This is a genomic window from Cryobacterium sp. M15, assembly GCF_002929675.1.
Taxonomy (GTDB): Bacteria; Actinomycetota; Actinomycetes; order Actinomycetales; family Microbacteriaceae; genus Cryobacterium; species Cryobacterium lyxosi.
Genome location: NZ_PJJW01000031.1, coordinates 1 through 110127 on the forward strand (window position 1 = coordinate 1; position 110127 = coordinate 110127).

A 110127-nucleotide genomic window follows, 5' to 3' on the forward strand; every position below is an offset into this window, starting at 1 on the left:
ATCCAATTCCACGAGGGGGAAGAACTTCGAACGGAAATTTCGGCCAAATTCCGCCTTGACGGCGTGGTCGAAGAGATGGAAGCGGCGGGGTTCTCCGTGGCCGGGCAGTGGACGGATCCGCAAAATCGTTTCGCCCTGACCCTGGCCGCAGCGATCTAAACCGGCCCGGGGACTGGCCCCGGCCAACATGTCAGAACGATCACCGAAGAAAGCCAACAAGTCGCTGGATCTCAGCCTCCGTGTTGTAGTAGTGCACCGAGGCCCGCACCACCATATCCCCCTTAATCGTGTCCCCTGTGGGGACGCGGTCGACCTGAGCGGAGAATAAGGGTGCTACCGAGACATTGATCCGGTGATCTGCCAAGTTGGCCTTGATATTCGTGGCGTCGTTTCCTTTCACCGAAAAGGTTACGATGCCGCACCTGATGATCCCGCGGTCGTGGACAGTGACCGAGGGCACCGCCGCCAGACCAAACCGCAGCTGATCCGCGAGACCGACGATACGCTCTTGTACAGCCTCCAGGCCCAAGGACACGGCGTGATCGGCGGCCCGTCCGAGGCCAGTGGGGACTGCGGAATGCCCGTCTAGCATGACGGGCTCCAGCTCTCCTAAGACCGCGCTGCGCACATAAACAAACGCCGTACCGCGCGGTCCGCGCAAAAACTTTCGCCCTGTTCCCACCAGCACGTCGCAGCCCAATAAGTGCACATCCAACGGCATCTGGCCCACCGACTGGCATGCATCGAGCACAAACATCACCGTGTCAGCACGGCAACGTCTGCCTACCTCCACCGCCGGATCCACCAAGCCGTTGGCCATTGGCACATGTGTAAGCGCGACCATGCCAACATTTCCACGCTCGATTTCTCTTTGTAGGGGCTCCACGTCAACCTGCCCGTCAGCATCGTCATCAAGCACCACAACCTCCAGGTTATTGCGGCACGCAATCTGCCGCCGCGCAACCACATTGCCGGCGTACCGGCCTTGCACCCGTTGAGTGAACATTCTCTCTTCTGAGATGTCCACTCAATGGGGGCAAGGCCAACCCCACCGGTCAAGATCTCGTCTCTGATTGCAGACGCTACAACATGCCCCAAAAGTTCGCGCTCCGGCTTTACTACGAAGTTCATTCAAATGTTTTGTCAGATCTCGAACTGGCCGAAAGGGCGTCGCTTCGGGGATCGAATGCTGAATCGTCTCGGGGTCATGGCTGCTAGCCATTACGACTCACCCCTCAAGTGAATTTAGAGTCCGGGGGCCTTTCCAAGCTCGACGCGCAGCTGGGACAGGCGGGCGTAAGCATGGTCGCGATATGCCAGTAATGCCTCCGTTTCGGCGGCATCGATGTCCAGAATTCCGCGACCAGATTTGAGGCCGAGATCGCCATTCTTGATTATTCTGGTCAGCGATTCCGGAGGAGAAAAGCGATCTCCGTAGGCCGTCTCGAGGGTTCTATAAGCCGCTTCATACACGTCAAGGCCCGCCATGTCACCGATGGCGAACGGGCCGAAGAGGGCCAGCCTAAACCCGAAGGAGTTGCTGACGACAGCGTCAATCTGTGCGGGTGTCGCGGTGCCCTCTTCGACGATGCGCATCGCCTCCTTATAGAGCGCAAATTGAAGCCTGTTGGCGACGAATCCCGGCGTGTCTGCCACCCGCGCGGGTATCTTGCCCGACTTGACGATGAGCGCTTCGGCGACGTCAATGGCCTCCGGGGCGGTGTTAGGCCCGGGTATCAGCTCGACGCCAGGAATGAAGGGTGCCGGGTTCATCCAGTGCACGCCCAGGAATCGCTCCGGGTTAACGACGGCCGCGGCCAGTTCACCGATGGGAATCGCCGAGGTGTTGGTGCCGATAATGGCGTCTATTCTCGCACTCTGCGAGATCCGCTGCAGGATGTCCAGTTTGACTCTGAGAGTCTCGGGCGCTGCCTCGGCGATGTAGTCCGCGCCGACCACGGCGTCTTCGATGGAGTCTGCCGCGGAGAGGTTCTTCCCGATGGTGTCTGCGGCTCCCACGGGCATCAGTCCACGGGCCTCAAAATCCTCGGCCTGCCTGATAAGACGGATCCGCGCCCGTTCTGCGGTCTCCCTATCAATGTCAGCCAGTCTGACCGGGTGCCCCCCGAGGGCCAGCACCTGAGCGATGCCGCCTCCCATATAGCCCGAGCCGACGACGGCCGTCGTTGAAATGTTAGCTGTGACAGTCATGTGTAACCCTTCCGAGGAAGCGGCCCCGGGCTGTGGACCGAGGCTGCCTGGATCGTGTCTAGCGGATGGTGTAGCCACCGTCGATCGCGATGGTGTGACCGGTGATAAGCGATGCGGCGTCGCTGAGCAAGAATGCGACGGCTCCAGCGACGTCCTCGGGCTCTCCGAATCTGCCGATCGGGATCCGGCCGAGAAGCTCGGCCGCCCAGTCTGGCCGGCTCAGGGTGGATTCGGTCATTTCCGTGCGCACGAATGTGGGTGCAACTGCATTGACTCGAATCCCGTTTCCCGCCCATTCAAGAGCCAGAATTTTGGTCAGGTGAATGAGTCCGGCCTTGCTCGTTCCGTATGCAGCACGTTCTTCAATCGCAACGATGCCGGTTTGGGAGGCAATGTTGACGATGGATCCCGCCGTGCCGTTGCTCAGCCAGCTTCTGGCCAGCGCCGTCGACAGGAAGAAGCTGCCTTTGAGATTCGTATCGAAGACGGTATCCCAATCCTGATTTGTTACCTCGATGGCGGGTCTGGGGATATTTACGCCGGCGTTATTGACCAGCATGTCAATGCCACCGCTATGCAACTGCAATGCGGCGACAAACTCAGAAATCGAGTCAGGGTCGGTCATCTCGACGGACAGCGCCGGTGTGCCATACCTGTCCGCTATCTGCTGACTGGTCGCAGCGTCACGACTCGTTCCGTAGACGGTTGCACCTTGCTCGGCAAGGCCATCGGCGATGGCCTTGCCGAGCCCGCGCCCGGTGCCGGTCACGAGCACACGGTGCCCGTCCAGACGAAAGTCGACCATCGGGTGCGTGCTATTTCTCGAAGGTGTGGGTCGACCACGGGAGCGTCGTGCCGCGGTACTTCGCCGCACGAACATCTCCCGAGCGGGCGTGGCCTTCAAAGCGTTCCACGCGTGCTGCCCGTCCACACAGTTCACCGAAAAAAGCGCTGGATTCGGTGTTCGTGACTTCCTGGTACGTCACGGTACGCAAGAACTTTCCCACCCAGAGTCCGCCGGTGTAGCGGGCGGCCCCGCGGGTCGGCAGAACATGGTTGGTTCCGATCACCTTGTCACCGTAGGAGACACAGGTTCCCTCGCCTAGGAACAGTGCACCGTAGAAATTCATCTTCTCGAGAGCCTCTCGAGGATTCTCTGTGAGAATCTGCACGTGCTCGTACGCGTATTCGTCGGCGAGGGCGTAGGCATCATCAAGATTTTTGACGACATGAACGGCGCCCCAATCCTGCCACGCCGCAGCCGCGTAGTCCCGGGTAGGCATGTCGACCAGCAGGGTGTCGATGTGTTCGATGACCTCCCGTGCAAGTTTCTCGCTGGTGGTGATCAGTACGGCCGGAGAATCCGGACCGTGTTCTGCCTGGGAAAGGAGGTCCACGGCAACGATGAATGCATCGGCGTGCTCGTCAGCGACGATGAGCACCTCCGTGGGCCCGGCAAAAAGGTCGATGCCCACTTCGCCAAAGAGCTGGCGCTTGGCTTCGGCGACGAACGCATTGCCCGGGCCGGCGAGCATGTTGACCGGCTTGATGCTCTCCGTGCCCACGGCCATAGCCGCAATGGCCTGGATGCCGCCAAGGAGGTAGATTTCATCGGCGCCGGCGAGGTGCATGGCGACTACGGTCGCATCTGGAATCTCACCCTTTATCAGCGGCGTGCAGGCGGCCACGCGAGCGACTCCGGCGACCTTGGCGGTAATGATGGTCATATGAGCGCTGGCCAGCAGCGGATACTTACCACCGGGAATGTAGGCACCGACCGCCTGGATCGGCACGTTCTTCTGACCCAGGAGCACGCCGGGCATGGTCTCGATTTCAAAGTCCGTCAGCGACTCGAGTTGCTTCTGTGCCATGAAGCGCACCTGCTGCTGAACAAAGGTGATGTCATCAATGACCTGTTGGGGCACGCGGCCCATAATCTCGGAAAGCTGCTCCGCCGTGAGAAGGAATGATTCCGGCGCGTAGTTGTCGAATTTCTTCGAGTACTCCCGCACAGCCTCGTCACCCCGGGTACGAACGTCGTTGATGACGTTCTCCACCGTGGCACGCACGTCGGGAGTACTGCCGCGATTCGCGCTTGTATCTGCCGGTGCCTTCAGCAGTTGTGAAGCGACGAATGACGTGGTTGCCGTTTCGACGGTCATGGGAAAACCTTCCATCTACGTTGATGGGCGACACTTGAGGCGCCCGGTCCAAGGCCCAACCGAGCCCGACTTGTTGACGAGTGTATACGTATACACCGCATTGATCAAGACATTGCATCTATCGCGTGAATACGTATACACTCCTGTCTACGGATGCCGCCGATATGGTCGTACCCGGAGGCCGACACGGTCACAGACAAAGGAGTCTCGGTATGAGCGCCCCCGCCACAACAGCTGCACCCCCCACAACTCCACCCATGGTTGATCCGAAAATGCGTCGCAGGGCGCTGGTCTCCTCAACCCTTGGTACCTGCATTGAGTGGTACGACTTCTACGTGTACGGCGTCGCTGCCGCCATCATCCTGAACGTGCAGTTTTTTCCCAACGCCAGCCCGTTTGTGGGCATCCTGTTGTCTTTCAGCACCTACGCCATCGGCTTCGCCGCACGCCCGATCGGCGGAATCATCTTCGCCCACTTTGGCGACCGGCTGGGCCGCAAAAAGATGCTCATGATCACTCTCGGCCTCATGGGCACCGGCACATTTCTCATCGGCATCCTTCCGACCTACAACACCATCGGCATTGCAGCGCCGATCCTGTTGGTGCTGCTGCGGATCGTCCAGGGCATCGGAGTTGGCGGCGAATGGGGCGGTGCCGCTCTCATGGCTACCGAATTCGCCCCCGCTAAGAAGCGTGGCTTCTTCGGCTCCTGGCCCCAGATTGGCGTTCCTGTCGGCACACTGCTGGCCAACGGTGCATTCTTCATCATGGGAGGCCTCATCACCCCTGAGGCCTTCATCGCCTGGGGCTGGAGAATACCCTTTCTAATCTCCATCGTGCTCGTGGCGATCTCGTTCTACATCCGCAGCAAGGTGGCCGAATCCCCCGTTTTCGAGGAGATCAAGCGCAAGGGCGAGATCGAGAAACTCCCGGTAGTGAAGGTCATCAAAACGCGACCACTCATTATTCTCAAGGTCGTTATGATGCGGTTCGCCGAGAACGCAAACTACTACATCTACACGACATTCCTGCTGGCTTATGGCCCCGCGATCTTGCTAGAGAAGAACAGCATTCTCCTCGCCACGATGATCATGGCCGGCCTCGGCGTCTTCTCCATCCCATTCTGGGGCTGGGTTTCCGACCGGTGGGGTCGCCGGTACACCGTCATGGCTGGCGCAGTCACCATGTTAGTAATGGCTTTCCCGTTCTTCTGGGCCGTCCAGACCGGCGATTTTTTTATGGTGCTGCTCGTGCTGATCCTCACCTGCAACATCGGTCGTGACCTGTGCTACTCCGTCGAACCCGCCTATTTCACAGAGCTTTTCGAACCGAAGCTGCGCTATTCTGGAGCCTCGGTTGGCCCGCAGGTTGCGGCGGTTTTCGCCGGCGGGTTCGCGCCGTTGGTCGCTACGCTGTTGATCGGGCCGGAGTTTGACCGGTACTGGCTCGTGGCGGTCTACATGGTGCTGACCTCACTCATCACCCTGGCCGGCGCTTTTTGGTCCCCCGAGACGGCCCCACGGGTGCGACTGCGCCGTGGCCTCTCCGCCGAATATGATCCAATCGCTAACAAGTAATTCTGTAATCTCCTCGAGGAGGACGACGTGATAACCAGCCGAGACGTCGCACAATTGGCCGGCGTGTCCCAAGCGACAGTCTCGCGTGCCATGTCGTCCTCCTCGAGAATCAGCGCTGAGACAAAGGCCCGGGTTCTGGCGGCGATGGAAACCCTGGAGTATGTGCCACACGCCGGGGCGCAGGCGATGAAAACCCAGCGTACGAACACAATCGGCGTCGTCGTTGCCGACATCACAAATCCTTTCTACCCGGAAGTGCTCGATGAGTTAACCCGTGAACTCGACGCTGCAGGTTACAGAGTCGTCATTTGGAACGCGGGCGGCGGCAGTCACCATGATGCCCTGCGTGCCATCCGAGAACGAGCCGTGGACGGCGTCATCTTCACGACAGCGACCGAGGACTCTGCGGAGCTGCAGGCCGCGTTGAAGAAGGGCAGCCCGATTGTCTTGATCAACCGCCGCATCGACGGTCTGCAATGTGATCAGGTGACGAGTGACAATCTCTCCGGCGGGGCCGTCGTTGCGGACTACCTTATCCAGCACGGAAAGACTCGGGTTGGCTTCATCGGAGGCAGCGAAAGCGCGAGCACCTCGCGCGATCGCGGCCGGGGATTCATGAACCGGATGACGGAGCACGGTTATCCGGTTCCGGACGACCTTCTTCGTCAGGGCGGCTTCTCGCACGAGCAAAGCTTTCGGGTTATGAATGAGTTCATCAATCAGGCCAATCCGCCGCAAGCCGTTTTCTGTGCCAACGACTTCATGGCCTTCGGAGCCCTCGATGCGGTGCGCAGTAATGGGCTGACCGCCCCTGACGACTTCTGGGTCATCGGGTATGACGACGTTGAAATCGCATCATGGCAATCTTTCGACCTCACCACCGTGCGTCAGCCAAGCCGAGAAATGGCTCGTGTCGGAGCACACATGCTGCTCGATCGCATCAACTCACCACAGATGACAGCTCAACAAGTTATCTTTCCTTGCGAACTCATCATCCGCGGCAGCGCTCGGGACTGAGGCATGGCTTAGATCAGTTGCGCTGCACACCCGCGGCAGCTGGTAGATCTCCGCAGCCGACTCCGCGAATACCGAAATGAAATGATCCTAATCGATTGGAAGCACGCCAACTGCTCAGTCCGATCGGGTTTTCTCCACGTGGGCGCTCCACCAAACAATCGGGCTGCTCTCCGCGGTGATCATTGAACTCGCCCCGGATACCCCGTCCTGGGACGAGATCACCCGACTGATCGATTCGCCCCCGAAACCCCGCGGTAAATCCCAGAAGACCGTAAAGCGCTCCAACCTGGCCGAGGCACGCCAGCCACGGCCACTGCGCGCGCCTCTCCCGCTACTGCTGGGGATTCCGCCTCTACCGGATTGGGACACCAGGCGGACTCCCCGTCGTCTGCGGCCTCGCCAACCCCAAGGTCGGCAAACGCGCAGCCGCCGAAAGCACGCTCCGCCACCAACAACTGATCAACCAGAGCAGGTCATTATCTGAGACAAGGCTTTGCCGACGTGAACGTGTCCACTGAGCAACCAACTCCACAACAAAATTGTCTCAAATCCTAGGTGGTTTGCCGACTCGGGCTGTATTCGTGGTGCGGGGGTGGCTATTTAGTGAAGGTAGACCCGGTGTCAACGTCGGGTATTCGTTTCTTGAGTGTTCACCGCACGGGCACTCTTCGGCCACCCGATGAGTCTGTCGCAAACCTATGGTTTGTGACGTTACGGCCTATTCCAATTGAGCGGAGCATCCTATGTCCTTACATCTTGTTCTGGCCACGCTGGCCCTTATGCCTACCCTAATGGCACCTGTCGCACTGCCAGCAGCCGCAGCCGACGATTCCGGCGTGATGCCCCAGAAGACCCACTTTGATCTGCAGGCCCACCGGGGTGGCATAGGCATGACCACTGAAGAATCGCTGGAGGGGTTCGGCAAGGCCATGCGCCTAGGTGTCACCACGCTGGAGCTGGACACCCAGATCACCCGGGACGAGAAGGTAGTCGTCAATCACGACCGGCAGATCAGCCCGTCAAAGTGTCGTGACACAGAACCGGCCACGCAGGGCGACCCGATGTACCCGTACGTGGGTAAGTACATCAAAGACCTGACCCTGGCTCAGATCAAGACGATGGATTGCGGCTTCCAGCAGCTACCCGGCTTCTCTGAGCAGGAGCAAATCGAAGGCTTCCGGATGGTCGAGTTGAAAGATGTGTTGAACCTGGTCAAGAGCTACCACGCCAAGCAGATCACCTTGAACATTGAGACCAAGGTTGAGGCCGGAGCCCCGGAGCAGACTGCGCCAGTGAACCTCTTTGTGCGTCGGGTCTTTGAGGAGATTCGCGCCTCGGGCATCGAGGACCAAGTCACCATCCAGTCCTTCGCCTGGGGGGCACTCAACGAGATGCACAGCCTTGCGCCCGAGTGGCCTCTGGTGGCGCTGACCAACCGAGACTTCCTGCAGGTGGGTGAGCCCGGTGCCTCACCCTGGCTCGGCGGAGTCGACGCCGACACCTACGGCGGCGATCTCGTCACGACGGCTGCCGCAGCAATTCCCGGTGGCCTCACTGCGGTGTCACCCAACTATGGGTTCCCTCAGAATGGCACGGTCGCCGACCCCGGCTTTCAGTTCTACCCGGATCAGCAGATGGTGTCAAAGGCACACGCCCGCGGTCTCAAGATCATTCCGTGGACCAGCGATGATCCGGCCACGGTGAAGGAGCTCATGGACCTGGGTGTCGACGGCATCATCACGGACTACCCGAATCGGGTTCGGGATATCATGGCCGACCGCGGGATGAGACTACCGAAGGCGTACGAGCCGCGCTAACAACTGATCGCGAGAACCGGAGAAAAATCCGTCTTGCGTCGAAGAAAATTGGCTTCGGGTTGCGGCAAAGTTCGCGCCCCGCGGCGTTTCGCGAAACGGTCCGATCGGAACAAAAAGAAATCGATCCTGAGGCTCCTGAGGAGCGTTTTCTACCTATCTCATCAAGCAACCTCCACCTCGGGATCGAAACTGACACCGAACGCGGTGTCGCAGTCGGCGAGGATCCGCTTTCACGCGAGGGCGACGGAAGCAGATGCCCACGCGTCACTGAAAGCGTCATCGTCTTGCTGTGCTTGCACGCGGATGCCCATCTCTCACCCACCTGAATCAACCATGGACCACCAAGAATGTCCGCGTAGAGTGGGATATAGTGCGTTGCGCGGTTCCCTGTAAAACCAAGGGAATCCGCGAGTTCCCGAGACATTCAGTCAGGTCCAGAATCGCCCCGATTCTGCAAGGGGCGGGTTCGAATCCTTTCAGCCCGACAGATGAAATATGTCAGAGGCCAGTTCCGCACTTCGCGGAGCTGGCCTCTTGTGCGTGATTCGGACGAATACGCCAACGGTTAGGCCAATTGAGATTTTCGGACCGCCACGAACAAAGCGCACTAACGGCGAGAGATAGGCAACCGCGGGCGAGTGACCGCGTCGTAATGGCGTGTCGGGCTACGTCGGTGCCCAAGCCGTGCGAATGTCGGCGAGGAGCGCCGGGAGGTAGAAATCCTGGGGGTGGTGCCGCATACGTTGGTCAGTGCCTCGGTCCAGACCTCGCTGACTCGAGTCCGGCGGCCTGCAAGCGCGCCGACCTTAAAAAACAAGATTTGATGCCTTTGCGTAGGAGCACTTTATAATTAATGGGCCTGCAGAGACGCGACCTTGTGGCTCTCTGCGCCAGGTCGGCTCACAGCATCCACGATGATGGTCTTGTGAGCAATGGTGGAGAGACAGCCTTCGAGTTCGTGATGATCCCGGATTCCCCCGACGCGCGGTTGTTCGTGGAACTTTCCAGCTATGGGGTCGACCTCAGTGAGGCCCGTCATGCCCTCGAGCTTGCCAGCGAGGGCGGCGAGGACTCGCCACTTCGAGATGCAGCGGCATACCTGATCGGGTTCGCCGCTCTTGCCTACTGTCGGACCTTCTTCGATTCCAAGGTGCGAAAGCCTCTGACAAAGCACATCGTGATCCCTGCCGAATTCCAGGACCTCCATCGGCTTGTTGGCGCGTTCAGGAACACCACAATTGCGCATTCCCAGTCTGAGCTCTCGACGACTTTCCCGGTTGGCATCCTTGATGCGAGCACCCTGCGAGTGAGAGATGTGACGACAGCAACCTATTCTCAGACGTTCCCGCAACCAATGGTGAGCCGCTTCCTTGAACTCTTGGAGGCTGTGGATGATCTCCTTTTCGAGGCGATCGAGCCGGTCCGGCAGAGGTTGATTAAGAAACTGGGCAGGTCGGATCGTGCCGCGATGGTTGCCAGGGGTGTCCGCCCGAATGTGATCGACGCGTTAGATGCTGACTTTGATCCGCGGACGAAGCGATTGCCCTATCCCACCTCGAACAAGCTGCATTGGTCGTCGACACCGTTGAACGGCGAATGAATTCGCGCCTCGCGCTGGGTCCGATCCGAGTCACGGTCAGGCGCTGAACTTCCTGGAGGAAAGGAATGAGGGCTGCGGAGAAAATGGAGTGCTGCGCTCACCGCCGATCCGCGCCCTACTGCCTTTCGTAAACGGCCCACCAAAAGTCCCGGAAACTCGAGGGTTTCCGGGACTTTTTAGGTTAAACAATTGATCACCCCATCTAAAACCCATCTAAAACTCCTCCGAGAACGCCTTCTGGCGACTCAGCAGTGCGAGGCGACCACGTCACATTTGGTCCCCTGTGATTGCTTAGGTGCGCCAGTCGCACCTACGGAATATGAACACACACGAAGCAACTTCAACCACCGTCTCCCCCGAGGGGTTGGAGCCCCTGATGGATGTCGCCGAGCTGGCGAACTACCTCGGCATCCCGGTCTCCACCGTCTACGACTGGCGCGTGCACGGCAAAGGCCCTGCTGCGGACCGGTTCGGCAAGCATCTGAAATTTGCAATCTCCGACGTGCGTTCCTGGATGGCCCAGCAGCGCGAACCGTCTGGGCAGCCCGACAGGCGGTGAACTGAGATGTCGCGGCCACGCATCACGATCGGCACCTTCGGCGACATCACCATCCGCACCAAGCCGTCGGGCCAGGTCGAGGCCCGCACCCACTATTGAGATTGGGACGACTAGTCGCGCCTGGTGCAATCCACCGGCACCTCCGCCCGGGCCGCCGAACGAGCGCTGAAACGCAAACTTTCTAAGAGGAAACTGATGCAGCCCACGAACAGCTTCCTAACCCCGGACAACCCGTTCACCGAATTGGTGACGTACTGGCTGGATGACATCGACGCGGAGGGCCGAATCTCCAAGACCACCCGCAATCTGTATGAGCGCAACATGCGCACGCTCGTGCCGCCGGTGTTTCAATATCTCACGCTGCGCGAGATCGGCGTGGTGCGATCAATTCATTAAACAGATAGCGAATCTCTCTTACAGCCGGGCCAAGCAATCGCGGGTCGTGGTGCGATTGCCGACCGGAAGGCTGGCGTCGGCCATACCTCTGGCCCGCGGCCGGACGGGCAGCTCGGCTCAATCAAAATCATGATGATTTTGTGCAGTTGTGGGCAGAATGTGGGCACGGGGACCTCGGCCGGTGCCAGGCCGGTGTGCGCAACCCGCGAGCACAGATGCATACCTCGTTAAAATTGCGGTCTCAACGCCCTCCTAACCGAGAGCCTTCCACAGCACGCCCGCAACCGCAGGTCGACACCATCGGTGTCTACACCGGCACGACCGAATACGGCTTCAGCTCGATGGGCGATGGCACAACCCTGCAAATCACCGCGGACGGCAATTGGAGCGTGACCATCGCGCCAGTTTCTGCGGCACCCGGGCTCGCAGCATCCGGTGCCGGTGACGGCGTGTTCCTCTACGACGGCTCCGCCAGAAAAATCACGGCCACACACGACGGCTCAAGCAACTTCTCTCTCATCGAAGAGACCCGCGAGGCCTTCACCATGGGGCTGCTCGTAAACGAGATCGGCGCCGACTCAGGAACCGTGCCGCTGAGCTCCGGCCCGTCCGCCATCGTCGTCAGCGCCGACGGCAACTGGACCCTGCTGGCCGAATAGGGGGTTACGGGGCCACGTCTTTTTGGGCCTGTCCCCCGTGCCGACACGATAACGTGAATCGATACTTTGGGGGAAACAATGAACGACAACATCAAGCCGAATTCCGCGCCGCCATTTCGCCGCGCATCAAAGGGCGCCGCCCTCCTCACCTACTGGGCCATCCTATTTAAGCGGATGCCCACCCTAAGCGCCCAGCGCACCCCGCTACTCGCTCTGGTCGCCACCGGTGCAGTGGCTGCCGTTGCGATCGCAACACTCGGGGTCTTGCTCTCGAGTCAGGTCGATCAAACGGTTGCTGTTCGAGCGGAGTTGTCGTCGAAGAGCGACAACTACGACTCACTCCGCAGTGACTGGAACAAGCAGAATGACACGATCAGCGGATTGCGCTCGGCCGTCGGCGTCGCGGAACGGCGCGAAGAGAATCTTCTATCGGCGGAGGCTGCGCTCACCACGCGATCATCCGCCTTGGACACCCGCGAGGGCGAGATCAAGGTCGCCGAAGACGTCGCTGCCGCCAACACCTTTGCCGGAGAAGGCACCTTCCGAGTAGGAGTTGACGTGCAACCAGGCCAGTACACGTCTGAAGGTGGAACGAACTGTTACTGGGCGCGCCTCAATTCCACGGGCGACGACATCATCGACAACGACTTGGCGTCTGGTCCCGCCGTCCTCACCGTGCAAGCGTCCGATGGCCTCATCAAGACCTCGAATTGCGCGCCTTTCACCAAGACCGGCTAGCCGATGCGGATTGCAGTAGCGCTGGCGGCGAAATGACGCGTGCGGGCATCCTGGCACGGTGGACGGACAGACGCGTACTTACCTGCCAGAGGTCGCCTCCGACTGACACTTGAACGGCGGGTCAGGCTGAAAGGCAGCAGGCCCCGAGCCGCGGTGAAACTATCGGCGGGGCGTGCCCGGTAACCAACCAGAGAGATCCCGCAACCCGGCGGGCTTCCTGCTGGCGGCATGGGTGACTGTGGAGTAGCGGTCGGGTGGCCGGGGTACAACGGCCTAGTTCCATCATCACCGTCCAGGTGAATGAGGCCAGTGGGAGTGTAGGCGGCTAGTTCGAGCCGTCCATTCTCGCCGTGTTATTTATTCCGTTTCGTGAGCGGTCCCCCTGTACAGTAAGTGCGTAATCCTCACAGCTGTGACGCACTCCCGCGCTCATGGTTCGCCGTGGTGGAAGAACGGAATCCCCGCATGAGAAAAATCTCGCTCGGCCTGGTCGGCATCGTCGCCGCAGCCGTCAGTCTCGCCATTGCAGTACCCGCGAACGCCGCCAGCAGCGTCCTCTACGTACCGGACAGCTTCAACTCCGCACTTTCTGACACGAGGGCGACAGGGCACTACGAAGTGGTCGCTACCGGTCTCCGCATTTATACCGACTCGACCACCAGCACAGACAAGGTCGCTGAGTACGTCGACACGAACACCCTGCTCGCCGCAGCCGGCGAACCAAACCTTGAGTACACGAACACAGCCGGGGGTATCCCCGGTGCCCAGCTCATCGTCGACTTCGACTCTGACGGCACTGCCGATGGGATCCTCATCGGAGAGCCTGCCGCCTATGGCGACGACTGGTGGTTGAGTAACTCCGCAGACCTGTTCGTCAAGGACGGAGCACCGTCCCACATGGGCGGATTCGGCAGCGACAACCACGGCACCCTCGACCAGTGGCGGACCGCCTTCCCAAACGCTGTCGTCACCGCGTTCGGCTTCTCCCTCGGTTCAGGAGTCAAAGGCGAGGGCGTCCTCAACGCGATCAACTTCGCTGGCACTGAATACACGTTCGGAACTCAGACTGTGCTCTCGGGCAAGGACAACTGCAAAAACGGCGGGTGGGAAACTAGCACGAGTCCCGTCTTCAAGAATCAGGGTGACTGCGTCAACTTTTTCGCCTCTTCGAAGGGGTAATCGTACTCGGCAAGGACATTGGTGACAATACGGGCTCGTGAAAGGTGAGGGCCTCCGGGCTTCGGGACTGCAGATGATGAACACGCTGGTTTGATTTCTGATCCGGTTTCGTGGCGTGAGCAACAACGGAACGGTCAGTGGCGTTAAGCGGATGGGTTGAGTCCATCTACCGCCATTGGCTGTTCCAATGTCGGTGGAGTTTCTGACAGATGACGAGGTCGCGACCTTTGGCCGGTACGCGGTGACGTTGACGCAGGCAGACCTGGACCGGGTGTTTCCTCGACGACGCCGATCTGGTGTTGGTGGGCCGGCATCGAGGCGAACACCCTCTTGAGCTCGTCGCACTGACCTGATATTTTCGGCCAACTCCGAGCTGCGTGCGCTGTCGGAGGTCTATGCGAGCCAGCACGCTATAAAGAAGTTCATAAGCGACTTCGCATCCGCGTGGCACACGGTCATGAATCTTGACCGCTTCGGTCAATCATGATCCCATCTGCCGGATGATACGGGTGGGAGCGTGATCAACTTCCTCGAATGGTTCGACACGAACTACTCCGACGCTCGTCAGGGAACCACTCCGCCAACTCGGAGTGGCTGACCGCGACCGCCGAGGTGAGACCCCGATGCTGGACTTCCTGCCGCGCCCGAACGACGTCGCGCTGCGAGCACCCCGCGATCTCGAAAACCGACGGCTAGCTGCTGGGCGCAGAATCCTCAACCCGGTTGGGCCGGTTTCACACGCCTTGCCACAATCCGAAGCTGCCTTCATCCGGACAGTCCACCGAGGAGAACGGGCACCCTATCCGAAAGGGTAGTGAGAACCGTCAGAAAACAGTATTACCCCTGCCCGTTTGCTTCGCGAGGATGATCATCAAGCGGAAAGCATCCGTTCGTCCACTAGAACCCGATGACTGAATCGAAGGGGTACAAATCGTGAATCCGACAGCACCTGCGATTCGTACCGTGCACAGTACCGCAGTTGACATTGCTCGTAATCTGTCCCTCGTCAGGGACGAGATCGCGGACACTACGGCCAAAATTGACGAACAGGAGGTCGCCACCCTGGCGGCACACCTTGGCCAGACAGGCCGGGTGTTCGTCGCCGGAGCGGGGCGGAGCGGCCTTGTCTTGCGAATGGCCGCCATGAGGCTGATGCACCTGGGCCTGACCGTCCACAGCACCGATGAACCGACCGAACAACTCTGGCTCAGGCACGCCAACCTCAAATAACCGAGGCCTCCACTTTCCACATTCACCGTGTTCCCCTACAGAAAGAAGCAACATCATGAAACTCCAAGTAGCTATGGACCTCCTCACGGTCGAAGATGCCCTCGAACTCGCCGGCAAGGTCGCCGAATACGTCGACATCATTGAGCTGGGTACCCCCCTGATCAAGGCCGCTGGTCTCTCCGCTGTTACTGCCGTCAAGGCGGCGCACCCGGACAAGATCGTCTTCGCTGACATGAAGACCATGGACGCCGGAGAACTTGAGGCCGATATCGCCTTCAAGGCCGGCGCTGACCTGGTCACCATCCTCGGAGCCGCCGACGACTCGACCATTGCCGGCGCCGTCAAGGCAGCCAAGGCCCACAACAAGGGAATCGTCGTCGACCTCATCGGTGTGGCAGACAAGGTCACCCGCGCCAGGGAAGTCCGCGCGTTGGGTGCGAAGTTCGTCGAAATGCACGCAGGCCTGGACGAGCAGGCCAAACCCGGTTACGACCTGACCGGGCTGCTCCGCTCCGGAGAAGAAGCCCGCGTCCCATTCTCCGTGGCGGGCGGTGTGAACCTCTCCACGATCGAGGCGGTCCAGCGCGCCGGCGCCGATGTCGCCGTCGCCGGTGGTGCCATCTACGGCGCAGCCGACCCCGCCCTGGCAGCGAAGAATCTTCGCGACGCCATCCGCTAGCCCGTCCATTAATGGGGCGTCTCACACAGCTGCGGGACGCCACCCCCGGGGTGCGGTACCAGTATTTCCTGGCCCGCATTCCGGGATTCTTCACCTCTGGCGCCACAGGCCATCCCAGATGGATTCCCCGGAAAGAAGCTCCTGTTATGCGCAGCCACGCCATCGAGCGTTTGGAAGTCCTCATCACCGAGCCTGGTCGACTTCACGAAATTCTCAACGACGCAGAGGCCGGGCTTCGGCAGGCAGCAATGGCCCAACGGTGCGCCGGTATTTTGGTGACCCGCCACAATGCAGGCCGTTACACTCTAGAACTCAGCGACACGGTTCCTTTTGGGGAGACTTGGGAGCAGACACTCTCCTAATTTCGGTGGGCTGCCGTGCATCCTCAGCGGAGTCCGGTGCTGTGCGCCAGGGCGATGGCTTCGGTGCGGGAGGCGACGTCGAGCTTCCTGAATAGGTTTCTCACATGGAATTTAACTGTGTTTTCACTGATGGCCAATGTCGAAGCGATGGTGCGGTTGCGTTCTCCGGCAACGAGGTGCTGCAGAACTTCAAGCTCGCGGGGCGCAAGGTTCCAGGCAGTGATATCCCTGGCGAGGCGGGCGGGGGGGTCCAGAGGGAGCGTCACGAAGATGTCTGCACCCCAGCCCGGCATGACGTCGATCTGCAGGTTTCCGTTGAGTGCCTGCACCCGCCGGTTCAGGCGAAGGATGCTTGGCGCATCCGCGGCGAGCGTACCGCGGCCGTTGTCTCTTACGTTGATGAGCAAGTTCACCCCATCGCAGTCCCACTGCGTTCGGACCCTGCTGACGTCGGGTTGTTCCATCATGACCAGAAGGAGTCCACGAACGATGGCCCGCGCCGCGTGCGCAACTTCACCGGGCAAGTCTCTTCCATTGAGCGGTGGCTCGATGAACTCGACCTCAAGGCCGCCGAAGCGTGTGAGCGGTCGAAGGTCCTGCCGAAGGCGCTCGAAGGCTGTGGCGACGGGTTCTTTGACCAGGTCATTCGTGCGGTCGCTGAGGGTGCGGAGCTCCACCAGAGCTTTGGCGGTAAGATCAATGACGGCCGAGTGCGCTGACGTATCGTCCGAGCGCAGCGCTGCCAGGAGGATCTCCAGGGTTGTGGAGTGCAGATCCGTGAGTTCCGCCGTCACGCGAATACGTTCAGCCGAGGCCGCCCGGGATTCCAGCAGGTACGACGGCGGCGCATCGGCCACTTTCTCACGAATCCGCCGGGCAGCAATGCGCCACAGATACATCACCAAATCGACCTCGTCGGCATGCTGCGGATCGTTCGGCTGAGGGTCCGTCAGGACGAGGAGCGCATTGCTGGAGGCGTGTTTCAGGGCGAGTACGGGGCGGTGTCGCCCGGCGAGCTCAACTTCTCCGAACCAGGGAGCCTCATCGGGAAGGGCAGCGCGAAGCGCGCCAAGTTCGACGATAGAGACCTTTGAGATGATGTCTTCATCGCCCACCTTCTTCTGCGGCCGTCCGGTGCAGTCTTCGGTGAAAATGATCAGCGCACTGCTTCCCAGGTAGGGAAGTATGGCGTCACGCAGCCCTTTTGCTATCTGGGTCAAGGGCGCGTCGGCCAGTTCCGCCACAGCGTGCAAAAGTGGCCACGGCAGTTCCGAAAGAGGTACGGGGACTACCTTGCGGCGCTGATCGGCGGAGGCGTTCATGTGCATACACTACCGGGTTGAAAAGACTCTTAACCTATCCCAAAGTGTAGTTAGAACCGTCAGAAAACAGTATTACTCCTACGCGTTTGTTTAGAGATGGTAGGTACCAAGCAGAATCATCCGTTCGACCGCTACAGGCCGATGATCGAATCAAAGGGGATTAATCGTGAATCCGAGAGCTACCTATTCCAGCACAACAGATTCAGAGATACTGTCCTGGACGTCCGAGGACCGGCGCGCCGTGGACACAATCCGGGTTTTGGCCGCGGACGCCGTTGAGAAGGTCGGCAACGGCCACCCTGGCACCGCCATGAGCCTTGCCCCGGCCGCCTACCTTCTTTTCCAGAAGCTGATGCGACACGATCCGAAGGACCTCGACTGGATAGGTCGCGACCGTTTCATCCTGTCCCCCGGGCACAGCTCACTGACCCTGTACATCCAGTTGTTCCTGTCGGGCTGCGGGCTGGAGCTCGACGACCTGGAAGCCTTGCGCACCTGGGGCTCACTGACGCCCGGACACCCGGAATACAAGCACACCAAGGGTGTGGAAATCACCACGGGCCCACTCGGCCAGGGCCTGGCCTCGTCAGTGGGATTCGCCTACTCGCAGCGCCGGATGCGCGGGCTCATGGATCCCGACACTGCCCCGGGCACCAGCCCGTTCGACCACACCATCTGGGTTATTGCTTCCGACGGCGACATGCAGGAAGGCGTCACGGGCGAGGCGTCCTCCCTGGCCGGGCATCAGGAACTGGGCAACCTCGTGGTTGTCTATGACGAGAACCATATCTCCATCGAGGACGACACCGACATCGCCTTCAGTGAAGACGTTCTCAAACGCTACGAGTCCTATGGCTGGCACACCCAGCGCGTGGACTGGACCGAGACGGGCGAGTACGTTGAAGACGTAGAAGGCCTGTACTCAGCCTTGCTGGCTGCGAAGGCCGAGACCTCCAAGCCGTCTATCATCTCCCTGCGCACTATCATCGGCTACCCCTCGCCCAAGAAGCAGAACACGGGTGCCATCCACGGATCCGCTCTGGGGGCCGCCGAAGTGGCAGCGTTGAAGGCTGAGCTCGGATTCGACGTGGACAAAAACTTCGACGTCGACCCGGCAATCCTGGCCCACACCCGCAAAGTCATGGACCGCGGAGCGGAAGCCCATGCCAAATGGACCACCGATTTCAACGCCTGGAAGTCCGCCAACCCGAAAAACGCTGCCCTGCTCGAGCGCATCGAAAAGAAAGAGCTTCCGGCCGGCTGGGAAGCCAACCTTCCTACCTTTGAACCCGGCAAGGACATCTCCACCCGTGCAGCGTCCGGTAAGGTCCTCAACAGCATCGGCGACGTGCTTCCCGAACTCTGGGGCGGCTCTTGCGACCTTGCCGGCTCCAACAACACGACCATCGAGGGATATGGGTCGTTCGTGCCGGCATCCAAGCAGACCGACACGTGGTCCGGCAACCCCTACGGCCGGGTACTGCACTACGGGATTCGCGAACACGCAGCTGCCTCCATCGTCAACGGCATTCACCTGGGCGGTCCCACGCGGGCCTTCTCGGGTACCTTCTTGATTTTCAGCGACTACCAGCGCCCTGCCATACGCCTGAGCGCGTTGATGGGGGTCCCGTCTATATACGTGTGGTCGCACGACTCGATCGGCCTCGGCGAGGACGGCCCCACCCACCAGCCGGTAGAGCAGCTCGCTACCCTGCGCGCCATCCCGGGACTGGACGTGGTTCGCCCCGGCGATGCGAACGAGGTTTCCGCGTCCTGGAAGAAGATCCTGGAAACCACGGAGAACCCTGCCGGTATTGTGCTCACCCGTCAGAACATTCCCACCTACGCCCGGGGCACGGGCGTGGCCACCTCCACTGAATTCGGCTCAGCCGACGGAGTGGCCAGGGGCGGGTACGTGCTGGCTGAAGCCGTCGCTGTCGGCTCCGTCACCACCGCTCAGGTCATCTTGATCGCGACCGGTTCGGAGGTCCAACTCGCCGTTGAAGCTCGCGAAGCACTGGCCACCGAGGGTATCGCCGCCCGCGTGGTCTCCATGCCGTGCGTCGAGTGGTTCAACAAACAGGACGCCGCCTACCGCGAGTCCGTCCTGCCAGCCGCCGTCACGGCCCGCGTCTCCGTTGAGGCGGGTCTTGCTTTGGGCTGGAAGGAATTCGTCGGCGACGCCGGCCGTTCCGTCAGCCTTGAGCACTTCGGTGCCTCGGCCGACTACCAACGCCTATTCCAGGAGTTCGGCATCACGGTGCCGGCAGTCGTCGCCGCCGCCAAAGCCTCCCGCGCCGCGGCACGCAACTAACCACTGTTTTCGAAGAAAGAAGCTCAAGTCATGACACAGTCAACTCCCACCGCGCAGCTTTCCGATGCCGGCGTGTCCATCTGGTTGGACGATCTCTCCCGCGAACGGCTCTCCAGCGGTAGCCTGCAGAAACTCATTGACGAAAAAAACGTCGTGGGCGTCACCACCAACCCGTCCATTTTCCAGGCCGCGATAACGTCCGGCACGGACTATGACGCCAAGATCGCCGAACTTGCGGCCAGGGGCAGCAGCCTCGATGAGACGATCTTCGAGATCACCACCACCGACGTCGCCGACGCGTGCGATCTCTTCGCCCCGGTTGCCGCCGCTACCAAGGGCGTCGACGGCCGTGTCTCGATCGAGGTCGATCCCCGCCTCGCTTGGGATACCGACGGGACGATCGCCGAGGCCAAGCAGCTCTACAAAAAAGTCGGCAAGGACAACGTCCTCATCAAGATTCCGGCAACACTCGAAGGCCTTCCGGCCATCACGGCGACCCTGGCCGAAGGCATCAGCGTCAACGTCACTCTGATCTTCTCGCTGGAGCGCTACCGCGCAGTTATCGAGGCCTTCCAGTCCGGTCTGAAACTGGCCATGGAAAACGGCCATGACCTCTCCAAGATCCACTCGGTGGCATCGTTCTTCGTCTCCCGAGTGGACACCGAGATTGACAAGCGCCTCGATGCCATCGGCACCGACGGGGCCAAGGCGCTCAAGGGCAAGGCAGGTGTGGCCAATGCCCGTCTTGCCTATCAAGTCTACGAAGAGCTGTTCTCCACTCAGCGATGGGCAGTCTTGGCCGAAACCGGCGCACTGCCTCAGCGTCCCCTGTGGGCCTCCACCGGCGTCAAAGACCCCGCCTACCCCGACACCCTATATGTCACCGGCCTGGCTGCTGCCGGCGTCGTGAACACCATGCCGGAAAAGACACTCGACGCGACCTTCGATCACGGCGTCGTCACCGGTGACACCATCACCGGCACCTACGAGGAAGCAGCCGGCGTGCTCACGGCCCTCGAAGGCCTCGGCATCTCGTACACCGAGGTCGTCGCCCTCCTGGAATCCGAAGGACTGGACAAGTTCGTAGCCAGTTGGAAGGAACTTCTGGCCGACGTGGAGGGCGCCCTCGTCACGGCCCGGGAACGCGCCCCCATCCGCTGATCTCTCAGCTACGACGCTGCCGGCCTAATCCGGGCCCGATCCGCACGCTCTAAACCGCTACCGAAAGGCAGACACCATGTCCATTTCACCCTTGCAATGCTGCATCAATCCCAGCATCCTTTCGGCCGACTTCGTCAATCTCGAAGCCGAATTGGCCCGCATCGGCAACGCCGACGCCGTTCACGTCGACGTCATGGATAACCACTTCGTGCCGAACCTCACCATTGGATTGCCGGTGGTGGAACGGCTGCAGAAGGTCAGCCCAGTGCCGTTGGACGTGCACCTGATGATTTCCGATGTCGACCGCTGGGCGCCGTCCTACGCCGATGCCGGGGTGGCCTCGGTGACCTTCCATGTGGAGGCGTCGGACGCACCCATCAAACTGGCCCGCGAGCTGCGGGCCAGGGGAGCCAAGGCAGGCATGGCGCTTCGCCCGGCTACGAGCGTTGAACCGTATCTGCACATGCTCTCGGAGCTGGACATGTTGCTGATCATGACGGTGGAGCCCGGTTTTGGCGGGCAGTCGTTCCTGGATGTTGTGCTACCCAAGATCCGCCGTGCCCGGGAAGCTATCGAGGGTTCAGGGGTTGACGTGGCCATTCAGGTCGACGGCGGCATCACCGAAGAAACCATCACGCGGGCCGCGGAAGCGGGAGCCAACGTCTTCGTCGCCGGATCGGCCGTCTATGGCAAGTCCTCGCCTGCGGATGCCATTGCGTCACTGCGCGACGCAGGCCAGCGTGCCTTCACAGCAGCACTCCACTCCAGCCACACGTAACCCCGACAAGTCTGAAGGACCACTCATGCGCGTTCACATCGCAACCGACCATGCCGGCATGGAGCTCAGTTCCCACCTGATCACGGCACTGGCAGCCAAAGGCTACGAGATGGTGGACCACGGCCCCACGGCTTATGACGCCGAAGACGACTATCCGGCATTCTGCATCACTGCCGCGTCCGCCGTCGTGGCCGACCAAGCCGCGGGCGTGGACGCCCTCGGGATAGTGTTGGGCGGCTCGGGCAACGGTGAGCAGATCTCTGCGAACAAGGTCTTAGGCGTGCGCGCGGCCCTGGCTTGGAACCTCGAGACGGCAAAATTGGCTCGCGAACACAACGATGCGAACGTGGTGGCCCTAGGGGGTCGCCAGCACACCGTTGAGGAGGCTACCGAACTGATCGAGGCATTCCTGGCCGAGCCCTTCCGCAATGCCGAGCGCCACGTGCGACGCATCGGCCAGATCACCGCGTACGAGGCTCAGCCAAACAAGACCGCGGCCTCGTCGTAGCGCTCCTGCGGAACGACCTGCGCTCATGCATCGGTGATGGGATTCTGCGGTAGGCCCCCGCCTGTCGAAGGCTTGCGTCGCGATGTGCACGGCGGTATCGAAACCGAAGCTGTATTCGGTCGTATCAAGGTCGTTGTCCACAGCCTGGGGAACATCCACGTTTTTTAGTCCTGCGTCCGTGAGCCGCTCGGCCACAGCACGGGACCCTCCCCGCCAATCGCAATGATGGCGTCAATGGTCCAGTCGGCGCGTGTGGCCGCGGATGACATCGGGGCCGCCGCCGTTTTCAAACATTGGTGCGCGATGTGCCATCGCGTGTTGCCACCCTGATAGGCGATCGTCACCGCTGGGGAGAATTTTAATTTTCGTGTCACGGCTCACACGGCGGCAAGCACGGACAAGGCCTCCCGAACGACATCAGTCGCGGGGAAGAACGGGCGGTGCACACCAGCCATCTCTTCCATGACGCGGATCACCTGGCAGCTGTAACCGAACTCGTTGTCGTACCAGACATAGAGAATTAGGGTCTTGTCTGTTGAAACGGTGGCGACTCCGTCCACAATGCCGGTACGAAGGGAACCGACGAAGTCGGTGGAGACTACCTCGGGTGAGTCAATAAAGTCGATCTGCTCGCGCAGGTCAGAATGCAGCGACATCTCACGAAGGTAGTCATTCACCTCGTCCCTGGTCGTTGTGATCTCGAGGCTGAGGTTCAAGATGGCTAGGGAGACGTTCGGCGTGGGGACACGGATGGCGCTGCCCGTGGGCTTGCCCAGCAGTTCGGGCAGAGCCTTGGCCACTGCCTTCGCGGCACCGGTCTCGGTGATCACCATGTTCAGTGCGGCGGAACGGCCGCGCCGGGCACCTTCGTGAAAGTTGTCGACCAAGTTCTGGTCATTGGTAAACGAGTGGACGGTTTCGACGTGGCCGTGGATTACCCCGAACCTGTCATTTATGGCCTTGAGCACCGGCGTGATGGCGTTCGTGGTGCAGGACGCCGCCGACACGATCCGGTCAGCATCAGTGATGGTGTCGTGGTTGATGCCGTAGACGATGTCCTTCAGCGAACCATCCCCGGGAGAGGTCAGCAGTACCCGTGCAACACCCGTGCTCTGCAGGTGTTGGGACAGCCCCGTGGCGTCACGCCAACAGCCGGTGTTGTCCACCACCAAGGCGTTCGTGATGCCGTAGGCTGCGTAGTCAACGGTGGCAGGGTTGTCCGAGTAGATGACCTGCACCTGCACCCCATTGGCCGTGATGGTGTTGGCATCCTCGTCGATTCGAATGGTGCCGTCAAAGGGACCGTGAACCGAGTCACGGCGCAGCAGGCTGGCACGCTTGGAAAGGTCGTTGTCAGACCCACGGCGCACCACAATGGCACGCAGGCGAAGGCCGTGACCGCCACCGACCTTTTCAATCAACAAGCGGGCCAAGAGTCGGCCGATCCGGCCGAAGCCGTAGAGCACGACGTCGGTGCTGGTACCGTCCTCGTAACCGTGCTTGCCCACGATCCCGGCGAGCTCGGCACGAAGGAACTCCTCCAAGGTGGCACCGTTGCCATCTTCTGTGAACTTCTGGTTCAGGCTGGCAATGTCGATCGTGGCCGAACCGAGCTGCAATTTCGCCAAAGTGTTGAGTAACGGAAAAGTCTCCTCCGGGAGCAATTCGTCTTTGCCGATCCGGCGCGCGAAGCGGTGCGCCTTGAGGATGTCCATTGTGGAGTTGTTGATCAAACTCCGGCCATGAATATTGAGCAGCACGTTATTTTCGCGGTACAGGCGGCCTATCACCGGAATCATGGCCTCGGCGAAGGCCTCCCGGCCCATCCATGCATCGAGACAAGAAGCAGAGGTTTGTCGCATCGGACTGCCTTTCCAGAAAAAAACGATAACCCCATCCTCTTATCAATTGCGGGTAGGGGAAACGCTAATTCAGACGGTTCGAACCACCTGTTTAGGTAGGTAAATCTGGGATTTGCGAATAGGGCTGCCGCGCCATATGGTTTCCTATTACACCAGCGAATGTAATAGTGGAGCGAATCGCGTTCGGTGGATGCACCGCGGGAGCACTCACTGCACCGGCCGGCTCACACATCGGGCCAGGAGCAGTCCGTACCAGCGATGCCCGTCCGAGGTTGGCATTTTGGATCTCGTGGTAGACCGTGCAATTTGATGAGTAGCCCTAAGGCAGTGCACTATTTCAAATGACCAGCGACCCCAGCCGACATCCCGCAACTCGACCGCGACCGACATCCATGGCGCGTGGCAACGATTTGTTCAGGGAGAGGACGATGTCTACGGTGTGAGGCCAGAAGTGGCGATCTCGTGGCAGCGATCCAGGGATCAGTACCACATCGACCCGTTTCTGTCCGAGGCCCCAAGCGCGGTCTCACAGGTCACGCACTCCCTCGATCAAGATGTCGTCTTCGCAGAGCTGGGTTTTCGCGCCGCTGCCATTGCAAACGAGCTAGCCGACACCGGAGGCGTTATCACCGTTGCCGACGCCAGCGGCAGAATTCTGGCCGCCTGGGGCGACAAGAACACCCGCTCAATCGCCACTGAGGGCGGCCTCGCGCCATGGTTTTGCTGGTCAGAGGGCGCGGTGGGCACGAACAGCATGGGCACCGCACTCGAAACCAAGCACGCAGTTCTGATCAGGCAATCGGAGCATTGGGCCCAGGCCTTCCACGAATGGTCCTGCGGAGGTATCGCGGTGCGGGACGTGGTGGGCGGGGAGCCACTCGCCGTCCTGAACATCTCGTGTTGGCGCACTGAACTGCCACCATCCTCGCGCAGATGGCTGGAGACCGCTGCCACCCATGCCCAGAACAGTTTGCGCAAGCGCGCCCACGACAGCGGCAGTGAGATGCTCGCCGCTTTCTCCCACGCCGGGGGAAGGCCGAACGAGTCACTCGTCGCCGTCGACACGGCAGGTGGGGTGGTGATCGCCGACGATGCGGCGAGCATCATTCTCGGCGTGCCCGGCAACACCCCCGCGGTCAACCCCGCCGTGCGCTGGACTCCGCAGCTCCCGTCATTCATCCACGCTGCCCGCTATGCCACTAAGCGGGCGAGCGCAGACCCGGGATGGACCGGCTCAACGCAGATCCTCACCACTCGGGCAGACGAATTGTTATCGATCGGAATTCGCCCCGTCTTTCTGCACCGTACTGTGATCGGACACCTGATCTCGTTCGGTGGCTTCGCTGGCGAGCAGTTCCGACAGGCACAAACAGGCGGGGTCTTGCTGGGACAGTCCCGTCGAATAGTGGCCCTTCGCGAGGAGAATCGCATGGTGCTGCTCGGGACGTCAGAGGTCGCCGTGGCCGAATCAGATGGCAGCGACGTGTGGCTTCTCACGAATGAAGGCAGGCTGCGCGCTGCTCTGTCCGGCTTGGACAAACTCGACAACGAGCTGACCGATACTGGCGTTTTCTTGCGAGTGCACCGTCAGTACCTTGTCAATCTCAGCCGAATTCGGGAGGTGGAACGCCGAGACAAGGGCGAACTGGTCTTGGTCATGGACAATCGCGAGAACACCAGGGTGCCGGTGTCCCGGCGAAACGTGAGCGCGGTACGTCGTGCGCTGAACATTTAGGGACGCACGCCACCTCAATCGTCACGCCGAGCCCCTCAGTGTTGGTGCACTTCGCAGGCGCAATACATGTTTCGACACGTATAGCACGCGGGCATCATCTTGCAGCGCGGACAGACGGCCTCGCAGCTGACTGGCACCGTGTGCCGGTCAGCATCCGCCGACGCATAGGACTCCAGGCAGTGATAGCACAGCGGCCGCGCACTGGCGTCCCCCCTGTTACGTACGTCGATGTTCGACATCAGAAGTCGCCTACGCCCGTGAACATCAGGCCCGACATCAGCAGAACGCCGATTCCGGTCAGCAGGTCTGGACGGACGCTGAAGGGGACCAGGTTGACGGCCGTTTTACCGATCGCGTGTCCGGCGAACGACAGGATCGCGGTGGTGACACCGAACAGCAAAGGCGCGATCCATACCGTTCCGCCTACGAGGCCGAGGGCCGCGCCCCCGGCCACATTGTCGAGGCTCAACGGCACGGGCAGCCAGCGTCGAGCGACTTTCATGTCCGGGTCCACACGCTTGGATGACCGGATCGATTTGATCACGAGATAGAGGCCGTATCCGGCCAGGACGGCCGCACCGATCATCTCGGCCGTGTCAGAGATCTTGGTGCTCATGAACACGCCGACAAGCATCCCGACGAGCGGTGCCACACCATCCCAGACGCCGAAGTACAAGGACGTTTTCAGTGACTCGCGCCAGGTTGGTTTGAGTAGTCCGAGCACGATCGATGTGCGAAAGTTGTCCATACCGAGGACGAATCCGAGCGCTATTACGCCTATCATTGCCTGCCTTTCAATATGGTTTCGGAGAACTGAACGAGCGTTGTCGCGGACATCCCCCGCGTACTGGCGGTCGTCCGTTTCTTGGTGCGGATCAGTTTCGAGCGGGGAGTCAGCGAGCTCTCCTGCGGACGCAGCGGGTCGTTAGCTGCCGCCACCGCATCCTCAACGATCCCGTGGTCGGGCGAGAGATGACAGACCGGGTCAGTCCGGGCAGCGTCGCCGGTGAGTGCGAAGGCCTGACAACGACAGCCGCCGAAGTCTATTTCCTTGCGGTCACAGCTGCGGCAGGGGTCTGGCATCCACGCGTCGCCGCGATACTGCTGGAACAGTGGCGCCGACTCCCAGATCCACTCCAGGGAATGCTCGCGCACGTTGGCCGGGGGCAGGTCAAGGGCGCGGCCCAACTCGTGGGCCGCCGGACACGGCAGCGCCTCGCCGTTGGGTACGACCGTGAACTGGCGACTGGCCCAACCGTCCATGCAGGGCTTGGGATACTTACTGTAGTAGTCCGGGATGACGTAGATGATCTCCATTGTGTCGCCGAGGCGTTCTCGTGCCGCCCGCACCACCGCCTCAGCGCGCTCCAGCTGGTCCCGGGTCGGCAGCAACTCATCGCGGTTATGCCCTGCCCAGCCGGCATACTGCGTGTTTGCCAGCTCTACACGGTCCGCGTCCATCGCTACCGCCATATCGAGAATGCCGCCGATCCGGTCGATGTTCTGCCGGTGCAACACAACGTTGAGGGTGAGTGGCCAGCCCAGCTGCTTGACGAGCCGCGCGGCCACCTGCTTGCGCTCGAACGAAGTAGTCCCCGCGATCTGGTCGTTCAGGGCCGCTTCATCGGCCTGGATACTGAGCTGTATGTGGTCGAGGCCTGCGGCGAGGAGTTGCTCGGCACGACGAGTGGACAGACCGAGCCCACTGGTGATCAGGTTGGTGTACAAGCCCAGGTCGGTAGCGCACTGCACCAATTCGACGATGTCGTGGCGCTGCAACGGCTCGCCGCCCGAGAGGTGCAGCTGAAGTACACCCAGTTCCGCCGCTTCGGCAAATACTCGTTGCCAGTCTTCGGTGCTCAGCTCATCGCGATAGGCGTCGAGCTCGAGCGGATTAGAGCAGTAGGCGCATTGCAGCGGACAGGCGTATGTGAGCTCAGCGAGCAGTCCGTAGGGCTTTTCCATGATTTACCTCCATGCCATGCTTGGTGACGAGATTCGCCACGAAGCTTCGGACGTCGCTTTCAGCGACCTGGTCGTATCGGTCGCGCAGTTCGGCACTGATCTCCGCGATAGTTCGCTGGGCGTCGCACAGCTCCACGATCGCGGCTCCGGTGGCGTTGATGACCCAAATCGTCTCCGGTGAGAGCAGCGCATATTCCTTGCGCGCGGCACTGTAGGTCAGCCGCACGTGCGGCGCCAACCGCGGCCGGGCGTCCTCGTCAGTGAGTTCCATAGCCTTGGTCAATCGCATCGAGCATGCTCCACAGCACATCGCACTTGAAGGACAGCGCCGCCACGGCGGCTGCCTGCGTCTCTGGAGTGACGCAGTGCTCCCTCACGATCGCGAGACCGTGCTCTGAGTCGAGGGGCGCTTGGGTGATCCGAGTCCTGAAGTAGGCGAGACCCTCTGGGTCGATCCAGGTGTAGTGGCGTTCGAATGCCGCGAGCCGCTTTGCCATCAGGTCGGGTGCGAACAGCTCGGTGAGCGACGATGCCACTGCCTCCACCCATGGCCGGGTGCGTGTGAAGGTGACATAGGCGTCGACGGCGAATCGCACACTGGGTAGCAGGTGCTGCGAGTTTTCTACCTCTTCACGAGTCAGGCCAACGGCCTCGCTGAGACGCAGCCACGACTCGATTCCGCCGGTTCCCTCCGTGGTGCCGTCGTGGTCAGTGATCCGATGGACCCAGCGGCGTCGTACCTCACGGTCTGGGCAGTTGCTGAGGATCGCCCCATCCTTCCGGGGAATGTTCAACTGGTAGTAGAAGCGATTGGCCACCCACCCGCGGATTTCCTCGGGGCTGGACTGTCCCTCGTTCATACGGCGATGGAACGGATGCTCGCTGTGGTATTGCTTCGCGTGCGCGCGGAGCGTCGCTTCTAGTTCGTCGGGTGTGAGTAGTACCGTTTCTTCGGATGTGAGTAGTAGCGTCATCGTTGCTCCTTAGATCTCAAGTTCAAGCCCGTCCACGGCGACTTCCATGCCATGCCGGGCAAGAAGCAGCCGTTCTGGCGAATCGTCGAGCAATATCGGATTGGTATTGTTGATATGGATGTAGATCTTGTGATCGATGAGCAGCGGTGACAGCAGCTCAAGGCTGCCGCTCGGCCCGTCGATTGGAACATGTCCCATGTCACGCGAGGTCTTGCTAGCCAGGCCGAGGCTGGGCATCTCGTCATCACTCCAGCAGGTGCCATCGATCAGCAAGGTGGAGCAGTCCGTCAACTCCTCCAGAATGTCGGGCGTGAGCTGCTGCACGCACGGGAGGTAGACCAAACTCTGACGGCTGGTGGTGTCCGTGACGCGGTAACCCACGACCCTGCCTTTCTCCGCGGCGCCGGCGAAGCGCATCCGCTTCGTGGTGGGGACGTCGAAAGCACGGTACGACAGCCCCCCGCCCAGTAGCACCTCGGTGCCGGGGACCACCGGTCGCCACGTCACCGGACAATACTCTTTGAGCGTTCGCAGTATCCCGGTTCCGGTGGTGAGGGTCTCGTACACCGACTCTGTTGCGTGCACCTCGAGTCCGCGACCCTCCCGTATCAGGAGCAGGCCGAGCGTGTGGTCGAGTTCAGCGTCGGTGAGCAGAACAGCTTGTAGCCGCGTCACTCTACCGTCGTCGGTGTGCAGGGCGGGAAAGGATTCTATGTGTGACTGGATGTCCGGTGAGGCGTTGAACAGAAACCATTGCTGCCGGTCAGCGCTGACCGCAATGGACGACTGGGAGCGTGGAACGCAGGGTCGCGAGCCGCTTCGTACCGCGCGGCACTGAGGGCATGCACAGTTCCACTGCGGGAACCCTCCCCCGGCTGCCGATCCCAGTACGCGTGCCCACATCCCCGCCGCATCCTTTCGTTGTGAATCCGGTGGGGTGCCGGGCCAACTCGGCCCGGCACCACACCGGATCGCTTACATATCCAGGGTGCCCGCGTAAGCGGTTACCTCAGCTGACACGCGGATTTCTGCGAGCGTGGGCGATTCCCACTTCGGCAGATTGTTGTCTACGATCATGTTCGTTTTCTCCTTTCAGTCTCCGGATGGGTATTGGGACAGCGATCACCCGGGCAGGGCGAAAGCGATCAGCGCGCTGCCGTGGCCCGCGCCGAGCATTCCGGGGATGATGCCTTCGAGCCATCCACCCCAACCCACTGGAACGACGACGTACTGCTTGCCGTCGACGCTGTAGGTCGAGGAGCTGCCGTGATGGCCGCTGCCACACTGGAACTCCCACAACTTCTCACCGGTTCGGGCGTCCAGCGCGACGAACTCACCGGTCGGGGTGCCAGCGAACACCAGATCGCCGGCCGTGGCAAGCACGGATGCGGCCATGGGGTAATCGAGACGCCAGCGCCACTTCTCTTCACCATGAGTGTCGAACGCACTGACCGACCCGGCCATGTCGTCGATGTCCACCGCGACACCAGCGCCCCAGTAGGGCATGCTCTCCTTGAACTCGCGCCGCCGGCGGGTGGCGGTCGCACCAACGTCGGCCACGGGCACGTAGAACATCTCGGTCTTCGGACTGTACGCCGCGTGCGTCCACTCTTTCGCACCAGCCGGGCCGGGGTAGAAGTGCACCGGTTCGCCCTCTTTCTCCGGGTACTTCCGGGGAGTGACCTTACCGTCTCGGGTAATGACACCCCAGTCGATCCGGTCCACAAAGGGAGTCACGTGTTGCAACTCACCGTTGGTGCGGTCCAGCACGAAGAAGTAGCCGTTCTTATCAAAGTGGCCCAGCAACTTCTTGCCGTCCCGCTCGAACAGCGTCATCTCCATTGTGGAGTCGTAGTCCCACAGGTCGTGCGGAGTGAACTGGTAGTGCCACTTGATCTCACCTGTGTCGACGTCCAGCGCGACAAGGCTGTCGGTGTAGAGATTGTCGCCCTCGCGAACCTCGCCGTCGAAGTCGGGTGCCGGGTTACCGGTGCCCGCGTAGTACAGGTTTGTCTCCGGGTCATACGAACCAGTGACCCAGTGGTTTCCGCCACCGCGCTGCCAAGCCTCACCGTCAGCGGGCCAGGTCTCGGAGCCCGGTTCGCCCGGCTTCGGCACGGTGTACGTGCGCCAGCGCTGCTCGCCGGTCTCCAGGTCCCAGGCGTCGATGTGACCACGTACCCCGAACTCGCCGCCAGCACTGCCCGTGATGAGCAGGTCCTTGATGACCGTCGGAGCGATCGAGGCGCTCTCACCCGCACGAACGTCGCCGATGGTCTTCTGCCACACCACGTCACCGTTGGTTGCATCCAGTGCAACCAGCTGGGCGTTCGGAGTCACGAAGTAGACCTTGCCGTTGGCCACCGCGCAACCCCGGTTGACGTTGCCGCAACAGAGCGAAACATCGAAGGGCACGGCATGCTTGTAGCGCCAGAGTTCCCGGCCCGACGCCGCGTCGAGGGCCCAGAACCAGCCGTCCCAGCCAGTCACGAACATGACGCCGTCCACGATCAAGGGGCAGGTCTCGAATGCGTAGGTCGACGCACCCGCGATCTGGCCGGCTTGGCCTGCCTGGAAGATCCAGGCGGGAGCGATCTTGCTCACGTTCTCGGAGTTGATCTGGTCCAGCAGGCTGTACCGCTGTCCGTCATAGGCACCGTAGTAGGTGAGCCAGTTCTGCGATTCCGAACGCGCTTTCAAGAGCCGCTCATAATCGATGTTGTCGGTCACCGCAGGGGCGATTCCCGGCATGGCGCTCAGCGCAGAGTGGTTGATGGCCTCGCCAGCGTCCACATATTCTATTGTCATCAGTTCAATCCCTTATCTATGGTCGGGGTTGTTCGGGTCGATCAAGTCGGGCTTCTGGGGGCACTTCACCCTGGACAACGATTGCGGCGGTCAAGCCGCGGCCCTCGTCATTCCCTCCGGGCGAGCTGTACCAGTAGTAACCCGGGCCATCCAAATTGATCGTCGCCCGTCCTCTCGAGTGATTGACCAACCAGAGAAATTTCTGGTCGCCATTGCTCGGCAGGAGGCAGGCGTGTGTGTTCTTGTCGTCGTTGATGACGGTCAATTCAAGAACACCACCGTGAGGCAGAACCAGGATGGCTGGTTCCCAACAAATCTCGTCCTCTAAAATGCGGATAGTAGCTTCCATTGTGCCGTCAGCACGCTCGGTCGCCTCAGCGATGGAGCCGGTCGCCAACACTCGGCCCATGGACGCCTTATTCTGACCGTCCAGACCAAGCCTGGCCAGTAGAGCAGAGCGTTCTTCAGTTACGGGTTCTTCAACAATCGTCACGGGACATCACCTCTTCATTGAAATCACATTCGCGTTTACCGGACTCCTTGCCCAGCAGGCTGTTACAGAGTCCGCTCGCTCATCCGAGCCAGTTGACAGGTAACGGTATGCCCACCCGAACCGCGTCTACCAGAGACAACCGCCGGACCGACACACCGTGCCGCTCAGCCGCCTCAGCGTGCCGCTCGTCAAAAACCGTCCCAGTTTGCATGCCGCCATTTTGTCAACGGCTTCGTCTCTAAGCGGGTAGTTCGATCTCATATCTCTCGGGCGGGACGTGCCCGAAGGCGCCGTGATGCGCCTTGTGGCGCCAATCGGCTCCGTCCAAGGCGAGAGCATCGACGTCAGCCAGGGTCCTCAGCGGGCCGTCGCGCAGGATGAGTTCTTCGCGATCGACTCGTCTGTGTAGGTGCCCATCACGGTCTCCACGCCGGCATTGTCATAAGCCTCACTGATGCCCCCGATCAAGGCCACGAGTCTTTCCAGGGCCACCGTTGCGGTGTACCGGATCGACGCGTACCGGATCGACGCGTACCGGATCGACGCATTGGACTGAGGGAACGTCCCGGGAGGCATACCACACGTCGTTTCAAATGAGCGCGCCGCCACGAGACTATCTTGAGCTTTTGCGGATTCTTAATCAGGCAGTCGAGTACCTCCTACTCGCCGCTCCAATGCGCGAACATATTGGACAGCGAAAGGCGATCCTTCCAAGCATCGTCCGCTCAGCGTCGCGAGATCCAAATACACGAGAATTTCTGGGAGATAAGAATCGGAGACTCGCTCGGGGTCGACGAAAGCGCTCAGCAGGCGCTGCAGCGAGCGATCACAAAAGGAGGAGAGCGCCACACGCCACACGCCAGCTTCCACCGGTCCAGATCGGGGTATCGACCGTACTGCCCCATCCCGGCGGTGTGCGCGGGGCACAAAGGGCAGGCTACGTCAGAGAGGCCTTGGCGCCTGCTTGAGCGACGGCCTGGTCCTGTTCGCCTGAGCCACCGCTAACGCCGATGGCGCCGATCACTTCGCCGTTGCGGGTGAGTGGGATTCCGCCGGCAAAGATCACGATCCGGCCGTTGTTGCTGGCTTGAATACCGTAATACTGCTGGTTGGGCTGGGAGTTATCCCCCAGGTCCTTGGTTTGGATATTGAAGGCCCGGGCAGTGAAGGCTTTGTTGATGGAGATGTCGATTCCGCCAAGCCAGGCGCCGTCCATCCGTACGTGAGAGATGAGATTGCCGCCGGCGTCAACGACGGCGATGTTCATAGGCTGTCCGACCTCCGAGACCTTGGCCTCGGCTGCGCTGATGATGATGCGGGCGTCCGCAAGGGTCAGTGTCATGCTGGTTCTCCTCGATCGGGTGGGGCCGCGGATTTCGTCCACGGCCGGTGGTTGGACGGTAGAGCAGACGGGCTCCTGCGAGCTTGCGGCTTTCGACAGTACAGACGTTCGCGTTTCGTGGTGAATACCAGCCCGCTGAGATGAATTCATTCCCCTATCCAGGCGGCACTTCCTAGGATGATAGTTGATTTGCAGGGTGAGCTGCAGAACCCGCGAACATTTTTCATATTTTTTTTCTCACGGTAGCGGCTGCCTCGATTTCTGCCCTTGTAAACCCGATAGATGGTGGAAAGTTTTTTAATCGACGGTCAACAACGAACGTGTTTATCGCACTGCCTACGCCACGAAATCACAAGCTCGGCGCTACGCCATCCGGCATATCGAAGGATATACAACAGTCGACGCAGGCATTCCGAACTCGGTTATCGCCGGCCTAATGACGTCCACCACGGTTGTTAACAGCCAACATCGGCAGCGTAGAAAAACCCGCTCATTCCGTTATTTGAAGCACCCGAAGCAGGCCAAGACAGGGACACCGCTACGTGGTGGTCAATCGCGAGGTCATCGACGCTGAAACCCTCCGACGCATCACATCCATCAAAACCGGCACGGCGACCGCATCCTTGATGATGAACAGCGCAGCCCGACGGAGACAGGATAACGGGGGACGGCTCGTATCGAGCGGCACGTTGATGCGGGTGAACGGCATGGTGCGGCAGTCTTGCGGTCGTGTCTGGTCGTCGAGATTTGAGTGGCATACGGTTATTTCTCAACTGGATAGCGGACTCTATGCATGCCTGTTGCGCAAGGGCCCCGATAAACACGTACGTGATTTCAATGAAGAAATGAGGAGGTGATGTCCAGTGACGTCTACTGAAGAACGGGCCGATCTTCTCGGCGGCACTCGTCGCTGCCTGTCTCGTGCCGTCAGCGCGCTCAGTCGCCTCAACGACGAGGAGGATCGTCAACATTTGGCCCATGGATGAATTGTCTTGTCTGTCCAAGCCGAGCCTGGTCGGGGCGAGGAACCCCCAGAACTTCGACCGGATCGTCCCGATCCGCTTCCAGTCGTCCATAGCGGTGCGCGATGACCACCCACCGCGACCGCCGCCAATCGGCTGCGGCGTAGAAGAAAAACACATCAGATTGTCTCAAAAACTTGACGGGCACAGAGGCTCGCCTGAAGGAGTGGCCATGTCTGGAAGCCCTGACGCCTACGTCGATCGTACGTATAACCAGACCGTGAACGCTCGTCAGTCATCCAAACTGCGAAATCATCCCGCAGAAGACAGGAACCCACATGACTGGTGGCCCCAGAGGCTCGACCTAAGGTGCCTAGCTCGACCGAGCCGCACCATCAATCCGCTGGGCGAAGACTTTGATTACGCCATAGAGTTCCTCTCCCTCGATCTGGAGGATCTGGCACGCGATGTGGACGAGGTGCTCACGACTTCGCAAAGCTGGTGGCCCGCCGACTTCGGACATTACGGACCGCTTGTGCTGCGGATGGCGTGGCACAGTGCTGGCACCTACCGCGTCGGTGATGGTCGGGGAGGTGCCGGCGCGGGTATGCAACGCTTCTCCCCGTTGAACGGTTGGCCTGATAACCGCAATCTGGACAAGGCGCGCCGACTCCTGTGGCCGGTGAAGCAGAAGTACGGCTGCAAAATCTCCTGGGCCGATCTGATGATCTTCGCGGGTAACCGTGCGCTGGAATCGATGGGCTTCACGACGTTCGGGTTCGGCGGTGGCCGGGAGGATGCCTGGGAGGCCGACGAGACCTACTGGGGGCCAGAAGACAAGTGGTTCGCCGACGAGCGACACAGCGGGATCCGGGATCTCGACCAGCCCCTGGCGGCCAGCGATATGGGACTGATCTACGTCGATCCGCAGGGCCCAAACACGGTGCCCAATCCGGTAGCCGCCGCACGCGACATCCGTCAGACGTTCCGTCGCATGGGCTTAGACGATCAGGAGACCGTCGCGCTGATTGCGGGAGGGCATACGTTCGGCAAGACCCACGGAGCGGCCGACCCCGGCGCCTGCCTCGGGCCCGAACCCGAAGCCGCACCGCTCGAGCAACAAGGCCTGGGCTGGGCCTGCCGCTTCGGAACGGGCAACGGTGCCGACACAGTCAGCAGTGGGCTCGAAGGAATCTGGACACCCACCCCGACCACCTGGGACAACAGTTTCCTAGAGACACTGTTCGCCTACGAGTGGGAGGTGACGCTCAGCCCTGCCGGACTATGGCAATGGATCCCGAGCAACGGTGCCGGTGCCGGCACAGTCCCGGACGCCCACGACCCGTCCAAGACCCATGTCCCGACGGTACTCACCACGGACCTCGCATTCCGGGAAGATGCAGAATACGAGGCGATCGCGCGGCGATTCCTAGAGAATCCAGACCAGATGGCGGATGCGTTCGCACGGGCCTGGTTCAAACTCACGCACATCGACATGGGCCCAACCCAGCGCTACCTGGGGCCGCTCGTCCCGTCCGAACGACTGATCTGGCAGGACCCACTGCCCGACGTCGACCACGAACTCGTCGATGCCGATGACATCACTGCGTTCAAGCGCCAGCTGCTCGAGTCGGGCCTGGCGGTGGGGCAGCTAGTCTCCACCGCGTGGGCATCCGCTTCCACGTTCCGAAACAGCGACAAGCGCGGTGGTGCGAATGGTGCCCGCCTCCGTCTCGAACCGCAGCGCCGCTGGGATGTCAACGAGCCTGAAGTGCTGGCTACGGTGCTCGGCACACTCGAGCAGATCCGCAAGCAGTTCAATGATTCCCAGCGTGGCGGCAAGAAGATCTCACTTGCCGACCTGATCGTGCTTGGCGGGTGCGCCGCGGTCGAATACGCTGCCGCCAGGGCCGGTCACGACATCGAGATACCTTTTCGGCCGGGTCGTACGGATGCGACGCAGGAGTGGACCGACCCTGAACGGTTCGCCGCGCTCGAACCGACGGCTGACGCATTTCGCAGCTACCTCGGCAAGGGCAACCGGCTGCCATCGGAAGTTCTGCTCATCGAGCGCGCTGCCCAACTGACCCTGAGTGCCCTCGAGATGACAGTATTGCTCGGCGGCTTGCGCGTGATCGGCGCAAACCACGGCCGATCCCCCCTGGGCGTGCTGACCTCGACACCGGGCTCGCTGACCAACGACTTCTTCGTCAACCTGCTCGACATGGACACCGTGTGGGCGCCGAAGCCAGGCGACCCCGCGACGGAGACGACCTACGAAGGCCGCGACCGGCAGACCGACGACATCAAGTGGGTCGCGAGTCGCACTGATCTCATTTTTTCGACCAACTCTGAGCTGCGTGCGCTGTCGGAGGTCTACGCGAGCCAGCACGCTGAAAAGAAGTTCGTACGCGACTTCGCATCCGCGTGGCACAAGGTCATGAATCTTGACCGCTTCGGTCGGTGATAATCCCATCTTCCGGATGATGCCGGTCAGTTGCGCGTAATCAAGTCAGTGCTGCGGCACTGGGGCTTATGGTCGCGGGGCTGTCAGGCTGCTCCGGTGTCGGTGCTCCGCGCATACCCCCGACGGAGCTTGGATCGAAAAACCTCGGCATGAACGCGGAGGTGGGTCCTATCGAAGTCAGGAACCTGCTCCTGGTCACACACGGCGAAGCCGAGCCCGCACGCCTCATCGGGGTCCTCCTGAATGGTTCAGAGAAAGAAATCCAGGTAACGCTGTCAGACCAAGACGACGAGATCTCCGTCACCCTCGATCCGGGCGAGCAATATGCCTTCCAGGAACACCCGACCCTCTTCGAGAGCGCTGACGAGATACCAGGTGCGGTAGCGGATGTCACCGTCACTGTCGGAACGGACACCGAATCAGTGCAGATCCCGATACGAAACGGCAGCCTGAAATGGCTCGAGCCGTACCTGCCAAGCAGCACGAGCAACTGAGAAATAGGGATCAGCGGCGACATTCGCGGGATCACTGTTTCTTCTCCAACTACAACTCCTGCCTCCGTGCCGGGACGATAGGCAACGCGACGGGACGGTGAAAACACCAGCGATCTACGAACGGGTACCGAGGCGCTCGAATCACCCCGCGCCACGTCGCGGGCGTCACTCGGTTGCGCGGTCCATGGTCAGCGCCGTTCACGACGTACCAATCCACCGTTCCAGATTCTTGTCGTCCTCGCCAGCCATGGGCCCTCAAGCCCGAATTCACTTGGAATGACGGGTTTTGTTCGAGAACGAGTTGGACAATTCCGCAAGGACGCCACAGGCTGGCCGAAAGCGCCGTCCCGCACAGGATCGCCATTACGAACGCTCTTTTGACTGCCGTCGGCGGCGGTATTCACCAGCTCGTTGGCGGGCCCGTGGACCTGTCGGCACGGGAGTTTGCTCTGACCCGCTGCATGACTTCACTTTTCTTCGCCTGGCGCTTCGGAATTAAAATTATTTCCTGAGATTCAGATTCGTCGAAGCCAGTCTCCGTTCGGGTGATTACCCCGTGGCGTTGGAGTTCATATTGGGTGCCAACCCGCCATAAATGTATGCTTGCAATTGTTGCGGGTTTGCAACTATTGCATGAGACGAAGGTTTAAGTGATTCCTGACGAAGATTTCGATGCTCGCGCGGCGGACGCCGCGTTGAAAGCTTCTCGTGCGCTGATGGGTGTGGTGGCTCGATCTGTCGCAGGTGTCCTGGAGATCATGACGTTGCCCCAGTTTCGTGTTCTCGTGCTGTTGGACACCTCGGGGGCCCTGCGGATGGGCGTCCTGGGCGAAGCCATCGGCGTCCTTCCCTCCACGTTGAGCCGGGCAATCGATCGCATTGTCGAAGCTGGTTGGGTGAGGCGCACGACCAGACCAGCTAGTCGACGTGAGGTACTCATTGAACTCACGCCAGCAGGACAAAACCTTGTCACTCATGCCCTGGAGCAGCGCCGCGACAACATTGCCGAAATCCTGTCCGTCTTGTCGCCCAACCAAAAGTCCGCAATTGTTTCTGCATTTGAACTCTTTGCCGGGGCCGCCGGGGAAACCTCGTCGAAAGAATTGTTGATCCTTGGCATCTAGCGCGATAGAGGCTCTCCCAAGACTCCAACCCTCACAGGTTGGACCGTGACCCCCGCGTTGCGCGTGCGAGCGATTGAGGCGCACTCATGCCGTTTTGTCTACTAGTGGATCCATGAGGTAGCGATAATTTTAGACATCAATGTCACTGTCCCCACGAAAACAAAAGGCACGTCCCTCGGCGCATTCATGAGGTTTGTCGGGATGAGTGTCGTCGCCGGCGTCCTCGTGACGGCGGGTATGGCGCCGGTGGTCGCGTTGGCCGGCGTGAGCGCAACGCACACCATCACGGTCCTTGACAGCCTGCCGGACTATCTGGGAATCGAGCAGCTCTCGCAAAAGAGCAACATTTATGCCACCCAGGACGATGGCACCCCCGTACTGCTTGCGTCGTTCTACGACCAGAATCGGGTCGAGGTTGAATCGGATGCCATCAGTCAATTTGTGAAGGACGCCGCGGTCTCGGGTGAGGATCCTCGTTTCTTCGAGCACAACGGTATTGATATTCAGGGCACGCTGCGCGCGGTTGTGAGCAACACATTTAGCGATTCGCTGCGGGGAGGATCATCGATCACTCAGCAGTATGTCAAGAACGTTCTCGTGCAGAAATGCGAAGTCATCGCCGAGCAGGAGCAGAGCGACCTGTGCTACACGGCGGCCACGGAGATCACCGCCGAGCGCAAACTTCGCGAAATGCGCTTCGCGATCGCCGTGGAGAAGAAGTACGACAAGGCGGACATTCTTCGCCAGTACCTCAACATCACGGGCTTCGGTGGCACGGTCTACGGTATTGAGGCAGCGGCCAATCATTATTTCAACACGACAGCGGCGGCAGTGACTCTGCCGCAGGCCGCAAGCCTCGTGGCGATCGTGAACAACCCACGAAAGTTCCAGCTCGATATACCGGACAGTGTCACCAATGGCGCCGCCAACGACTATGCCGCCAATAAGATGCGCCGCGATTATATTCTCGGGGAAATGCTTGCCGAGGAGAAGATCTCCGCCGCCCAGTACGAGGCAGCGGTCGCCACGGTGATCGCCCCGGTCATCACTGCGCCCAGTACCGGCTGCGCTACGGCCGGCGCCAACGCCTACTTCTGCGACTATGTCGTGCACGCACTTCAGACCGACCCCACTTTTGGTGAAGACGAAGAAACGCGGCTGCTTAATTTTCGCCGTGGTGGGTACGACGTGTACACCACGCTGGACCTGGATCTGCAGGGTGCGGCCGTGACAACCATGAACGAAAACGTTCCCAAGATCTCCGACGCGGGAGACGTGGGTGCCGTCATTTCCAGTGTTCAGGTCGGCACCGGTAGGGTGCTCGCCATGACCCAGAACAAGGACTACAGCCAGGATCCGGCCGTGCTGAATTCCGGGACCAACTACAGTGCCATCAACTACAATACCGACCGTGCCGCCGGGGGCTCGAGCGGTTTTCGGCCCGGTTCCACCTACAAAGTATTCACGCTGGCCGAATGGCTAAGCGAGGGGCATTCCCTCAACGAGCGCGTTGATTCTGAGCGCACATCGCACTGGGGCGCTTTCCAAGACAGTTGCCGGGGTACGCAGCGTTACCCCGGGTGGAACCCCCGCAACGACTCATTGAATCAAAATAGATCCAATTACAGCGCTCTCGAATCGACCATCAATTCCTACAACACCGGGTACCTGGGCATGGCGAAAGAGCTGGATCTGTGCGGTATCCGCAAGACCGCAGAGGCCTTCGACGTGCACCGCGCCGACGGCAACCCACTTCGCCAGGGAGCCAGTTCCGTGCTCGGCACCAACGAAATCGCGCCCCTGACCATGGCCGTCGCCTTCGCCGGTATCGCCAACGACGGGGTGACCTGCACACCGGTCGTCGTCGATCGAATCGTGGCCGCCGATGGCACCGAACTGCCCGTTCCGGAATCCGAGTGCAGCGCATCGGTTGAGCCCACCGTATCGGGCGCCATGGCCTACGCCATGCAGCGCGTGATGAGCGAGGGCACCGCCCGCTCGTCGTATTACCGAACCAGTCCCCGCGTTCCGATGATCGGCAAAACCGGAACCACGGGTGGCGCAGCGGATACCTGGATGAGTGGCGCGAGCACCGAGGTGGCAACCGTGGCCGGTGTCGTGAGCGTCACGGGCTCCCTCGACCAACGCTCCATGTACTTCGACAGCGGATACGCCGCTACGGCCCGCCATCGGATGTGGCCTGACGTCATGTCCGTCGCCAATGCGAAGTATGGCGGAGACGACTTCGCTGACGGATCCCCCAGTGCTCTCCGCACGCGTCGCACCTCGAACTGAGTCCGGGAGGCTCGGCAGCAGCTCTACCGTCTTGTCTCCCCTGGGAGATAAGGCACTTGGGTTTCGAGACACTACATTTCGCTTTTATCGAGTCGTCGCTTCAGCGCAGAGGGTGGTCGGCTCGTTAACCTCATCGTGCGACACTCTGCCTGTGGCCAGAAAAGTAACTGACGAACAAACTACTAGCCAGACTGAGCGAGAAGTGGGCAAAGCAATACCCTTCGAGGGCGGCACGGCTGACCATCGCTTGCGCGGGAGCGTCTGGGAGGTCTTTTGGGTATTTCTGAGAATGGGACTGACGTCCTTCGGCGGCCCAGCGGCACATCTCGGATATTTTCGTGGGGAATTAGTCCAACGCCGCAGATGGCTGAGCGACAGCGATTACGCAGACCTGGTCGCGCTCGGCCAATTCCTCCCCGGCCCCGCGTCGAGCCAGGTCGGATTCGGCTTGGGACTCTTCCGAGCAGGTCCGTTCGGCGCTATCGCCGCATTCATCGCTTTCACTCTGCCCTCCGCCGTCTTGATGGTCGCTTTCGCGTACGGCGCGAGCGCATTCCAAGGCGTAGTCGGTTCCGGAATTATCCGTGGGCTCACGATCGTCGCCGTTGCGATTGTCGCTCAGGCTGTCTGGGGAATGGCACGAACTCTCACACCCGATCCCGCCCGCGCATCCATCGCAGTGATTGCCGCTCTGGGCGTACTTCTGCTTGCGGGCTCGATGGGGCAGATCATCGCTCTTCTGGTGGGCGCGTGTGCTGGCCTGATTTTTTGCCGTGCCGGCGCCGGCGCCGTGACAGAAATGATCCGATTCCCGGTCTCCCGCGTCGCCGGATGGATCTGCCTCTCACTCTTCGTGATCCTGCTTGTCGTATTGCCACCCTTGGCTGCCGCGACGAAATGGGGGGCTATCGATTTGTTTGACGCGTTCTACCGGGCCGGAGCGTTGGTGTTTGGCGGTGGTCATGTTGTGCTGCCGCTGTTGCAAACCGGGGTCATGGATACCGGGTGGGTTTCGCCGGATCAATTCCTCACTGGATACAGTGCGGCGCAGGCATTGCCCGGTCCTTTGTTCACATTCGCGGCGTATCTCGGAACCCTCTCAACCGTGGGTCCTGGCGGTATCGCAGGCGCTACTCTCGCTCTTACCGGTGTGTTCCTCCCCGGACTGCTTCTCCTGATCGGGGTAATCCCGTTCTGGAATGCGTTCCGATTGCGAGCGTGGGCCCAAGCGCTCATGCGCGGCGCGAACGCTGCTGTTGTCGGCGTCCTCGCCGCAGCGCTGTACGACCCCGTCTTCACCACCGCGATTACTGGTCCTGCCCCGTTCGTCCTGGCTCTTATATGTTTCGTGCTACTCATCACCTGGCGCACACCGGCCTGGGCTGTCGTAGCCGTCGGTGCTGCCGGTGGGATAGCGCTTACTTTTTTGCCCGGAGGCGTACTCTAAGGCGGCGACGATCTCTGCGGCAATAGGGTCGTTTTGCCCGGTGTCGATATCAGGACTGCCGACGCCTCGGACACCCCCGCCGAACGCTTCAATGAGCTGCCGATCACTGAATAGATCACCCAGCGTTGCAACGACCCCTAGAAACCATCGCGGTCTGGCCTGCCTCGTTCATCTGTTCGCACAGGTATGGGCGCCGTGGGGGGGCTCTGTCTTCGAGAACCTGAGCCGACCCCCAACGTCATCCGGGCGATGTTGGCGTATCGAACGGCCAGCTCTTCGGGCGAAAGCTCACCGTCACGGCGGTACCACTGTGCAATACCAGTACACATAGTCACGATGGCTCGACTGGTGTCTTTGGGGTGCTCAGCGTCAAAGATCCCCTCGCGCATACCCTGATTGATGATGTCGTCCACCATCTGCTGCTGCTTATCGCGGGATGTGATGTGCGCCAATCGCGACTCGCCTTCCAGACTTCGGATCTCACTAGCAGCAATGAAGGCGAGCTCACTGCGATGAGCGTGAAAGAGCGCCAGACATTCGATCAGAAGTCGAAACTGTTCCTCCACTGAGGAACCTGCCTCCGCTACGGCGTCTTCGCTCCTGACCAGTAAATCCTGCATCGCGAACTGCACGATCGCCACCAGCAGCGCCTGCTTGGAGGCGTAGTGGTGATAGAGGCCCGGTACGGAGAGCTTGGCCCGAGCGGCCACAGTGCGAATCGTCGTGCCGTGATAGCCGTGCTCCACAAAGCTATCCAAAGCCGCTTGTAGCAGGGGTGGCAGAGTGTTGTCGGAGTATTTGCGCCATACGGCTTCATCCCCGACTCTCTTCGCAGTCTCAACTTTCACGAATACTCCTTCACCTGTTGACGCCTGATTGCCATTGTCTGTCTTGACAGATGATGACGTCTACTCCAGACTAACTCCTACCGAGCGATCGCTCGGTAGGAGTTAGTAAAGTCAATTCCGGCGACGATGCCGGAGAGGGGCGGCTGTCGTGACTCGTTCATCTGTGACCAATCGTTGTGAAATCGGCTCTTTCGTCCAGGGTCGTCCTGGGATCAACGCCGTAGAAGATTCTCAGACCGCACCAGACGTGCTCAGCCGGGAAGTACGTGCAGGGATGCGGTACGAGTCCACCGTAGAGGCGTGGAAGGCCCGCGTCGCCGGCAACCCTGAGCGCGTCGCCCTTCGCTACTTCGATGGCTGGATGACGGCCGCCCAAGTCGACCGCGCCTCCGACGCTCTCGCCGTAGCGCTCGTGGCCCGCGGCACAATTCGCGGTGCCCGGGTCGGCATTTACCTCCAGAACACCCCGCACTATGCGCTCGCCCTGCTGGCCCTCTGGAAATTGGGAGCGACGGCGCTGTTGCTGAATCCCATGTACAAACGTCGCGAGCTGCGACGCCTCGTTGACGACTCGGGTGCCATCGGTGTTATTTGTGCCGATACGGCTGAGTTGGAAACTCGCCAAACGCTAGCCGGAAGCACGGTTTGCTGGCTCATCACTACCTCTGCACGTGACTTCCAGACGCGAAACGATCCGCGCAGTTGTGACATGACAGCACGCCCAGCGGCTTCAACTGACGGGGACGTCGCCGCTCTGATTCGCGAATTCGACGGCTTGCGACCCGCTGACATTGCGCTGACCCGCGACGACGTGGCGCTCTTGACCTATACCTCGGGCACGACCGGCCCGCCAAAGGGCGCCATGAACACCCACGAAAACGTCTTAGCCGTCGCCACGACGTTTGGCCGCTTTGCACGGCTGGCCCCCGGTGACATCGTCATGGCCGTGGCCCCACTATTTCATATCACTGGCGCCGTGATTAACGCTGCGATCTCGCTGTTCACCGACACAACCCTGGTTTTCACGGGCCGCTTCGACCCCGATATCGTCTTGGAGGCCTTTGCCGAGCATCGGGTCAGCTTTACCATCGGCTCGATTACCGTGTTCAACGCGATTTTGGCGCTTCCGCATGCCAGTGCCAGCCATTTTGCCTCCGTCAAGACTCTGTACTCCGGTGGGGCCCCAATCCCGCCGGCTACCGTGGAGCGCTTCCACAAGCGCTTCGGCGTCTACATCTACAACGCCTATGGATTAACCGAAAGCACGTCCGGTGTGATTGCCGTTCCGCCCTGCGCCACAGCGCCCGTCGACGCCTCCAGCGGCACCCTGTCCATCGGCATTCCATTACCGCACGTTGTAGCCAGAGTCATCGATCCGAACGGTCACCCCGTTCCACCGGGTACTCAGGGCGAGCTGGAATTATCTGGCCCCCAGATCATCCCGGGTTACTGGAATAATCCGGATGCCACCGCCCACGCAATGCCCGAGGGCAGGTTCCGCACCGGCGACGTGGCCATCATCGACACACAAGGCTGGATTTATCTGGTGGACCGGCTGAAAGACCAGATCAACGTCTCCGGGTACAAGGTCTGGCCCCGCGAAGTCGAGGACACGCTGTATGAACATCCCGCAGTCCATGAGGCCGCCGTGATCGGCCAGTCGGATGAGTACCGCGGCGAAACAGTCGTCGCTTTCGTCTCCCTGAAATCAGGTGTATTGGTCACTCCAGCCGAACTCATCGCATTCACCAAAGAGCGTCTCGCAGCTTACAAGTACCCCCGCATCGTGCACATCGTCGACGACCTACCTAAGACACAGACCGGAAAAATTCGCCGCCAGGAGCTCCGTGATGAAAACACGGCAGCCCAGGGCATACTGCACCCGAAAGAGAAATTATGAGCGAGCAATCCGTGCAAGCGCACCGCCTTGAGGGCAAGACGGCCATCGTCACGGGTGCCAGTCGCGGGATCGGGCTGGCCATCGCCTTGCGGCTGGTGGCCGAGGGCGCCCAGGTCTGTATCACCGCCCGTAACGCCGAGGCGTTACACGATGCGGCCGCCCAGTTTCCGAAAGGATCCGTAATCCCGCTCGCCGGCAAAGCCCACGATCCGGACCACCGCCTCGAAGTTCTCAATGCTGTCGCCGAAACATTCGGCCAGCTGGACGTCCTCGTCAACAATGCGGGCATCAACCCCGTCTACGGTTCGGTGATGGATCTCGACCTTGCCGCCGCGCGCAAGATCACCGAGGTGAACGTCTTCGGCACCCTGGCCTGGATTCAGGATGCTTATCGCCACGTTGCCCTGGATTTCGCCGGCCGCGGCGGCACCGTGATCAACGTGTCTTCGGTCACCGGGCAGACACCGGCACCCGGCATCGGTTTCTATGGCGTGACCAAGGCCGCCATTGCACATCTGACCCGCACCCTCGCCGTTGAAATGGGACCGAAGATACGGGTGAATGCGGTTGCACCGGCGGTTGTCAAGACGCAATTCGCCCAGGCCCTCTACGAAGGCAAGGAGGCGGAAGTCGCCGCGAGATATCCCCTGGGCCGCCTCGGCAATCCAGAGGATATCGCCGCCACCGTTGCCTTTCTCGCGTCCTCAGATTCGGCCTGGATCACCGGCCAGGTCATCAACCTCGACGGCGGCCTGCTTGCAGCCGGCGGCACCGCTTAACACGCCACTCATCGGCCCCCGGCCGCGGAAGGAAATAGAACAATGAGCACCGAGTCACTGCCCGCCGACATCGAAGATTTGCGCATCCGCACCCGCGAATTCATCCGCAGCACGGTTATTCCCGCCGAGCCACGGCCGGGCGAGCGCCTGGCCCAGTCCACCCGCGACCGACTACAGGCGGCAGCGAAGGCCGCCAATGTCTTCGCTCCGCACGTACCTCAGGAATTCGGCGGCCAGGGCGTCCCCATCCAGCACTGGTCCGCGATCTTTCAAGAGGCCGGATATTCCCCGATCGGCGCGTCCGCGCTCAACTGCATGGCGCCGGACGAGGGCAATATGCACATGCTGAACCTAATCGCCACGGAGGCGCAGAAACAGCGCTACCTTGTGCCCCTGGCCGCCGGCACGTCACGGTCCTGCTTCGGAATGACCGAACCACACCCTGGCGCCGGTTCAGATCCGGCCGCCCTGCTCACCGAGGCCACAAAGGTCGACGGCGGATGGTCCATCAATGGTCACAAACGATTCACCAGCGGCGCCGACGGCGCAGCCTTCTGCATCGTGATGGCCCACACCGAGGCCGTCGAAGACGCCCCGACCGGTGCCACCATGTTTCTGGTCGATTTCGACAACCCAGGCATCCGGCTCGGTGAAAACATCCACACCATGGACCGTGCCATCGCTGGCGGCCATCCCCACATTTATCTTGAAGACTGCTTTGTAGCGGATGACGCGGTACTGGGGGCCGTCGGGCTCGGCTTCACATATGCCCAAGTGCGCCTCGGCCCAGCACGTCTCACCCACTGCATGCGCTGGCTCGGACTGGCCCGGCGCTCGCTGGACATTGCCCTGGACCGAATCGAGCGCCGCGAAATGTTCGGCTCCCCGATGAAGAACCTGGGCCTTGCCCAGGAACTGATCGCCCAGTCCGTGATCGACATCGAAACCTCCGACGCCATCATCGATAAGACCGCCGCGCTGCTCGAAACGGATCCACGGGCAGGATCCGCGATGTCCTCCATCGCAAAGGTGCACTGCTCGGAGGCGATCTTCCGGGTGGTCGACCGCGCCATCCAGCTCTGCGGTGGCGACGGGGTTTCGGACGGGCTTCCCCTGGCTGCCTACCTAAACGAGGTGCGACCGTTTCGGATTTACGACGGCGCCAACGAGACCCACAAATGGGCCATTTCCCGGCGCGCATCGGCGGCGCGAAAGCGAGCCGTCGACGAAGGAGAGCCGTACCTGGCCGACGTGCACGGCTCCGATCTGCACAGCTCCGATCAGCACGGCGCTGCCGCGGGCAGTACCGACCTGCACGCCACTGATCTCGACACCGCGCTGGCAGGAATCCGGTGATGCGCACCATGCCCGACGGTGTCGAAGTCGTCGCCAACTACGCCGACGCAGCGCGGCTGGGTTTGCCGCCGCTTCTCATTCTCGACGCGGTCGAAGAGTTCATGGATGCCAAAGGGCTCGGTATCGGGCCGCTGTCCTGGTGTCGAATCGGTGACGGGCAGTCCAATGTCACCTACCGTCTCCAGCGCGGCACCGAGGTGTTTGTGTTGCGCCGCGGCCCCCGTCCGCCCCTGCCGCGATCCACCCACGACATGGTTCGTGAGGCTCGGATCCAACAGCTGGTCAGAAAACAGGGGGTGCCGGTTCCCGAAATTCTCGCAATTTGTGACGACGAGTCGCTTCTCGGCGTTCCCTTCTACATCATGTCTTTCCTCGGCGGCACCGTTATCACCGATCGAATCCCTGACTACCTCAGCACCACGGCGCAGCGCAAGGCGACCAGCGCCGCCGTTGTCGACACCCTGGTTCAGCTACATCAGGTGGATGTTTCCGCTGGAGAACTGGCCGCGTTCGGACGCCCGGAAGGCTACCTGAAGCGACAGGTCCAGCGATTTTCCGCCCTGTGGGAGGTGAACACCACCCGGAATCTGCCCGAGGTCCTCAGCATCGGCGGCTGGCTGGAACGCAATATTCCCACCAGCCAGGCCGCCACGGTGATCCACGGTGACTTCCGGGCCGGCAACCTGATGTTCGAACCGTCGTCCCCGGCACGCGTGATGGCCATCCTGGACTGGGAAATGGCCACGGTGGGTGACCCGTTGGCGGATCTCGGTTATCTCACGGCAACCTATTCGGAACCGGGAAGTTTTTCTACGCCGCTCGAATTGACCACAGTGACCCGCGAACCCGGATACCTCACCCGCGAACAGCTCATTTCGCGGTACCGCGAGCGGATGCATGTGGACTTGGACGTGCTGCCCTGGTACCAGACGCTGGCACTGTGGAAGGCATCCATCTTCTGCGAGGCCATTTACACCCGCTGGCTCAAGGGTGAACGACCGGGCGACACCGGCTTCGGCCCCTCGTTGGAAGAAGGCATCCCGAGGCTGCTGGACGGTGCCCGGCAATTTGCCGGCGTCGGGTCGACCGTCGCATCCTGAACCCTTTCACGCCATTGCCCGGCACGTCAGAGAAACGAGATTGCAGTGTCACAGCAGAAGATAGTCATCGTTGACGGAGCCAGAACGCCCGTCGGGAAATACAACGGGGCCCTGGCGGCCGTGCCAGCACACCAGCTGGGCGCCATTGCTGCGGCCGCGGCAATGGCACGCAGCGGCGTTACTGCGGACGACATCGACGAGGTCATCATGGGCTGCGTCGGCCAAGCCGGTGCGGATGCCTACAACGCCCGCCGCGTCGCTCTGGCAGCCGGCGTGCCCGAGCGCACCCCCGCCTTCACCGTGAACAGGCTCTGCGGTAGCGGACTGCAGGCCATCTGGTCGGCTGCGCAGCAGCTGCGCTGGGGTGGAGCCGACGTTATCCTGGCCGGCGGCGATGAATCGATGTCCCGGATGCCCTTCCTGGATTACAACGCCCGCGGCAATGCCCGGCTGGGCGACCGCACCCAGGTGGACGGCACGCTGGCCATGCTCATCGACCCGTTCAGCGAAAAACATATGGGTGTCACGGCCGAAAATGTGGCCAAAAAATACGGGGTGTCTCGGCGGGAGCAGGATGAGTTTGCCTGCGAAAGCCAACGCCGAGCAGGCACCGCGGAAGCTCAGGCGGTATTTCTTGCGGAAATCACACCGGTTCTGGTTCCGGGGAAAAAGCCGGTGACGGTGACCGTCGATGAGGCGCCGCGCCCGCACACTACCCTCGAGACGCTGCAGGGGCTCCGCCCGGCGTTTCAGACGGGGGGAAGCGTAACCGCCGGCAACTCATCGGGAATCAACGATGGCGCAGCAGCCGTTATTTTGATGAAGGACAGCACCGCCCGCGACCGAGGACTCGGTGGCCTGGCCACTCTGGAATATGTCGCGACGGCCGGGATCGATCCGGCGCTGATGGGTTATGCCCCGGCCCTGGCGCTGCGAAAACTCTTTGACGAGACCGGACTCAGTCCGGCAGACATTGAGATCGTCGAGCTGAACGAAGCCTTCGCGGCCCAGTCCGTCGCCGTCATCCGCGACCTGAAACTTGATCCAGAAAAGACGAACCCCTACGGCGGGGCCATCTCTATGGGTCACCCGATCGGAGCGACCGGCGCCATTTTGACCCTCCGCGCCGCCCGGCATTTGCAGCGCACCGGCACGGAATATGGCATCGTCACGCTCTGCATCGGCGGCGGCCAGGCACTCGCCGCTCTGATCAGGAGGTACGAGGCATGACGCCCCGAACCGGAATATCAAGAATCAAAACAGTGGGTGTTGTCGGCTCGGGCGCACTGGGCCGCGGAATCGCCGAAAGCTGCCTCCGTGCGCGCCGGACGGTGCCTCTTCATGACACTTCAGCCGAAAGACCGGAGCCAGGTTCTACCCGCACGACATAATTTCCGACTTGCGACCCATCGACATCCCGCTTGGGTGCGATGACGTGAATATCTTGAGGCAAAGGAGCCTTTTCTGATGACCCAGATCGACGAGACCGACAACGACACAGCCCGAGAAGCCAGCGGCGTCACCGAACGGTCGAAACGGCGGGACCTGATCGCCAGCACTCTCGGCAACGTTCTCGAATGGTATGAGTGGAGCGCCTACGCGGTCTTTGCGCCGTTCATCGCCGCTGCTATGTTCAACCCCGAGGATCCCATCTCCGGACTCCTCTCCACCCTGGGAGTATTCGCCGTCGGCTTCCTGATGCGACCGCTCGGCGGCATCGTCTTCGGCCTGGTCGCCGACCGGCGCGGACGCAAATTCGTCCTGGTCACGACAATGCTCATGATGGCTGGCGGAAGCCTGGCCATGGCTGTGATGCCGACATATCAGAATGCCGGCGCCTGGGCGTCACTCCTGCTGCTCATGGTCAGGGTCATCCAAGGGTTTGCGCACGGCGGAGAAACCGCGACCGCTTATACCTACGTAGCCGAGATTGCGCCGCGACGCCATCGCGGGCTCTGGGGCAGTGCCGTCTTCATCGCTATCTTCGGCGGGTCGGTATTGGCCTATGGTGTCGCCGGCGGGGTGACCAGCATCATGCCCGACGACAGTGTCGCGGCTTGGGGATGGCGCATCCCGTTCATCCTCGGCGCTTTCCTCGCCCTTGCAGCTCTTTACATGCGACGCAACATGGGTGAGAGCGAGGTCTTCGACGAACACACGACCGGAGCCGAAAAGCCGGCCCCGCTGCCGAAAGCTCAGGTTGCCCGAACAATCGTGCTGATGATCGCCATGACTTCCGGGGTGACAGCGGCCCATTACACCTGGACCTCGTACGCCTCCACCTACGCAATCACCCAAAAAGGCATGGACTCGGGCACCGCTTTCTGGATGACCCTGACGGCCCAGTTGATCGCCCTGGCAACCCTGCCGCTCTGGGGGTGGATTTCCGACCGAGTCGGTCGGCGCCCGATGATGCTGATCTTCGCCGTACTCATGATCGCGCTTTCCCTCCCCCTGACTGCCATGATCACTTCGGCGGGGTGGACGCTCCTGCTCGCCTCGGCGATCGCTTTAGTGATCGTCGCCATCCCCGGAGCTTTGCTCTCGGCCATTCTCTCCGAGAATTTTCCGACCAGAATTCGTACCCGGGCCATCGGTTTCGCCTATTCCATTTCAGTGGCCGTGTTCGGCGGCACCGCTCCCTACTTAAACGCCCTCCTCAACTCGCTGGATGTTGGCTGGCTCTCCAGCGTGTACATCATTGTTCTCTGCGCGTGCACAGGGATCGCCTGTTTCATCATGAAGGAAACGAAAGGCATCGACTTGAAAGACGCCTGATTCTGTGGTCGGCGGTGGTGCGGCGTTACCGTTACCTAACTAGTCGATGGCTTGAATCGTCCACGAAGCGCCTGCCGAGTCTCCTGGCTGAAGGACGTTCAGGTTCACCCCGGAGTTGAAAGCATCCGGGGGGCAGGTCATTGGTTCGACGGCGAGTCCGATTCTGTCAATCGAGGGTTCGGGTTGGTCAGCCGTGTGCACTTGCACCCAGGGGCATTCGCCAGCCCACGCCAGTGCCACTCCACTACCCGCGCTTGTCGTCACTCGAACTGTCGCGTTGCCTTCGTCGTCCCGGTCCAGACTCGTGAAGGCATGGTCCATGAAGGTGTCATTGATCGTCCGTGGCGCGCGAAAATCAAATACGGCGAGATCACTTTCGTTGACGTCACGAAGGCGAAGGGGAATGAGACGTTCAGGAGTCACGGTCAGTATTTTCCTGGCTGGGAGTTCGAGCGTCCAGTCGTTGACACGGCCGTCGCCGGCGACAAGGTAGGGGTGCGGAGCAATACCAAACGGGGCAGCATTTGAGCCGGCATTCATTGCCGTCACAGTCGTTCGAAGGCCCCCAGCGTCAAGGGCAAAAGCCACCTCCAGTGTCACCCGGTGCGGGTATCCAGGTTGCGCCTCGATAGTTGCTTCGACAACCAGCCGACGGGTCGTCTGCCTCACCACAGCAAAGTCCAGCCAGGACGCGAGTCCGTGGAGTGCGTGTCCCCTTGACGGCTCGGTAATACTCAGCTGTTGCTCGATGCCACCGAATGTGTACCTTCCATCAACGACTCGGTTCGGCCACGGTGCCAGGATGGCGCCGCGAAAGAACGGTCGCACCTGGTCGGCGTCGAACGGCACGATGAGGTTTCGCCCGTGATACTGGAGCGATCGAATGCTCGCGCCGATGCTCGCGATCGAGGCGGTGTAGCCGTTAGCCTCGAGAACGAATTGTGTTCCCGACAGCGGCCTGCGCGAGACAGAATTTCCCATGGGGCACCATTCAGTTGGGGTCGAATTGCTTAGTCGGGGATCACGACCCGAGGAATGTCGGCGTCCCAATCAGCCTCAGCAACGTGCAATGCGCGGTATGTGTAGTCCTTGTCCCACGCATGGAAAACGATGTAATCCTTACCACCCACGTCCATGACCAGGTCTTGGCCACCAGGCCCGCGATAGAGACCCCCCGAGGTGTCGGTCGAGAGGATGGGGCCAATCTCCTTGGTCCACGGGCCGTCGATTGAGGCAGCCGTTGCCGCACCGACGGCGTACTGATCATCTCCGTAGGAGTTCGCGGAGTAGAGCATCACAAGTCCTGAACCTCGAGCCACAATGGTCGGAGCCTCGATAAGGTTGCCTTCCCAGTCTTCGGTTTGCTTCAGGATCCTGATGGGATCGCTCGTGAGGCTACGTCCATTCGGAGAGAGCGTAGCCGCTTGAATCCACGTGTCGAGTTCGCAACAGTTCCCGTCATTTTTCCAGACGAGATACAGGACGTCGTCGATGACGACGGTGCTTGCATCGATTGCACCGCCTTGGTCTTCTGGACACACGATCATGGCGTCGCCCTGAACGGTGAATGGTCCGGCTGGATCGGTGGCTGTGGCAACACCGATGCACTGCAGGGTTGGCGCAAAATTCGTCGCCGTGAAGTACATAACGAAGGAGTCATCGGTGAGTCGTGTTACTTCGGGTGCCCAGGTCTTCCCCGGAATGATCCAGCTCGGGAGCTCCGGCAACGCGTCGGGAAGGACCTTCCAGTCGAGAAGATCGGTAGACGAGGCCACCTGCACGTTGCGGTTGCTGTCGTTGGTGGCATAGGCGAAGTACGTGCCGTCCACCTCCACCACATCGGGGTCAGCAAAATTCACATTGAGTACTGGGGCGCCTGCTGTGACGAGCGCCGGGGGCGCCGATTGCTCTGCAGCCGCCGTGCAGCCGGTCACCGCGAAGGCGGTCAAAGTGGCTGCAGACACCCAGGCCAACGCTGCGCGGCGAGTCGACTTCATGGGGTGCTAGCCCTTAACGCCGGAGCGAGAAACGCCCTCAATGATGAAGCGCTGGAGAAAGATGAACAGCGCGAGCACCGGCACGCTCGCGACGACCGCGCCGGCCATGAGTAGGTCATAGCGCACAGCATTTGCGGATTGAAGCGTGGACAGGCCAGCGGGCAGGGTTTGTACCTCCGGGCTGAACAAGACGTAAACGGGCCAGAGGAAGTCATTCCAGTTGCCGAGAAAGGCGAGCAGCGCGAGTGTTGCAAGAGCTGGTTTGGCGAGCGGTAGAACCACTTGCATGAAGATCACAAATCGGTTCGCCCCATCGAGCCGGGCGGCCTCCTCCAACTCGATCGGCAGGCCCACGAAGAACTGTCGCATGAAGAACACTCCAAAAGCGGATGCCGCCGTTGGAATGATGATCGCGACAAGGGAGTTGAGCCACCCCAGTTCACTCACGATGAGGTAATTGGGAATCACCAGAATTACCGGCGGCACCAGAAGAGTCGCGACGATGATAACGAAAACGAAATTCTTGCCGCGAAACTGCATTCGTGCCAGCGGATACGCCGCGAGTGACGCAGTGATGACGGCCAGCGTGGCGTTGAGGGCGGCTGCGACCATGCTGTTTGCGAACCATTGCAGCACCGGTGTCGCGGTGCCGGGAGCGAGGATAGACGCAAAAGCCTGCAGAGAAATCGGATTGGGAATCCACGACGGTGGAATAGCAGTCGCGTCGGCCCGGGTCTTGAGGCTGGTCACGATCATGAAGATGATCGGGCTGATGAACGCGATCGCGATCGCGCCGAGAACGACGACTCGAGTGATGCTGCCACTCCCCCGGCGTGCTCGGGCTCCCGCACGCACCGTCGTCGTCGTTGTCGTCGTCTTCGTGAAATTACTCACGAGCGCACCTCCTTCTCGAGCTTCTTGGGCTGTTTCTCGCGAAAGATATAGAAGACAAAGGCGCTGATGGCCATGAGGAAGATGGTTAGTACGTAACTCATCGCTGCTGCGCTGCCCATCTGAAAGTTGCGTAGACCTGTGTCGGCGATCTGATAAATAGCCGTGCGCGTTTCACGTCCGGGGCCACCCTGGGTCATGAGATATGACTGACCGAACATATTGGCGGATGCGAGGAGGGTGATGATCGTGATGAACGACAGGATGGGCCGGAGCCCGGGGATCGTCACGTGCAGAAACTGCAACCATGGTCCGGCCCCATCAACACGTGCAGCTTCATAGAGCTCGATCGGGATGTCCTGAAGGCCGGCAAGGTAGATGACGGCGTTGAATCCGAGCGTCCACCAAACAGTCACTCCCACGAGCGCGACCCAGGCCGCGGGCGTCGTAGTTGTCCACGCGGTGTCGTCCGGGAGTCCGAGGAGTCCCAGATAGTGGTTCACGAGTCCGATGTTGTTGTCGAGCAGGTATCTCCAGAGTACGGAGATGACGGCGACGCCGAGTACGTAGGGGGCAAAGTAGATAGCTCGGAGAAAGTCCCGTCCGGGAAACTTCTTGCTCATGAGTAGGGCAACGGCGAGTGGGACGATCAGGAGCAGCGGCACGCTGAGTACCGTGAAGATTCCGGTGGCCCGCATAGATCCCCAGAACGGGCCAGAAACCGTCGATCCGGGCGAGAACAAGGCAACGTAGTTATCGAGGCCGACAAAGGGTTTGTTCGGCAGCGTGTAGTCCCAGGAATGAAGACTGATCCACACCCCTAGAACTGCCGGGAGGATGACGAAGCTGCCAAACAGCAGCAGGTAGGGGGCGAGAAAGAGCCAGGGTGTTGCAATCCCCTGTTGCCGAGTGCCCGCTCGCATTCCACTTTTGTTCTGCGACTCCGGTTCGGAAGCCGAGGGGCGGCGCGCCCTCCCCGTAGGAAGTGCGCGCTCACCTACCTTGGTCGACATGGGTCAGCCCCCGAACGAGGCTTTGTTGTCGTCCATGAGTTGCGTCGCCGAGTCGGCGGCTTTTTTGAGCGCCTCGCTCGGTGTCGTCGTTCCCTGAACCCCGTCGGCGACGGCGATTTCGAGGGTCTCGGCCTGCACTCCACCGATCCCGGGAATGGGCGGCAGGAAACGCATCGAATCGATCGTCCCCGCGATTGCTTCCTGCGGGAGCCCCTTGAGGGCACCTGCATCTCGCACTGACTGACGAGCGGGGATCATGCCCGAGCCTGCCCACTCGGCCGATTGCTCGCTCATCCAGGCGATGAATACCTTTGAAGCGTCGACCTTGTTCTGGTCGGCGTTGCTCTGGCGCGGAAGGAAGAAGTTATGGGAGTTGGCCCAAACAGCGTCTGTTTCGCCGATTGTGGGAATCGGGGCGACCTCGTACGGAAGACCGGACTCGGCTAGATCGTTGATCTGCCAGATGCCGTCCCATGTAATCGAGGTCTCACCGTTCTTGAAAGCGACGTATTGAGAGTCGATGGCGACGTCACTCGGGCTATAACCGTCGTCCACCACAGAGCGCTGCCATTCAAGTGCCTCTACCCCGGCCGCTGAATCAAACGTTGCTCCGTCGTCGCCGTACGGTTCACCGCCGTTCTGCCAGAGCAAGGAGAGATTCATGAGGTGGCTTGGCCACCTCGTCGGCATCCAGAAGGGAGTTTCATAGCCAGCTGCCTGAAGCTTGTCGAGGGCATCTTGGAAGGAAGCCGCGTCGGTCGGGGCCTCCGTGATCCCCGCGGCGGCGAAATGTTCGGTGTTGTAGTACATGGCTAGGGAGTGCACGTCGAGCGGGATACCGTATCGGGCGTCTTTATAGACGCCGGCATCCCAGACTTCCTCGGTGAAGTCATCCGACGTCAGACCCAATTCCTCGGCGAGATCGTCGATCGGTACTATGACGCTTCGCGCGGCATTGGTCGCTAGCTGGTCCAGGTGCATCACGCCGACGTCCGGGCCCTCTCCAGCGGTCACCGCAGCGGGAAGACGCTGGTAGAAGTCAGTCCATTGCATCGTGTTTGAGACAACCTTGATGTTGTCGTGCTCCGCGTTGAAGTCGGAGACCATCGTTTCCATGAACGGGCCATCACCGCCGGTGAATCCGTTCCAGTAGGACAGCTCGACTTCAGGTCCGGCGTATTCACCGGTGAAGGGCTCACTTGCCGCCTGGTCGGTTCCGCCCGCGGAGCATCCGGCGAGAACCAGCACAAGTGCGGCACCGAGAGCGGTGACCCCCAGTACTCGCCGCCCGGAGAAGTCTTTCTGCTTCATGATCGTTCGTCCTCCTCATTGAAAACATCGCTCCGCGACCCATGCGCAAAGCCGGCCTCATTCTCCCCGCACGTCACGGTGCGTCAAACAAGTGCCTACAGCTAATGTACAGCGCTAGAAAAATATTTGTATATATGTTTAGCAAATCCGACCCACGTGCCGTTTCCAGCGCCAGCTGCAGTCGCCCTAGGATGGACCGGACCGGACTGGACGGGACAAACATGGCAAGAATTCGACTCATCGACGTTGCGGAACTTGCAGGCGTGTCCATGAAGACCGTCTCGAACGTCGTTCACAGCTATCCCCACGTGGCTCCAGCCCTTCGCGAGAAGGTGCAAGCCGCCATCGACCAGCTCGGGTATCGCCCCAACCTGACGGCACGGCGCTTGGCTACCGGGAAAACCGGAATGATCGCCCTGGCCATCCCTGAAATCGACCACCCGTACTTTTCGGAGCTTTCACGCCACATGGCCGAGGAAGCAACCCGGCGGGGATACCGCGTCATCATCGAGCAGACGTTGAGCGATCCTGATTTAGAGCGAGCGGTACTCATCGATCGCGAAGCGGGGCTGGTCGACGGCGTGATCTTTCACCCCGTCCGCATGGAAACGCTTGACATTGCCAAGCTCGATGCTGGCACTTCCCTGGTTTTACTGGGCGAGGCCGCCATGCCCGTTATGACCGACCACGTGATGATCGACAACGTCTCGGCCGCCCTCGATGCTACTCGGCATCTTTTGGCAAGCGGATGCCGTCGCATTGCCTTCCTCGGAGTCATCGCGGCCGACATCACTGGTTCGACTAATCAGCGTCTTCTTGGCTACCAACAGGGCCTGCTGGAGGCAGGGGTTCGATTGGATCCCGAGCTCGTCTTCACTGCGCTGGAATTCACGGCGGAGGCCGGCCTTCGTTCAGTCGCTGAGGCGATCGAGCGCGGGGTGCGTTTCGACGGCGTGGTCTGTCGCGACGACCGGTTCGCGATCGGCGCACTGAAGGCCCTCCATGATTCCGGGCGATCGGTACCCGGTGATGTAGCCGTGGTCGGCTGGGACAACACCTTCCTGGGTGCATACACCTCCCCGACGCTCACCTCGGTGGCGCCAAAGAAGACCGAACTTGTCGCGGCTGCCTTCGATCTCCTCGAGGAACGAATTGCTGGATATCGAGGCGTTGGCCGGCACGTGATCGTGGGGCATTCGCTCGCAGTGCGCGAGAGCGCTCCACACAGTCCCTAGCGTCTCCAATCACGCAAAACTTTACAGCGCTGTAATTTGACGGCATGATTGCGGTATGTCGCGTTCTCTCCGGTTTTCTGCCAGTGCCCAGGGTGGCGTGTACCCCCGCCCCCAACTTGTTCGCCAGACTTGGCACGACCTGGCCGGCGAGTGGGCATTCGAACACGACGACCGGGACATTGGCAGGAACGAGCGCTGGTTCGCAAATGCTTCGCACCTGAGCCAGGTCATCACCGTTCCATTCCCCCCCGAGTCAGAGTTGTCCGGAATCAGCGACCCTGGCTTCCACCCCGTGGTCTGGTACTCGCGCGTCATCAGCGCAGAAGACGTGGCCGCGAGCGGTCGTTCTTTAGAGCGTGACCGGGTGATACTGCATTTTGGGGCTGTTGACTACCGCGCATCTGTATGGATCGACGGCCAGTTCCTTGGGTCACACGAGGGCGGCCAGACGCCGTTCTCCTTTGACGTCACCGAAGCGCTGACGCTCCAAAAGGACTGCGTGCTCGTGGTTCGTGCTGAGGATGACCCTCACGACGTCGCTCAGCCGCGCGGCAAACAGGATTGGCTTGAAGAGCCGCACGTGATTTGGTACCACCGTACGACGGGCATTTGGCAACCGGTCTGGCTCGAGTCTGTGCCAGTCCAGCGCATCGAAGCACTGAATTGGACCCCGAATGCGCAGGCTGGGAACGTTGAGATCGAGGTGGGCCTGAGCCGACGACCGGCGAGCGGTGTAAGCATGCAGGTGGAACTGTCCATCGCGGGCGAAATCCTTGCGAGGCAGTCCTTCTTGACCCTGGAGCTGCGCTCTCTGGCAACCATTCAGATTGCGCGACAGTCAAACGGCCAGGCCTTTGAGACTCTGTTGTGGTCGCCGGAAAACCCGCGACTTATTGACGCGCATGTGTCAATCATTGCTGACGACGGGAGCATTCTCGACGATTCTTACTCGTATTTTGGGTTACGCAGCGCCAGCGTCGCGGGCGGTAGGTTCCTGCTCAATGACCGACCCTATTTCGTACGATCGGTGCTCGAGCAGGGATACTGGCCACAGTCGCACCTCGCTGCCCCTTCAGCCGAAGCCCTGCGCGCCGAGGTGGAGCTCATCAAGGCCCTCGGGTTCAACGCCGCAAGAATTCACGAAAAGGTCGAGGACCCCCGATTTCTTTATTGGGCGGATCGGCTCGGACTTCTCATTTGGGGTGAAATGGGGAGCACCTACGAGTTCTCTTCGGAGGCAGTGTCGCGAGTCACCCGCGAATGGACCGATGTGGTGCGCCGTGACCGATCACATCCGTCAATAGTCACTTGGGTTCCCCTCAATGAGAGTTGGGGCGTTCAACAGATCGCACATGACGACGCCCAGATGAGCTTCGCCCAGTCGCTCTACCATCTGACCCGATCGCTCGATCCGAGCCGCCCCGTCATCTCCAATGATGGCTGGGAGCACGCGATTTCTGACATCCTTACGATCCATGACTACGCCGGTACGGCCGAACAGCTCGATACCAACTACCGGGACATCGACGCCATCCGTACCCTCGTTGCGGGTATGGGCCCGGCCGGCCGCCGCCTCCAGCTCATCCCCCGGGAGATCGAGGGTCAGTCGATTATGGTCACTGAATTCGGCGGGGTCAGCTTCGCGCCGGACGCTGCCGCTGATTCCTGGGGCTACACGACAGCAACGAGCTATGAGGACTTCGAAAGTCGAGTCTCAGGTCTCGTCGGCAGTCTTCGGGACAACCCGATACTCTCCGGCTTCTGTTACACCCAGCTAACGGACACCATGCAGGAGACGAACGGGCTGACCGACGCGAATAGGAAGCCCAAACTGCCGATCGCCGTCATCCGCAGTATCGTGTCCGGGGAAGGCGCGCCCCCCCTCGAGTGACGGGTGTCGCTGCGTCAAATCTGTACCCAGGCACCGGGTACGGATGATTACGAACGTGTCCTGCAGCTTTATATCGGCCGGCGTTATGATGACCCGGTGATCATTGATCTTGCTGGTATCTCCGCCGAAGACGTTGTCGATCGACACCTGTCGCACCTCGTGAGTGATCGAATCAGGGCAAGTCCCGACATCCGCGGCGGCCAAACGGCGGCGGATGCTGCGCTCGCCGCGTTTGACGTGACAGGGTATGCCGCGACACGCAACCGGGTACTTCCGGCATCGGGTCGCGGCGCCTCCCTGTTGTCGCCCTACATTCGCCACGGGTTGCTTCCTTTGCGGGAAGTCTGGAATGCAGCCGCCGGAGGTCCGGCACCGGATGTCTCCAAATTCCGTGACGAATTGTTCTGGCAGGAGTATGCCCGACATTTATATGCTCGTGTTGGCATGCACCTGCATCGCAATTTGCGGTTTGACGTTGCATGGTCGGGGGGATTTGCGCCAGCGGCCTGGCCGCGCGAAATGGCCTGCGTCGACTGGGCGCTCTCGAGTTTGGAGACGGACGGCTGGCTGGTGAACCAGTCTCGTATGTGGCTCGCCTCGCAGTACACGGTGCGATCCGGAGCAGGCTGGGTGGCCGGTCAGGAGTATTTTCATCGCCATCTGTTAGACGGTTCTCGCGCGGCCAACCTGCTCGGGTGGCAATGGACGGTTGGCGCAGGCTCCAGCAAACCCTATGGATTCGCGCGTTGGCAGGTCGAGAAACGCGCGCCTCAATTGTGCGCGGCGTGCCCCCTCAACCGCAACTGCCCGATTCAAAACTTTCCTGCAGACCGAGATCTGCACCCAGTTTTGAATCCGACTCCGCTGCTCGTGCGGGACGACGATCTTGCAACCACCCAAGGTCCCACCACGGTCGTCGAGCGCTCCACGCCGAAATCGGTCTTGCTCACGGTGGAATCGCTGGGCGATGCGGATCCCGCTCTTCTTGCGCATCCCCAGCTGCCGGCCGTCTTTATCTTTGACGAACCAGCCCTTGAAAGACTTCAGCTGTCGAGCAAAAGATTGGTATTTTTCGTCGAGACACTGCAGGACCTGGCTGCGCGGCGCGAGGTAATCGTACATCTCGGAGACCCGAGACGAATCGCTCCAGAACTCAGCGCCGCGATCACCTGGGCTCCGGTTCCGAGCTTCGAGAAATACGCCGGGACCGCGGTGGAGCTTCATCCATGGCCCTGGCTTGCCCAACCTCACGCCGGCTCTGTCCAGAGTTTTTCGGCGTGGCGCAAGAACCTTACGCGGCCGAAATAGCCTGAAAGTGCGTCACCGACCGGTGTGCGCAATAACATTCCGTGCAGAAATCGACCGTGCGCGCCAACCGATGCGCCGACGCCCGAAACGCCAGGGCTGGTTCCTGGCACTCCCTTGGTTCTAACGAGGCGACAGCTTGCGAAGGGCGCTGGCCTTGTGCGCGGCTTCGGCATCCGTCTTTTCAGATTTCACGATAAACGCCGGCTCATCTTTTGAGGCGTGAAACGTTTGGCCCGCAAAGTCGAAATCGCTCGTCTTCTTCTCGACTACCTCCCCCTGAGTTCGTCCTTGAGATGTCGCCCAACTCACCCGGTCGCCTGTACTGAAGTCTGTCATCCTCGAAGCATACGGACGGAGACGGATCTGGGCTAGCACGGCGGGGTTGGTATTAATTGCAATCGGCCTCGTGAGGCCGAAACGTCGGCGCTCTGCTGACAGACCGAGAGTGGTTTCAACACACAGAACAGGTTGCTCGCCGGATCGTCTCGAACCAGCCACGGCACGTCAACCTGACCCAGGTCAGCGGATGTTGCGCTGGGCGCCCCGTCCATGCGGCGTTCGACGGCGCTCGCACAGCGGTCGCACTGACCACCGTGGCGTTTCCGATACCAGAGGGGACGATTTCACGCACTATTGCCACCGGCCGCTTTGCGGGCCTGGATCAGCCGGGGAACGCTGCGTCGTAAACCGCGCGGAGCTCGGTGCTGTCGGCCCCGGTCACGCCGCAGCCGCTGATCGTTCCATCGACTGCGCCGACGAGGTAGCTCTGGCCGACCTCGAAGGGCACGCCCGAGAAGTCGGAGGCCACCGCATCGACTTGGGCTACTTCCACCCGGTCGGCGACGTCGCCGGTGAAGCGCTCCGTGACCCCCAACAAAATGGTCTCGCCCTGGATCTGCAGCACCGTCGCGGCGAACGCCTGCTGCTGCGCCGCGACGGTCGCCGGCTCGAGCACGAGGCAGCTGCCGCTCGCGAGGCCTCCACCGATGGGAGGCTGCAGCGTCTCGACGGTGGGTTCCGCACCGCCGAGCACGAGGGGCGCGACGATTGCGGCGGCGAGGGCGAGGCCGGCGGCGACACCGATTACCGGCCTCCACCGCCGAAAGTCGCGTCGCGGCGCCTCGGGGGTGACGATCCTGGTGCTGGAAGACTCGTCGGTCATGATCTGCTCCATTCTGTGGTCGAGCCACGTCGGCGAGGCAGGGGGCAGCCCGCGGGCCGGATCGGCGGCGCGCAGCTGATCGCGCAGCGCACGGTCATCGTCGTGCATCTTCGCTCCCTTCGTCATAAGTTATATGTCCGGCCGGGTTGCCGGATTTCAATAGCTCCTGCTTGAGTCGCGCCTTTGCACGGTGAAGTCGGATAGCCGCTGCGTTTGCGCTGATGCCGAGCACAACGGCAAGTTGTGGGCTCGTTAATTCGTCCCACGCCCACAGCCGCAGTATCTCGGCGTCGTTTCGACGCAGGCCAGCAAGGGCTGCGGTCACGCGGGCCGCCTTGGCTGTGCCATCGACGGTGGATGCGGCGGGGCTCTCGTCCGCAGCGGCCGGTGGCGGGTCGATAGCGATGATGCGGCCGATGAGACGGGTGCGGCGACGCTCGGCACGTCGGGCGTTGCTGAGGCACTGCCGCGCGACGACGATCGCCCACGGCAGGGCGTCGTCGGGCACTTCCTCAAGGCGGCGCCAGCACACCAGCAGGGTGTCGCCGATCACGTCGTCGGCCGTCGCAGCGTCGGTACGGCGGTGCAGGTAGCGGCTCACCGGGTCGATGACGAGTGCGACGAGGTGGCGCATCCGCTTCTCGCGGTTGGTGTCGGTGTCCGTCACAACTCTCATACTGAGGTATGTCCGGCAGGGGCGCGGGGATTTCATATGGGGTTTTCTCGTGCCGTTCCACCTGTCGGCTTCCCGCCTCTGCCTATCCCAGTCGCGAAACGACCATCTTGATCAGCGGCCAGACACGTTCCACTGACTTGTGATTCACCCTCTCCGCGGAAGAATGCAGGGCCTGAAGCTCGGTGCCGATCGAGATGATATCGGCGACGGGCACCCTTCTGCTGAACATACCGAGCTCAAGTGAGCACTGAGACACCTCGACGTTGGGCTCCTTGCCGAGCACGTCGCGGTAGGCCGCAGATGCCGTGGCCAGGAGTTGGGATTGCGGACGATACGGGAACTCCGGCGCGTCGAGGCCGTAGAGCTCACAGACGACACCACCGCCGGCGAGCGCCACGAGCGCTTGTACACGCTCGATCAACTCGTGTTTCCTCGTGGTCAGGGCCGACGTGACCGTCGACATGATCCGTGCACCGTCAGCCGTCGGTCGCAACGTTCCGACATTGTTCGACGTTTCCACACGACCGGGGACGTGCAGATTCCAGCTGACCACCCCCTGCGGGATAAGCCGCAAAACGGTCATGAGCCTGAGTCCGGCGGCACGCGAAAATGCGACATTAGGACGTATCGCGTTCTTCAGTTCGACGCGAATGGCGGGGTCAGAAATCTGGTATTCACTCTTGAGATGTACATCGAGCTCGGCGATGAGAGCCTCGATCGAATCCGTGTCCGCGTCATTAAAGACGATGACAGCGGATGCATCGGCCGGGATCGCACTATTTTGGGCACCGCCAAACGGATCGGCAATGCGCACCTCATGCTCACCGGACAGCCTGTGGACCGCGCGGGCCAGCACCTGCAGGGCGTTCGCCCGCTCCAACTGGATGTCGAATTCGCAGTGACCACCGTTGAGCCCGCGCACCTCCAGCGAGCGCGCGCGGGTCAAGGTATCCGGTATTGGTTCGAACTCCCCCGGGACATCGATTGTGAACGTCACGTCCCCGCTACACCCCGCGAGGATCTCTTCGTCGGTTATCCAGTTGAAGTCAATCATGCGCCGCCCAGCGAGTTGCGTGACGTCGAACTGTCCGGCGCCCACCTTCCCCTTCTCTTCCATGGCTGTGAGTACTGCCTCCAGCGGCGGATGAGGAATGTCCTTCGATTCCAGCAGTGCGAGGATGTAGGACACTCCGATTCCGTTGTCCGCCCCCAGAGACGTTCCCGTTGCCGAGATGTACTCGCCGTCGACGACAAGGCTCAACGGTTGGTTCACGAAGTCGAATTCGACACCTTCGGCCTTTTCGCAGACCATATCCAGGTGGCCGTGCAAAATGAGCGGGGCTGCATTCTCCAGGCCTCCCTGCCCTGGCTTTTTAACGAGTACGCAGTGCAGGTCATCCTGGGTCGCCTCGAGTCCGAGCGTTCGGGCGAAATCCACGACCCAGTTGGCGACCTGTTCCTCGTTCCCTGACCCTCGCGGGATGCTCGTGAGCACTTCGAAGAATTGGAATACCTCGCGGGGTTCGAGGTCTCTGAGCACGCCAGAGTTAATCGCTTCCATGACGTCCACTGCAGACATATGTGATCCCTCTCGTTTGTTACTTGACAATGCTTGATTTGTTGCGCGACATAGTGAGGGCAACTACCCCGATGATGACCGCGCCATAGACCAAGCTCTGGGCCTGGGCGTCGATGCCGACGGCGGTCGTCGCGATAGGAACCAGGGCAACGGTCAACGCTCCGAAAATTACTGTGAGCGGATTGACGACACCTCCGGAGATCGACGTTCCTCCGATCAGAGCTGCAGCGATGGCGGGAAGCAGCAGGTCGCTGCCCAGCCCGGTGGGAGACGCGGACCCCGCCTGCGCGATGATCGCGATGCCGGCGAGTCCGGCGGCGAACCCCGAGAGAGCGAAGGCCAGCACCTTGAGGGACCGGGTTCGAACCGCAGAGAAGATCGCGGCCGACTCGTTCTTGCCGACGGCCGTCATTCCGCGGCCGATGCGGGTATAACGCAAAAGCACCCAGAGGGAGACCGCAAGAAGCACGCCCATCCAGAATGTCATCGGCACATTCGCGATTCCGCTTTCGTACAGCGCGTGAACGCCCTCCCCGTTGCTGGCGACGTAGACGGTCGTGCGGCCGCTGGCCACGAGCGCGACTGCTTGAAAGATTCCCAGCGTGCCGAGTGTCAGGGCGAAGGACGGTACCTGCGCGTAGGCGACGATCAAACCGTTCACGGCTCCGAAAGCGGTGGTGGCCAGGAGCACGATTACCGGCGATAATCCCGCTACGGGCCCGAGTGTGAGCGCGAGCAGGATTGCTCCCAGCAAGCCAATCGCGGCATTCGACAGGTCAATCGACCCGACGTTGAGCACCATTGCCTGCCCCAGTGCCAGCAAAAGAATAGGGGCCGACGACGACGCGATTATCGCCAGTCCTCCGCTCCCGATGAAGGCTGGCGTGAGGATGGCAACGACGACGAGTATCGCGAGGAAGATGACGATTGGGCCAATCGCATGCCAGCCTCCGATGCGCTTCACGGACGGCAACTTTCCGCGGGCAGGGACGGCGACCTTCGTTCTCTCGCTGTCAATCTTGGTCATCACAGCATCCTTTCGAGCAGGTCCAGGGTCGCGGGATTGTCGTGCCCGAGGTCGAAGACGCCTGAGATCCGGCCGTCTCGCATCACCACGATGTCGTCGGCGATGTCTAGCGCCTCATCGATCGTGTCGGGAATGAGGATGATCGCGGTTCCTTCATCGCATACCGACCGAATCTGCGCATTCACTGTTTCGGCCGCGCCCGGGTCGAGACCTCGAAGCGGATGGTCCAGCACGAGAGCCTTCAGATGCGCGGAGTTCAACCACTTGGCGAGGACGACCTTCTGCTGGTTACCGCCGGAAAAGTCCTGCAGCATGTGCTCCGGCTCGCGAGGCCGAATATCGAGCTTCTCAAACCACGCACGTGCCAGAGACAGCCTGCGCCCGGGAAGCTCGAACGGCCCGAGGGCCGCGGAGCCGGGATGCGTGAGCGTGATGTTTTGATCCGCCGGCATTTCCCCCACCATTCCCTCTGTCTTGCGCTCCGCGGGGACGTAGCCCACACCAAGAGCAACGGCCTTCTTGATGGACAACTGGCGCCCGGAATAACCCGCGATCGAGACCGATCCGGAATCGAAGCCTTCGGCCCCGAATATCGCTCGCGCCACGGACTCGCGGCCGGAGCCGCTGGTACCCAGAATGGCCAGGATTCGGCCGGGGTAGGCATCGATCGACACATCCGCGTAGGAGCCTGCCCGGGTGAGGTCGTGGATCGAGATCACTGGACTATTCGCCGGATCGATACTGCGCCGGCTTCGAACGGCAGCGTGAGTTTCCCGACCGACCATGAGACGGAATAGTTCCTCTTCGGTTACGTCATCGACGGCGCGGTCGGCGATCAATTCACCGTCACGCATGACCACGACGCGATCGCAAATCCGCATCACCTCGTCGAGTCGGTGCGAGACGAAGATCACCGAGCCGATGTCGCGAAGCTTGGAGATTTCCCTCTCCAGGATCGCGGTCTCCGTCCTCTCCAAAATCGCGGTCGGTTCGTCGAGGATCACCAGAGGAGTCGTGTGACTGGCGGCACTCACCCGGATTGCTCGTGCGATCTCGACCATCTGGCGATCAACGAACGACAGGTCGCTGACCCGCGTCTTCGGATTCAAGTGCGATCCGATCAGGTCGAGAGCCTGTGCCGCGTCCGCGTAGAGGCGTCGCCAGTTGTAGAGCCCCAGCCGGTTGACACCGCCCCGGCCGCTTGGGGTGTTCACCTCAATATTTTCGGCAATAGTGAGGTTCGTGAATAGTGATTGCTCTTGGTGAACGACCCCGATCCCCACGCGTAGGGCATCAGCTGGCCCGCGGAACTGGACTTCGCGTCCGTTGACCGCGATTGTCCCTTCATCGTGCCGATAGTTGCCTGACAATATCTTCAGCAGCGTGGACTTGCCCGCGCCGTTCTCGCCGATAAGTCCAATGACCTCACCGGATTGGATACTCAGGGACACTCCACGTACGGCACGATTAGATCCGAAGCTTTTGGAGACATTGTTCAGATGAAGCACTGCAGGAGTTGTGGTCACGTCGCTCACTTCGCCACCCGCAATCTGTCACGCTGCGACCATGCGGCGAACACGATGGCTGCGACCAGAATCGCACCGGTGACGGCCGACTGATAGCTCGACTCAACACCGGAGAGGATGAGTCCGTTGTTGAGGATCGTCAGGAGGAATACGCCCAATACGGTGCGCAGGATCCCCCCTTTTCCGCCGGCGAGGTGAGTTCCTCCGATGACAACTGCAGGGATGACGATGAAGAGCACCCCGGAGCCGACTGTGGGCGACCCGATGTCGAGTTGAACAGTGGCGAGGATACCGCCGAGCCCACTCAGCACAGCGGCGATGGCAAAGACGGCGACCTTCACAGGGAAAGCGGGAAGGCCCGCCGAGCGAACGATCGTCTCGCTGTTTCCAATGGCAAGGGTCACGCGGCCGATCCGGGTGCTGCGCAGAACGAGTATGCCCAGACCGATGACGAGCAGCGCCACCCAAAAGGAGTTAGGAAGACCAAAACTAATTCGCGAGGTCCAGCCCTTGAGTCCTTCATCCTCGAGACGAGGGAGAAGGTCGGTTCCGTAGAGCATGGTGGCGATTCCTAGCCCGACGTACCACATCCCCAGAGTGACGATAAATGAGGGAACCTTCAGTGCGGTGAAGATGAGACCGCTGGCGACTCCGAGCAGGAGTGCCACGCCGAGGGCGATAACCCAAGCCCACGGCCCCAGGTCCGCTCCCCCGCGCGAGTTATTACTGAGGAGTATCCAGGTCATCCCGGTTGCCCCCATGACTCCCTCCACGGACAAGTCGATGGAGCCGAGGAGTATAACTAAAGTCGCGCCCACGGCCACAATCAAGGGGATGGCGGACTGGGTGAGTACGTTCTGAATGTTGGACGCGGTCAGAAAACGTTCATTGAGCAGGGAAAACACACTGATAAGAACGGCGAGGGCCACGAGTAAACTCAGTGGTTCGGCGCGACCGCGAAACCGAGCGCGGCGCTCGATGCCGGACTCGCGGATCCTGATCGCGGTGGTGGTTATGCCACCCGCGCCCTGTTCCGACAAGACTTTGTGAACCATGAGAAATCTCCTCGTTGATACCGATCACATAATGGTGATGTACCTGATCCGGCCCTCGTCGATCAGACGAGGGCCGGATCAGGTGGCCGCAATGCTACGGCTTGGGCAGGACTTCGGGTCCACCGCCGCCGATCAGAGTTGCCGGCTCGGTGTCCCACGGGCCCTTCTCGACGAGCTGGTCGACGAAATCAGCTGCAGCGGTGGGGGTGTCGTACTTCAGGTAGTCGCCCAGGGTTTCAGGCGTCACACACTTGATGTCAAAAAAACTCGTGCGCTTTTCCTTGGGCAGTTCAGACGGAACGATTTCTCCGGTCGCTGCCAGGTAGGCCGTATACAGACCGATAGCGGAGGCCATGTAGCCGCGGTGGAAGGTCTCGCCGACGATGGCGTTGTTGCCATAGCCTTTCTCCATCAGTGCCACCGTGTCGGGGTACAGGCCGTCAGAGGCGAACTTCACCTTGTCCAGCAAACCCGCGTCGTCGAAGGCCTGGATCGCACCGAGCTGCATGCCGTCATCGGCGCTCCAGACACCATTGATCTGGTCTCCGTACTTGGCGATCAAGTCCTTTGCATTCTGATTCGCGAGCTGCGGGTCCCAATTCGAGGGCTGGTTCTCGAGAATCTTGATCCCTGGGTAGTTTTCACGCATTTCAGCCTCAAAGCCGGCAACACGCGTCTGGCTCGTTGTGCTGTCCTGGACGCCGGGGAACATGATGACGTTGCCCTTGCCGCCGAGCGCATCACCGATCGCCTGAGCGTTGCAGCGGCCCGAGTCCACGCCGGGGTGCTTCTGGAAGGCCACAAAATTGTCGCCCGAGTCCCAGGGCTCGAAGTTGTCCGGCTTGTTCCACCAGATCGACACGTAGCCGCCGGCACGCTTCACAGCGTCCACGATCGTCGGGGTGTCTGAGCTCGCGACGGTGTTGACGAACATCACGACCTTCTTGCCCTGCGCCAGAATTGCCTGAATCTTTGAGATTTCAGTCTGCGACGAGCCCTGCGAGTCGATGATCTCGAGCGGAATGTCCAGTTTTTTGGAAAGAGCCTTTGCCCCCTCGATGTTGGCGATGAAGTAGGGGTTGGTGGTGTTGATGACGGAGGCGACGAGGACCAGGTCCTCCTTGGCAATGGGGCCAGAGGAAGAAGATCCGCCGGCTCCGCTCGCGGTCGACGTGCACCCGGCGAGTGCGAGCGCAGCGACAGCGGCGATGGCGGCGAATCGAACGAACGCACCGCGATTGTGTTTCAGAGACATCTTTGACTCCTTGTTGGTGGGTGAGGCTTGGACTACGTCCCGTGCATTTTTATTCAATAAAGCATTTTTGATTCATTGTGAGGATAGAGGCGATGAGGTGCGCACACAAGAAAATTTCGCTTGATAGTTCACCTGTAACCGATTCGTTAGAATCGGGTGCCGACAAAGCGTGCGTCAGTGCAAGGTGCGGAAGAAATCACGGACGTCGGTCACGTAGATTTCCGGTTCCTCCAAAGGAGCAAAGTGACCACCGCTCTGGTGAACCCGGTATTGCTGGAGGTTGAAGTATTTCTCCGTCCAGGTTTTCGGCGGCTTGTATATCTCGCCCGGGTAGATCGAGACGGCGGTCGGTACTCCTACGACCGGGAACCGGTTGTGACTCGGAGTCCACGGGTTTCCTCGGCATTCCCAGTAGTACCGGGAGGACGTTCCGCCCGTTCCGGTGAGAAAGTACACCGCGGCAGTCGTGATCAGGTCGTCCTTTGGCCAGACATTTTCAAATGCCTCTGTGCCGCTACCTCGTTCCGCGAGGCCCCAGAAGTACCGCTTTTCGGTGATCCAGGCCAGCTGGGCTGCAGGTGAGTCGGCAACGAGCGCCGCGAGCGTCTGTGGCTTCGTCAATTGGAGCTCACCGTAGCCGCTCTCATTCTCGACGAACAACTTTCCCCGATCGAACCAGCCGGATTCGTCAGCAGAGTACTCGCTCGCCGCCGGCAATCCCAAAGCAGAGTCGTACACGATGCCCTCGGGTTGGTCGGGATGTTGTGCGAGATAGTGCGACATCTGCGCGGGAAAGTGCGTATAGACGCCGATGACATCGGATTCATACTTGTGCCCGTGCTGTTGTGCGATCAACGCACCCCAATCCCCTCCCGCGGTGGCATAGCGGTCATACCCGAGGATCTGCTTCATGAGTACGTTCTCAAGATCAGCGGTCTTCCAGAAATTCCACCCTGTCTCTGTGAGCGGCGAGGAGAACCCATAGCCGGGCAGGGAGATGAGAACCACGTCAAAGGAGTCAGACTCCACGCCGCCGAATTTAACCGGATCCGTGAGAGGCTCGATGATCTTGCGGACGTCCCAGAAAGTCCACGGCCAGCCATGGTGGAGAAGCAGCGGCTTCGGATTGGTTCCCTTGCCACGTACATGGATGAAGTGCAGGGGAACGCCCATCACGTCTACCTTGAAGTGTGGGAGTTCGTTCATCTGACGCTCCACAGCGCGCCAGTCGTACTCATTGATCCAGTAGTCGATGAGGGTGCGATGGTACTCGGTATTGTAGCCATAGCGCCAGTCTTCGTTCCCAAAGTCCTGGGGGAATCGAGTCCGTTTCAGGCGCTCCATCATGTCGTCAAGATCCGCGTCGGGGATGCGGATCTCGTACGGACGAACATCAAACGAGTCCAACAAACTAGAACCTCCTTGTTCCGTGTCGCACACGCGGGGGTATTTTTTATTCAGTGACTGCGTGTATATTCATTTTATATCTCATCCGGCGTTCATCTGTCAACGAATCGCGGCAGTCCGGAAGCTACAGGCGGACTGGGCCCAAGTATCGTCGTCCGGTTTGGACGAAGCACTAGACCGTTTCGGATGCAATCATCTCGAGAAAGAGAAGTGAACCATGGTCACTGCCCTCGACAAGTATGCGGATATGAAGCCCAACTGGGACTACCCAGTCATAATCGAGTCTCATATCAACGGCATTCGTACGAAAGAAATGAACCCGAACACCCCGATTTCCTATGACGAGATTGCGGAAGACGCAATTCGCTGCTGGGAAGCCGGGGCCGGTGCGATCCACGCCCACAACACCAGTTTCGACCTCATGGGCGAAGACGCGTATAAGGACTACATGCGCACATGGGACAAGGTGTTGCAGAAGCACCCTGACATCACCTGGTACCCCACGACCTGCAACAACCTCCGCCTCAAAGGCGACGAGAACGGCCTTCAGCACGTCCCCTTCCTCGTCGAGAAGGCAAACGTTCGGATTGCCTGTGTCGACACCGGGCTCACCCTATTCGCTACAGAAACGGATGCCGAGGGCTATCTCGCTGGCCCCGAATTCGGGTTCAACTACGAACGCGTTGGCAGCCAAATCAAGATGCTGCGTGCGCACGGCACTCCCATGGTCTTCGGCGTCTACGAACCAGGCCACCTTCGCCACGCTATGCACTATGTCAACAAGGGGCTCTCCACGCCGGGTTCCATGTGGGATTTCTATCTCATCGGGGATTACGGTCTCACTGCCACAGATCCCATCGGGACGAACGGTATGAAGCCAAGTCTTGAGAGCCTGTACTACTACCTCTGGATGATCGAGGAAGCGAAAGTCAAACACCCCTGGTACATCTCGATCTGGGGTCAGGGCGCCCTCGACGACACCTCGATCCTCCGCAGGGCGATCGAGCTCGGGGGCCACATCAAGACTGGACTGGAACTGTTTTATGATCCGGCTCGCAATCCGACAAACCTGGAGCTGCTGCAGCAGGCCCAGGAAATCGCCAGGGAAGTCGGCCGGCCCATAGCAACGCCGGAAGAGGCGAGGGCTCTGTACAACATTCGATGATGCACAATTAACGGGGGTATTTCGCGCAGCCCCCTCCGCTCGAATGCAAAACTATTTACGCACGAGCATCGTCAATATGGGTTATCTGCGGAAACGCCCATTCCGAGTGTCGCTGTTGGAGCCCGGTCACAAGCTCGTGCACGATTTCGTCGAGTGTCCCCTGGACCCCCTCGCCACGGACGCTCCCCAAACTCGAAGGCGACCAGTCAAGCTTCATTGCACCGTAAACCGCGTCGACGACTGGCCGCAGTCGCTCGGGTTTTTCCAGCACGATGCATGCGGTCAGCAGCCTCGCACTGCGCATGGCGCGCTGAGCGATGCCTACGACCTTCACCTGCCCTCGCGCGTTGACGCTATGATCACCCGCACAGTATTCCCCGACGACGGGACCGACTCGAGCGTCGAGGCCGAGGTCGCCCAAGACATCTCGAAAACAAGCAGCTCCCGCTTCAAAGGCCGCAATGTGATCACCGTAGAACTTCAAGGGAGCCATGAGATCGATGATCAGGCACGTCTGGTCGTACGCCACTGCTCGTCCCCCCGCGAGGCGGATCACTGGGTCAAAGCCGAACCCACGAGCCGCCGCGGAAGCTGCGGCGAATTCAGGCATCAAGCTTTCACGTCGGCTGAATGCCATGGTGGGAATCGGACGATAGGCCCTGATCCGAGCATGAGCGTTGTCGTCTTCTTGCATCTCGCGGAGCACGCGTAAGGACTCATCGATGTCGTCTTGCGCTGTGTTGCCGACCCGACCCAGTGATAAATTCGGTACGCGAGTGAGCAACTTCTGGTTCACCTCCGTCATCACGTGCAGGACTCAAACTCTGAATCTGGGAAGAGGTGATCGATAGATTGTTCGATCAGCTGGCGCATGCGCCTCTGCACCGAGACGCGCGTTCCATCAAGTCCAACCTGAAGAGACTGGCGTGGGATCGCCATCCGTCGACCTCCTTGCCCCAGGATACTGACCTAACCTGAACCCGGAGTCTAGAGTGAAATGGATATTCTTGCAACCGACGAATCTTGATACAATTACGTAACTGAGTGATAGGAGACGCTGTGGCTGCTGACCTTGAACCGCGCAGGTTCATGACAAAGGTGGCGCGGATGTACTACACCCACGGCATTCGACAGATCGAGATCGCTTCGACCTTGGGCATATCGCAGGCCCGTGTCTCTCGGCTGCTTCAAGCCGCTGAGCAAGCGAAAATTGTGCGAACGATTGTCGTCATCCCTGAGGGCCTGCACGCGGAGGTCGAAGAAGATCTCCAGAAGCGCTACGGCTTGTCTCAGGTTCATATCGTGGAGGCGCTGGATCCAAACGATGAGGCCGGCATCAATCGCGACCTCGGAGAGGCCGCTGCGCTCATCCTCTCAGCAATGCAGTTATCAGGGAAAACTATTGGCTTCACTTCATGGAGCCGGTCACTGCGTTCACTCGTAGCCACCCTCGAACCGTCGAAAAAAAAGAAGTCCGGTGCCACTCGCATCGTTGAGATGCTCGGGGACGTCGGCCCGCCACAGTCGCAGCATGATTCCACCCGTTCCACGCAGCGCTTTGCCGACCTGATCGGTGGGACTCCCCTGTTCATCCGCGCTCCCGGGGTTCTGTCTTCTGCGGAAGTGCGTGAAGCAATGATTAGCTACGACGCACACACCCGCGAAGCGATCGCGGCGTTAGATGAGTTGGACGTTGCCCTTGTCGGTATTGGTACCTGCAATATCGATGCACCGTTGGAGCCGGGCGGCAACTTTTTCACAGTAGAACAATTCGAAATGGCAAAGTCGCTCGGCGCCGTCGGACAGATCAACCTCAGGTTCATCGACGCGGAGGGAATCCCGCTTGAAAGCGAGCTTGATTCCCTGGTGATCGGCGTGACCTTGGCCCAGCTTCCCGCTAAGGGCGGACGATTTGCCGTCGCTGGTGGAAGGTCGAAATACGAGGCCGTGCGCGCGGCCCTGCGCGGTCACTGGATCGACACCCTGATCACGGATATGGAAACGGCAGAGCGACTCCTGCGGGAGTAAACGCCGGTGAGCGGCGGCCCGCACCGCGAGTCGCCGCCACCGTCACCGAATGCACGTTGTTAAAGCGGCGCTTCCAGTTTCGTCTTCAACGCCGCGAGAAATTCGGCCGCAACCGCGCCATCCAGGGCGCGGTGATCCGACGTCAGGGTCAATTCGGCGATCGGGCGCCAGCCCCCGCCATCCTCAGTCCAGACATTTCGTCGGATCGTGGCTCCAACCGCCAGGATCGCAGCCTGGGGCGCATTCACGATGGCATCGAAGCGGGTCACCCCGAGCATGCCGAGATTCGAAATCGTAAACGTCCCTCCGGTGATGTCGTCGCGCCCCAGTCCGCCGGAACGCGCACGGCCGACGATGTCGCGCCTACGCTGAGCGATCTCTTCAAGATCCAACTGATCGGCGTTGTGAATAATCGGAACTGTCAGACCTTTCTCTGTGGCGACCGCTATTCCGACGTGAGCTCGGGGGAAAGATATGACCGCTTCGCCGTCGACGTGGACATTCACTGCCGGCACCACGGTCAGAGCATGCGCGGTTGCGCGAACAAGCACGTCAGTCACTGTCGCCCCCGGTACGACGACCTTGGCACGCGATGCCTCCGTCATGTCGACCTCCACCGTGAGGTGGAACACCGGCGCTTCCCACGCCGTGACCATGCGCCGCGCTGCGGTTCGACGCATGCCCTTCAGCTCGGTGCGCTGACCCTCGTCGAGATCGAGTGCTTGCGTCATCACGCCCGCGCTTCGGTCAGGACGGCGGTCGTCGAGGCGCCGGCACACCCGTACTCGCGCATCTTTGCGATCGTCGCTTCGATCATCTGGCGTTTTCCTTCAGACAGGGCATCTTCGAGCTGGCGGTCACCCTGCGCCCAGGTCTCTTCGATACCGCGGCGAAAGGCATGGCGGAGATCGGTATCAGCGTTCAGCTTGTGCACGCCAGCCGCGATCGCGGCGCTGATATCCGACTCCGGCACTCCCGACGCTCCGTGCAGAACGAGGGGAACGCCCGTCACATCTCGAATGCGCTGGATTCGGTCGATGTCGAGGGGCAGGGGGGCACCGGACGTGATGCCGTGCATCACGCCTGCTGAGATCGCCAAGAAGTCGACACCGGTTTCCGCGACGAATCTTTCGGCTTCGTCGACGTTGGTGTAGTGCGCCGACCAGTCAATACCGTTGGATGCATCGGGAATGCTACCCAGTTCGGCTTCCACCGGAACGCCGAATGAATGTGCGACCTGAACGACGTAGCGGGTAGTTTTCACGTTTTCTTCGAACGGCAAATGAGAGCCGTCGAACATGATCGAGTCAAATCCGAGACGCAGGGCTTCGAAGACCTCGTCGTAGGTACCGTGGTCGAGGTGGATGACCGCATCCGCTCCCGTACCGTCGAGTTCATGACGGGTCATGCGGTACGCGGCCTCGAGACCCAAATGAGGAACGATCGCCCGCCCGACCTGCAGGAACACTGGCGATTGAGCGCGAATCGACGCTTCAATCAGTGCTTGCGTGGTCTCAGGGTTGTGCATATTGAAACCACCTACTGCATAGCCGCCTGCTCGGGCGCGGGCAACATAGTTTTCAGCTGTCTTCGTGGTCATCATGATCCTCTCGATTGGTTCAGTTGTGAGACCAGCACGTCAGTGTGCGGCCAGTATCGGGACGGGATTTGAAACCGTCCCGTTGGTCGGGTGAGGTGGTGCAGGCGGCATCATGCGCGCGGATCGCACGGCAGCCTGCCAACCGCCGTAGAGCTGGTCGCGACGATCGCTGCTCATACGGGGCTCGAATACTCGCTCCGCGCGCCACGTCTCGCGCACGAGATCTTGCGCGTTCCACAGACCCACCTCCGCTCCGGCAATATAGGCGACTCCGAGAGCGGTGCGTTCGAGACCCTCCGGCCGAACAACCGGCATGCCGAGGATGTCTGCTTGAAACTGGCACAGAAAGTTGTTGCAGACTGCTTTTCCATCTACCTTCAGCGACGTCACGTTCATACCGCCGGCGCGCAGAGCATCAAGGTTGTCGCGCGTCTGGTACGCCATGGCTTCAAGCGCCGCGCGAACGATTTGGTCGATGCCCGTGTCAAGAGTCAACCCAAAAATTGATGCGCGGACGTCTTTGTCCCAGTAAGGGTCGCAGAGGCCGGCGAATGCGGGAACAAAGTAGACGCCCTGGGTATCTGTGACCCGTTCTGCGATGCGCTCCATCTCCGCGACAGATCCAACCGCGCGCATCTTGTCACGCAGCCAATGGAGCGTCTGCCCGCTGTGGAATACCACCCCTTCGACTTCGTAGCTGGTGAGCCCGGGAATGTTCATCGCCACGCTGGTGGTCATTCCGGGCAGGAGCAGAGGGCTGCTCCCGACGTTGGCGACGAGCACGCCAGCGGTTCCAAATGTGTTCTTGACGGAACCTTCGTCGAAGCATCCCTGCCCAAAGAGCCCGGCCTGTTGATCAGCGATGATCGCCTGGATGGGTATGTAATGGCCGACGCCACCGGGCAGAATGCTGGGGTCAAGGTAGCCGAAATGCGAATTAGAGGCACGCACCTCGGGAAGAAGTTCCTGGGGGATTCCGTAGACGTCGCACAGTCGGTCGTCCCACACGAGTTCGTTGATGTTGAGCAGTGCCGTTCGCGACGCTGATGTCGCATCGGTGACGTGCTCACGCCCGCCAGTGAGGTTCCAGACAAGCCAGGTGTCGACTGTTCCGGCAGCGTAGGCGCCCGTGCCGGCCAGTGCTTTGAGTCCCGGAACATTTTCGATGAACCAGGCCAGTTTGGGGGCTGAGAAAAACGAGTCGTTCCGGAGGCCGGTGCGCGTGCGGATCTCGGCATCGAGCCCCAGGTCTGACCAGCGCTGCACGATCTCATCGGTCTGATGCGAAGACCACATGATCGCGTTGTGAACGGGGATGGAGGTAGAACGATTCCAGATCAGACAGGTTTCCCGGTGAGTCGTCACCCCGACCGTTGCGATATCGCGCGCCGTCAGCCCCGACCGGGCCATTACCTCGTCGATCGCTGCCCGCATCGCAGTCCACAGCTGGGCTGGGTCGAGCTCGACCCAGCCGTGGTTGGGGAAAAGGGGCGTGAGTGAATTTGATGCCTCCGCCACGATCCGCCCGTCCGTATCGACGAGTACCGCCCGCGCGCTGCTCGACCCTTCGTCGAGCGCGAGGACATAGCGGCCTGTCATAGGTCCGCCCCGCTCTGGAGGGCGACGTCGTCGACGGTCAACCCACTTTCCCGTTCCCCCGATGTCACGCGAACGGGAATTTGCGCTGCGGGTCGGCCGGGCACTGCCAGGTGGCCGAGCCATTCAACGTAGCCCTCGATCTCATTCTGGATACGGTCTTCATCCCAGCCGTTGATCGCCGCCATGATCGTCGCGATCCGCTCGGCGCCCTCAATGCCGTGATCCGGTTCAAACGCCAGCAGGAGACGTCTCGCCATGACGTCCGTGAGAGTTCGGGCGAATTCTTCAGCGACGGCGAAGACCACTTCAGCAGCCAGCGCCCCCGACTTCTCGTCGACGATCTCAGCAAGTCTGGCGTCGTCACTCACGAGAGCCACTATGTTCGCTGCCCGCACCCCGTACAGAGCGAGGAGGCGCTTCGCCACTGACGGTGGCAAATCGCCGTTCGCAATGAACGCCTTCGAGAACGTCTCATAGTTTGCAACTCGAGCACCAGGAAGTGGGCTGGTCAGAGTGATTGTTTTGACCTTCTTGGCGCCCAGACTGCGAAGCGCCAGGTCGACGGCGTCCTCTGAGAGCTGCCGGAACGTCGTGAGCTTACCCCCGATGACGGAAAAGAGGCCCTCGACGCCGTCTTCAGCGTGGTCGTGGATGATATGGCTGCGCGGAATCTTCCATTCGGGCACACCGGGAGCGTACGGCAGTGGTCGCACTCCGCTGTACGTGTACAGGACATCGTCGGTGCTCAATTTTGCGCCCGGTACCAGAGTGTTGACCTCGTTGAGAAGGTAGTCGATTTCCGACTGTTCTGCGCGAGCAGAGTCCGGCTCCTCGTCGTAGAGGTTGTCCGTGCACCCGATGAGGTATCTGCCCATCCACGGTATGACGAGGACCAGACGGCCATCGGCCTGCGACTCGTAGTACACGACGTCGCGCGGCGCCCCGGGGAAGGGAGCCACGACGATATGGCTTCCTTTGGAGCCGCCGATGAATCGGGGTGAACTGACTCCCCCAAAATCAGCCAGCAGGCGGTCGACCCACGGTCCAGCGGCGTTCATGACCACCCGTCCGCGCACGGAATGACGTTCTCCCGTGATCGAATCGGTGTACTCGACGCCGGTCACTCGAGAATCGGACTTCAACAGCCCATCGACTCGGGAGTGGGTGACGATGTCGGCCCCGTCACTTTTAGCGGCTACCGCCAGTTCAACGCAGAGGCGCTCGGCATATTCAACCTGACCGTCGATGAAGACCGCGGAACCGGTGAGTCCGGCAGGTTCCATCCCGGTGAAGCGGGACAGCACCGCGCGCTTCGTCAGAATGCTGTGGTTGGGTTGCTTCTTGTCCCACGAGAGTACGTCGTAGGCGATCATGCCGAGGCGGATCAACCACGACGGCCGCTTGTTGCGGGCATAGAAAGGCATGAGAAGCGGCACAGGCTTCACCAGGTGGGGAGCGAGCTTGAAGAGGCGCTCGCGCTCTTTCAGGGATTCGCGAACCAGGGCGAAGTCCTTATGCTCCAGGTATCGGAGACCCCCGTGAATCAGTCGCCCCGACCACGCGGACACGCCGCTGCAAATATCTTCCTGGTCGATGACAATCGTTCGCAAGCCTCGCGCAGCAGCGTCGCGCGCAATGCCGAGTCCATTGATGCCAGCACCCACGACGACGAGGTCGTAGGGTGCGCGGGTGTCGCCGGCGTTCGCTAAAGATGCGCTCATGGCTCCTCCTCCTTCGTTGTTTTCGTTGAGGCCCGCGTTTAGTCGGTTTCGATCACAGCGAGAATGGTGCGGACCTCGACTGAGGAACCTTCCTCGACCAAGATCTCAACCAGGGTTCCCGTGGCAGGTGACTCGAGGGTTTCCTCAACCTTCTCCGCCTCGACCTCCGCCAGAGGTTCGTCTTCATCGACGTGGTCGCCCACCTTCTTGAGCCACTCGACGATTGCCCCTTCACTCATTCCCATTCCCCACTGGGGAAGCAACACATCTATACGCGCCATTTGGTTCCTCTTTCGTTATTAAACTGCGGCTGCGACCGGCTGAAGCGCCGGCAGGTCGACGACGCGCCGAATGGCGGCCGCGATGGCGGCCTTCGTCGGGTACATCTGCTTTTCGAGCGAGGGGCTAAAGGGAATTTGCATGTCCGGTGCCGTCACACGAATAATCGGGGCTTTGAGAGAATCAAAGATTTCTTCCGCGACGAGCGCACTGATCTCTGCCGCTGCACCGCAGGTGCGGTGCGCCGGCTCGGCTACAACCAAGCGCCCAGTCTTCGCCACCGACCGCAAAATGGCGTCACGGTCGAGTGGAACGAGCGTTCTCGGATCAATGACCTCGACGGACACGCCTTCCTGTGCGAGTTCTTCCGCTGCAGCCACTGCCTCTGGCACTGAGCTCGAGATAGCGACGACGGTGACGTCCGTTCCTTCCCGCGCCGTGCGTGCGACCCCAAGCGGAATCCAAAACTCGTTCTCGTCGACGTCCTCCTTTGCACTCCACAGGAGGCAGGCCTCGAAACTGAGGATTGGGTCGTCGGAGTCGACCGCGGAGCGGAGCAGCCCTTTTGCGTCTGCGGGCGTGGCAGGGGCAATGATTTTCAGTCCGGGGACGTTCATGAACATCGGATACGGACGGTCCGAGTGGTGCGCGCCGGTGTTCAGTCCATAGAACATGGCGGAGCGGAAGACTACGGGCATCGAGGCCTGGCCGCCGAACATGTACCGGTTTTTCGCCACCTGGTTCACGAACTGGTCCATGGCCATATAAAGGAAGCTCGAGTAGGAGAGGTCGACTATCGGGCGCAGCCCGGTCATCGCAGCACCAGCGGCCGCGCCAACAATGCCCTCCTCGGAGATCGGGGTATTGCGAATGCGGTTCTTGCCATACCGCTGCAGAAAATCACCCTTATCGCTGCGGGATTTGCCGCCGCCGGTAGTGCCATAGACATTCGCTTCGACATCTTCGCCGATGATAATGACGCGCTCGTCGGCGTCCATGGCCTCGCGCTGGGCTGCGCCGATAGCACCCAAATAGCTCATCACAGTCATGCTGCGGACTCCTTGTCGGTGTAGAGGTCGTCGAAGGCGACCGAGAGATCGGGGTAGGGACTCGCGTCCGAGAACGCGACAGCCGCGTCGACCTCGGCGAGCGCAGTGGCCTGGAGGCCATCGAGCTCATCGTCAGAGAATCCCTGAGATGCCAGATAGTGACGAAAGAGGATGATGGGATCCTTCTTCAACCAGGCTTCGCGCTCACCTGCGTCTCGGTAGTCCGTGCCGAGTCTCAGCCCTTCGGAGTGTTCGTTGTACCGGTAGGTCATGACCTCTACCAGTGTGGGACCGTCCCCGGCGCGCGCCCGTGCTACCGCTTCGGAGACCGCGTCGTAGACAGCCAGAACATCCTGTCCTTCTTCGACTCTGATTCCGGGCATCCCGAATCCAGCGGCGCGTTCGGAAATGATGCCCGATGTGACGGTGTGTGCCGGAGTGCTCAGCGCGTACTGGTTGTTTTCGCACAGAAAGATCATCGGGAGGTCCCACACGCCGGCCATGTTCATCGACTCGTAGAGGACCCCCTGATTGGCGGCTCCATCGCCGAAGAAGGCGAGCGCTACTTTGCCGTTGTTCAGCACCTTCGACGACAGGGCTGCTCCATTGGCAATCGGGATGGACGACCCCACAATGCCGGACTCACCAAGACTTCCTACTGCGAAATCAGCGAGGTGGAGCGAGCCACCCTTACCTTTACAGACGCCCGTCGCCTTGCCTGCAAGTTCAGCCATAAGAGGGCCGAGCGGTGAGCCTTTTCCGATGGGGTGCCCGTGGCTGCGGTGGTTTCCACTCATGTAGTCACCGGCACCGAGGGCCATCGTGGCGCCGACAACCTGCGCTTCTTGCCCGATACTGGTGTGAACAGTGCCGGGAATGTGGCCGCGTTTCACCATCTTGGATGCGCGCTCATCGAACGCTCGGATTCTCAACATTCGCAGCTGCATTTCACGCAGGGTATCGCGTGCCAGTTCGGCCATTGGGAACCGCCTCTCTCTCGACTTCTTCGTCTGCGTTCACGAGTGAATATTCATTCGTGTTATGAAACTCTATGCTACGCAGTTCTGTGTCCCACTGCAAGCGATTTCGATGGGACATCAGACCAACCGAGTTGATGCCGTACAGCCGCCGGAATGACATGGTCCACTCGGTCAAGAATGTAAGTGGGCTGGTCCGCTGCAGCAGTACGCGCCACCGAGTCGAGGTCGGCATCCCCGGTGAGCACAAGCGCGGAGTCCATCCGGGCATCCACGGCCATTTTCACATCTGTGTAGAGTCGATCTCCCGTCATAAGGCATTGCTCAGGCCGTAGCCCCAGGGTTGCCATCACCGTTTCCAGCATGATCACGCTGGGCTTACCGGCGTTGGCGACGCAGGACACACCGGTACACGCCTCGATCGCCGCGACGATCGCCGCCGCGTCAGGTTCACCGCGGCCACCAGGAAACGGGCAATAGCGATCCAGATTGGTCGCCACCAGGATCGCATCCCGCTTCCACAGTGCGTCGAATGCGATTTGAAGCTTGGAATAGTCGAATCCTCGGTCATAGCTCGCCAAGACGATGTCTATCTCATCGGGGTCAGACGACGTCGGGATGCCCGCATCCTGCAGCGCCGTGATCAGCGGTTGTTCAGCAATCGGGTAGACCGTTTTGCCGGGGTGTTCACGCCTGAGCCAGGCGACCATGCTCACCACTGAGTTGACAACCTCCTCGGGCGCAACCTGAATGCCGAGTTTCGTGAGTTTGGCTACGTACATTGCCCGGTCGAGCGTTGGGTTGTTCGAGAGAAACACCACCCGACGTCTCGTCTCGCGGAGGTGCGTCAAAAGCTGGAGCGCTCCGGGAAGAACCTCCTCGCCCAGGTAGATGGTGCCGTCCAGGTCGAACAGGTAGGCGTCGTAGACGCGTTCGGGCAGCGCCCGCGGTGCGTCGTCATCCGTCTGCGCCGCGGGCAAGCTCAGGCTGGTCGCCGTCGTCTCACTCACGCCATCACTTCGATCCGGTCGTGGAAGAAGGAGCGGAACGAGGGGTAGATCGCGGCGTATCGGCGGTAGAGCGCTTCGTAGTCGTCGGCCGCTTTCGGGTCGGGTTCATATCGAAACTCGGTGGCGCTCATGGCCTCGGCGGCGTGGCGGATGCTGGGAAAAAGTCCCGCCCCGAAGGCTGCGAGCATGCCAGCACCCAGACAGGTTGTCTCCCTCTGGCGCGACAAGACAACGGGCCGGCGCAGAACATCCGCGATTATCTGACACCAGAGCGGGCATTGCGAGCCGCCTCCCATAGCGACGAACTCTTCCACAGTGTCCCCCGTTGCTTGCTCAACCTGGTCTTGACTCAGCCGCAGTTCGAAGGCGACGCCCTCCAGGACTGCGCGATAGATGTGGGCGCGACGGTGCACGCCCTGAAGGCCCACCATGATGCCGCGGGCTTCATGGTCCCAGTACGGCGTGAGCGCTCCGTTCCAGTAGGGGACGACATACAGGCCGTCACTGCCGCGAGGCACGACCGCCGCTTCGGACTCGAGGGTCGCCTCGACCCCGCCGCGAAACTCCTCCGAGCAACGAGTGAACGTGTCGATGAACCAGGAGATCATGTACGTGCCGGCCCCCACGAAGGTCTCGTACGTGAAGCTGCCGGGTATCGTACCCAGCATCGCTCGATACGCCCTGTCGGGCTGGTACTGAGAGGAATACGTTCCAGAGATCAGACCGGTACCGATATTGAGGTAGGCCCGCCCCGGCGCCGCGACCCCCGCGCCGAGGCCGGCGCACTGTCCGTCACCGGCTCCCGCGACGATAAGCGTGCCAGGGAGCAAACCGAGAAGCTCTGCGGCATCGACGGTGAGGCCTCCGATGACGTCTCCGGGAAAGTGCAGCGTTGACAGTTGAGAGCGGTCGAGACCGAGGTGTGTCAGGACGGCCGGGTCGTAGTCGCCGGTTCGAATGTCGACGAGGCCGGTAGGGTCCATACTTGCTGTCGAGGTCGCCCAGAGGTCGGTCATGCAGTGCACCAGATAGCCGTGCACCTCGACGACGTGCGCCGTACGCCGTAAATTCTCGGGTTCATGCTCGGCCATCCAGAGCAATTTATAGTACGAAACGGTTGTGTTCGGTGGCTTACCGGTACGGTCGTGTACATCGGCCGAACCAAACCGGTCCACTTGCTCGCCGGCCCTGGAATCGAGCCACAGCATCGCCGGTCGCACGGCTTCGCCGTCGTCGTCGAGGCACACGAAGCTCTCGCGCTGGTGGGTTACGGTCAGGGAAGCAACACGCCTGACGTCGAGGCCCGCGACGGCACTGCGCACCGCGCTTTGCATAGCTGTCCACCATTGGCGCGGATCTTGTTCGCCGCGCCCCGGCGCGGGGATACTCAAATCAAGTTCGGCCCGACCACTCGACACTTCGGTGCCATCCGCGTTCCAGACACTCGCTTTCGCGCCGGTGGTTGAGCAGTCCACCGCGATGACCACGCGCCCATCGCTCATGACGTCGGCTCGCTCTCCGCCTGAAAGGCCTGCTCGATCACCACGTCCACGTCGGCTGGCGTCCACCAACCGAGGAGGAAGAGCAGATCGATGACCGTGAAGCGGTCGCGCATGAAGAGGCAATTCGCAACAGCCCACCGCCAGATGTCCGGGGTGACCCATTCGACAAGGTCACCCGGCGTTGTGGGTGAGCCCGCAGCAAGCAGACCGGCAGACAACGACGCGGGCGTAGGGACCGCGGCAGCAATCGCGACGCCATCGGAGACCGCGTTGGCGACCATGCCCTTCATGCGCTCCGGGTCGGCGTTCCACGCTTCGATCTTGCGGGCGTAATCGGACCAGCATTCCTCACCGCGACCGCCGGTCTCGTCGCAGACATCGAACGCTCGCTTCACCTGCTGTTCGAGGTCGCTCGCAGCGGGGAAACGTACTGTGAACTCACCCTCGGCCACTCGGCGGCGCAAGAGGTCCCACGCTGCGGACGCAACCTGAGTTGCAACGCCAACCTGAGCTCCGTGGAGGCCGATCGGCAAATTGTGGGCGGCGGCATACATGTCGAGCATGTGCGAAACGACGTGTTCAACACCCGAGAGGCAGGCCGTTGTACCCGCAATCCCTGTGCCCATTCCACGAATGGCGAGCATCCGGGTCAGGTCAAGCACGGCTCCGGGGGCACCCTCGGCGAGGCCATCCGCCCAGGTGGCGGGGTCGCCGGCGAACTCGAGCAGGAAATCCCTCGGGGTCAGCCGAAAACTGTTGTCGAAGCCCAAGCGGTTGGCGAGTTCCCAGTCAGCAGGAGCGGTGTAGAGCGAGAGCACCTCACCAAAACCGGCAGTGTTCATGGCAACGGGTGCGTCTGCGATTGTCGTGGTGTCGGCGAGCACGACGTCGGGCCACCGGGAAGGGATAGTGCGCTTCACCCCATTGCGCAGGACCACCGAGACGTTGTCGGTAAAGCCGTCGACGGATGCTGCGGTTTGCACGATCACGAGCGGGATTCCACCCAAGCGATCGGTGGCCACTTTCCCGATGTCGGAAATAGTGCCACCACCGATCGCGACGGCGCAGTCATAGCCCTTGATAGCAGCCGTCGCAGTTTCGAGCGCGTCTTCGTCGGCGTGCAGCTGTCCCCCGTGGCCGAGCACGACAATCTCGATCGTGAACGCTTCGGCAAGGAGCTCGCACAGTTGCTGCTTCAGGTCACGGCCGTCGCGCAGGATGGCCGTCTCGTCGACCAGCACTGCGACTCGACGCGTTCCGGTCGGTCCGTCGGCTACCAGGCTTTTCACCGCTGGGACTAAATCGAAGCTGGCTTGGGGCGAGATCACCAGGGCCCGGATACCGAGCGGAACCAGGTCGACAGCGTCGGCCGTTGAGGCGATGACCGCGCGGATCGCGTCGAGGTCGGTGGGATCGGTGATTGAGGCGAATGTACTCATGTGTGCCTTCTGCTCGACTTTCGGTCAGTGAGTACCGCGGCGGCGATAACGGCGCCAATAACCACGGGCTGGAGGTTGGCGGAGACGTTCAGAAGCGACATTCCGTTGTTCAGGACTCCGATGATGAGGAGTCCGACGAACGTGCCGAGGAGACTGCCCGACCCGCCAGAGAGGCTGGCACCGCCGATGACCACTACGGCGATAACGTTGAGGAGGTCAGCTGCGCCAGCGGTGGGCTGCGCGGAGTCGAGTCGTGATGTGACCAGGAGGCCTGCTACTGCCGCTAATAATCCGGCGATGGTATAGACCAAGATTTTGGCGCGGCGCACGGGAAGTCCGGAAAGTCGAGCCACTTCCTCATTTCCGCCGATCGCATAGAGCGCACGGCCCGACGGCCGGAACTTGAGCCAGAATGCCGCGATGGCGAATATTGCAACGAGAATAACGCCCTCGATAGGGATGCCGAGAATGCTGGTAGCTGTGATCGCAATGAACCAGTCGGGGAACCCCGTGATGGGGTTGCCATTCGTGATGAACAACGCGAGGCCAGCCGCTGCAGACATCGTTGCCAGCGTTGCGATGAACGGTTGCAGTTTGCCATAGGCGGTCAGGATGCCGTTGATGAGGCCGACGAGGGCGCCCACGATAAGGCCCGCAAGGAGCGCGACCTCGAAAGGCCAACCGGCCATTTTGTACATTGCGGCCATGGACATCGAGCTGAGCGCCAGCACGGAGCCAACGGAAAGGTCGATACCTCCCAGGAGGATGATCAGTAGCGCTCCGACCGACATGACGCCGACCGCTGAAACCTGGCTCAAAATATTGAGCAAGTTGCGTGGCGTCAGGAAGTACGGGGATAGGAATGAGAGTGCGACGAATATCACGATCAGGCCGATCAGGGGACCGGGAATTTGGCTCATTATGCGCCGGAACCGGTTCGTGTTGACGGACGCAGCAGACGAAGGCGCGACCTCGCCGTGGGCGGGAGAAGAGTCTGGCCGAGGCGGCGTGACGTTGCGGTCGATTATGGCCATGGTTCAGTTCTCCTGCGTTCTGATCGTCGTTTGATACTCTGCTTCGCCGTCGATCGGCGACTCCAGTGGGGATTCTTTTGGGACGTTGCTGAGCGCGAGGGCCATGACGGCTTCCGGTGTCGCATCGGCGCGATCGAGAATCGCCCGCTGGAGGCCACCGGACATCACGAGCACGCGGTGCGACAGGCCGAGTACTTCTTCGAGTTCTGATGAAACGACGATGACGCCGACGCCGGTTTCAGCTAGGGCTCTGATGGTCTCGTAGATCGTCATCTTCGCTCCGACGTCGACCCCCCTGGTGGGCTCGTCGAGGATGAGTACTTTGGGCTCGTTCACCAGCCACTTCGCCAGCAGGACCTTCTGCTGATTTCCGCCCGAGAGAGAGCCCACGGGAATGTCGAGCCGTCCGCGGATGTCAAGGAAATCCCGCAGCTTGTTCGCGGTTGCTGTCACCTTCTTCTTGGTGATGATTCCGGCTGAGCTCAGCTTTTTTTCCCACGGAAGGGTGATGTTTTCGGCACCGGTTCGGTCCAGGTTGAGTCCTTGGCCCTTCCGGTCTTCGGGAACCATCGCGATCCCAGCGTCGATTCCCGACCGTGGGTTCCTGATCTGAACGACCTCGCCGTGCACCTTGATTTCCCCGGCGTCGGCTACATCCGCTCCGGCGATGGTTCGCACAACCTCGGTTCGGCCAGCTCCCACGAGCCCAGCGAAACCGAAGATTTCGCCCCGGTGAACATCGAAGTCGATGCCCGCGAATACTCCAGTCTTGCTCAATCCTGTGACGGAGAGTGCAATCTCGCTGGTAGCGGGCTGTGGCGCCCGGTGGGAAAAAACGAAGTCGCGGCCGACCATCGCCTTGACCATTTCATCTTTCGTGATCTCACTTGCCGGCCAATTTCCTACCAACGCGCCGTCCCTAAGGCACACGATCGTATCCGCGACTTCTTTGATCTCTTCCAGGCGGTGGGAAATGTACACGATTCCTACACCACGTTGTCTCAACGCCGCGATCTGAGCGAAAACATGTTGAGTTTCGGACTGGCCGAGTGAGGCCGAGGGCTCATCGAAAATGATGTATTTCGGTTCGCGGGAGAGAGCGCGTGCGATCTCGATTTCCTGCTGCGCCGCGATGGAAAGTCCTGCAACGGGACGGCGCGGATCAGTCTGTGAACCGACAAGCTCGAGGTATTCCCTCGCCTCGTCGTTGATGCGATTGCGATCGATCACTCCTCGCCGACGAGGCAGCCTCCCGATAAAGATGTTCTCCGCTACCGACAACTCCGGAACCATACGAATCTCTTGATGAATAAGCGCGACGCCATTCTTTAATGCGTCTGAAGGCCGAGTTGGTTCGTAAGGGACGCCGTCAATGGTCATCGAGCCGCCGTTGGCTTCAACTATGCCCGCGATAATCGACGACGTTGTCGACTTTCCAGCCCCGTTCTCGCCGATGAGTCCAATGACGTTCCCGGGCCGGAGCGTAATGTCAACGCCCTTGAGTACGGGAACTCCCCAGTAGCTTTTGGAAAGCCCCGTGCAAATAAGGCCCGAAGAATCTCCGTCTGCCGGGCCTTCGTGAATTGTGTGTGCGAGTGTCTGTACCACTGTCATCCATTCATTGCGATCGCAATAGAACCGGTGGAAGACGGTCTAACGCAGTTAACACGTCTCCCACCGGCAGCTGTTCGATTACTTGAAGTCAGGACCGTAGAACTTCGCGGGATCGTTGTCAGCGACGTTCTCACCGGTGACGAGCACAGTGTCCTGGTACTGGAGTTCGGGAATGTCGCCGCCGTTTCCCTCGGCAATCTTCACCGCGTCCTGCACCGACAGTTGCCCCATAAGGTACGGCTGCTGCGCCATCGTGGCCTGGGTGAGTCCGTCTGCGACCGCCGTGAACATCGTCGGGAATCCGTCGATACCGACGAAGACCAAGCCGTTGCGGCCTTCCTGCTGCGCCGCCTTAGCTGCGCCCAGAGCCATGGCGTCACTTTCGCCGAAAATTGCCTTCAAGTCGGGATTTGCCGTCAGGATATTCTGCGCGGCGGTGAATGCCTTGGTCTCGTCCCAACCGGCTGATTCCTGAGCGACGACTGTGACGTCGGGATAGTTGGCCAGTGCGTTTGCACAACCTTCGCTGCGCTGCAACTCCGCGGTGGAGCCAAGCGGGCCTTGGAGGATCGCTATGTCGCCGGCGCCACCGAACTGGTCAAACATCCAGGTGCACAGCTTCTCGGCTGCCGCGACACTGTCCGTCGCGATGTAGGTCGCAAGTTTGCCCTTACCCGACTCGGGCTTTTGGTCGACGGCAATGATCGGAATACCGGCGTCATTGGCCAGCTTGACGCCGGCTGCTGCCGACGTTGCGTCCTGGGCGATGAAAATGATCACGTCGACCTGCTGGGTGATCAAATCCTGAACCTGGTTGACCTGCTGACCGGAATTGTTATTGGCGGAGAGCGTGACGAGTTTATAGCCGGCTTCGTCTGCAGCCTGCTCCATTCCGTCCACGGCTGCAACGTAGAACAGTGACTTTTGGTCAGCGACTGCAATCCCAATCGTTTTGCCATTAGCGCTGCCGCTTCCGGACGCGCCTGTCGGGGAGATAGTCGGGCTGCAGCCGGTAAAGAGCAGAGCGGCCGATAAGGCGGCTGCGGTCGCGATCATACGTTTTGGGCGAAATTTCATACTCTGCATGCGTTTCTCCTTTGAAACAGTTCACGGCTTGGTGCATATTTATTCATAAGCTGATCGACCATGCGGCCTTGGTCGAGTGTGGCACGCCCTCCAAAGGTCTGTCAAGAACCTGCCCTGCTCCGAACCCATTGGCCTACCCGACTGAGCACGCAGGCCGGGAAGAATTCGACGGCGGCGCTAAGTCCAATGACCGCGTGGTGCTGTTCGAAGAAGTCGAGGATGATGATCGGCGAACGTGGTCGGCGAACTTGGCAAATATCGCCGGCCATCTTCGGGGGAATGAACGCGATTAGTGCGGCCGATACCGTCGCCGAGCGGGTCGCCCAGCGCGGCCGAGAACGCTTGGCCGGGATCACGACCCAGAGCGGCTGGCTGATCGTTCCGCTGACGGTGACAACGTCGCTGAAGGTGAGAACGTCGCTGACCAACAGCAGGATAGTGACGGGAAGGAAGACGCCTTCCTCCCAAAATACTGAGATTCGGGCGGAGCTCGTTACCAATTGTGGGAAGGAGTCCAGAATGATACGTATGACGAATCTGTCTCGCGCCTCGCTGGTGAGCGGAGCATTTGTGCAACTGGCTGACGCGCTGGTGGGAGAGTACGACTCTGCTGATCTCCTGCGTACTTTGGTCGATCAGTGTGTTGTGTTGCTCGACGCCACGGCAGCGGGTCTTCTCCTGGCAGATCAACAGGGCAATCTTCAGGTCATCGCCTCCACGAGTGAGGAAAGCCGTCGGGTCGAGGTGCTGCAACACGAGGCCGGCGCCGGTCCATGCGTTGACGCCTATCATTCCGGCACGGTCGTCACCCTGAGCGATATTGCAACGGATGGTAACGACTATCCCGTTTTTCAGGCAGCAGCGCTGGCCCAAGGTTTTCAATCCGTACACGCCATTCCGATGCGCTTTCGTCCAAATACAATCGGCGCACTGAACCTGTTTCGAAGTCACAAAGGTGCGTTGAGTGATGAGGATGCGGTCATCGGGCAGGCCCTGGCCGACGTGGCGACCATCACTCTCCTTCACGAACGCACAGCTCGAAAAAACGCGACGGTGAACGCTCAGCTTCAACACGCACTGAACAGCCGAGTTTTCATCGAGCAGGCAAAGGGCGTCATCGCGGCACGCAACAACATCAATATGGATGAGGCCTTCAAGCGTCTCCGCGCGCACGCCCGTTCGCGCCAGGAGCCTATGCACAGAAGTGCCGCTGACGTGATCAACAATCTGATTCTGATCTAGACGGTGTATCCCTGCGGCGCCGGCTGAACCGGTGGTCGAAAGAATCCCCGACACGGAACTGCCCGAGCCGCCGCTACTCGGGAGACACCACAAACCGACAGCTTGAACCGTTGCACCTCGTGCATACGATGGGCCACTGGTACCTCCTCGCCTACAGCCTCGATGCTGCCGACTGGCGAACCTTTCGCGTTGACCGCCTCAGCGAGGCGCAGGTCACCGACAAGCCCGGCTACCCCCGAAAACCTCCAGCCGACGACCTGCACGAAGATGTGACGATGCACGTAGCAAGCGGATGGCGCCTGGTGACCGGGACCGTTCGCGTGCACGCTCCGCGCGCCACGGTCGCCCCTGGATCACACCGCCTGGGGAACAGTCCCGCTTCTGGCAGTCCTTCGGGTGCCTTGAGCATGCGGGCACGTTTCCCGGCTCGGGAGGTCGAAGCCCCAGATTCGAAGGTGCAGACTCTTTGCTCAAAATGAGCGCAAAAAAACGGCCGGACCTGCGCAAACAGGCCCGGCCACATCCATCTAACAAATTTTGAGTTTACACATCACACACGCACTAGCTGCCGTAATACTGGCAAGGATCCAGCGCCATGACAGCGATCAGAACTACCCTTTTCTGATCGTGACGAGGGTGTCGTCGGGTACGTAGTAGTTATTCGCAAAGTCGATCTTGGTGGTCGTCGGGGCGATCACGGCGCAGTTGGAAAGGCGAGAATCACGACCGAAAGTGTTGTCGGTAATGGTCGCTCCCCTGATCGGACCGTGTGACTTTTCCGCAATGTTCACGGTGCAGGCTCCACCGTTCGCGAAGTTGTCGCTAAAAGTGAAGTTGGAGACCGGTCCCCGGTCCTGCGTGATCTGCACGGCAGCGCTGTGCGAATCGGTGAGCCGGTTGCCGGTTACGCTCACGTTGTTTCCAGCCTGAATCTGAATGCCATCGTCGTGACTGGGGGAACCGCCCTGATTCGGGTCATTGCTGTAATGCATGTGATCGTGGATCCAGGAATCCTGCAGACTCACGTTGCTTCCGGTGATGTGAATGCCATCGATGACGTTATTGATGTTCAAGCGTGTCGCCGTGAAGTTATAGCCGTAGATTCCATTGGCGTGGGGCGAAGCGGTGCTTGGGGACAGTTCGGTGTCGGTGACAACCAGGTTTCGGTGTCCGCCGAGGTTATTGATTAGCGCCCCTGGACCGTTCATGGTGCCACCCCGAATGATGGAATTCTTGATGGTCACATCGGGGGCGCTGATCTTGATCAGGCCGCGAATATCAAGGCCATCCAACACTGTGCCCGGTTTGGTCACGTTGATGTCACCATTGTGCACGGTTAAAGCAGTTCCAGAGGGAACGCCCGTGTTGGAAGCACCGGGCGTTCCACTCGTCACCGGCGAAGGCTCCGGAGTGGGACTCGGTACGGGAACCGGTGCCGGCGCGGGAGCCGGTGTCGGAGCCGGTGTCGGAGTGGGAGTGGGAGTGGGAGTGGGAGTCGGTGTGGGAGTGGGAGTGGGAGTCGGTGTGGGAGTGGGAGTCGGTGTGGGAGTGGGAGTCGGTGTGGGAGTGGGAGTCGGTGTGGGAGCCAGAGCACGAATGGGCTCCGGAGCCGGTGCAGGTGCCGGGCTGCCGTCGGCGCGCTCAAAGCCGTCGACCGAAAGGTTCAGCGTGACGTCGGCGACGCTACTGACGGCGGTGACCGTGCCGTCCATCTCCGGCGTCACGGGAACCGTTATGGTCTTGGTTGGGCTGGTACCAGCCGGCGCGGTAAACGAGTACGCTTTGGAGCCCTCTGGACCAAGTGCAATTTTTACCTGAGTTTGCGAAGCGACCTCAGAGGTGAAGAACTTCACCTCGACAGATTTCAGGCCGGACGGTACCGTACCCAAGTCGGTGGTGGCTCTTCCGCGCTCGGGAATCACAATTGATGCGCTCAGTGTCTCGGCGTTGCTGTTTTCAGCTTGAGCCGGACTGACGACGAGACCGGACAGGGCGACGACGGAGACTGCCAGAACCGAAAGAGCGGCCTTCCGTGGAGCCGTGTGGGTGGAGACAGTCGGGGTGGTACCAGTTGAAAATTGATTCGAAAAAGATGTGCGGGTATTTCTGAATGCCATTGGTTAGTTACGTATATTCTTTGTCGCGCACAAGTCCGGGAACGTGCGGTTGATCGGCCGTAGGGGGCCACAATGTACTCCATGAGCATTGCCCACTTAGGGTGCACACGCAAATCGAGTGAGGTCACTTACGCTGCCGCGACGCACACTCGGCACGCAAAAAAAGCGGCCGGACCTGCGCTAACAGGGCCGACCGCTTGAAGTCTGCGAATTTAGCGTTTGCGCTTTTCACGCACGCGCATGCTGAGGTTGATCGGGCTGCCCTCGAAGCCGTAGATCTCGCGCAGGCGACGCTGAATGTAGCGGCGGTAGCCCGGGTCAAGGAATCCGGTGGTGAATACCACAAACGTCGGCGGGCGGCTCGAGGCCTGTGTACCGAACAGAATCCGAGGCTGCTTGCCGCTGCGCACGGGGTGCGGGTGGGCAGCAGCGAGCTCGGCCAGGAAGGCGTTGAACTTACCCGTGGCGATGCGGGTGTCCCACGATTCGAGCGCGAGCTCAAGCGCCGGAACCAGCTTTTCCATATGACGACCGGTTTTGGCCGAGATGTTCACGCGCGGAGCCCACGCCACGTGCGCCAGGTCCTGCTCGATCTCCCGCTCCAGGTATCGCCGACGGTCGTCGTCGATCTGGTCCCACTTGTTGAACGCCAGAACGAGTGCGCGGCCCGACTCGATGACGAGGTCGATGACCCGAATATCCTGCTCGCTGATGACCTCGGTCACGTCGAGCAACACAACGGCAACCTCGGCCTTTTCCAAAGCCGCGCTGGTACGCAGGGAGGCGTAGAAGTCGGCGCCCTGCGAGAGGTGCACACGACGGCGAATGCCGGCGGTGTCGACGAAACGCCACACCTTGCCGCCGAGCTCAACCTGCTCATCGACCGGGTCGCGGGTCGTGCCGGCGAGCTCGTTGACAACAACGCGCTCCTCCCCCACGACCTTATTGAGCAGGCTGGACTTGCCGACGTTCGGGCGACCGAGGATGGCCACGCGGCGCGGACCGCCGACCTCCTGCTTGGCAACGTTGGAAATTTCGGGCAGCACGAGCAGAATCGCATCGAGCAGGTCGGCAACACCACGACCGTGCAGGGCAGAAACCGGCCACGGCTGGCCGAGGCCGAGCGACCACAGGCTGGCCGCTTCGGGCTCCTGGCGCACGTCATCGACCTTGTTGGCGATCAGAAAGACCGGTTTGCCGCTCTTACGCAGCATTCGCACGACGGCCTCATCGGTCGAGGTCGGGCCCACGTTGGAGTCCACGACGAACATGACCAGGTCGGACAGGTCGATGGCGATCTCGGCCTGGGCAGCGACGGAGGCGTCGATACCCTTAGCGTCGGGCTCCCATCCGCCGGTGTCGACGAGGCTGAACTTGCGCTCGTGCCATTCGCCCTTGTACGCGACACGGTCACGCGTCACACCGGGGGTATCCTCGACGACGGCCTCGCGGCGACCGAGGATACGGTTGACCAGCGCTGATTTTCCCACGTTCGGGCGCCCGACAATGGCGATCACCGGAACCGCCGGCAGGTACTGAATCGCGTCGGGGTCGTCGGTGACGGCCTGCAGTACGTCGAGGTCTTCCTCATCGAGGTCATAGTTGTCGAGGTCCGTGCGCAGCGCGACGGAACGCCGCGTGGCAAGTTCCTCATCGAGATTGGCGAGTCGTTCCGCCAGCTCGGTGTCGAGCGCTGCGCTCGTGTCGTCGTATTCGTTACTCATTCAAAGCCCGCTTCGTGCGTGTGTGGTAGACGTCGATGACCGCTTCAACGGTCTGCTCGAAGTCGAGATGGGTGGAGTCGACGGTTATCACACCGTCAGCCGCGCTCATGAAATCGACAACCTGTGAGTCAGCGCGATCACGTGATCGCAACTGTTCTGCCACGGTTTCAGCCGATTGGGTCGTTATTTCCGCAGAGCGTCTTCTCATTCTAGCCTCCTCGGATGCCGTGAGTAGAATGCGCACCTCGGCTTCCGGGGCCACGATGGTTGTGATGTCGCGTCCTTCGACGATGACTCCGGGTCGATCCACGTTCTCGGCGATGCTGCGAAACAGCTCGGTGAGCGCGCCTCGCACCGCGGGAAGGCGGGCGACAGCGCTGACCGCTGCACTGACCTCCGGTGAGCGGATGGCGTCGGTCACGTCGGTCTGCCCCACCGTGACGAAGTAGTCGTCTGGGTCGGTACCGATCGCATAGTCGAAGTCTTTGAGGAGCGCGGAGACGGCATCCGTTTGGGTGTTGTCTGTATTGCGCTCAAGCGCCAGCCAGGCCAGCGCGCGGTAGGCGGCGCCGGTGTCGAGGTAGGCGAAGCCGAGACGACGTGCGGCGGCACGGCTCACGCTCGATTTGCCGCTGCCGGCCGGCCCATCGATAGCGACGAGGGTTGGAAGGGTGTGACGTGCCATGTACGTTAACCAGCAATCCGCCAGCCGCGCGCGGCCAGCTCTTCGGTGAGGCGAGTGACGGCGCCGGGCAGTACAGAGATTTCGGCGAGACCGATCTGGGCGCCGGGCGAGTGTTCCAAGCGTAAGTCTTCGAGGTTGACTCCGAGCTCCCCGATGTCGTTGAGCAGGCGAGCGATCTGGCCGGGCTGGTCGTTGACCATGACGATCATCGAGGAGAACCGTCGGTCCTGCCCGTGTTTGCCGGGCAGACGGGCCACTCCGACGTTTCCGCCGGCGAGTTCCTCGGCGACCTGGCGCTGCGCTCCGGGCGCGTCTGGATCTTCGAGGGCATCGATGAACCGGTCGAGGTCGTCTCGGTAAGCCAGCAGCACATCACGCACCGGGCCGGCGTTGGCGCCGAGAATCTGCACCCACAGGTCGGGGTCGCTCGCCGCGACCCGGGTCACGTCGCGCAGGCCCTGGCCGGCCAGGTTGAGCGAAGAGTGCGCTGCCCCGGTGAGGCGACGGGCCATCAGGGTGGAGATGACCTGCGGCACGTGCGAAACCAGAGCGACGCCGAGGTCGTGCTCTTCCGGCGTCATCTCGACCAGGATCGCGCCGAGGTCGAGAATGAGATCGTCGATAGCACCGGCCTGCTGGTAGCTGATCGCGTCGTGTGCGGCGACCACCCAGGGGCGACCGATGAACAAATCAGCGCGGCCGGAGAGCGGGCCGCCCTTCTCCCGACCGGCGAGCGGATGCGACCCGATATAGCGGCTGATATCGGCTCCGCGCTCGCGCAGCTCGGCGAGCGGCGCGAGTTTGACACTCGCGACATCCGTCACGATCGCTCCCGGGTAAGCCTCGAGCTCGCGGGCGACGATCTCGGCGGTGACGTCGGGAGGCACGCACACGACGATGAGTTGCGGGAGATCGCCCGGCTTTGCAGCGCGGCCGGCACCGTAGTCGATGGCGATGCGCAGGTTGGTCGGTGACGCGTCGGCGAGGATCGTCTCGATCTTGCGGTCCCGCAGGCCGAGGCCCACGCTGGTTCCGAGCAGGCCGACGCCGACGATGCGCACCGGACCGACGAGGCGGCTTTCAGCCATGGTTGTGTCCCCTACCATTGCTGCTGTTAGTTCGCGTCAGGGCGCGCACTCGGCGCCTGGCGGGACACGGTGAGCAGTTGGCCGAGTTCTTCGCGGGTGAGTTCGCGCACGGCGCCCTGCTGCAGGGTGCCCAGGTTCAGCGGCCCGAATTGGCGACGCACAAGGTCGACCACGGGGTGACCGACGGCGTCGAGCATCCGTCGCACGATGCGGTTGCGGCCGGAGTGCAAGGTGAGCTCGACCATGCTGAACCCGCCGCCGGGAGGGCTCGTGAGGATGCGTGCCTTGTCGGCGTGGATGGGGCCGTCGTCGAGTTCGATGCCGCTTTGCAGCTGGCCGATGGTCTGCGGCGAGACGCGCCCCTCGACCTTGGCGATGTAGGTCTTGGAGACGCCGAAGGAGGGATGGGCGAGCACGTGCGCGAGGTCACCGTCGTTGGTGAGAATGAGCAGGCCGCTGGTTTGGGCGTCGAGCCGGCCCACGTTGAACAGGCGTTCGTCGAACTGGTCGGTGAATTCGCGCAGGTCGGGTCGCCCGCTTTCATCCTGCATCGAGGAGACAACGCCGACCGGCTTGTTGAGCATGAGGTAACGGCGGGTGGTGTCGAGCTGCACGGCCACGTTGTCGACGGCGACCTGGTCGGTTTCGGGATGCACGCGGCGGCCGAGCTCGGTGACGACCTTGCCGTTCACCCGCACCCGCCCGGAGGTGATGAGGTCTTCCGAGACGCGCCGACTGGCGACGCCGGCCGAGGCAAGTACCTTCTGCAGGCGCACACCGTCAGCTGCTGCCTCTGGATTGAAGTTGGGGTCGCGGGGCGCTGCGTCGCTGGGCGTGTTGTCCTGGGTCAAAGTAGATCCTCGAATCCGTCGGTGCCGTCGTCGAGTAACGGCGATAGGTGGGGTAACTCGGCGAGCGAGTTGATTCCGAGCTGGGTGAGCAGCAAGTCTGTGGTGGCGTAAGCGATCGCGCCGGTTTCACTGTCGGTGAAGGCCTCGGTGATGAGGCCGCGACCGAGCAGGGTGCGCACGACGGAGTCGACGCTGACGGCGCGAATGCTCGCGACCTGCCCACGACTGATCGGCTGCTTGTACGCGATCACGGCGAGGGTTTCGAGTGCTGCCTGGCTGAGCCGGCTGGGATTCTGGGTCAGCACGAAGTCGGTCACGAGCTCGTCGTGCGTGGCGCGCACGTAAATGCGCCAACCGCCGGCGACCTCGCGCAATTCAAAACCGCGGCGCACCGTGGAGGTACCGTCCGGTGCCGTGACTCCATCGAAATCGGCGACCAGCCGGGCAACGGATTGCGCCACCTCGGTAATCGGCCGCCCCACGGCGGTCGCGAGGTGCACCAGGCCCTGGGGCTCATCGGCGATCATGAAAACGGCTTCGAGCTGGCGGTCGAGGACGTAGGATTCGCGCACAGCGAATGCTGCGGCATCCGTTTTCCCGGCGCGCGACCGGGTGTCGGTGGCCTGGTTCACCATATTGCCGACTTCAGTTGTCATAGTCGGCTCCAAGCGAGCCGAGATTTTCGTCAGACCATTCGCGCCCGTCGAGCGACGGGCTGCTCCAGCGCAGAATGAGCTCGCCGAGGGGCTCGATTTGGTCAAAGGACAGGGCGCCGTGGCGATACAGCTCGAGCACCGCGAGAAAGCGGGCGATGATGACACCCTTCAGATCAACGCCAGCGGTGAGCGCCCGGAATGAAACCGGCTCCCCCGGCTGCAGCATGGCGACGACGTAGGCGGCCTGCTCGCGGATACTGACCAGCGGCGCGTGCAGGTGTTCCAGGCCTACAACCGGCACCTCGCGCGGAGCGAGGGCAGCGGCGGCCAGCGCGGCGAAATCGGCGAGCGACAGCGTCCAGACCAGCTCCGGGGTCTTCTGACGGTACTTCTCCTCGAGCCGCACCGATCGCACGTGACGGCGGGTCTCAGTGTCGAGCTGGTCGGTGAACCAGGTCGCCGCTTCCTTGAAAGCGCGGTACTGCAGCAGGCGAGCGAACAGCAGGTCGCGGGCTTCGAGCAGGGCTACGTCTTCGGCGTCGACGAGTTCACCCTGAGGCAGCAGGCCGGCCACCTTGAGGTCGAGAAGCGTCGCGGCAACGACCAGAAACTCGGTGGCCTGGTCGAGTTCCTCGGCCGCGTCGAGGCCGCGCAGGTAGGAGATGAACTCGTCGGTCACCTGGCTGAGCGAAATCTCGGTGATGTCGAGTTCGTGCCGGGTGATGAGTTTCAACAGCAGATCGAACGGGCCCTCAAAGTTGCCGAGGGCGACCGAAAACGCGGGCTTCTCGGCCGCGCTAGGCGACTGCGCCACGGTGGATCAGTTCGCGGGCCACCTGCAGGTATGCCTTGGCGGCTGCGTGTTCGGGTGCGAAGTCGGTGATGGGTATCCCGGCCACGCTCGCGTCGGGAAATTTCACGGTGCGGCCGATGACGGTCTCCAGCACACTGTGGCCGAAGGCATCAACGACGCGCTCGAGGACTTCGCGGGAGTGCAGGGTGCGCGAGTCGTACATGGTGGCGAGAATGCCGTCGAGTTCGATGGCGGGGTTGAGCCTGTCGCGCACCTTATCGATGGTCTCGATGAGCAGGGCGACGCCGCGCAAGGCGAAGAATTCGCACTCGAGGGGAATCAGCACGCCGTGGCTGGCGGTGAGCGCGTTCACCGTGAGGATACCGAGCGAGGGCTGGCAGTCGATGAGGATGACGTCGTAGTCGCTCGAGACCTTACGCAGCACACGGGCCAGAATCTGCTCGCGGGCGACCTCGTTGACCAGGTGCACCTCGGCGGCGGAAAGGTCGATGTTGGCCGGGATGACATCGAGTCCCTCGACCGAGGTCGGCTGGATCGCGTCTTTCGGGTCGACCTTGCCGTCGAGCAGCAGGTCGTAGATAGTGGTGACGTCGTGGGTGGGCACGCCGAGGCCGGCTGAGAGTGCGCCCTGCGGGTCGAAGTCGATGGCGAGCACGCGACGCCCGTAGCTGGCCAGGGCCGCGCCGAGGTTGATGGTCGTCGTGGTCTTACCGACGCCACCTTTTTGGTTGCAGAGGGAGATGATGCGGGCGGGACCGTGGCCTTTGAGCGGCTCCGGATCGGCGAATTCGTGTTTTTCGCGTCCCGTCGGACCTACCGGAGTGTCGTCGAAACCGGGTAGCGAAATTCGCTCGCTCAACTTACGCGTCACTGGCCCGTCCTTGATTTGTCCTGCACCCATCACTTGCTTGATTGTAGCGAGTGGAACGACGCGTCGCCGCAAGGATCGCCGCGTGGCCCCGTCTCGGTGGCTCGGCCGGCAGCATCCGTCGCCGTTGTGGCGGGAGCGTGACCGCGACTATTTGAGCGATACGTTTCGAGACGCGAACCCGCCGAGGCTGCTTTTTACAAAGATGTTTCCCGGATTCACGGCCACGTTGCCGATCGTGGCGCAGTAGCGTCCGCCGCCCTGATTGATCAGGGTGCCGATCTGTACGTCGGTCGAAGTCTTGAACACGCGAGAGGAACCCTCGACCCGGAATCGGCCCGACGAGTCGGCGTTGCGGCTCGCGCTGGACAGATCACTGACGATACGCACCGGTTAGTGAATCTCGACGGGCACAGGGCACCGCCGGGACGCGACCACGCGTTGCGCACCGCGCTAACCGCGGGTAGCGTGACGGCACTGACAACTTTCACCGACCAGAGGACGAATCATGAGCATGAAGAAATCGGGCGGCCTGCGGACACTCGCGATAGTGGCGGCCGTCGCGGCTCTGACCGCGGCCAACACGGGTGTCGCCGTGGCCAGACCGGATGGCGGCCCCGCAATCCCGCTGAACAACGGTCAGGAAACGACTGGGGCAGACACTGGGGCGAGTGGTTTCTTTAGCTATGCCATCACCGGTGACCAGCTGTGCTACACCATGACGGCGCGAAACCTGTCAGTGCCGGCTGTGGCGGGCCACGTCCATCTGGCGCCTCGGACTGTCGCCGGCCCGGTGGTCATCCCCCTCATTGTCGGCTCCGGCACCAGCTGGACGGTGCAGAGTTGCGCAACCGCCGACCCCGCCCTGCTCCAAGCCATCAGCGCCAACCCCCGCGCGTACTACATCAACGTGCACACACCTACCTTCCCTGGCGGCGAAATTCGCGGCCAACTGAAGTAACCACGAGGTGACTAGCGCGCCCGCGGATGGGCGGTCGTGTACATGTCACGAAGGGTGTCGACGGTCACCAGCGTGTAGATCTGGGTGGTGGCGACCGAGGAATGGCCGAGCAGTTCCTGCACCACGCGTACATCGGCGCCACCGGCGAGCAGGTGCGTCGCGAACGAGTGGCGCAGGGTGTGCGGCGACACGGGCACGGTGAGCCCGGCACGCTCAGCGGCAGCACGAATGATCAGCCAGGCGTTCTGCCGGCTCACTCTTTGTCCGCGCAGGCCGAGGAACAGCGCCGGTGTCGAGCGTCCACGCGCTGACAGTATCGGCCGGGCCCGCACGAGATAGTCAGAGACAGCGGCGCGCGCAAAACTGCCGACCGGCACGATGCGCTGTTTATCCCCCTTACCGGTGAGCCGCACCGAGTCGAACACCTCCACGAGCACGTCGTCGACATTGAGATTGACCACCTCGCTCACCCGGGCTCCGGTCGCGTAGAGCAGTTCGAGCAAGGCCTTATCGCGCAGGCGCTGAACGTCGTCACCGTCGGTCGCCGCCAACAGCGCGCTGACCTGTTCGATTGAGATGGCCTTAGGCAGGCGCAGGGCGAGTTTAGGCGGTTTGGTGTCGTGCGCCACATCGGTTTCGACCACTCCCTCTTCGAGCAGAAAACGGTGGAACCCGCGCACGGTCGAGAGAACGCGGGCGATGGATGCCGCCGTCAACGGGGCTTCCGGGCGCAGGCCGAGATGCTGCACAAACGACGAGATGTGGTGCCGAGTGACCACTTGCAGGTCGGTGATCGGCCTGGGTGGGCCGTCGGGAGAATCAACCGCCAGCCACGCCGTGTACAGCCCCAGGTCGCGGCGGTAAGCGGCGACGGTGTTCACGGCGAGGCCGCGTTCGACCGCCACGTGCCGCAGGTAGGAATCCACCGCCGTCTCGACGGTCGTCATGCTCAGGACGTGATGTGCAGGCTGCGCGAACCACTGCTGCGCGGATGCCGCGGCCACGGCGAATCCGCGGGTGCAAGCGCGCTCCAGCCGCGTGAACGAGCCACCTGGGCGGCCAGAATGCCCACCATCAGGATCGGGTTGGAGACGCGCCTGGCCAGCACGGCGTCGACGCATGCGTCGAGCGATACCCAGCGTGGTTCGATATCGGCTTCTTCGTGGGTGCGGTCGAATGCGGCAATCGCCGAGACGCCCCGAGCGAGATAGATCCGAATGGCTTCGTTGCTGCCCCCGGGCGTGGTGTAGAACTCGGTGAGCAACGCCCACTCGGTGGCGACGACATCCGCTTCTTCAGCCAGCTCGCGCTGGGCGCCGACGACAGCGTTCTCACCGGCAATGTCAAGCAGCCCGGCCGGTAGTTCCCAGCCGCGCAAGCCGGTCGGGTGCCGGTACTGCTTGATCAGCAGCACGCGGTCCTGCTCGTCGAGGGCCAGCACAGCGACCGCGCCGGGGTGGTCGATGTACTCGCGGGTGATGCTCGCTCCGTTGTAGTCGAACGAGTCGCGGCGCACGTTCCAGATGGCTCCGTCGTAGACCACGTCGCTCGCTGAGACCTGCACCGGCATGACGTCGTCCTGCAGCACGTCGTCCTTCAGCAAATCGTCAGGCACTGAGCTCTTCCTTCACCTCGAACAAGCGGCTGGCCTCCTGGCGGTCGAGCGCAGCCTTGATCAGACCGCGAAACAGCGGATGCGCGTGGTTCGGCCGTGACCGCAGCTCTGGGTGGGCCTGGGTTCCCACGTAGAACGGGTGCTCCTCGCGCTTGAGCTCGACGTACTCGACCAGGTGACGGTCAGGGCTGGTGCCGGAGAACCACAGGCCGGCCTGTGCGATCTGGTCGCGGAAGGCGTTGTTGACCTCATAGCGGTGACGGTGGCGTTCGGACGCTTCGTTGGCGCCGTACAGCTCGGCGACCAGAGAGCCTTCAGCAAGGGTGGCCGGGTAGAGGCCAAGACGCATGGTTCCGCCGAGGTCACCGCCGGCGATGATCTCCACCTGCTCTTCCATGGTCGCGATGACCGGAAACTCGGTGTCCGGGTCGAACTCGCTGGAGGAGGCTCCCGGCAGGTCGGCCTTGTTGCGGGCGTACTCGATGACCATGCACTGCAAACCAAGACACAGGCCGAGCACGGGGATGCCGTTTTCCCGGGCGAACTTGAGGGCACCGAGCTTGCCCTCGATGCCGCGGATACCGAACCCCCCTGGCACGCAGATGCCATCGAGTTCGCCGAGCAGCCGCGCGGCTCCCTCGTCGGTTTCGCAATCGTCGGAGCCGATCCAGACGATTTTGACCTTGCTCTGGTTGGCGAATCCGCCAGCTCGCAGCGCCTCGGTGACCGAAAGGTAGGCATCCGGCAGGTCGATGTACTTGCCGACCAGGCCGATGGTGACCTCGTGCTTGGGGTGGCGCACGGCTTCGAGCAGGTTCTTCCAGCCGGTCCAGTCCACAACGTCGGCGGTGAGGCCGAGGGCGTTGACGATGTACTTATCGAGGCCCTGGTCGTGCAGCATGGTGGGGATCTCGTAGATCGAGGCGACGTCGACGGCGTTGACCACGGCATCCTCGTCGACGTCGCACATGAGCGCGATTTTGCGCTTGTTCGACTCGGAGACGGGCCGGTCGCTGCGCAGCACGAGGGCGTCGGGCTGGATTCCGATGGATCGCAGGGTGGCGACGGAATGTTGAGTGGGCTTGGTCTTCTGCTCGCCGGCAGCGCCGAGGAACGGCACGAGCGAGACGTGCACGAAGAACACGTTGCCGCGGCCGAGTTCGTGGCGCACCTGGCGGGCGGCCTCGAGGAATGGCTGGGATTCGATGTCACCGACCGTGCCGCCGACCTCGGTGATGATCACGTCGGGGCGCACATCGTCGCTGGCCTGCAGGCGCATGCGCCGCTTGATCTCATCGGTGATATGCGGAATGACCTGCACCGTGTCGCCGAGGTACTCGCCACGGCGTTCCTTGGCGATGACCTGCGAGTAGATCTGCCCGGTCGTCACATTGGCCGACTGGCCCAGGTTGATGTCGAGAAAACGTTCGTAGTGCCCGATGTCGAGGTCGGTTTCGGCGCCGTCATCGGTGACGAAGACCTCACCGTGCTGGAACGGATTCATCGTTCCCGGGTCGACGTTGAGGTAGGGGTCGAGCTTCTGCATGACGACGCGCAGGCCGCGTGCCGTAAGCAGGTTACCGAGGCTGGCCGCCGTCAAGCCCTTACCGAGCGAGGAGACCACACCCCCGGTCACGAAGATGTGCTTCACGGTGCCGTCTGAATTGCCCGGGCCGCCTATGCGCGTGTTGTCTGAACCGCGTGTAATTATATTTTCCACCACGGGCTTCAATGCTATCACCTGATTTTGATCGCTTATCTGTCAGAGGTGCGGGAGCCGGACTGCGCAAGGTCGAGCAGTTCCCTGGCATGTTCAAGACCGCTCTTCGAGTCGGGCAGGCCAGAAAGCAGGCGGGCCATTTCGGCGGCACGGTCGTCGCCGCGCAGCTGACGCACGCTCGATGCAGTGACGGATCCATCGCTGTCTTTGACGACGCTGAGGTGGTTGCCGGCAAACGCGGCGACCTGAGCGAGATGGGTGACCACGATTACCTGCGCGGTTTCGGCGAGTCGCGCGAGTCGCCGACCGATTTCGATCGCGGCGGCTCCGCCCACACCGGCATCGATCTCATCGAAGACAAAGGTAGGTACCGGGTCGGTCGCGTTGATGACGACCTCGATGGCAAGCATCACCCGAGAGAGTTCACCACCGGATGCCCCGCGCGCCAACGCCCGCGGCTCAGCGCCAGCGTGCGGCTGTAACAGCAGGCGCACGAGGTCGATACCAGTGACGGTGCACTCCAGACCGGCTTCAACCTCCACGAGCAGCACGGCGTCCGGCATCGCCAGCGCGCCGAGCTCGGTGGTCACCCGAATTCCGAGTTGCACCGCGGCTGCCTGGCGCAACGTTGTCAGGGCAGCGGCGAGATGGGTGACGAGCTTTCGGTCGGCATCCGCTTCGGCGCTGAGCTGCCCGATGCGGTCAGAGTCGGAATCAAGCTCGAGCAGCCGGGCACTGCCGGTATCGAGGAATCCAATGGCTTCCTCGAGGCCGCCCGGGTATTTGCGGGCGAGAATGCCGAGTATGGCCCGCCTCTCCTGCACGATTTCGAGTTCGCGGGCGCCATCGGCGTCGAGGCCGGCGAGGTAGCTCGAGAGCTCGGCGGCGATGTCGGCAACGACGAAACCAGCGTTGGCGATGGCGGTCACGAGCGGCGGCAGGGCCACGTCGTGGGCGGCGACCCGGTCAAGGGCGCGCCGGGCGGCTTCGAGCAGGGCGACGACGTCGGGCGCGTCGTCGGGGTTGTCTTCGGCGGAGACGAACTGGCGGGCCTGCTCTCCGGCCAGGCGGAGTTCTTCGAGGTTGCCAAGGCGTTCGGCGCGTTCCCCCAGCTCGGCGTCCTCGCCGGGTTGCGGGGCAACCGTTTCAATCTCGGTCAGCGCGGCGCGCAGTTCGTCGGCCTCGCGGGCTCGCAAATCTCGTTCGGTGACGAGCCGGTCGAGATCGACCTGGTTGGCCTGCCAGCGGTGGAAGGCATGCTGGTAGTCGCCGAGCACTGCGGCGAGTTCGGGGCCGGCGAAACGGTCGAGGGCGTCACGCTGGGCGGCGGCGGAGCGCAGGCGCACCTGATCGCTCTGGCCGTGCACGACGACGAGATCGTTGCGCAGGTCACCGAGCACGCTCGCCGGAGCGCCACGTCCGCCGACCATCGCGCGGCTGCGTCCCTCACTCGAGACGGAGCGTCCAAGGATGAGTTCGGGTCCATCGAGGTCTCCCCCAGCGTCACGGACCCGGTCGGCGACCGCGCTGGTGGGGTCGATGACCCAGCGACCCTGTACAAAACTCTGCGGCTGGCCCTGACGCACGGTTCCGGCATCCGCGCGATCGCCGAGCAGCAGTCCGAGCGCGGTGACCACCATGGTTTTGCCAGCACCGGTTTCTCCGGTCACGGCGGTGAAACCGGGGCCGAGCGGCAGCGTCGCCTCGGCGATGACGCCGAGGTCGCGAATGAACAGCTCGTCGATCACTCGCGGCCGACCGGACCGCGCCAGCCAGTGACCGGCAGGTTGAATTTGTTGACCAGGCGGTCGGTGAAGGGGCCGATGTGCAGGCGGGCCAGGCGCACGGGAACATCCGAGCGGCGGACGATCACACGGGCGCGGCTGGGAAGATCCTGGGTACGGCGACCGTCAGCGCAGAGCACTGCGCGGGCACCGGTGCGCGACAGCACCTCGACGGCCAGTGACGACTCCGGCCCGACCACGAGCGGCCTCGCGAACAGTGCGTGCGCGCTGAGCGGAACCAGCAACAGCGCTTCAACGCCGGGCCAGACGACGGGGCCGCCGGCCGAGAACGAGTACGCGGTCGAGCCGGTCGGGGTGGAGAGCACGACGCCGTCGCAGCCGAAGGATGACAGCGGGCGTCCGTCGACCTCGACGACGACCTCAATCATGCGTTCGCGACTGGCTTTTTCGACAGTGACCTCGTTCAGCGCCCAGGTTTCGTAAACGACCTCGTCAGCCACCTTGACCCGCACCGACAGGGCAAGCCGTTCCTCGACCTCGTAGTCGCCCTTGAGCGCGCGGCGCACGGCCTCGCCGAGGTCGTCCCGCTCACTTTCGGCGAGAAAACCGACGTGACCGAGATTGATGCCAAGCAGCGGTGCCGAGCATCCACGCACGAGTTCAGCCGAGCGCAAAATGGTACCGTCTCCGCCGAGCACGATGACAAGTTCAAGGTCGGACGTTCGCACCGTGTCACCGAGAATCGCGATATGACCGTTCAGCTCCGGGCAGGCGGCCAGAAGGTCAGCGCGTTCGTCCATGGCGAGCACCGGCACCGCCCCGGAGGCCAGAAGCTGCTTACACACCGTCGAGGCGGCTTCAACGGAGTCAGCGCGGCCGGTATGGGCGACGATGAGAAAATATCGCGGGGTGTCGCTCAACTCCTCACGCTCCAACCAGTGCTTCGATTCGGTCCATCCATTCTGTCGGATTCGTGCCGGTCGTGGCGCTCATCCAGCACAGATACTCGTGGTTTCCGGCCGCCCCGATGATGGGCGAGGCGATGACTCCACAGGTTCTCAGGCCGAGGTCCCAGCCGGCCCAGAGTACACCGGCCACGGAGTCGCTTCGGAGGCCCCTGTCGTGCACGATGCCCTCACGGATACCGCCGCGGCCTACCTCAAACTGCGGTTTGATCAGTAGCACGAAGTCGGCGCCCGCCGCGGCTGTGGCCACGAGAGCCGGCAACACGGTGGTGAGCGAGATGAACGACAGATCGGCCACGACGAGGTCGGGTCGGGTGTCGATTCCGGATGCCCCGGCGAGGGTTTCCGGGGTTGCATAGCGGATGTTGTACCCCTCGACCAGCTTCAGCCGCGGCTCGGTCTTCAGTTGCGCAGCAAGCTGCCCGTGGCCGACATCGGCGGCAATGACCGAGGCGGCGCCACGTTCGAGCAGTACCTGGCTGAAACCGCCGGTACTCGCCCCCGCGTCGAGCGCTGTACGGCCGGTGACGGTGAGGTTGAAGGCATCGAGTGCAGCGTTGAGTTTGTGGGCACCCCGGCTGACGTAGTGGTCGGTCGCGGCCACTTCGAGAACCGAGTCCGCCGAGACTTTTGTGCTGGCCTTCACGACGGGGACACCGTTCACCGTGACGAGGCCGTCGGCGATAAGTTTGGCCGCTACGGTTCGGGAGCGAACCAGCCCACGATCGGCCAGGGCGGCGTCCAGGCGGGAGTCGGGCATCCGTTCTGGAAGCCCGTCACGCGGGTCGGCGTAATTCAGTTCAAATTCAGCGTGGTGCTCAGGCATGGGTGTGTCTGTTTCATGATCGTGGGGGGCATCAGCGCCGGTCATGCCCGGCCCGCCAGGTCGGTATCAGCGTCTTCGAGTTCTATGCGCAGCTGCTCGTGTAGCGCACTGAACGCTTCGGCGCGCTGCGCGAGCGGCCGGGCCTCGATGCCAGCCAGCTGCGGCGCGAGATCGACCACTTCTTCTTCGGGCATGACGGGCTCGGGGTTCACAGTGTCTAGGCTACTGCGCGAGATACAGTCGCTCCGGAACGTTGAGCCCGTAGATCGCGCGTCCGGATCGGTAGATCGCGGCGCACGCGGCGCGCAGCAGGTCGATTCCGCCGTCGCCCTCCTTGACGATTTGGACGTCGTTGCCGTTGATGCGCACGCTTGCTCCATTCACCGTGGCGGTCGAGCCGTCCTTGGAGAACACCGTCTCGGGGTACGGCTCGTGCAGCTGTTGCAGGTTTTCAATGATGAACGTCGGCCGGGAGTCTTTGTCGGCGGCGAGGGCCTGTTTGGCCCGGTCGATGCCGGTGAGCACGAGCACGGCGGGGATTCCGGCCCGATTGGCGCCCAGAATATCGGTGTCGAGTCGGTCACCGATGAAGAGCGCATTCTGCGCACCGAAGCGCTGCGTGGCCTCCAGAAAGATGGCCGTTTCGGGTTTGCCAGCCACGAGTGGAAGTCGACCAACGGCCGTGTGCACGGCGGAGACGAGAGTGCCGTTGCCGGGGGCGATACCGCGGGCGACCGGAATGGTCCAGTCGGTGTTGGTGGCGATCCACGGAATGCCCGTGCCCACTCCGTCGGCGTTGAGCGCGAACGCCGCCTCGGCGAGATGCACCCAGCCGAGCTCTGGCGAGAAGCCCTGAATCACGGCGGCGGGCTTGTCGTCTGCCGATCGGGTCACGACGAACCCGGCCTTGAGGACCTCGTCGACGAGCCCGTCGCCACCAATGACGAGGATGCTCGCGCCGGGTTCCACCTGCTCTGCCAGTAACCGCACCGCAGCCTGGGGTGAGGTGACAACATCCGCTGCCGCCACGCTCAACCCGAGCTGGGTGAGGTGGTCCGCGACCGACTGGTCGGTGCGCGCAGCATTATTGGTGATGTAGCCCACACGGATGGTCTCGGCGGCACGGTTCAGGCTCTCGACGGCAAGGGGAATCGCCGCCGGTCCGGTGTACACCACACCGTCAAGGTCTGCCAGAAGTACGTCTACACCGGCCAGCGGTGTTGCCAATTCAGGCTTTCGGCGATGTAACATCCGGCTCCGTCTCGTCATCAGTTTCAGCCGTGTCCGCAGCTTCAGCAACGACGTTGTCGTTGACGTCGACGTCGACGACCTCAGCGTGGTCATCGTCGCCGTTATTTTCTTCCTCAGCGACGAAGGACGCGAGGGCGTCGTCTTCGTCTTCTTCCATCTCTTCGATCTCGATGGTCTCGTCATCGTCACCGGAGGCTCCGAGGGCGGCATCGGCGCGCGAAGCACGTTCGAGCCACTCGTCGGCTTCGTTCTCCCTGCCGAGCTCGGTCAGCACTTCCGCGTAGGCGGCGAACAGCTCGGGGCTGTAGGAGAAGGCCGTGTTGGGATTGAGCTGCGGAATTTCGAGTTCGACGAGTGCGGCATCTGTTTCGCCGAGGTCGAGGCGTGCACCGGACATGGCGATGGCCAGGCCCACCTGGACAGATGGCGACAAAGTGGCACGGTCGACCGAACGACCCAGCTCGAGGGCACGGTCGGGACGACCGACGCCACGTTCACTGTCGACCATAAGGGGGAGCTGATCGTTGGAGCCCGAAATGCGACGGTAGGTGCGCAGCTCGCGCAGGGCCAGGGCAAAATCGCCCGTGGCATACGCGGTGATCGCCAGGCTTTCGCGCACCACACCGATGCGACCAGCCCGACGGGCAGCGCTCATCACGTGCAGGTGGGCGAGTTGGGGGTCTTCGTCGATGACGCGTGCGGCCATGGCCAGGTGACGCCCGACGGTCTCGGCATTCTCCTTCGTCAGGGTTTTGAGCTCGTTACGGGCAATGCGGTCCAGGTCGTTAGCCGAGATGTCGTCGGGAAGTTCCGGGTCGTCGTGGCGCGGACGCACCGAACGCAGCTCACGCTGCATGCGCTGCTCCTCGGTCATCTCCTCTTCGACGACGCGGGCATCGCGGTCGTTACGCGCCGGCGCACCGTCGCGAGTCCACAGTTTCTTGCCGGCATCGACACGCGGGGCGCCGGCACGGTTCGGCGAACCGCCGCGCTGGGTCCACGGCTTGCTGTCATTGTCCGAACGCGGACGGTCGCTGCTGGGTCGTTCCGAGTTCCCGCGGTACGGCGCGCGGTCGCTACCGCCGGAAGGGCGGTCGGAGTTGCCCCGGTACGGCGGACGCTCACCCTGAGCCGGACGATCCGAATTGCCCCGGTACGGCGGACGCTCGCTACCACCGGAAGGGCGATCCGAGTTACCCCGGTACGGCGGACGCTCACCCTGCGAGGGACGGTCAGAGTTGCCGCGGTACGGCGGACGCTCGCTACCGCCGGAAGGGCGATCCGAATTGCCACGGTACGGCGGACGCTCACCCTGCGACGGACGATCCGAATTACCCCGGTACGGCGGACGCTCACTACCGCCGGAAGGGCGGTCGGAGTTACCCCGGTACGGCGGACGCTCACCCTGCGAGGGACGGTCAGAGTTGCCGCGGTACGGCGGACGCTCGCTACCGCCGGAAGGGCGATCCGAGTTACCCCGGTACGGCGGACGCTCACCCTGCGAGGGACGGTCAGAGTTGCCGCGGTACGGCGGACGCTCGCTACCGCCGGAAGGGCGATCCGAGTTACCCCGGTACGGCGGACGCTCACCCTGCGACGGACGATCCGAGTTACCCCGATACGGAGCGCGATCGCTACTACCGGAAGGGCGGTCGGAGTTACCCCGGTACGGAGGACGCTCACCCTGCGAGGGACGATCAGAGTTACCCCGGTACGGCGGTCGCTCACCCTGAGCCGGACGATCAGAGCTACCCCGGTATGGAGCGCGGTCATTACCACCGTATGCGGGTCGATCAGAATTGCCACGGTACGGTGGTCGCTCGCCACCCTGGGCGGGGCGTTCGTTGTTACCGCGATACGGAGGACGTTCACCATCGCGCTGCGGGCGCTCGGAGTTGGCGCGGTACGGCGGCTTGGCGCCATCGCGACCACTTGAAGGTCGCCCGTTCGAGGGTCGGCCGCTCTGGTTCGAACGACGGTCATCCTGACCGTTGTTGCGGGAATCGCCGTCGCGGGGTCCTGAAGGGCTCACTGTATCTCCTGTGTAATTAGTCCGGCATTTCGACAGACGTACCAAGCCTAAGCCTTTACGCAAGACCTCGCTGAGTGCCCCATCCTAAGCGGATGCTTCCTGCTACTTCTAGCAACGTGTGCGGGGAATGGATTGCACCAACCGTGACGCAACGAATCTGTTCATGTTGTGGGCGGGGTGGCGGGATATTCGCGGGGTGTCGAGTTTTCGGGGTGTTCCGGCAGGCTCCGCACGTTCTTCGCGGAGCCTGCCGGAACACCCCGAATGTTTGAGCTGAGGAGCGAGTATCCCGCCACCCTGCCCTGCCCTGCCCTGCCCTGCCCTGCCCTGCGCTGCCCTGGGTTGGGCTAGGAGGGGCTTTCGTGAAGCGTGTGTTAACGCATAACAACCACCCGGGGTGGCTGTTAACGCAGAAAAGCCATCCCGTGAGGGATGGCTTTTCTGGTGTTTCCAAGTTAAGTCCGGCGGTGTCCTACTCTCCCACAGGGTCCCCCCTGCAGTACCATCGGCGCTGAGAGTCTTAGCTTCCGGGT

The 110127-nt window shown here is 61.6% G+C and carries 102 protein-coding genes and 2 pseudogenes; 40 read left to right on the top strand and 64 right to left on the bottom strand.

The genetic code is table 11. The features are described 5' to 3' along the window. Nucleotides 1-159: an L-histidine N(alpha)-methyltransferase gene (locus CXY83_RS03710; protein WP_255408723.1), complete on the top strand. Its 159-nt coding sequence runs from the start codon at nt 1-3 to the stop codon at nt 157-159. A gap of 40 nt (nt 160-199) precedes the next feature. Here CXY83_RS03710 and CXY83_RS03715 read toward each other — a convergent pair whose 3' ends face one another. From CXY83_RS03715 to hisD, 4 genes are all read right to left on the bottom strand, one after another. After that, on the bottom strand, nt 200-1006 hold the full coding sequence (locus CXY83_RS03715) for an aminotransferase class V-fold PLP-dependent enzyme (RefSeq protein WP_104196061.1): 807 nt from the start codon (nt 1004-1006) through the stop codon (nt 200-202). 239 nt (nt 1007-1245) lie between these two features. After that, nucleotides 1246-2211, bottom strand: a complete 966-nt coding sequence (locus tag CXY83_RS03720) for a 3-hydroxyacyl-CoA dehydrogenase family protein (protein ID WP_104196062.1) — start codon at nt 2209-2211, stop codon at nt 1246-1248. Between the two features lie 58 nt (nt 2212-2269). Beyond that, the gene (locus CXY83_RS03725) at nt 2270-3016 is read right to left on the bottom strand and encodes an SDR family NAD(P)-dependent oxidoreductase (RefSeq protein WP_104196063.1); all 747 of its coding nucleotides are present in this window, start codon (nt 3014-3016) and stop codon (nt 2270-2272) included. A gap of 10 nt (nt 3017-3026) precedes the next feature. Continuing rightward, nucleotides 3027-4373, bottom strand: a complete 1347-nt coding sequence (gene hisD, locus CXY83_RS03730; protein ID WP_104196064.1) for a histidinol dehydrogenase — start codon at nt 4371-4373, stop codon at nt 3027-3029. A gap of 257 nt (nt 4374-4630) precedes the next feature. On the opposite strand from hisD, the gene CXY83_RS03735 reads away from it, so the two are divergent. From CXY83_RS03735 to CXY83_RS18030, 12 genes are all read left to right on the top strand, one after another. Further along, entirely contained in the window at nt 4631-5950 is a 1320-nt protein-coding gene (locus CXY83_RS03735) for an MFS transporter (RefSeq protein WP_199184873.1), read from the top strand. A 27-nt stretch (nt 5951-5977) separates the two neighbouring features. Continuing rightward, nucleotides 5978-6967 (top strand): LacI family DNA-binding transcriptional regulator, encoded by a 990-nt coding sequence (locus CXY83_RS03740; protein WP_104196066.1) that lies wholly within the window; start codon nt 5978-5980, stop codon nt 6965-6967. 791 nt (nt 6968-7758) lie between these two features. Continuing rightward, a complete protein-coding gene (locus tag CXY83_RS03745) occupies nt 7759-8784 on the top strand; it encodes a glycerophosphodiester phosphodiesterase family protein (RefSeq protein WP_233200558.1) in 1026 nt (341 codons plus the stop codon). An 853-nt stretch (nt 8785-9637) separates the two neighbouring features. Next, nucleotides 9638-10384 (top strand): hypothetical protein, encoded by a 747-nt coding sequence (locus CXY83_RS03750; protein WP_104196068.1) that lies wholly within the window; start codon nt 9638-9640, stop codon nt 10382-10384. 319 nt (nt 10385-10703) lie between these two features. Continuing rightward, nucleotides 10704-10943, top strand: coding sequence for a helix-turn-helix domain-containing protein (locus tag CXY83_RS03755; protein WP_233200559.1), 240 nt, complete (start codon nt 10704-10706; stop codon nt 10941-10943). Between the two features lie 123 nt (nt 10944-11066). Continuing rightward, nucleotides 11067-11339, top strand: a complete 273-nt coding sequence (locus CXY83_RS03760) for a hypothetical protein (RefSeq protein ID WP_146069841.1) — start codon at nt 11067-11069, stop codon at nt 11337-11339. A gap of 233 nt (nt 11340-11572) precedes the next feature. Beyond that, a complete protein-coding gene (locus CXY83_RS03765) occupies nt 11573-11998 on the top strand; it encodes a hypothetical protein (RefSeq protein ID WP_146069842.1) in 426 nt (141 codons plus the stop codon). A 78-nt stretch (nt 11999-12076) separates the two neighbouring features. Further along, on the top strand, nt 12077-12736 hold the full coding sequence (locus CXY83_RS03770) for a hypothetical protein (protein ID WP_104196072.1): 660 nt from the start codon (nt 12077-12079) through the stop codon (nt 12734-12736). A gap of 465 nt (nt 12737-13201) precedes the next feature. Further along, a complete protein-coding gene (locus tag CXY83_RS03775) occupies nt 13202-13915 on the top strand; it encodes a hypothetical protein (protein WP_104196073.1) in 714 nt (237 codons plus the stop codon). 933 nt (nt 13916-14848) lie between these two features. Then, on the top strand, nt 14849-15145 hold the full coding sequence (locus CXY83_RS03780; RefSeq protein WP_233200560.1) for a hypothetical protein: 297 nt from the start codon (nt 14849-14851) through the stop codon (nt 15143-15145). A gap of 55 nt (nt 15146-15200) precedes the next feature. Then, nucleotides 15201-15824 carry a 3-hexulose-6-phosphate synthase gene (gene hxlA / locus CXY83_RS03785; protein WP_104196074.1) on the top strand — a complete coding sequence of 208 codons (624 nt, stop codon included), beginning with the start codon at nt 15201-15203 and terminating at the stop codon, nt 15822-15824. A gap of 146 nt (nt 15825-15970) precedes the next feature. After that, entirely contained in the window at nt 15971-16186 is a 216-nt protein-coding gene (locus CXY83_RS18030) for a hypothetical protein (RefSeq protein WP_104196141.1), read from the top strand. Between the two features lie 23 nt (nt 16187-16209). Here the strand turns inward: CXY83_RS18030 and CXY83_RS03795 are convergent, their stop codons facing one another. Then, entirely contained in the window at nt 16210-17508 is a 1299-nt protein-coding gene (locus tag CXY83_RS03795; RefSeq protein WP_104196075.1) for a LuxR C-terminal-related transcriptional regulator, read from the bottom strand. A gap of 166 nt (nt 17509-17674) precedes the next feature. Between CXY83_RS03795 and tkt the strand changes: the two genes are divergently transcribed. From tkt to CXY83_RS03815, 4 genes are all read left to right on the top strand, one after another. Beyond that, nucleotides 17675-19822 carry a transketolase gene (tkt, locus tag CXY83_RS03800; RefSeq protein ID WP_199184874.1) on the top strand — a complete coding sequence of 716 codons (2148 nt, stop codon included), beginning with the start codon at nt 17675-17677 and terminating at the stop codon, nt 19820-19822. A 30-nt stretch (nt 19823-19852) separates the two neighbouring features. Further along, nucleotides 19853-20983 carry a transaldolase gene (gene tal / locus CXY83_RS03805; protein ID WP_104196076.1) on the top strand — a complete coding sequence of 377 codons (1131 nt, stop codon included), beginning with the start codon at nt 19853-19855 and terminating at the stop codon, nt 20981-20983. 76 nt (nt 20984-21059) lie between these two features. Further along, nucleotides 21060-21761 (top strand): ribulose-phosphate 3-epimerase, encoded by a 702-nt coding sequence (gene rpe / locus CXY83_RS03810; RefSeq protein ID WP_104196077.1) that lies wholly within the window; start codon nt 21060-21062, stop codon nt 21759-21761. A gap of 25 nt (nt 21762-21786) precedes the next feature. Beyond that, nucleotides 21787-22269, top strand: coding sequence for a ribose-5-phosphate isomerase (locus CXY83_RS03815; RefSeq protein ID WP_104196078.1), 483 nt, complete (start codon nt 21787-21789; stop codon nt 22267-22269). 60 nt (nt 22270-22329) lie between these two features. Here CXY83_RS03815 and CXY83_RS18035 read toward each other — a convergent pair. Then, nucleotides 22330-22464 (bottom strand): annotated as a pseudogene (locus tag CXY83_RS18035) (6-phosphofructokinase); the annotation flags it as partial. A 182-nt stretch (nt 22465-22646) separates the two neighbouring features. Beyond that, nucleotides 22647-24131, bottom strand: coding sequence for a glyceraldehyde-3-phosphate dehydrogenase (locus tag CXY83_RS03825; protein WP_104196079.1), 1485 nt, complete (start codon nt 24129-24131; stop codon nt 22647-22649). Between the two features lie 451 nt (nt 24132-24582). On the opposite strand from CXY83_RS03825, the gene CXY83_RS03830 reads away from it, so the two are divergent. After that, a complete protein-coding gene (locus CXY83_RS03830) occupies nt 24583-25866 on the top strand; it encodes a DNA-binding protein (RefSeq protein WP_199184875.1) in 1284 nt (427 codons plus the stop codon). 238 nt (nt 25867-26104) lie between these two features. On the opposite strand, the gene CXY83_RS03840 is transcribed toward CXY83_RS03830, so the two are convergent. From CXY83_RS03840 to CXY83_RS03885, 10 genes are all read right to left on the bottom strand, one after another. Further along, nucleotides 26105-26650, bottom strand: coding sequence for a manganese efflux pump (locus tag CXY83_RS03840; RefSeq protein ID WP_104196082.1), 546 nt, complete (start codon nt 26648-26650; stop codon nt 26105-26107). Further along, a complete protein-coding gene (gene pqqE, locus CXY83_RS03845) occupies nt 26647-27831 on the bottom strand; it encodes a pyrroloquinoline quinone biosynthesis protein PqqE (protein ID WP_104196083.1) in 1185 nt (394 codons plus the stop codon). Before pqqE ends, CXY83_RS03840 begins: the two co-directional genes overlap by 4 nt. After that, a complete protein-coding gene (pqqD, locus tag CXY83_RS03850) occupies nt 27803-28102 on the bottom strand; it encodes a pyrroloquinoline quinone biosynthesis peptide chaperone PqqD (RefSeq protein WP_104196084.1) in 300 nt (99 codons plus the stop codon). Before pqqD ends, pqqE begins: the two co-directional genes overlap by 29 nt. Further along, nucleotides 28089-28805, bottom strand: coding sequence for a pyrroloquinoline-quinone synthase PqqC (gene pqqC / locus CXY83_RS03855; protein ID WP_104196085.1), 717 nt, complete (start codon nt 28803-28805; stop codon nt 28089-28091). Before pqqC ends, pqqD begins: the two co-directional genes overlap by 14 nt. 9 nt (nt 28806-28814) lie before the next feature. Further along, on the bottom strand, nt 28815-29708 hold the full coding sequence (gene pqqB, locus CXY83_RS03860) for a pyrroloquinoline quinone biosynthesis protein PqqB (protein WP_104196086.1): 894 nt from the start codon (nt 29706-29708) through the stop codon (nt 28815-28817). A gap of 72 nt (nt 29709-29780) precedes the next feature. After that, nucleotides 29781-29882, bottom strand: coding sequence for a pyrroloquinoline quinone precursor peptide PqqA (gene pqqA, locus CXY83_RS18520; RefSeq protein ID WP_104134078.1), 102 nt, complete (start codon nt 29880-29882; stop codon nt 29781-29783). A 45-nt stretch (nt 29883-29927) separates the two neighbouring features. After that, on the bottom strand, nt 29928-31613 hold the full coding sequence (locus tag CXY83_RS03870; RefSeq protein WP_104196087.1) for a PQQ-dependent dehydrogenase, methanol/ethanol family: 1686 nt from the start codon (nt 31611-31613) through the stop codon (nt 29928-29930). 16 nt (nt 31614-31629) lie between these two features. Next, the gene (locus tag CXY83_RS03875) at nt 31630-32106 is read right to left on the bottom strand and encodes an MSMEG_3727 family PQQ-associated protein (protein WP_104196088.1); all 477 of its coding nucleotides are present in this window, start codon (nt 32104-32106) and stop codon (nt 31630-31632) included. Between the two features lie 357 nt (nt 32107-32463). Beyond that, nucleotides 32464-32598, bottom strand: coding sequence for a hypothetical protein (locus CXY83_RS18310; protein ID WP_255408721.1), 135 nt, complete (start codon nt 32596-32598; stop codon nt 32464-32466). Between the two features lie 445 nt (nt 32599-33043). Then, the gene (locus tag CXY83_RS03885) at nt 33044-33448 is read right to left on the bottom strand and encodes a heme-binding protein (protein WP_104196090.1); all 405 of its coding nucleotides are present in this window, start codon (nt 33446-33448) and stop codon (nt 33044-33046) included. A 301-nt stretch (nt 33449-33749) separates the two neighbouring features. Here CXY83_RS03885 and CXY83_RS18040 point away from each other — a divergent pair. From CXY83_RS18040 to chrA, 7 genes and pseudogenes are all read left to right on the top strand, one after another. Continuing rightward, a pseudogene (locus CXY83_RS18040) lies at nt 33750-33907 on the top strand (IS3 family transposase); the annotation flags it as partial. Between the two features lie 83 nt (nt 33908-33990). Beyond that, a complete protein-coding gene (locus CXY83_RS17320) occupies nt 33991-34305 on the top strand; it encodes a hypothetical protein (protein ID WP_146069843.1) in 315 nt (104 codons plus the stop codon). Nucleotides 34306-34642: 337 nt separating this feature from the next. Then, nucleotides 34643-36877, top strand: a complete 2235-nt coding sequence (gene katG, locus CXY83_RS03890; protein ID WP_104196091.1) for a catalase/peroxidase HPI — start codon at nt 34643-34645, stop codon at nt 36875-36877. 149 nt (nt 36878-37026) lie between these two features. Further along, the gene (locus tag CXY83_RS03895; protein WP_104196092.1) at nt 37027-37371 is read left to right on the top strand and encodes a hypothetical protein; all 345 of its coding nucleotides are present in this window, start codon (nt 37027-37029) and stop codon (nt 37369-37371) included. 650 nt (nt 37372-38021) lie between these two features. Further along, nucleotides 38022-38495, top strand: coding sequence for a MarR family winged helix-turn-helix transcriptional regulator (locus CXY83_RS03900; RefSeq protein WP_104196093.1), 474 nt, complete (start codon nt 38022-38024; stop codon nt 38493-38495). Between the two features lie 201 nt (nt 38496-38696). Next, on the top strand, nt 38697-40790 hold the full coding sequence (locus CXY83_RS03905) for a transglycosylase domain-containing protein (RefSeq protein WP_158251823.1): 2094 nt from the start codon (nt 38697-38699) through the stop codon (nt 40788-40790). Nucleotides 40791-41037: 247 nt separating this feature from the next. Continuing rightward, nucleotides 41038-42237, top strand: a complete 1200-nt coding sequence (gene chrA / locus CXY83_RS03910; RefSeq protein ID WP_369831121.1) for a chromate efflux transporter — start codon at nt 41038-41040, stop codon at nt 42235-42237. A 137-nt stretch (nt 42238-42374) separates the two neighbouring features. Here chrA and CXY83_RS03915 read toward each other — a convergent pair whose 3' ends face one another. Further along, complete coding sequence (locus tag CXY83_RS03915) at nt 42375-43085, bottom strand: TetR/AcrR family transcriptional regulator (protein ID WP_104196096.1); 711 nt, start codon at nt 43083-43085, stop codon at nt 42375-42377. A 274-nt stretch (nt 43086-43359) separates the two neighbouring features. Between CXY83_RS03915 and CXY83_RS03920 the strand changes: the two genes are divergently transcribed. The 7 genes from CXY83_RS03920 (at nt 43360) to CXY83_RS03945 (ending at nt 50998) form a co-directional block, all read left to right on the top strand. Continuing rightward, a complete protein-coding gene (locus CXY83_RS03920) occupies nt 43360-44985 on the top strand; it encodes a class I adenylate-forming enzyme family protein (RefSeq protein WP_104196097.1) in 1626 nt (541 codons plus the stop codon). Further along, the gene (locus CXY83_RS03925) at nt 44982-45764 is read left to right on the top strand and encodes an SDR family oxidoreductase (protein WP_104196098.1); all 783 of its coding nucleotides are present in this window, start codon (nt 44982-44984) and stop codon (nt 45762-45764) included. Before CXY83_RS03920 ends, CXY83_RS03925 begins: the two co-directional genes overlap by 4 nt. A 42-nt stretch (nt 45765-45806) precedes the next feature. Further along, complete coding sequence (locus CXY83_RS03930) at nt 45807-47120, top strand: acyl-CoA dehydrogenase family protein (protein ID WP_104196099.1); 1314 nt, start codon at nt 45807-45809, stop codon at nt 47118-47120. Beyond that, entirely contained in the window at nt 47120-48220 is a 1101-nt protein-coding gene (locus CXY83_RS03935; RefSeq protein ID WP_199184876.1) for a phosphotransferase family protein, read from the top strand. The genes CXY83_RS03930 and CXY83_RS03935 overlap by 1 nt, the downstream gene beginning before the upstream one ends. A gap of 45 nt (nt 48221-48265) precedes the next feature. Then, nucleotides 48266-49450, top strand: a complete 1185-nt coding sequence (locus CXY83_RS03940; protein ID WP_104196101.1) for a thiolase family protein — start codon at nt 48266-48268, stop codon at nt 49448-49450. Further along, complete coding sequence (locus CXY83_RS18525; RefSeq protein WP_134571678.1) at nt 49447-49611, top strand: 3-hydroxyacyl-CoA dehydrogenase NAD-binding domain-containing protein; 165 nt, start codon at nt 49447-49449, stop codon at nt 49609-49611. Before CXY83_RS03940 ends, CXY83_RS18525 begins: the two co-directional genes overlap by 4 nt. Nucleotides 49612-49687: 76 nt before the next feature. Continuing rightward, complete coding sequence (locus CXY83_RS03945; protein ID WP_104196102.1) at nt 49688-50998, top strand: MFS transporter; 1311 nt, start codon at nt 49688-49690, stop codon at nt 50996-50998. A gap of 39 nt (nt 50999-51037) precedes the next feature. Here CXY83_RS03945 and CXY83_RS03950 read toward each other — a convergent pair whose 3' ends face one another. From CXY83_RS03950 to CXY83_RS03970, 5 genes are all read right to left on the bottom strand, one after another. Next, nucleotides 51038-51979 (bottom strand): aldose 1-epimerase family protein, encoded by a 942-nt coding sequence (locus tag CXY83_RS03950; RefSeq protein WP_104196103.1) that lies wholly within the window; start codon nt 51977-51979, stop codon nt 51038-51040. 29 nt (nt 51980-52008) lie between these two features. Beyond that, nucleotides 52009-52995 carry a glycoside hydrolase family 43 protein gene (locus tag CXY83_RS03955; RefSeq protein WP_104196104.1) on the bottom strand — a complete coding sequence of 329 codons (987 nt, stop codon included), beginning with the start codon at nt 52993-52995 and terminating at the stop codon, nt 52009-52011. Nucleotides 52996-53001: 6 nt separating this feature from the next. Continuing rightward, nucleotides 53002-53889 carry a carbohydrate ABC transporter permease gene (locus CXY83_RS03960; RefSeq protein ID WP_233200563.1) on the bottom strand — a complete coding sequence of 296 codons (888 nt, stop codon included), beginning with the start codon at nt 53887-53889 and terminating at the stop codon, nt 53002-53004. Then, entirely contained in the window at nt 53886-54809 is a 924-nt protein-coding gene (locus CXY83_RS03965; RefSeq protein WP_104196105.1) for a carbohydrate ABC transporter permease, read from the bottom strand. The genes CXY83_RS03960 and CXY83_RS03965 overlap by 4 nt, the downstream gene beginning before the upstream one ends. Nucleotides 54810-54902: 93 nt before the next feature. Next, nucleotides 54903-56210: an ABC transporter substrate-binding protein gene (locus CXY83_RS03970; protein WP_104196106.1), complete on the bottom strand. Its 1308-nt coding sequence runs from the start codon at nt 56208-56210 to the stop codon at nt 54903-54905. A 221-nt stretch (nt 56211-56431) separates the two neighbouring features. Here CXY83_RS03970 and CXY83_RS03975 point away from each other — a divergent pair, with 221 nt between their 5' ends. From CXY83_RS03975 to CXY83_RS03985, 3 genes are read left to right on the top strand one after another with little or no spacing between them, the layout of a single operon-like run. Then, nucleotides 56432-57445, top strand: a complete 1014-nt coding sequence (locus tag CXY83_RS03975; RefSeq protein WP_104196107.1) for a LacI family DNA-binding transcriptional regulator — start codon at nt 56432-56434, stop codon at nt 57443-57445. Between the two features lie 55 nt (nt 57446-57500). Next, nucleotides 57501-59336, top strand: a complete 1836-nt coding sequence (locus tag CXY83_RS03980; RefSeq protein WP_104196108.1) for a glycoside hydrolase family 2 protein — start codon at nt 57501-57503, stop codon at nt 59334-59336. A 3-nt stretch (nt 59337-59339) separates the two neighbouring features. Continuing rightward, nucleotides 59340-60644: an FAD-binding domain-containing protein gene (locus CXY83_RS03985; protein ID WP_199184878.1), complete on the top strand. Its 1305-nt coding sequence runs from the start codon at nt 59340-59342 to the stop codon at nt 60642-60644. A 120-nt stretch (nt 60645-60764) separates the two neighbouring features. Here CXY83_RS03985 and CXY83_RS03990 read toward each other — a convergent pair whose 3' ends face one another. The 9 genes from CXY83_RS03990 to CXY83_RS04030 form a co-directional block, all read right to left on the bottom strand. Next, the gene (locus CXY83_RS03990) at nt 60765-60980 is read right to left on the bottom strand and encodes a DUF2945 domain-containing protein (protein WP_104196145.1); all 216 of its coding nucleotides are present in this window, start codon (nt 60978-60980) and stop codon (nt 60765-60767) included. Nucleotides 60981-61305: 325 nt separating this feature from the next. Next, nucleotides 61306-61914 (bottom strand): hypothetical protein, encoded by a 609-nt coding sequence (locus tag CXY83_RS03995; protein WP_104196109.1) that lies wholly within the window; start codon nt 61912-61914, stop codon nt 61306-61308. After that, nucleotides 61901-62473, bottom strand: coding sequence for an RNA polymerase sigma factor (locus CXY83_RS04000; protein ID WP_199184879.1), 573 nt, complete (start codon nt 62471-62473; stop codon nt 61901-61903). Before CXY83_RS04000 ends, CXY83_RS03995 begins: the two co-directional genes overlap by 14 nt. Before the next feature lie 91 nt (nt 62474-62564). Beyond that, a complete protein-coding gene (pepD, locus tag CXY83_RS04005; RefSeq protein WP_104196111.1) occupies nt 62565-64061 on the bottom strand; it encodes a beta-Ala-His dipeptidase in 1497 nt (498 codons plus the stop codon). A gap of 19 nt (nt 64062-64080) precedes the next feature. Next, nucleotides 64081-65088: an ABC transporter permease gene (locus CXY83_RS04010; protein WP_104196112.1), complete on the bottom strand. Its 1008-nt coding sequence runs from the start codon at nt 65086-65088 to the stop codon at nt 64081-64083. Next, nucleotides 65088-66614 (bottom strand): sugar ABC transporter ATP-binding protein, encoded by a 1527-nt coding sequence (locus tag CXY83_RS04015; RefSeq protein ID WP_158251825.1) that lies wholly within the window; start codon nt 66612-66614, stop codon nt 65088-65090. The genes CXY83_RS04010 and CXY83_RS04015 overlap by 1 nt, the downstream gene beginning before the upstream one ends. 5 nt (nt 66615-66619) lie before the next feature. Beyond that, on the bottom strand, nt 66620-67669 hold the full coding sequence (locus tag CXY83_RS04020; protein WP_104196114.1) for an ABC transporter permease: 1050 nt from the start codon (nt 67667-67669) through the stop codon (nt 66620-66622). A gap of 94 nt (nt 67670-67763) precedes the next feature. Then, complete coding sequence (locus tag CXY83_RS04025) at nt 67764-68924, bottom strand: sugar ABC transporter substrate-binding protein (RefSeq protein WP_104196115.1); 1161 nt, start codon at nt 68922-68924, stop codon at nt 67764-67766. Between the two features lie 174 nt (nt 68925-69098). Then, entirely contained in the window at nt 69099-70334 is a 1236-nt protein-coding gene (locus CXY83_RS04030; RefSeq protein ID WP_146069844.1) for an epoxide hydrolase family protein, read from the bottom strand. A gap of 214 nt (nt 70335-70548) precedes the next feature. Between CXY83_RS04030 and CXY83_RS04035 the strand changes: the two genes are divergently transcribed. Then, nucleotides 70549-71496 carry a 3-keto-5-aminohexanoate cleavage protein gene (locus tag CXY83_RS04035; RefSeq protein WP_104196117.1) on the top strand — a complete coding sequence of 316 codons (948 nt, stop codon included), beginning with the start codon at nt 70549-70551 and terminating at the stop codon, nt 71494-71496. A 55-nt stretch (nt 71497-71551) separates the two neighbouring features. Here CXY83_RS04035 and CXY83_RS04040 read toward each other — a convergent pair whose 3' ends face one another. Continuing rightward, complete coding sequence (locus CXY83_RS04040; RefSeq protein WP_134571670.1) at nt 71552-72304, bottom strand: lipoate--protein ligase family protein; 753 nt, start codon at nt 72302-72304, stop codon at nt 71552-71554. Nucleotides 72305-72555: 251 nt separating this feature from the next. Between CXY83_RS04040 and CXY83_RS04045 the strand changes: the two genes are divergently transcribed. Next, the gene (locus CXY83_RS04045) at nt 72556-73524 is read left to right on the top strand and encodes a sugar-binding transcriptional regulator (protein ID WP_104196119.1); all 969 of its coding nucleotides are present in this window, start codon (nt 72556-72558) and stop codon (nt 73522-73524) included. A gap of 59 nt (nt 73525-73583) precedes the next feature. On the opposite strand, the gene CXY83_RS04050 is transcribed toward CXY83_RS04045, so the two are convergent. The 13 genes from CXY83_RS04050 to CXY83_RS04110 form a co-directional block, all read right to left on the bottom strand. Further along, on the bottom strand, nt 73584-74255 hold the full coding sequence (locus CXY83_RS04050; RefSeq protein ID WP_104196120.1) for a 2-oxo acid dehydrogenase subunit E2: 672 nt from the start codon (nt 74253-74255) through the stop codon (nt 73584-73586). Next, nucleotides 74255-75124 carry a class II fructose-bisphosphate aldolase gene (locus tag CXY83_RS04055; protein WP_104196121.1) on the bottom strand — a complete coding sequence of 290 codons (870 nt, stop codon included), beginning with the start codon at nt 75122-75124 and terminating at the stop codon, nt 74255-74257. The genes CXY83_RS04050 and CXY83_RS04055 overlap by 1 nt, the downstream gene beginning before the upstream one ends. A 39-nt stretch (nt 75125-75163) precedes the next feature. Further along, on the bottom strand, nt 75164-76723 hold the full coding sequence (locus CXY83_RS04060; RefSeq protein WP_158251826.1) for a glycerol kinase GlpK: 1560 nt from the start codon (nt 76721-76723) through the stop codon (nt 75164-75166). After that, nucleotides 76720-78444, bottom strand: a complete 1725-nt coding sequence (gene glpD / locus CXY83_RS04065; RefSeq protein ID WP_104196123.1) for a glycerol-3-phosphate dehydrogenase — start codon at nt 78442-78444, stop codon at nt 76720-76722. The genes CXY83_RS04060 and glpD overlap by 4 nt, the downstream gene beginning before the upstream one ends. A 38-nt stretch (nt 78445-78482) precedes the next feature. Continuing rightward, nucleotides 78483-78725 (bottom strand): biotin/lipoyl-containing protein, encoded by a 243-nt coding sequence (locus CXY83_RS04070; protein ID WP_104126184.1) that lies wholly within the window; start codon nt 78723-78725, stop codon nt 78483-78485. A gap of 18 nt (nt 78726-78743) precedes the next feature. Then, nucleotides 78744-79772 (bottom strand): alpha-ketoacid dehydrogenase subunit beta, encoded by a 1029-nt coding sequence (locus CXY83_RS04075; protein ID WP_104196124.1) that lies wholly within the window; start codon nt 79770-79772, stop codon nt 78744-78746. Further along, nucleotides 79769-80752 carry a thiamine pyrophosphate-dependent dehydrogenase E1 component subunit alpha gene (locus tag CXY83_RS04080; RefSeq protein ID WP_198416472.1) on the bottom strand — a complete coding sequence of 328 codons (984 nt, stop codon included), beginning with the start codon at nt 80750-80752 and terminating at the stop codon, nt 79769-79771. The genes CXY83_RS04075 and CXY83_RS04080 overlap by 4 nt, the downstream gene beginning before the upstream one ends. Before the next feature lie 74 nt (nt 80753-80826). Beyond that, entirely contained in the window at nt 80827-81759 is a 933-nt protein-coding gene (locus tag CXY83_RS04085) for an HAD-IIA family hydrolase (RefSeq protein WP_233200565.1), read from the bottom strand. After that, nucleotides 81756-83261 carry an FGGY-family carbohydrate kinase gene (locus CXY83_RS04090; protein WP_104196125.1) on the bottom strand — a complete coding sequence of 502 codons (1506 nt, stop codon included), beginning with the start codon at nt 83259-83261 and terminating at the stop codon, nt 81756-81758. Before CXY83_RS04090 ends, CXY83_RS04085 begins: the two co-directional genes overlap by 4 nt. After that, the gene (locus tag CXY83_RS04095) at nt 83258-84700 is read right to left on the bottom strand and encodes an iron-containing alcohol dehydrogenase (RefSeq protein ID WP_104196126.1); all 1443 of its coding nucleotides are present in this window, start codon (nt 84698-84700) and stop codon (nt 83258-83260) included. Before CXY83_RS04095 ends, CXY83_RS04090 begins: the two co-directional genes overlap by 4 nt. After that, nucleotides 84697-85734, bottom strand: coding sequence for an ABC transporter permease (locus tag CXY83_RS04100; protein ID WP_198416471.1), 1038 nt, complete (start codon nt 85732-85734; stop codon nt 84697-84699). The genes CXY83_RS04095 and CXY83_RS04100 overlap by 4 nt, the downstream gene beginning before the upstream one ends. Nucleotides 85735-85737: 3 nt before the next feature. Next, nucleotides 85738-87348, bottom strand: a complete 1611-nt coding sequence (locus CXY83_RS04105) for a sugar ABC transporter ATP-binding protein (protein WP_104196127.1) — start codon at nt 87346-87348, stop codon at nt 85738-85740. 78 nt (nt 87349-87426) lie between these two features. After that, nucleotides 87427-88434 carry a substrate-binding domain-containing protein gene (locus CXY83_RS04110; RefSeq protein ID WP_104196128.1) on the bottom strand — a complete coding sequence of 336 codons (1008 nt, stop codon included), beginning with the start codon at nt 88432-88434 and terminating at the stop codon, nt 87427-87429. A gap of 219 nt (nt 88435-88653) precedes the next feature. Between CXY83_RS04110 and CXY83_RS04120 the strand changes: the two genes are divergently transcribed. Both CXY83_RS04120 and CXY83_RS04125 read left to right on the top strand, forming a co-directional pair. Next, entirely contained in the window at nt 88654-89676 is a 1023-nt protein-coding gene (locus CXY83_RS04120) for a GAF and ANTAR domain-containing protein (RefSeq protein ID WP_369831119.1), read from the top strand. 23 nt (nt 89677-89699) lie between these two features. Next, nucleotides 89700-90155 carry a WYL domain-containing protein gene (locus CXY83_RS04125; RefSeq protein ID WP_255408725.1) on the top strand — a complete coding sequence of 152 codons (456 nt, stop codon included), beginning with the start codon at nt 89700-89702 and terminating at the stop codon, nt 90153-90155. Nucleotides 90156-90287: 132 nt separating this feature from the next. Here the strand turns inward: CXY83_RS04125 and CXY83_RS17800 are convergent, their stop codons facing one another. From CXY83_RS17800 to CXY83_RS04170, 9 genes are all read right to left on the bottom strand, one after another. Next, nucleotides 90288-91565, bottom strand: a complete 1278-nt coding sequence (locus CXY83_RS17800; protein WP_233200566.1) for a hypothetical protein — start codon at nt 91563-91565, stop codon at nt 90288-90290. A 440-nt stretch (nt 91566-92005) separates the two neighbouring features. Then, nucleotides 92006-93517, bottom strand: a complete 1512-nt coding sequence (gene der / locus CXY83_RS04135; RefSeq protein WP_104126024.1) for a ribosome biogenesis GTPase Der — start codon at nt 93515-93517, stop codon at nt 92006-92008. Next, entirely contained in the window at nt 93510-94202 is a 693-nt protein-coding gene (cmk, locus tag CXY83_RS04140; RefSeq protein WP_104196132.1) for a (d)CMP kinase, read from the bottom strand. Before cmk ends, der begins: the two co-directional genes overlap by 8 nt. Nucleotides 94203-94207: 5 nt before the next feature. After that, entirely contained in the window at nt 94208-95290 is a 1083-nt protein-coding gene (locus CXY83_RS04145; RefSeq protein ID WP_104196133.1) for a prephenate dehydrogenase, read from the bottom strand. A 26-nt stretch (nt 95291-95316) separates the two neighbouring features. Continuing rightward, on the bottom strand, nt 95317-96066 hold the full coding sequence (locus tag CXY83_RS04150) for a pseudouridine synthase (protein WP_233193167.1): 750 nt from the start codon (nt 96064-96066) through the stop codon (nt 95317-95319). Nucleotides 96067-96137: 71 nt separating this feature from the next. Then, the gene (locus CXY83_RS04155; RefSeq protein ID WP_104196149.1) at nt 96138-96776 is read right to left on the bottom strand and encodes an SMC-Scp complex subunit ScpB; all 639 of its coding nucleotides are present in this window, start codon (nt 96774-96776) and stop codon (nt 96138-96140) included. A gap of 10 nt (nt 96777-96786) precedes the next feature. After that, nucleotides 96787-97611 (bottom strand): ScpA family protein, encoded by an 825-nt coding sequence (locus CXY83_RS04160; RefSeq protein ID WP_104196134.1) that lies wholly within the window; start codon nt 97609-97611, stop codon nt 96787-96789. Continuing rightward, nucleotides 97595-98512 carry a ParA family protein gene (locus tag CXY83_RS04165; protein ID WP_104196135.1) on the bottom strand — a complete coding sequence of 306 codons (918 nt, stop codon included), beginning with the start codon at nt 98510-98512 and terminating at the stop codon, nt 97595-97597. Before CXY83_RS04165 ends, CXY83_RS04160 begins: the two co-directional genes overlap by 17 nt. 117 nt (nt 98513-98629) lie before the next feature. Then, nucleotides 98630-98869 (bottom strand): hypothetical protein, encoded by a 240-nt coding sequence (locus tag CXY83_RS04170; RefSeq protein WP_104196136.1) that lies wholly within the window; start codon nt 98867-98869, stop codon nt 98630-98632. Between the two features lie 118 nt (nt 98870-98987). Between CXY83_RS04170 and CXY83_RS04175 the strand changes: the two genes are divergently transcribed. Next, a complete protein-coding gene (locus CXY83_RS04175; RefSeq protein ID WP_233200569.1) occupies nt 98988-99440 on the top strand; it encodes a CHRD domain-containing protein in 453 nt (150 codons plus the stop codon). Between the two features lie 11 nt (nt 99441-99451). Here the strand turns inward: CXY83_RS04175 and xerD are convergent, their stop codons facing one another. From xerD to CXY83_RS04215, 9 genes are all read right to left on the bottom strand, one after another. Continuing rightward, nucleotides 99452-100387: a site-specific tyrosine recombinase XerD gene (gene xerD, locus CXY83_RS04180; protein ID WP_104196138.1), complete on the bottom strand. Its 936-nt coding sequence runs from the start codon at nt 100385-100387 to the stop codon at nt 99452-99454. A gap of 2 nt (nt 100388-100389) precedes the next feature. Continuing rightward, nucleotides 100390-101010, bottom strand: coding sequence for an NUDIX hydrolase (locus CXY83_RS04185; protein ID WP_104196150.1), 621 nt, complete (start codon nt 101008-101010; stop codon nt 100390-100392). A 37-nt stretch (nt 101011-101047) separates the two neighbouring features. Then, on the bottom strand, nt 101048-102706 hold the full coding sequence (locus CXY83_RS04190; RefSeq protein ID WP_369831120.1) for a CTP synthase: 1659 nt from the start codon (nt 102704-102706) through the stop codon (nt 101048-101050). A gap of 104 nt (nt 102707-102810) precedes the next feature. Continuing rightward, the gene (recN, locus tag CXY83_RS04195) at nt 102811-104523 is read right to left on the bottom strand and encodes a DNA repair protein RecN (protein WP_104196139.1); all 1713 of its coding nucleotides are present in this window, start codon (nt 104521-104523) and stop codon (nt 102811-102813) included. Next, complete coding sequence (locus tag CXY83_RS04200; protein WP_104196152.1) at nt 104520-105440, bottom strand: NAD kinase; 921 nt, start codon at nt 105438-105440, stop codon at nt 104520-104522. The genes recN and CXY83_RS04200 overlap by 4 nt, the downstream gene beginning before the upstream one ends. Before the next feature lie 4 nt (nt 105441-105444). Then, the gene (locus tag CXY83_RS04205) at nt 105445-106245 is read right to left on the bottom strand and encodes a TlyA family RNA methyltransferase (protein WP_104196153.1); all 801 of its coding nucleotides are present in this window, start codon (nt 106243-106245) and stop codon (nt 105445-105447) included. Nucleotides 106246-106352: 107 nt separating this feature from the next. Next, a complete protein-coding gene (locus CXY83_RS17595) occupies nt 106353-106523 on the bottom strand; it encodes a hypothetical protein (RefSeq protein WP_158251827.1) in 171 nt (56 codons plus the stop codon). A gap of 10 nt (nt 106524-106533) precedes the next feature. Continuing rightward, nucleotides 106534-107562: an HAD-IIA family hydrolase gene (locus CXY83_RS04210; protein WP_104196140.1), complete on the bottom strand. Its 1029-nt coding sequence runs from the start codon at nt 107560-107562 to the stop codon at nt 106534-106536. Then, nucleotides 107540-108436: a hypothetical protein gene (locus CXY83_RS04215; RefSeq protein WP_233200570.1), complete on the bottom strand. Its 897-nt coding sequence runs from the start codon at nt 108434-108436 to the stop codon at nt 107540-107542. Before CXY83_RS04215 ends, CXY83_RS04210 begins: the two co-directional genes overlap by 23 nt. Between the last annotated feature and the right edge of the window lie 1691 nt (nt 108437-110127).

Coding starts and splice junctions, on each gene's coding strand:
- pqqB (WP_104196086.1), bottom strand. CDS start 29,708: ATGTGGGCACGCGTACTGGGATCGGCAGCCGGGGGAGGGTTCCCGCAG.
- rpe (WP_104196077.1), top strand. CDS start 21,060: ATGTCCATTTCACCCTTGCAATGCTGCATCAATCCCAGCATCCTTTCG.
- CXY83_RS03930 (WP_104196099.1), top strand. CDS start 45,807: ATGAGCACCGAGTCACTGCCCGCCGACATCGAAGATTTGCGCATCCGC.
- CXY83_RS04215 (WP_233200570.1), bottom strand. CDS start 108,436: ATGACCGAGGAGCAGCGCATGCAGCGTGAGCTGCGTTCGGTGCGTCCG.
- CXY83_RS03970 (WP_104196106.1), bottom strand. CDS start 56,210: ATGAAGCAGAAAGACTTCTCCGGGCGGCGAGTACTGGGGGTCACCGCT.
- CXY83_RS03795 (WP_104196075.1), bottom strand. CDS start 17,508: ATGAACGCCTCCGCCGATCAGCGCCGCAAGGTAGTCCCCGTACCTCTT.
- CXY83_RS04165 (WP_104196135.1), bottom strand. CDS start 98,512: ATGGGTGCAGGACAAATCAAGGACGGGCCAGTGACGCGTAAGTTGAGC.
- CXY83_RS04050 (WP_104196120.1), bottom strand. CDS start 74,255: ATGACGCAAGCACTCGATCTCGACGAGGGTCAGCGCACCGAGCTGAAG.
- CXY83_RS03735 (WP_199184873.1), top strand. CDS start 4,631: ATGGTTGATCCGAAAATGCGTCGCAGGGCGCTGGTCTCCTCAACCCTT.
- CXY83_RS03720 (WP_104196062.1), bottom strand. CDS start 2,211: ATGACTGTCACAGCTAACATTTCAACGACGGCCGTCGTCGGCTCGGGC.
- CXY83_RS03975 (WP_104196107.1), top strand. CDS start 56,432: ATGGCAAGAATTCGACTCATCGACGTTGCGGAACTTGCAGGCGTGTCC.
- pqqC (WP_104196085.1), bottom strand. CDS start 28,805: ATGACGCTACTACTCACATCCGAAGAAACGGTACTACTCACACCCGAC.
- CXY83_RS03870 (WP_104196087.1), bottom strand. CDS start 31,613: ATGACAATAGAATATGTGGACGCTGGCGAGGCCATCAACCACTCTGCG.
- CXY83_RS03945 (WP_104196102.1), top strand. CDS start 49,688: ATGACCCAGATCGACGAGACCGACAACGACACAGCCCGAGAAGCCAGC.
- CXY83_RS03935 (WP_199184876.1), top strand. CDS start 47,120: ATGCGCACCATGCCCGACGGTGTCGAAGTCGTCGCCAACTACGCCGAC.
- CXY83_RS04100 (WP_198416471.1), bottom strand. CDS start 85,734: ATGGCCATAATCGACCGCAACGTCACGCCGCCTCGGCCAGACTCTTCT.
- CXY83_RS03825 (WP_104196079.1), bottom strand. CDS start 24,131: ATGCGACAAACCTCTGCTTCTTGTCTCGATGCATGGATGGGCCGGGAG.
- CXY83_RS04155 (WP_104196149.1), bottom strand. CDS start 96,776: ATGGTGAACCAGGCCACCGACACCCGGTCGCGCGCCGGGAAAACGGAT.
- CXY83_RS03905 (WP_158251823.1), top strand. CDS start 38,697: ATGAGTGTCGTCGCCGGCGTCCTCGTGACGGCGGGTATGGCGCCGGTG.
- CXY83_RS03885 (WP_104196090.1), bottom strand. CDS start 33,448: ATGACACTGACCCTTGCGGACGCCCGCATCATCATCAGCGCAGCCGAG.
- CXY83_RS04055 (WP_104196121.1), bottom strand. CDS start 75,124: ATGACCACGAAGACAGCTGAAAACTATGTTGCCCGCGCCCGAGCAGGC.
- CXY83_RS03775 (WP_104196073.1), top strand. CDS start 13,202: ATGAGAAAAATCTCGCTCGGCCTGGTCGGCATCGTCGCCGCAGCCGTC.
- CXY83_RS03755 (WP_233200559.1), top strand. CDS start 10,704: ATGAACACACACGAAGCAACTTCAACCACCGTCTCCCCCGAGGGGTTG.
- hisD (WP_104196064.1), bottom strand. CDS start 4,373: ATGACCGTCGAAACGGCAACCACGTCATTCGTCGCTTCACAACTGCTG.
- der (WP_104126024.1), bottom strand. CDS start 93,517: ATGAGTAACGAATACGACGACACGAGCGCAGCGCTCGACACCGAGCTG.
- CXY83_RS03965 (WP_104196105.1), bottom strand. CDS start 54,809: ATGCGAGCGGGCACTCGGCAACAGGGGATTGCAACACCCTGGCTCTTT.
- CXY83_RS03980 (WP_104196108.1), top strand. CDS start 57,501: ATGTCGCGTTCTCTCCGGTTTTCTGCCAGTGCCCAGGGTGGCGTGTAC.
- glpD (WP_104196123.1), bottom strand. CDS start 78,444: ATGAGCGCATCTTTAGCGAACGCCGGCGACACCCGCGCACCCTACGAC.
- CXY83_RS03770 (WP_104196072.1), top strand. CDS start 12,077: ATGAACGACAACATCAAGCCGAATTCCGCGCCGCCATTTCGCCGCGCA.
- CXY83_RS03725 (WP_104196063.1), bottom strand. CDS start 3,016: ATGGTCGACTTTCGTCTGGACGGGCACCGTGTGCTCGTGACCGGCACC.
- CXY83_RS03950 (WP_104196103.1), bottom strand. CDS start 51,979: ATGGGAAATTCTGTCTCGCGCAGGCCGCTGTCGGGAACACAATTCGTT.
- CXY83_RS04035 (WP_104196117.1), top strand. CDS start 70,549: ATGGTCACTGCCCTCGACAAGTATGCGGATATGAAGCCCAACTGGGAC.
- CXY83_RS04070 (WP_104126184.1), bottom strand. CDS start 78,725: ATGGCGCGTATAGATGTGTTGCTTCCCCAGTGGGGAATGGGAATGAGT.
- hxlA (WP_104196074.1), top strand. CDS start 15,201: ATGAAACTCCAAGTAGCTATGGACCTCCTCACGGTCGAAGATGCCCTC.
- pqqA (WP_104134078.1), bottom strand. CDS start 29,882: ATGATCGTAGACAACAATCTGCCGAAGTGGGAATCGCCCACGCTCGCA.
- CXY83_RS04080 (WP_198416472.1), bottom strand. CDS start 80,752: ATGGCCGAACTGGCACGCGATACCCTGCGTGAAATGCAGCTGCGAATG.
- pqqD (WP_104196084.1), bottom strand. CDS start 28,102: ATGGAACTCACTGACGAGGACGCCCGGCCGCGGTTGGCGCCGCACGTG.
- CXY83_RS04175 (WP_233200569.1), top strand. CDS start 98,988: ATGAGCATGAAGAAATCGGGCGGCCTGCGGACACTCGCGATAGTGGCG.
- CXY83_RS03920 (WP_104196097.1), top strand. CDS start 43,360: ATGCGGTACGAGTCCACCGTAGAGGCGTGGAAGGCCCGCGTCGCCGGC.
- CXY83_RS03745 (WP_233200558.1), top strand. CDS start 7,759: ATGGCACCTGTCGCACTGCCAGCAGCCGCAGCCGACGATTCCGGCGTG.
- CXY83_RS03895 (WP_104196092.1), top strand. CDS start 37,027: ATGAACGCGGAGGTGGGTCCTATCGAAGTCAGGAACCTGCTCCTGGTC.
- CXY83_RS04090 (WP_104196125.1), bottom strand. CDS start 83,261: ATGAGCGATGGGCGCGTGGTCATCGCGGTGGACTGCTCAACCACCGGC.
- CXY83_RS03990 (WP_104196145.1), bottom strand. CDS start 60,980: ATGACAGACTTCAGTACAGGCGACCGGGTGAGTTGGGCGACATCTCAA.
- CXY83_RS04060 (WP_158251826.1), bottom strand. CDS start 76,723: ATGACAGGCCGCTATGTCCTCGCGCTCGACGAAGGGTCGAGCAGCGCG.
- CXY83_RS04185 (WP_104196150.1), bottom strand. CDS start 101,010: ATGCCGGTGCAGGTCTCAGCGAGCGACGTGGTCTACGACGGAGCCATC.
- CXY83_RS03995 (WP_104196109.1), bottom strand. CDS start 61,914: ATGCACGACGATGACCGTGCGCTGCGCGATCAGCTGCGCGCCGCCGAT.
- CXY83_RS18030 (WP_104196141.1), top strand. CDS start 15,971: ATGCGCAGCCACGCCATCGAGCGTTTGGAAGTCCTCATCACCGAGCCT.
- CXY83_RS04010 (WP_104196112.1), bottom strand. CDS start 65,088: ATGACCAAGATTGACAGCGAGAGAACGAAGGTCGCCGTCCCTGCCCGC.
- CXY83_RS03925 (WP_104196098.1), top strand. CDS start 44,982: ATGAGCGAGCAATCCGTGCAAGCGCACCGCCTTGAGGGCAAGACGGCC.
- CXY83_RS04095 (WP_104196126.1), bottom strand. CDS start 84,700: ATGAGTACATTCGCCTCAATCACCGATCCCACCGACCTCGACGCGATC.
- CXY83_RS03715 (WP_104196061.1), bottom strand. CDS start 1,006: ATGTTCACTCAACGGGTGCAAGGCCGGTACGCCGGCAATGTGGTTGCG.
- CXY83_RS04120 (WP_369831119.1), top strand. CDS start 88,654: ATGATGATCGGCGAACGTGGTCGGCGAACTTGGCAAATATCGCCGGCC.
- CXY83_RS03840 (WP_104196082.1), bottom strand. CDS start 26,650: ATGATAGGCGTAATAGCGCTCGGATTCGTCCTCGGTATGGACAACTTT.
- cmk (WP_104196132.1), bottom strand. CDS start 94,202: ATGGCACGTCACACCCTTCCAACCCTCGTCGCTATCGATGGGCCGGCC.
- CXY83_RS04020 (WP_104196114.1), bottom strand. CDS start 67,669: ATGGTTCACAAAGTCTTGTCGGAACAGGGCGCGGGTGGCATAACCACC.
- CXY83_RS04025 (WP_104196115.1), bottom strand. CDS start 68,924: ATGTCTCTGAAACACAATCGCGGTGCGTTCGTTCGATTCGCCGCCATC.
- CXY83_RS03955 (WP_104196104.1), bottom strand. CDS start 52,995: ATGAAGTCGACTCGCCGCGCAGCGTTGGCCTGGGTGTCTGCAGCCACT.
- CXY83_RS18525 (WP_134571678.1), top strand. CDS start 49,447: ATGACGCCCCGAACCGGAATATCAAGAATCAAAACAGTGGGTGTTGTC.
- CXY83_RS04105 (WP_104196127.1), bottom strand. CDS start 87,348: ATGACAGTGGTACAGACACTCGCACACACAATTCACGAAGGCCCGGCA.
- xerD (WP_104196138.1), bottom strand. CDS start 100,387: ATGACGACCGTCGAGACGGCGGTGGATTCCTACCTGCGGCACGTGGCG.
- CXY83_RS04210 (WP_104196140.1), bottom strand. CDS start 107,562: ATGTTACATCGCCGAAAGCCTGAATTGGCAACACCGCTGGCCGGTGTA.
- CXY83_RS04205 (WP_104196153.1), bottom strand. CDS start 106,245: ATGCCCGACTCCCGCCTGGACGCCGCCCTGGCCGATCGTGGGCTGGTT.
- CXY83_RS03750 (WP_104196068.1), top strand. CDS start 9,638: ATGGGCCTGCAGAGACGCGACCTTGTGGCTCTCTGCGCCAGGTCGGCT.
- CXY83_RS04110 (WP_104196128.1), bottom strand. CDS start 88,434: ATGCAGAGTATGAAATTTCGCCCAAAACGTATGATCGCGACCGCAGCC.
- pepD (WP_104196111.1), bottom strand. CDS start 64,061: ATGTCTGCAGTGGACGTCATGGAAGCGATTAACTCTGGCGTGCTCAGA.
- CXY83_RS03815 (WP_104196078.1), top strand. CDS start 21,787: ATGCGCGTTCACATCGCAACCGACCATGCCGGCATGGAGCTCAGTTCC.
- tal (WP_104196076.1), top strand. CDS start 19,853: ATGACACAGTCAACTCCCACCGCGCAGCTTTCCGATGCCGGCGTGTCC.
- CXY83_RS04145 (WP_104196133.1), bottom strand. CDS start 95,290: ATGGCTGAAAGCCGCCTCGTCGGTCCGGTGCGCATCGTCGGCGTCGGC.
- pqqE (WP_104196083.1), bottom strand. CDS start 27,831: ATGGAAAAGCCCTACGGACTGCTCGCTGAGCTCACATACGCCTGTCCG.
- katG (WP_104196091.1), top strand. CDS start 34,643: ATGTCTGGAAGCCCTGACGCCTACGTCGATCGTACGTATAACCAGACC.
- CXY83_RS04075 (WP_104196124.1), bottom strand. CDS start 79,772: ATGACTGTGATGAGCTATTTGGGTGCTATCGGCGCAGCCCAGCGCGAG.